The organism is Burkholderia sp. AU33803 (assembly GCF_002223095.1).
Classification (GTDB): Bacteria; Pseudomonadota; Gammaproteobacteria; order Burkholderiales; family Burkholderiaceae; genus Burkholderia.
In genome coordinates this window covers 678,024-790,549 of the sequence record NZ_NKFJ01000005.1, presented here as the reverse complement: position 1 = coordinate 790,549, position 112,526 = coordinate 678,024, and the positions used below count along the sequence as shown (strand labels likewise).

General features: G+C 67.9%; 105 protein-coding genes and 2 pseudogenes (2 of these 107 cut by a window edge). 75 read left to right on the top strand and 32 right to left on the bottom strand.

Translation table 11 applies throughout. The features are described 5' to 3' along the window. From CFB41_RS15480 to rfaE2, 3 genes are all read left to right on the top strand, one after another. On the top strand, positions 1–707 hold the 3' portion of the coding sequence (locus CFB41_RS15480; protein ID WP_089457010.1) for a patatin-like phospholipase family protein. It extends 520 nt beyond the left edge of the window; the window shows 707 of its 1,227 coding nt (coding positions 521–1,227); the start codon falls outside the window, past its left edge; it ends in the stop codon at positions 705–707. Positions 708–1,174: 467 nt separating this feature from the next. Then, positions 1,175–2,053, top strand: a complete 879-nt coding sequence (locus CFB41_RS15470; RefSeq protein ID WP_089441121.1) for a diiron oxygenase — start codon at positions 1,175–1,177, stop codon at positions 2,051–2,053. A gap of 150 nt (positions 2,054–2,203) precedes the next feature. Beyond that, positions 2,204–2,689 carry a D-glycero-beta-D-manno-heptose 1-phosphate adenylyltransferase gene (rfaE2, locus tag CFB41_RS15465; protein ID WP_089426432.1) on the top strand — a complete coding sequence of 162 codons (486 nt, stop codon included), beginning with the start codon at positions 2,204–2,206 and terminating at the stop codon, positions 2,687–2,689. A gap of 16 nt (positions 2,690–2,705) precedes the next feature. On the opposite strand, the gene CFB41_RS15460 is transcribed toward rfaE2, so the two are convergent. The 6 genes from CFB41_RS15460 to CFB41_RS15435 form a co-directional block, all read right to left on the bottom strand. Beyond that, positions 2,706–2,948, bottom strand: coding sequence for a hypothetical protein (locus CFB41_RS15460; protein WP_089426666.1), 243 nt, complete (start codon positions 2,946–2,948; stop codon positions 2,706–2,708). Between the two features lie 203 nt (positions 2,949–3,151). Further along, the gene (locus CFB41_RS15455) at positions 3,152–3,952 is read right to left on the bottom strand and encodes a type III pantothenate kinase (RefSeq protein WP_089457009.1); all 801 of its coding nucleotides are present in this window, start codon (positions 3,950–3,952) and stop codon (positions 3,152–3,154) included. Further along, positions 3,949–4,869, bottom strand: a complete 921-nt coding sequence (locus tag CFB41_RS15450; protein WP_089457008.1) for a biotin--[acetyl-CoA-carboxylase] ligase — start codon at positions 4,867–4,869, stop codon at positions 3,949–3,951. The genes CFB41_RS15455 and CFB41_RS15450 overlap by 4 nt, the downstream gene beginning before the upstream one ends. Positions 4,870–4,979: 110 nt before the next feature. Then, positions 4,980–5,525 (bottom strand): hypothetical protein, encoded by a 546-nt coding sequence (locus tag CFB41_RS15445; protein WP_089457007.1) that lies wholly within the window; start codon positions 5,523–5,525, stop codon positions 4,980–4,982. Between the two features lie 213 nt (positions 5,526–5,738). Then, positions 5,739–6,584, bottom strand: coding sequence for a tetratricopeptide repeat protein (locus CFB41_RS15440; RefSeq protein WP_089457006.1), 846 nt, complete (start codon positions 6,582–6,584; stop codon positions 5,739–5,741). 8 nt (positions 6,585–6,592) lie between these two features. Beyond that, positions 6,593–8,662 (bottom strand): bifunctional 2',3'-cyclic-nucleotide 2'-phosphodiesterase/3'-nucleotidase, encoded by a 2,070-nt coding sequence (locus tag CFB41_RS15435; protein ID WP_089457005.1) that lies wholly within the window; start codon positions 8,660–8,662, stop codon positions 6,593–6,595. A 312-nt stretch (positions 8,663–8,974) separates the two neighbouring features. Between CFB41_RS15435 and CFB41_RS15430 the strand changes: the two genes are divergently transcribed. From CFB41_RS15430 to CFB41_RS15385, 10 genes are all read left to right on the top strand, one after another. After that, on the top strand, positions 8,975–10,099 hold the full coding sequence (locus tag CFB41_RS15430) for an ABC transporter permease (RefSeq protein ID WP_089441112.1): 1,125 nt from the start codon (positions 8,975–8,977) through the stop codon (positions 10,097–10,099). Continuing rightward, entirely contained in the window at positions 10,096–11,010 is a 915-nt protein-coding gene (locus CFB41_RS15425) for an ABC transporter ATP-binding protein (protein WP_089457004.1), read from the top strand. Before CFB41_RS15430 ends, CFB41_RS15425 begins: the two co-directional genes overlap by 4 nt. Before the next feature lie 18 nt (positions 11,011–11,028). Further along, entirely contained in the window at positions 11,029–11,958 is a 930-nt protein-coding gene (locus tag CFB41_RS15420; protein ID WP_089457003.1) for an MlaD family protein, read from the top strand. 38 nt (positions 11,959–11,996) lie between these two features. Then, positions 11,997–12,620: an ABC-type transport auxiliary lipoprotein family protein gene (locus CFB41_RS15415; protein WP_089457213.1), complete on the top strand. Its 624-nt coding sequence runs from the start codon at positions 11,997–11,999 to the stop codon at positions 12,618–12,620. A 19-nt stretch (positions 12,621–12,639) separates the two neighbouring features. Continuing rightward, positions 12,640–13,791 carry a VanZ family protein gene (locus tag CFB41_RS15410; RefSeq protein WP_089457002.1) on the top strand — a complete coding sequence of 384 codons (1,152 nt, stop codon included), beginning with the start codon at positions 12,640–12,642 and terminating at the stop codon, positions 13,789–13,791. 144 nt (positions 13,792–13,935) lie between these two features. Next, positions 13,936–14,253 carry a ferredoxin gene (locus CFB41_RS15405; protein WP_011694422.1) on the top strand — a complete coding sequence of 106 codons (318 nt, stop codon included), beginning with the start codon at positions 13,936–13,938 and terminating at the stop codon, positions 14,251–14,253. Positions 14,254–14,266: 13 nt separating this feature from the next. Continuing rightward, positions 14,267–14,911 (top strand): alpha/beta hydrolase, encoded by a 645-nt coding sequence (locus CFB41_RS15400; protein ID WP_089457001.1) that lies wholly within the window; start codon positions 14,267–14,269, stop codon positions 14,909–14,911. Positions 14,912–15,397: 486 nt separating this feature from the next. Continuing rightward, a complete protein-coding gene (locus tag CFB41_RS15395; protein WP_089441107.1) occupies positions 15,398–16,711 on the top strand; it encodes a D-alanyl-D-alanine carboxypeptidase family protein in 1,314 nt (437 codons plus the stop codon). 48 nt (positions 16,712–16,759) lie between these two features. After that, positions 16,760–17,686 (top strand): D-amino acid aminotransferase, encoded by a 927-nt coding sequence (locus CFB41_RS15390; RefSeq protein ID WP_089457000.1) that lies wholly within the window; start codon positions 16,760–16,762, stop codon positions 17,684–17,686. Beyond that, positions 17,686–17,994 (top strand): YbeD family protein, encoded by a 309-nt coding sequence (locus CFB41_RS15385; RefSeq protein WP_011353335.1) that lies wholly within the window; start codon positions 17,686–17,688, stop codon positions 17,992–17,994. The genes CFB41_RS15390 and CFB41_RS15385 overlap by 1 nt, the downstream gene beginning before the upstream one ends. Here the strand turns inward: CFB41_RS15385 and CFB41_RS15380 are convergent. Further along, positions 17,978–18,964, bottom strand: a complete 987-nt coding sequence (locus CFB41_RS15380; RefSeq protein ID WP_089456999.1) for a transcriptional regulator GcvA — start codon at positions 18,962–18,964, stop codon at positions 17,978–17,980. The two genes, CFB41_RS15385 and CFB41_RS15380, sit on opposite strands and share 17 nt — an antisense overlap. Positions 18,965–19,066: 102 nt before the next feature. Between CFB41_RS15380 and CFB41_RS15375 the strand changes: the two genes are divergently transcribed. The 8 genes from CFB41_RS15375 to CFB41_RS15340 all read left to right on the top strand — a co-directional run bounded on the left by CFB41_RS15375 (position 19,067) and on the right by CFB41_RS15340 (position 26,255). After that, positions 19,067–19,393: a DUF2917 domain-containing protein gene (locus CFB41_RS15375; RefSeq protein WP_089441334.1), complete on the top strand. Its 327-nt coding sequence runs from the start codon at positions 19,067–19,069 to the stop codon at positions 19,391–19,393. Between the two features lie 84 nt (positions 19,394–19,477). Beyond that, entirely contained in the window at positions 19,478–20,236 is a 759-nt protein-coding gene (gene lipB / locus CFB41_RS15370) for a lipoyl(octanoyl) transferase LipB (RefSeq protein ID WP_089456998.1), read from the top strand. Further along, a complete protein-coding gene (lipA, locus tag CFB41_RS15365) occupies positions 20,229–21,221 on the top strand; it encodes a lipoyl synthase (RefSeq protein WP_039346279.1) in 993 nt (330 codons plus the stop codon). Before lipB ends, lipA begins: the two co-directional genes overlap by 8 nt. Positions 21,222–21,554: 333 nt before the next feature. Next, positions 21,555–21,923 carry a helix-turn-helix domain-containing protein gene (locus CFB41_RS15360; RefSeq protein ID WP_179250049.1) on the top strand — a complete coding sequence of 123 codons (369 nt, stop codon included), beginning with the start codon at positions 21,555–21,557 and terminating at the stop codon, positions 21,921–21,923. Positions 21,924–21,930: 7 nt separating this feature from the next. Beyond that, positions 21,931–23,256 (top strand): type II toxin-antitoxin system HipA family toxin, encoded by a 1,326-nt coding sequence (locus CFB41_RS15355; protein WP_089456997.1) that lies wholly within the window; start codon positions 21,931–21,933, stop codon positions 23,254–23,256. 182 nt (positions 23,257–23,438) lie between these two features. Beyond that, positions 23,439–24,455, top strand: coding sequence for a taurine ABC transporter substrate-binding protein (tauA, locus tag CFB41_RS15350; protein ID WP_089456996.1), 1,017 nt, complete (start codon positions 23,439–23,441; stop codon positions 24,453–24,455). A gap of 40 nt (positions 24,456–24,495) precedes the next feature. Further along, positions 24,496–25,293 carry a taurine ABC transporter ATP-binding protein gene (locus CFB41_RS15345; protein ID WP_089456995.1) on the top strand — a complete coding sequence of 266 codons (798 nt, stop codon included), beginning with the start codon at positions 24,496–24,498 and terminating at the stop codon, positions 25,291–25,293. Further along, positions 25,293–26,255, top strand: a complete 963-nt coding sequence (locus tag CFB41_RS15340) for an ABC transporter permease subunit (RefSeq protein WP_089456994.1) — start codon at positions 25,293–25,295, stop codon at positions 26,253–26,255. The genes CFB41_RS15345 and CFB41_RS15340 overlap by 1 nt, the downstream gene beginning before the upstream one ends. Before the next feature lie 127 nt (positions 26,256–26,382). On the opposite strand, the gene CFB41_RS15335 is transcribed toward CFB41_RS15340, so the two are convergent. From CFB41_RS15335 to CFB41_RS15325, 3 genes are all read right to left on the bottom strand, one after another. Then, on the bottom strand, positions 26,383–28,287 hold the full coding sequence (locus CFB41_RS15335; RefSeq protein ID WP_256941057.1) for a YadA family autotransporter adhesin: 1,905 nt from the start codon (positions 28,285–28,287) through the stop codon (positions 26,383–26,385). Between the two features lie 266 nt (positions 28,288–28,553). Then, the gene (gene ggt / locus CFB41_RS15330; protein WP_089456992.1) at positions 28,554–30,431 is read right to left on the bottom strand and encodes a gamma-glutamyltransferase; all 1,878 of its coding nucleotides are present in this window, start codon (positions 30,429–30,431) and stop codon (positions 28,554–28,556) included. Positions 30,432–30,502: 71 nt separating this feature from the next. Next, on the bottom strand, positions 30,503–31,465 hold the full coding sequence (locus tag CFB41_RS15325) for a LysR family transcriptional regulator (RefSeq protein WP_089456991.1): 963 nt from the start codon (positions 31,463–31,465) through the stop codon (positions 30,503–30,505). Positions 31,466–31,713: 248 nt separating this feature from the next. Here CFB41_RS15325 and CFB41_RS15320 point away from each other — a divergent pair, with 248 nt between their 5' ends. The 9 genes from CFB41_RS15320 to CFB41_RS15280 all read left to right on the top strand — a co-directional run bounded on the left by CFB41_RS15320 (position 31,714) and on the right by CFB41_RS15280 (position 44,712). Then, positions 31,714–33,846, top strand: coding sequence for a 3-hydroxyacyl-CoA dehydrogenase NAD-binding domain-containing protein (locus tag CFB41_RS15320; RefSeq protein WP_089456990.1), 2,133 nt, complete (start codon positions 31,714–31,716; stop codon positions 33,844–33,846). A 29-nt stretch (positions 33,847–33,875) separates the two neighbouring features. After that, positions 33,876–35,084 carry an acyl-CoA dehydrogenase family protein gene (locus tag CFB41_RS15315; protein WP_089456989.1) on the top strand — a complete coding sequence of 403 codons (1,209 nt, stop codon included), beginning with the start codon at positions 33,876–33,878 and terminating at the stop codon, positions 35,082–35,084. Between the two features lie 14 nt (positions 35,085–35,098). Then, complete coding sequence (locus CFB41_RS15310) at positions 35,099–36,235, top strand: acyl-CoA dehydrogenase family protein (protein WP_089456988.1); 1,137 nt, start codon at positions 35,099–35,101, stop codon at positions 36,233–36,235. 30 nt (positions 36,236–36,265) lie between these two features. Next, positions 36,266–37,471: a CaiB/BaiF CoA-transferase family protein gene (locus tag CFB41_RS15305; protein ID WP_089456987.1), complete on the top strand. Its 1,206-nt coding sequence runs from the start codon at positions 36,266–36,268 to the stop codon at positions 37,469–37,471. Between the two features lie 102 nt (positions 37,472–37,573). After that, positions 37,574–37,879 (top strand): DUF485 domain-containing protein, encoded by a 306-nt coding sequence (locus tag CFB41_RS15300; protein WP_011353318.1) that lies wholly within the window; start codon positions 37,574–37,576, stop codon positions 37,877–37,879. 11 nt (positions 37,880–37,890) lie between these two features. Then, the gene (locus CFB41_RS15295; RefSeq protein ID WP_089457211.1) at positions 37,891–39,585 is read left to right on the top strand and encodes a cation acetate symporter; all 1,695 of its coding nucleotides are present in this window, start codon (positions 37,891–37,893) and stop codon (positions 39,583–39,585) included. Between the two features lie 358 nt (positions 39,586–39,943). Beyond that, positions 39,944–41,233 carry a dicarboxylate/amino acid:cation symporter gene (locus CFB41_RS15290; RefSeq protein WP_089456986.1) on the top strand — a complete coding sequence of 430 codons (1,290 nt, stop codon included), beginning with the start codon at positions 39,944–39,946 and terminating at the stop codon, positions 41,231–41,233. 4 nt (positions 41,234–41,237) lie between these two features. Further along, on the top strand, positions 41,238–43,262 hold the full coding sequence (locus CFB41_RS15285) for an ATP-binding protein (protein ID WP_089456985.1): 2,025 nt from the start codon (positions 41,238–41,240) through the stop codon (positions 43,260–43,262). A gap of 94 nt (positions 43,263–43,356) precedes the next feature. Further along, positions 43,357–44,712 (top strand): sigma-54 dependent transcriptional regulator, encoded by a 1,356-nt coding sequence (locus tag CFB41_RS15280; RefSeq protein WP_089456984.1) that lies wholly within the window; start codon positions 43,357–43,359, stop codon positions 44,710–44,712. Positions 44,713–44,809: 97 nt separating this feature from the next. Here the strand turns inward: CFB41_RS15280 and CFB41_RS15275 are convergent, their stop codons facing one another. Further along, positions 44,810–45,346 (bottom strand): peroxiredoxin, encoded by a 537-nt coding sequence (locus tag CFB41_RS15275; RefSeq protein WP_089426404.1) that lies wholly within the window; start codon positions 45,344–45,346, stop codon positions 44,810–44,812. Positions 45,347–45,506: 160 nt separating this feature from the next. Here CFB41_RS15275 and CFB41_RS15270 point away from each other — a divergent pair, with 160 nt between their 5' ends. Continuing rightward, on the top strand, positions 45,507–46,079 hold the full coding sequence (locus CFB41_RS15270; RefSeq protein WP_089456983.1) for a hypothetical protein: 573 nt from the start codon (positions 45,507–45,509) through the stop codon (positions 46,077–46,079). Positions 46,080–46,412: 333 nt separating this feature from the next. On the opposite strand, the pseudogene CFB41_RS15265 reads toward CFB41_RS15270, so the two are convergent. The 3 genes and pseudogenes from CFB41_RS15265 to CFB41_RS15260 form a co-directional block, all read right to left on the bottom strand. Next, positions 46,413–47,558, bottom strand: a pseudogene (locus CFB41_RS15265) (YifB family Mg chelatase-like AAA ATPase); the annotation flags it as partial. Between the two features lie 83 nt (positions 47,559–47,641). Continuing rightward, positions 47,642–48,044, bottom strand: a pseudogene (locus tag CFB41_RS38950) (magnesium chelatase domain-containing protein); the annotation flags it as partial. A gap of 302 nt (positions 48,045–48,346) precedes the next feature. Further along, a complete protein-coding gene (locus CFB41_RS15260; protein WP_006489451.1) occupies positions 48,347–48,598 on the bottom strand; it encodes an accessory factor UbiK family protein in 252 nt (83 codons plus the stop codon). Between the two features lie 355 nt (positions 48,599–48,953). On the opposite strand from CFB41_RS15260, the gene CFB41_RS15255 reads away from it, so the two are divergent. From CFB41_RS15255 to ptsP (CFB41_RS15225), 7 genes are all read left to right on the top strand, one after another. Beyond that, positions 48,954–49,292, top strand: a complete 339-nt coding sequence (locus tag CFB41_RS15255) for a P-II family nitrogen regulator (protein WP_027789049.1) — start codon at positions 48,954–48,956, stop codon at positions 49,290–49,292. 37 nt (positions 49,293–49,329) lie between these two features. Continuing rightward, complete coding sequence (locus CFB41_RS15250) at positions 49,330–50,844, top strand: ammonium transporter (RefSeq protein ID WP_089456981.1); 1,515 nt, start codon at positions 49,330–49,332, stop codon at positions 50,842–50,844. A gap of 244 nt (positions 50,845–51,088) precedes the next feature. Further along, positions 51,089–52,378, top strand: a complete 1,290-nt coding sequence (gene gshA / locus CFB41_RS15245) for a glutamate--cysteine ligase (RefSeq protein WP_011353295.1) — start codon at positions 51,089–51,091, stop codon at positions 52,376–52,378. A gap of 26 nt (positions 52,379–52,404) precedes the next feature. Continuing rightward, positions 52,405–53,361 carry a glutathione synthase gene (gshB, locus tag CFB41_RS15240; RefSeq protein ID WP_089456980.1) on the top strand — a complete coding sequence of 319 codons (957 nt, stop codon included), beginning with the start codon at positions 52,405–52,407 and terminating at the stop codon, positions 53,359–53,361. Positions 53,362–53,592: 231 nt separating this feature from the next. Next, the gene (locus CFB41_RS15235; RefSeq protein WP_089426398.1) at positions 53,593–54,063 is read left to right on the top strand and encodes a PTS sugar transporter subunit IIA; all 471 of its coding nucleotides are present in this window, start codon (positions 53,593–53,595) and stop codon (positions 54,061–54,063) included. 73 nt (positions 54,064–54,136) lie between these two features. Continuing rightward, entirely contained in the window at positions 54,137–54,406 is a 270-nt protein-coding gene (locus CFB41_RS15230) for an HPr family phosphocarrier protein (protein ID WP_089441083.1), read from the top strand. A gap of 201 nt (positions 54,407–54,607) precedes the next feature. After that, a complete protein-coding gene (gene ptsP, locus CFB41_RS15225; protein WP_089457210.1) occupies positions 54,608–56,380 on the top strand; it encodes a phosphoenolpyruvate--protein phosphotransferase in 1,773 nt (590 codons plus the stop codon). 72 nt (positions 56,381–56,452) lie between these two features. Here ptsP (CFB41_RS15225) and CFB41_RS15220 read toward each other — a convergent pair whose 3' ends face one another. The 3 genes from CFB41_RS15220 to gpmA form a co-directional block, all read right to left on the bottom strand. Further along, positions 56,453–57,205: a molybdopterin-synthase adenylyltransferase MoeB gene (locus CFB41_RS15220; protein ID WP_089456979.1), complete on the bottom strand. Its 753-nt coding sequence runs from the start codon at positions 57,203–57,205 to the stop codon at positions 56,453–56,455. Between the two features lie 103 nt (positions 57,206–57,308). Further along, positions 57,309–58,856, bottom strand: a complete 1,548-nt coding sequence (locus tag CFB41_RS15215) for a S41 family peptidase (protein WP_039346234.1) — start codon at positions 58,854–58,856, stop codon at positions 57,309–57,311. A gap of 278 nt (positions 58,857–59,134) precedes the next feature. Beyond that, on the bottom strand, positions 59,135–59,881 hold the full coding sequence (gpmA, locus tag CFB41_RS15210) for a 2,3-diphosphoglycerate-dependent phosphoglycerate mutase (protein WP_027789056.1): 747 nt from the start codon (positions 59,879–59,881) through the stop codon (positions 59,135–59,137). 135 nt (positions 59,882–60,016) lie between these two features. Between gpmA and CFB41_RS15205 the strand changes: the two genes are divergently transcribed. The 5 genes from CFB41_RS15205 (at position 60,017) to CFB41_RS15185 (ending at position 62,930) form a co-directional block, all read left to right on the top strand. Beyond that, entirely contained in the window at positions 60,017–60,439 is a 423-nt protein-coding gene (locus CFB41_RS15205; protein WP_089426395.1) for a rhodanese-like domain-containing protein, read from the top strand. Beyond that, positions 60,436–60,696 carry a glutaredoxin 3 gene (gene grxC, locus CFB41_RS15200; RefSeq protein WP_039346228.1) on the top strand — a complete coding sequence of 87 codons (261 nt, stop codon included), beginning with the start codon at positions 60,436–60,438 and terminating at the stop codon, positions 60,694–60,696. The genes CFB41_RS15205 and grxC overlap by 4 nt, the downstream gene beginning before the upstream one ends. A gap of 107 nt (positions 60,697–60,803) precedes the next feature. Further along, positions 60,804–61,286: a protein-export chaperone SecB gene (gene secB, locus CFB41_RS15195; protein ID WP_089426394.1), complete on the top strand. Its 483-nt coding sequence runs from the start codon at positions 60,804–60,806 to the stop codon at positions 61,284–61,286. 25 nt (positions 61,287–61,311) lie between these two features. Beyond that, positions 61,312–62,310, top strand: coding sequence for an NAD(P)H-dependent glycerol-3-phosphate dehydrogenase (locus CFB41_RS15190; RefSeq protein ID WP_089441081.1), 999 nt, complete (start codon positions 61,312–61,314; stop codon positions 62,308–62,310). 95 nt (positions 62,311–62,405) lie between these two features. Next, entirely contained in the window at positions 62,406–62,930 is a 525-nt protein-coding gene (locus CFB41_RS15185) for an O-acetyl-ADP-ribose deacetylase (protein ID WP_089456978.1), read from the top strand. A 34-nt stretch (positions 62,931–62,964) separates the two neighbouring features. Here the strand turns inward: CFB41_RS15185 and trmL are convergent, their stop codons facing one another. Beyond that, the gene (gene trmL / locus CFB41_RS15180; RefSeq protein WP_089456977.1) at positions 62,965–63,435 is read right to left on the bottom strand and encodes a tRNA (uridine(34)/cytosine(34)/5-carboxymethylaminomethyluridine(34)-2'-O)-methyltransferase TrmL; all 471 of its coding nucleotides are present in this window, start codon (positions 63,433–63,435) and stop codon (positions 62,965–62,967) included. A gap of 104 nt (positions 63,436–63,539) precedes the next feature. Next, positions 63,540–64,328 carry a ComF family protein gene (locus tag CFB41_RS15175; protein ID WP_089456976.1) on the bottom strand — a complete coding sequence of 263 codons (789 nt, stop codon included), beginning with the start codon at positions 64,326–64,328 and terminating at the stop codon, positions 63,540–63,542. 81 nt (positions 64,329–64,409) lie between these two features. On the opposite strand from CFB41_RS15175, the gene CFB41_RS15170 reads away from it, so the two are divergent. The 8 genes from CFB41_RS15170 to CFB41_RS15135 all read left to right on the top strand — a co-directional run bounded on the left by CFB41_RS15170 (position 64,410) and on the right by CFB41_RS15135 (position 71,472). Then, complete coding sequence (locus tag CFB41_RS15170) at positions 64,410–65,375, top strand: methyltransferase domain-containing protein (protein ID WP_089426390.1); 966 nt, start codon at positions 64,410–64,412, stop codon at positions 65,373–65,375. Positions 65,376–65,570: 195 nt separating this feature from the next. Beyond that, on the top strand, positions 65,571–66,095 hold the full coding sequence (locus tag CFB41_RS15165) for a DUF2244 domain-containing protein (protein WP_089441077.1): 525 nt from the start codon (positions 65,571–65,573) through the stop codon (positions 66,093–66,095). A 55-nt stretch (positions 66,096–66,150) separates the two neighbouring features. Beyond that, positions 66,151–67,752 (top strand): cytochrome c oxidase subunit II, encoded by a 1,602-nt coding sequence (gene coxB, locus CFB41_RS15160; protein ID WP_089456975.1) that lies wholly within the window; start codon positions 66,151–66,153, stop codon positions 67,750–67,752. Positions 67,753–67,795: 43 nt separating this feature from the next. Beyond that, entirely contained in the window at positions 67,796–69,403 is a 1,608-nt protein-coding gene (gene ctaD, locus CFB41_RS15155) for a cytochrome c oxidase subunit I (RefSeq protein ID WP_069248929.1), read from the top strand. A gap of 69 nt (positions 69,404–69,472) precedes the next feature. Further along, on the top strand, positions 69,473–69,613 hold the full coding sequence (locus tag CFB41_RS38160; protein ID WP_006760728.1) for a cytochrome oxidase small assembly protein: 141 nt from the start codon (positions 69,473–69,475) through the stop codon (positions 69,611–69,613). A gap of 35 nt (positions 69,614–69,648) precedes the next feature. Then, positions 69,649–70,257 carry a cytochrome c oxidase assembly protein gene (locus CFB41_RS15145; RefSeq protein ID WP_089456974.1) on the top strand — a complete coding sequence of 203 codons (609 nt, stop codon included), beginning with the start codon at positions 69,649–69,651 and terminating at the stop codon, positions 70,255–70,257. A gap of 16 nt (positions 70,258–70,273) precedes the next feature. Next, positions 70,274–70,474, top strand: coding sequence for a DUF2970 domain-containing protein (locus CFB41_RS15140; protein ID WP_089456973.1), 201 nt, complete (start codon positions 70,274–70,276; stop codon positions 70,472–70,474). Positions 70,475–70,614: 140 nt separating this feature from the next. Beyond that, positions 70,615–71,472 carry a cytochrome c oxidase subunit 3 gene (locus tag CFB41_RS15135; RefSeq protein WP_039346195.1) on the top strand — a complete coding sequence of 286 codons (858 nt, stop codon included), beginning with the start codon at positions 70,615–70,617 and terminating at the stop codon, positions 71,470–71,472. 171 nt (positions 71,473–71,643) lie between these two features. Here CFB41_RS15135 and CFB41_RS15130 read toward each other — a convergent pair whose 3' ends face one another. After that, positions 71,644–71,853, bottom strand: coding sequence for a twin transmembrane helix small protein (locus tag CFB41_RS15130; protein WP_043187227.1), 210 nt, complete (start codon positions 71,851–71,853; stop codon positions 71,644–71,646). Positions 71,854–71,937: 84 nt separating this feature from the next. Between CFB41_RS15130 and CFB41_RS15125 the strand changes: the two genes are divergently transcribed. Genes CFB41_RS15125 through CFB41_RS15105 form a run of 5 tightly spaced genes read left to right on the top strand, consistent with a single transcriptional unit; the run spans position 71,938 to position 76,019 of the window. After that, a complete protein-coding gene (locus CFB41_RS15125) occupies positions 71,938–72,648 on the top strand; it encodes an SURF1 family protein (protein WP_256941068.1) in 711 nt (236 codons plus the stop codon). Positions 72,649–72,708: 60 nt separating this feature from the next. After that, positions 72,709–73,335: a cytochrome C oxidase subunit I gene (locus CFB41_RS15120; protein WP_089441072.1), complete on the top strand. Its 627-nt coding sequence runs from the start codon at positions 72,709–72,711 to the stop codon at positions 73,333–73,335. Positions 73,336–73,359: 24 nt separating this feature from the next. Next, complete coding sequence (locus tag CFB41_RS15115) at positions 73,360–74,472, top strand: heme A synthase (RefSeq protein ID WP_039346192.1); 1,113 nt, start codon at positions 73,360–73,362, stop codon at positions 74,470–74,472. A gap of 8 nt (positions 74,473–74,480) precedes the next feature. Next, the gene (gene cyoE / locus CFB41_RS15110) at positions 74,481–75,383 is read left to right on the top strand and encodes a heme o synthase (protein WP_006477738.1); all 903 of its coding nucleotides are present in this window, start codon (positions 74,481–74,483) and stop codon (positions 75,381–75,383) included. Between the two features lie 18 nt (positions 75,384–75,401). Continuing rightward, entirely contained in the window at positions 75,402–76,019 is a 618-nt protein-coding gene (locus CFB41_RS15105; RefSeq protein WP_043187233.1) for an SCO family protein, read from the top strand. A 151-nt stretch (positions 76,020–76,170) separates the two neighbouring features. Here the strand turns inward: CFB41_RS15105 and CFB41_RS15100 are convergent, their stop codons facing one another. Then, positions 76,171–76,461 (bottom strand): YciI family protein, encoded by a 291-nt coding sequence (locus CFB41_RS15100; RefSeq protein ID WP_089441070.1) that lies wholly within the window; start codon positions 76,459–76,461, stop codon positions 76,171–76,173. A 247-nt stretch (positions 76,462–76,708) separates the two neighbouring features. Between CFB41_RS15100 and CFB41_RS15095 the strand changes: the two genes are divergently transcribed. Further along, complete coding sequence (locus CFB41_RS15095; protein ID WP_089457209.1) at positions 76,709–78,313, top strand: methyl-accepting chemotaxis protein; 1,605 nt, start codon at positions 76,709–76,711, stop codon at positions 78,311–78,313. A 212-nt stretch (positions 78,314–78,525) separates the two neighbouring features. Continuing rightward, a complete protein-coding gene (locus CFB41_RS15090) occupies positions 78,526–79,341 on the top strand; it encodes a MetQ/NlpA family ABC transporter substrate-binding protein (RefSeq protein ID WP_089456971.1) in 816 nt (271 codons plus the stop codon). A 110-nt stretch (positions 79,342–79,451) separates the two neighbouring features. Here CFB41_RS15090 and CFB41_RS15085 read toward each other — a convergent pair whose 3' ends face one another. Next, positions 79,452–79,760: a VF_A0006 family four-cysteine protein gene (locus tag CFB41_RS15085; RefSeq protein WP_089441068.1), complete on the bottom strand. Its 309-nt coding sequence runs from the start codon at positions 79,758–79,760 to the stop codon at positions 79,452–79,454. A 334-nt stretch (positions 79,761–80,094) separates the two neighbouring features. Between CFB41_RS15085 and CFB41_RS15080 the strand changes: the two genes are divergently transcribed. The 11 genes from CFB41_RS15080 (at position 80,095) to nagE (ending at position 96,299) form a co-directional block, all read left to right on the top strand. Next, entirely contained in the window at positions 80,095–81,060 is a 966-nt protein-coding gene (locus tag CFB41_RS15080) for an ABC transporter substrate-binding protein (RefSeq protein WP_011353263.1), read from the top strand. A gap of 139 nt (positions 81,061–81,199) precedes the next feature. Then, on the top strand, positions 81,200–82,096 hold the full coding sequence (locus CFB41_RS15075) for an ABC transporter permease (RefSeq protein ID WP_089441067.1): 897 nt from the start codon (positions 81,200–81,202) through the stop codon (positions 82,094–82,096). Position 82,097: 1 nt separating this feature from the next. Continuing rightward, positions 82,098–82,892, top strand: a complete 795-nt coding sequence (locus CFB41_RS15070) for an ABC transporter ATP-binding protein (RefSeq protein ID WP_011353261.1) — start codon at positions 82,098–82,100, stop codon at positions 82,890–82,892. A 306-nt stretch (positions 82,893–83,198) separates the two neighbouring features. Next, on the top strand, positions 83,199–83,906 hold the full coding sequence (gene imuA, locus CFB41_RS15065) for a translesion DNA synthesis-associated protein ImuA (protein ID WP_089441066.1): 708 nt from the start codon (positions 83,199–83,201) through the stop codon (positions 83,904–83,906). Then, the gene (locus CFB41_RS15060; protein ID WP_089456970.1) at positions 83,839–85,335 is read left to right on the top strand and encodes a DNA polymerase Y family protein; all 1,497 of its coding nucleotides are present in this window, start codon (positions 83,839–83,841) and stop codon (positions 85,333–85,335) included. The genes imuA and CFB41_RS15060 overlap by 68 nt, the downstream gene beginning before the upstream one ends. 6 nt (positions 85,336–85,341) lie before the next feature. After that, the gene (locus tag CFB41_RS15055) at positions 85,342–88,560 is read left to right on the top strand and encodes an error-prone DNA polymerase (RefSeq protein WP_089456969.1); all 3,219 of its coding nucleotides are present in this window, start codon (positions 85,342–85,344) and stop codon (positions 88,558–88,560) included. Positions 88,561–88,892: 332 nt separating this feature from the next. Beyond that, positions 88,893–89,627 (top strand): GntR family transcriptional regulator, encoded by a 735-nt coding sequence (locus CFB41_RS15050; RefSeq protein WP_043187255.1) that lies wholly within the window; start codon positions 88,893–88,895, stop codon positions 89,625–89,627. Positions 89,628–89,725: 98 nt separating this feature from the next. After that, positions 89,726–90,829, top strand: coding sequence for an N-acetylglucosamine-6-phosphate deacetylase (gene nagA / locus CFB41_RS15045; RefSeq protein ID WP_089426373.1), 1,104 nt, complete (start codon positions 89,726–89,728; stop codon positions 90,827–90,829). Continuing rightward, entirely contained in the window at positions 90,822–91,829 is a 1,008-nt protein-coding gene (locus tag CFB41_RS15040; protein WP_179250069.1) for an SIS domain-containing protein, read from the top strand. Before nagA ends, CFB41_RS15040 begins: the two co-directional genes overlap by 8 nt. Before the next feature lie 15 nt (positions 91,830–91,844). Beyond that, positions 91,845–94,442 (top strand): phosphoenolpyruvate--protein phosphotransferase, encoded by a 2,598-nt coding sequence (gene ptsP / locus CFB41_RS15035; RefSeq protein WP_089456968.1) that lies wholly within the window; start codon positions 91,845–91,847, stop codon positions 94,440–94,442. 87 nt (positions 94,443–94,529) lie between these two features. Next, positions 94,530–96,299: an N-acetylglucosamine-specific PTS transporter subunit IIBC gene (nagE, locus tag CFB41_RS15030; protein WP_089456967.1), complete on the top strand. Its 1,770-nt coding sequence runs from the start codon at positions 94,530–94,532 to the stop codon at positions 96,297–96,299. Positions 96,300–96,464: 165 nt separating this feature from the next. Here the strand turns inward: nagE and CFB41_RS15025 are convergent, their stop codons facing one another. The 6 genes from CFB41_RS15025 to rpoH all read right to left on the bottom strand — a co-directional run bounded on the left by CFB41_RS15025 (position 96,465) and on the right by rpoH (position 104,030). Beyond that, positions 96,465–98,948: a family 20 glycosylhydrolase gene (locus tag CFB41_RS15025; protein WP_089456966.1), complete on the bottom strand. Its 2,484-nt coding sequence runs from the start codon at positions 98,946–98,948 to the stop codon at positions 96,465–96,467. A gap of 584 nt (positions 98,949–99,532) precedes the next feature. Then, positions 99,533–99,649: a cytochrome bd-I oxidase subunit CydX gene (gene cydX / locus CFB41_RS15015; RefSeq protein ID WP_011353251.1), complete on the bottom strand. Its 117-nt coding sequence runs from the start codon at positions 99,647–99,649 to the stop codon at positions 99,533–99,535. 62 nt (positions 99,650–99,711) lie between these two features. Then, the gene (gene cydB, locus CFB41_RS15010; RefSeq protein WP_089456965.1) at positions 99,712–100,848 is read right to left on the bottom strand and encodes a cytochrome d ubiquinol oxidase subunit II; all 1,137 of its coding nucleotides are present in this window, start codon (positions 100,846–100,848) and stop codon (positions 99,712–99,714) included. Between the two features lie 31 nt (positions 100,849–100,879). Further along, positions 100,880–102,460 (bottom strand): cytochrome ubiquinol oxidase subunit I, encoded by a 1,581-nt coding sequence (locus CFB41_RS15005; RefSeq protein WP_089456964.1) that lies wholly within the window; start codon positions 102,458–102,460, stop codon positions 100,880–100,882. Further along, a complete protein-coding gene (gene cydP / locus CFB41_RS15000) occupies positions 102,450–102,734 on the bottom strand; it encodes a cytochrome oxidase putative small subunit CydP (RefSeq protein ID WP_179243673.1) in 285 nt (94 codons plus the stop codon). Before cydP ends, CFB41_RS15005 begins: the two co-directional genes overlap by 11 nt. Positions 102,735–103,094: 360 nt before the next feature. Further along, entirely contained in the window at positions 103,095–104,030 is a 936-nt protein-coding gene (rpoH, locus tag CFB41_RS14995; RefSeq protein WP_089426365.1) for an RNA polymerase sigma factor RpoH, read from the bottom strand. Between the two features lie 360 nt (positions 104,031–104,390). Between rpoH and pagL the strand changes: the two genes are divergently transcribed. Together pagL and CFB41_RS14980 are read left to right on the top strand one after the other, a co-directional pair. Further along, positions 104,391–104,960, top strand: coding sequence for a lipid A 3-O-deacylase PagL (gene pagL, locus CFB41_RS14985; RefSeq protein ID WP_089456962.1), 570 nt, complete (start codon positions 104,391–104,393; stop codon positions 104,958–104,960). Positions 104,961–105,005: 45 nt separating this feature from the next. Then, positions 105,006–105,389, top strand: a complete 384-nt coding sequence (locus CFB41_RS14980) for a nuclear transport factor 2 family protein (protein WP_039346091.1) — start codon at positions 105,006–105,008, stop codon at positions 105,387–105,389. Positions 105,390–105,532: 143 nt separating this feature from the next. Here CFB41_RS14980 and leuA read toward each other — a convergent pair whose 3' ends face one another. After that, entirely contained in the window at positions 105,533–107,179 is a 1,647-nt protein-coding gene (leuA, locus tag CFB41_RS14975) for a 2-isopropylmalate synthase (protein WP_089456961.1), read from the bottom strand. A gap of 380 nt (positions 107,180–107,559) precedes the next feature. Beyond that, positions 107,560–108,534, bottom strand: coding sequence for a DNA-binding protein YbiB (gene ybiB / locus CFB41_RS14970; RefSeq protein ID WP_089456960.1), 975 nt, complete (start codon positions 108,532–108,534; stop codon positions 107,560–107,562). A 193-nt stretch (positions 108,535–108,727) separates the two neighbouring features. On the opposite strand from ybiB, the gene maiA reads away from it, so the two are divergent. Further along, positions 108,728–109,372 carry a maleylacetoacetate isomerase gene (gene maiA, locus CFB41_RS14965; protein WP_089457208.1) on the top strand — a complete coding sequence of 215 codons (645 nt, stop codon included), beginning with the start codon at positions 108,728–108,730 and terminating at the stop codon, positions 109,370–109,372. An 86-nt stretch (positions 109,373–109,458) separates the two neighbouring features. Here maiA and ftsY read toward each other — a convergent pair whose 3' ends face one another. Further along, positions 109,459–110,613 carry a signal recognition particle-docking protein FtsY gene (gene ftsY, locus CFB41_RS14960; protein ID WP_089456959.1) on the bottom strand — a complete coding sequence of 385 codons (1,155 nt, stop codon included), beginning with the start codon at positions 110,611–110,613 and terminating at the stop codon, positions 109,459–109,461. Between the two features lie 214 nt (positions 110,614–110,827). Here ftsY and rsmD point away from each other — a divergent pair, with 214 nt between their 5' ends. From rsmD to CFB41_RS14945, 3 genes are all read left to right on the top strand, one after another. After that, positions 110,828–111,442 (top strand): 16S rRNA (guanine(966)-N(2))-methyltransferase RsmD, encoded by a 615-nt coding sequence (gene rsmD, locus CFB41_RS14955; protein ID WP_089456958.1) that lies wholly within the window; start codon positions 110,828–110,830, stop codon positions 111,440–111,442. Between the two features lie 111 nt (positions 111,443–111,553). After that, the gene (gene coaD / locus CFB41_RS14950) at positions 111,554–112,051 is read left to right on the top strand and encodes a pantetheine-phosphate adenylyltransferase (RefSeq protein WP_039346084.1); all 498 of its coding nucleotides are present in this window, start codon (positions 111,554–111,556) and stop codon (positions 112,049–112,051) included. Between the two features lie 59 nt (positions 112,052–112,110). Further along, complete coding sequence (locus CFB41_RS14945; RefSeq protein ID WP_069248899.1) at positions 112,111–112,377, top strand: YfhL family 4Fe-4S dicluster ferredoxin; 267 nt, start codon at positions 112,111–112,113, stop codon at positions 112,375–112,377. An 84-nt stretch (positions 112,378–112,461) separates the two neighbouring features. On the opposite strand, the gene hisC is transcribed toward CFB41_RS14945, so the two are convergent. Next, positions 112,462–112,526: the end of a histidinol-phosphate transaminase gene (gene hisC, locus CFB41_RS14940; protein WP_089456957.1), read on the bottom strand. 1,003 nt of this gene lie beyond the right edge of the window; 65 of the gene's 1,068 nt are visible here — the last part of the coding sequence; its start codon lies beyond the right edge, outside the window; its stop codon occupies positions 112,462–112,464.

The following is a 112,526-nucleotide window of genomic DNA, read 5'->3' as shown; positions in this document are numbered from 1 at the left end:
AGCGCACCGCGCGGCTGGTCGACCTGTCGGCGTCGCACCTGCTCGCGTCGTCGGCGATTCCGTTCGTGTTCCCGGCCGTGCCGCTCGTGCTCGACGGGCAGATCGAATACTTCGGCGACGGCTCGATCCGGCAGATCGCGCCGCTGTCGCCGGCGATCCACTTCGGCGCGGACCGGATCGTCGTGGTCGGCGCGGCCGACCCGCGGCCCGAGATTCCGGCCGCGAACGGCCACGGGTTGGTGCGCGGCTACCCGACGCTCGCGCAGATCGGCCAGCAGGTGCTCGCGAGCGTGTTCCTCGACTCGATCGGCTCGGACATCGAGCGCATCGAGCACATCAACCGGATGATCGAGCACCTGCCGCACCAGGTCGAGTTGGACAGCGGCTGGCGGCACGTCGACGTACTCGCGATCGCGCCGTCCGAGCGCATCGAGCTGATCGCCGCGAAGCACCTGAAGCAGATGCCGGCGACGATGCGCGGGCTGCTCGGCGCGATCGGCGGCAGCCAGCCGGCCGGTGCGTCGTTCGCGAGCTACTTGCTGTTCGAGGAGGCGTTTACACGCGAGCTGATCGAGCTCGGCTACCGCGACGGGCGCGCGCAGCGTGACACGCTGTGCGGCTGGATCGCGCGCGCGGACGGCGGCAGCGCGCCGGCCGCCGGCATGCCGCCGGACGACGGCCTCGCGACCGGCGAAATACGGGTCTGATGCTTGCAGGAGAATGTAAGGTTGCGTTTTCGCGACGGTCGGCCGCGACCGATCGCCGCAGCGCGATGGGCGGCGCACGACCGGGCAGGCGTCTCGGAACCGTCATGCACGCGTGATATCATGGCCGCCGCCGTATACACCATATCGAGCAGCCCGCCGATCCGGCATCCGCACGGGACCTTTCGGGGAACCCGCCTGGGGCAGGGGACGGGCGCGCCAACGAGCCGGCCAGCGCCGGCCCCCACTCAGGCAAGCGTGCAGCCGGTTCCGTTCGCGGAGCGTGGCTGCGGCATGCCGCAACGGCGGCGGCGCGGCCGCCCGGCTGCCGGACGAGGAATCACCGTCCGGCTGGCCGGTTTCCCGCGTAAAATTAGAGTCTTGGCTGCAAAAGGCGCGCTCGGGCGCGCTTGCGCGGCAACAGTCACGTTTAGAGAAGTCGCATTGCGCAGAACAGGGGTGGGACCATCATGAACACGATGCTTTATCCGGAACTTTACCGATCGCTCGAAGCCGTCCGCTGGGACATGGAGAAGGACATTCCGTGGGACAAGTTCGACGCTTCGCTGCTCACCGACGAGCAGGCGAAGACGATCAAGATGAACGCGATCACCGAATGGTCGGCGCTGCCCGCGACGGAAATGTTCCTGCGCGACAACCAGCACGACAGCGACTTTTCCGCGTTCATGAGCGTGTGGTTCTTCGAAGAGCAGAAGCATTCGCTCGTGCTGATGGAATACCTGCGCCGCTTCAAGCCGGAAATGGTGCCGACCGAAGAGGAACTGCACGCGGTGCGCTTCCAGTTCGACCCGGCGCCGCCGCTCGAGACGCTGATGCTGCACTTCTGCGGCGAGATCCGCCTGAATCACTGGTACCGTTGCGCGGCCGACTGGCACACCGAGCCGGTCATCAAGCAGATCTACGAAACGATCTCGCGCGATGAAGCACGCCACGGTGGCGCGTACCTGCGCTACATGAAGAAGGCGCTGAACAACTGCGGCGACGTCGCGCGTGCGGCATTCGCGAAGATCGGCGTGCTGATGGCGTCGGCGCGACGCACCGAGAAGCCGCTGCACCCGACCAACCTGCACGTGAACCAGGCGCTGTTCCCGCGCGACACCGTGCAGTCGCGCCTGCCGGATCCGGAATGGCTCGAGCGCTGGCTCGACGAGCAGATCCGCTTCGACGGCGAATGGGAAAAGAAGGTCGTCGAACGGATCCTGCACAACCTGTCGATCCTGTTCGAGCGCACGTTCGCGACCGCGCAGGAGCTGAACCGCTACCGCAAGGAAGTCACCGGCCGCCTGCAGGCCGAAAGCGGCTCGTCGTCGGCCGCGCAGCCGGCCTGAGGCCGGTTGGCGCCGCAGCCGGCGTGAATCGCGCCGGCCGCGTTGCGCGATGTCGTACCCGTTGCATGAAGCCCGCCCGGTCAGTCCGGCGGGCTTTTTATCTGGCGCCGCCGCCGCGCGCGCCGTTGCCCACTTCGTCCGACCTCCATCATGTCCGCCACCTTCGAACGCAAGCTGATCACCCGTGATGCCCTCGTCGCCCTGCGCGCGTCGCTGCCGTCGCCCGTCGTGTTCACCAACGGCGTGTTCGACATCCTGCATCGCGGCCACGTCACCTATCTCGCCGACGCGAAGGCGCTCGGCGCATGCCTGATCGTCGGCGTGAACAGCGACGCATCGGTACGCATGCTCGGCAAGGGCGACGACCGGCCGATCAATCGCCAGGAAGACCGCGCGGCGCTGCTCGCGGCGCTGGAAAGCGTCGACTGGGTCGTGACGTTCGAGGAAAAGACGCCGGTGTCGCTGATCGAGGCGGTCCGGCCGGACATCCTCGTGAAGGGCGGCGACTACGACATGGATGCGTTGCCGGAATCGGCGCTGGTGCGTGGCTGGGGTGGCCGGGCACTGGCGATTCCGTTCGAGCACGATCGCTCGACCACCGCATTGCTGAAGAAGGTGCGCGCGCAGCAGTCCTGAGCGCAGCCGGGCGCCGTCAGGGCGCGGACGCGGCGAGCGGCTCGGCCGTGACGGACGGCGGCGCGATCGGGCCGCCGATGACGGGCTGGTCGGTGGCCCGTGCGAGCGGCGTCACGCGCAGCGCATCGGGCCGCACCTGTCGCGCCAGCACGCCGGGTTCGCGCGGGCCGGCCGCCGGCAGCGGCCCGAACACGCCGCGCGCCACCACGAACGCGAGCATGTTGGCGAGAAAGAGAACAGCGATCAGCCAGCGCAGCATCGTCGACACTCCTCGTCGTCATTGACGTGGTTCACGTCATTCAATCGGGCCGGCTGCATCGCCGGCGATTTCATTCCTTCTCGTTCCTGCCGTTGACCGTGCGCGCGGGGCCGGCATGGCGCCCCCGTTCTTCACCGTCATCGTGACGCAGGCCCGCACGGGCTCGCGTTGCCGTGCGCCGGCGCGCTGCCGGCGTTTTTCCGTCACGCCTGGGGCGGCGTGGCGGTTGCCGCTTCTGCGGCGATCAGCGCCAGCCCGGACAGGATCAGGGCATCGTGCCGCGTATGCGGGAGCGTCAGCGCACGTGCGACGTCGTCCGCCGCGCCGCCGGCCAGCACCAGCCGCACGGGCGCCTGCCACGCATCCGCGAGATCGCGCCACGCGCGTTCGATCAGCCCGGCCTGCGCATACAGGCAGCCGGCCGACAGCGAGCGCGGCGTATCGACCTGGAACGGTTCGGCCTGGGCACCCGCGAGCAGGCCGCTCGCGATATCGGTGGTCAGCGTCGGCAACTGCGCGGTGTGCGTGCCGAGCGCGCGCATCATCAGCGCCCAGCCCGGTGCGATCAGCCCGCCCGTGAAGCGGCCGTCCGCGCGCAGCGCCTCGAGCGTCGTCGCGGTGCCGAACGTCGCGATCAGCAGGTGCTCGCCCGGAAACGCCGCGTGCGCGCCGATCAGGCCGGCCCAGCGGTCGCTGCCGAGCTGGTCGGGCGTCGTATAGCCGTTCGTCACGCCGCATTGCGTCTGACGCGCGCGTATCGTCGTGCGCGGCAGGCCCGGCCAGCGTGCGTCGAGCAGCGCGTCGAGCCGGGCGGCCACGTCGGCGCCCGCGACGTTCGAGATCCACGCGCCGCGCGGACGCGGCAGGGCCGACCAGTCGGGATCGGCGCCGCCGTCGCGGGTGTGGCCGAACGCGCCCGTCTCGACGAGCGTGCGCTGCGCATCGGCGAGCGCCCACTTGATCCGGCTGTTGCCGGCGTCGATCAGCAGGTGCGGCTCGTTCATTGCGCTTCGCGCAGCGACACGTCGCCGGCGGCGATCGCCTGCATGCCGTCCGGCGTGTCGAGCAGCAACTGGCCGGTCGCGTCGATGCCGGTCGCGATGCCGCGCACGCGTTCGACGCCCTGTTCGAGCAGCACGACTTCGCGCCCCGCGTACGCGTGCAGCGCGTGCCAGCGCGGCAGGAACGGCGCGAGCCCTTCGGCGCCGAACTGCGCGAGCGCGGGCGTGAGTGCGTTCAGCGACGCGGCGAGCGTATCGGTGAGGTTGGCCGACGCGCACGCGATCGACAGCGCGGCGGGCGGCAGCCCGCTCGCGAGCGTCGCTTCGCGCGCGCGCAGCGCGTCGACCTGCGCGGCGACGGCTTCCGCGCCGCGCACGTTGATGCCGAAGCCGATCACGACGGCGGTGGCGTCGGCGCTGGTCCACGCGGTTTCGATCAGGATCCCGGCGAGCTTGCCGACGATGCGCGGCGTGCCGTCGTCGGTGGCGGTCAGCAGCAGGTCGTTCGGCCATTTGAGCGCGACGCGCGTACGGGCGTCGAGCGGCAGCGCGGCCAGCCCTTCGGCGAGCGCAACGCCGATCGCGATGCTGAGGCCGCCGAGTGCTTCGACGGGGCGCGGCACGATGCAGCCGACCGAGCACAGCAGCGCATTGCCGGGCTGCGCGAACCACGGTCGGCCCTGCCGGCCGCGGCCGGCCGTCTGCTCGAACGCGACGCGCACGAGCGGCGCGGGTAATGCGTTCGCGGTGCGCGGCAGCGCCTTGAGCCGGGCGGCGACGTCGGCGTTGGTCGAGCCGGTGGCGGCGACGATGTCGAGCGGCCACGCACGCGGCGCGGCGTCCAGGTGCGCCTCGAGCCGGTTGCGCGCGATGTGCGCGTCGCCGGAATCGGGCGTGTCGGAGGAGGTGGGGGCGTTCATGGCGCCTATTGTAGCGACAGGGGGCGGTGGCGCGCGTCGGGCGACGCACGCGGCCGGGCAGGGCGGTGCGCGGCCGCCCGCATGCGAACGGCGCCGCAGCGCCGCCTGGCTCAATGCCTTTCCATCCGCTCCAGCGCCTTGATGTCCTCTTCGGACGTCATTTCGCAGGCCAGCAGCGTCTTGCCCTTCAGCGCTGGGCCCTGGCGGGCCGACACGAGGATCAGCGCGCCGCCCGGGCCGCGGACCGTCAGCCGGCGCGAATAGCCGACGGACGACGCGCCCAGCAGGTGGCCCTTCTCGAGGGTGAGCTGGTAGCGTTTCGCGAGCTGGTCGGCGACTTCGCCGTCCACGAGCACGCCGATCCCGGTACTGACGAACACGACCTGCTGCGTCGTGAAGCCGTCGCGGTGGATCGGCTCCGGCAGGCGATAGACCGCGGCGCCCAGCATCGATTCGTCCGGCTTCGGATCGGCCGCCTTGGCGATGTTGTAGATCGAGTCCATCAGGTCCGACGTGAACGGCGGCTTGCAAAGCGCGGCGTTGAAGATGTCGGGCTGGGCGGGCGGCGCGGCGAGGGTGGTGAGCGGTGCGCCGGCAATGACGAGGGCGACGGCGCCGACGGCAGCGGCACCACGCCTGAAAAGGCGATGGGACATGGATGCAGTTCTCTCAGGTTTTATTGTGAGGCTGCATGTTAATGCATTGCCGCGTGTCGAACGGTCGACGTAGCGCAGCCGGATGGCGGCAATGCAACCGGCGCGCGAGCCCGACGCGCCGCGATCGATTCCGTTGCCGGGTGATCGATGCGCGGGGCGTCGGGGCATGCGCGTCATGCAGCCGGTGAGATGCCGGTGCGTGCGGACGAACCGTTACGGCGCGACGACCGGGTGCTTCAGCGCGTGCGCGGTCTCGATCCACTGCGCGTGGAATTCGTCCGCGTCGGGCTTGAGCCCGAGCTCGCCGTTGCGATAGGCCATCGCGAGCGTCTGCACGGCTTCCGGCAGCTCGTGCTCGGCGGCGCGGCGATACAGCGCCAGCGCGCGCGCCTCGTCGCGCGGCACGCCGGTGCCTTCACGGTACGCGTTCGCGAGCATGAAGTCCGCGGCCGGGATGTCCGCGCGCGACGCGACGTCGAACCAGTGCGCGGCCTGCACGGGATCGGCGGCGACGCCGTAGCCGCTGCGATAGATCAGCCCGAGGTAATACGCGGCGGCCGGATCGCCCTGCGCGGCCGCTTCACCGAGCAGCGTGCGGGCGCGTGCGTAGTCCTTCGGCATGTCGCTGCTGCCGAGCAGCAACGCCTTGCCGAGCGCGAGCTGCGCACGCCGGGCGGCCGGCGCGTCGGCCTTGCTGTCTGCCGCCGCGGCCGTTTCCAGCCAGCCGCGCCCCTCGTTGCGCAAGCCCGGTTCGCGCGCGTCGACGAGCGCGATGCCGAGCGCCGCCTGCGCGTCGCCCGAGCCGCGGCGCGCCAGCGTGCGCAACTGCGCGAGCGCATGCGGCTCGGTGGCCTGGGTGACCATCGCCTGCCACTCGTCGAGCTGCGCGGCGCTCGGCGCGGGGCCGGCGCCGCGTAGGCCGGCTGCCGCGACGACGGCCGCGACGGTCACGGCCGCCGCCGCGAGCAGCGCGGCCGGCGGGAGTTTCGCGCGCAGCAGGCGCCGCGCGGCGGCGGCGAGGCCGGTTTCGGCCGGCCGCATCGTCCGGATCGGTTGCATCGCGGGTCTCATTGCGTGAGGTCGATTTCGTAGGTGGCGAGGTTCTTGCCCGAGCCGTCGTCGGCCGCGACCTGCGTGATGCCGGTCAGGCCGGCCGCCGCCGCGTCGCCGAGGCGGTTCGGCGCGGACGCGAACTGCACGTGCGCGACCGAGCTCGCGAGCTTCGTGAAGCGCCAGCTGCGCTGTGCACCGTCGGCCGCGCGTGTGATCGCGCCGCGCTTCTTGACGAACGCGATCAGCACGTCGCGGTTCGCGTCGGGCGACGCGAAGATCGTCTTGCTGCCGTCCAGGCCCGGGAAATTGCCGCCGCCGCTCGCGCGGTAGTTATTGGTCGCGACGATGAACTGCGCGTTCGGGTCGATCGCCGCACCCTTGTACGTCAGGTTCTTGATCCGGCTGCCGACCGGCTGCGTGACGTCGATTTCATACGCGAGATCGGCCGACGTGAACATGTCGAAGTTGTAGCCGGGGAACGTGCTGACGAGCGGTTGCACGGTCGCCTTGGTCGGGTCGATCCGGTTGAAGCGCTTCGCGGCCGTTTCGAGCCAGTTCTTCACGTCGGCGCCGCTCACCTTCACCGCGTAGACGGTGTTCGGGTACAGGTACAGGTCGGCCGCGTTGTTGATCGCGAGCGCGCCCGGCGCGACATCCGTGTAGTCGGTGCCGCCGCCGAAGCCGCTCTTGAACGGCGCGCTGACCGACAGCACCGGCAGCGACGCGTATTGCGGCAGGTTCGCCTGCACGTAGGTCTTCACGTAGTCGGCCTGCGCCTCGTTGACGATCTGGATCGCGCCCGGATCGCCGACATCGGCGAAGTACGAGTTCATCCGGTAGTCGGTCGAGCCGATCGGCGTCTTCACGTAGTCGATCGTCGCCTGGTGCTCGGCGGCGATCGCGGCGGACACGGACGGATCGGCCGCGACGTAGCTCTTGTCGGCGTTCTGGATCGGCCGCGCTTCGACGGTGGTCTGCGACTTGTCGACACTCCACGTCTTGCCGTCGAACTTCAGGCCGAGCTTGATCACGCCGAGGTGTTTGCCCCAGTAGTTGGCCATCACGGTCGGCACGCCGTTGACGGTGCCCTTGACCTTGTCGACGCCCGGCAGGTTGAACTGCGACACGGTGCTGTTCGCGTCCGGGAACACCTGGTGCGAGTGGCCGATCAGCATCGCGTCGATGCCGGTCACCTTCGACAGCCACCAGCTGCCGTTCTCCATCGTCGGCGAATACGCGGAGTTGTCGAGGCCGCCGTGCGAGATCGCGACGACGAGATCGGCGCCCTTCGCGCGCATCTCCGGAATGTACTTCTCGGCGGTTTCCTTCAGGCCGGTCGTGTAGACCTTGCCGTCGAGCCAGCGCTTGTCCCAGTTCATGATCGCGGGCGGCGTGAAGCCGATGATGCCGATCTTCACGGGCGCGCTGACCGTCTTGCCGTCCGGCGTCGTCGCGGTCACGGTGCGGGTCAGGATCGTGTACGGCGTGAACAGCGGCGCGTTGGTCTTCGCGCTGATCACGTTCGCGAGCACCTGCGGGAAGTTCGGGCCCGCGCACTTCTTCTGCTGGGCCGGCGCCGGCAGGCCGTCGACCTCGAACGTGTTGCCGGTCACCTGCGACAGGTACGGCAGCCCGTAGTTGAATTCGTGGTTGCCGATCCCGCCGCCGTCGAATTTCGCCGCGTTCATCACCTTGTAGATCGCGAGCGTCTGGTCGCAGCCGACCGGCTTCACGAGCGCCTGGTAATCCGACAGCGCGGTGCCCTGGATCGTGTCGCCGTTGTCGAGCAGCAGCGTGTTCGGATACTGCGCACGCGCTTGCGCGATCAGCGTCGACACGCGCTCGAAGCCGAGCGAGTTGTCGGCGGCGAGCTTGAAATAGTCATACGACAGCACGTTGGTGTGCAGGTCGGTCGTCTCGAGCAGGGCGAGCGTGGCCGTCGTGCCGACGGGCGCCTGCGCCGCCGGCGGCGTCGCGGGCGGCGAGGTGACGTCGTCGCCGCCGCAGGCGGCGAGGATGAAGGCGAGGCTGGCGAGCGCGGCGATGGCCGGCACGCGACGGCGGGAAAGCAGGGGGAGACGCATCGGTTGTCCTGTTCGGTGTTCTGTTTTATGAAAGGCGAGAGTCGCAACGATTGGCGGCGCGGGGCGCCGACGGCCTGATGTGCGGCGCGTGAGAGTATCGAAAGGATTCGTGACGGAAGAATGAAAGGTGACGAAGCCGGCAACGGGCCCGGGGGTGGCGGCTTCCACGCGGCCCCCGGGCGGGCGTTCCCGGCCAGTCGCGCCGCCCGCCGCCCGTCGCCCGCGGCTGGGCGCCGCACGGAAATCCTCACGTCGCGTCGCCGGGCGGTTCGCTACAATGGCCGCTGTCACCTTTTTGCAAACAACCTGCCCTTGGACTTCGAGACTCCTCCCGGCCTGTCGGTCGACGCCGGCGGCCAGGGCCAGACGGTGCGCCTGACCGGCCAGTGGACCGCGCTCGCGCTTGCACGCAATCGCGGCGCGGTGGCGCGCCGTATCGCGAGCATCGCATCCGGGCGCGTGAGCGAATGGGATCTGTCCGGCATCGAGCGGCTCGACCACGTCGGCGGCCAGGCGCTGTGGCGCGTGTGGGGCCGCAAGCTGCCGGCCGGCGTCGCGCTGAGCACCACGCAGCGCACGATCTTCGAGCGCATCGAGCGGCTCGACAGCGCGCGCGAGGCGCCCGAGCGGGTGGTGCGCTTCGGCCCGATCACGCGCCTCGGCTTCATGCTGTTCGCGTTCGGCGAACACCTGAAGGGCGGTATCGCGATGTTCGGCCTCGTGATCCTCGATGCGCTGTCGGTGCTGCGCCGCCCGAAGACGATGCCGTGGAAGGAAACCTCGGCGAACATCTACAGCGCCGGCGCGCAGGCGCTGCCGATCACCGCGCTCGTCGCGTTCCTGATCGGCATCGTGCTCAGCTACCTGTCCGCGCAGCAGCTGCAGATGTTCGGCGCGAACCGCTACATCGTGAACATCCTCGGGCTGTCGGTGATCCGCGAGCTCGGCCCGGTGCTGTCGGCGATTCTCGTTGCCGGCCGCTCGGGCTCAGCGATCACCGCGCAGATCGGCGTGATGCGCGTGACCGAGGAGCTCGACGCGATGCGCGTGATGGGCATCCCGCACGGGCTGCGGCTGATCCTGCCGCGCGTGCTCGCGCTCGGTATAGCGATGCCGCTGCTCGTGATGTGGACCAACATCATCGCGCTGACGGGCGGCGCGCTTGCCGCGAAGCTCGTGCTCGGCATCGACGTCAACTATTTCGTGCGCTCGCTGCCGGGCGTCGTGCCGATCGCGAACCTGTACATCGGGGTCGGCAAGGGCGTCGTGTTCGGCATGCTGATCGCGCTGGTCGCCTGCCATTTCGGCTTCCGGATCAAGGCGAACTCGCAGAGCCTTGGCGAAGGCACGACCACGTCGGTCGTGACGTCGATCACGGTCGTGATCCTCGCCGACGCGGTGTTCGCGATCCTGTTCCAGAACGTGGGGCTCGGATGAACGCATCGAACGAAACGACCGTGCACGCCGCGGCCATCGGCGCCGGGTCGGTGGGCAACGGGCCGGCCGCGGCGACCGACGGCGGCGACCTCGTGATCGAGGTGCGCAACCTGACCAAGCGCTACGGGCGCAACATCGTTCACCAGAAGCTCGACTTCGACGTGCGGCGCGGCGAGATCGTGTCGATCGTCGGCGGCTCGGGCTCGGGCAAGACCACGCTCGTGCGGCAGATCCTCGGCCTCGAGCGGCCGACGTCGGGCACGATCAAGGTATTCGGCGAGGACACGGCGACGATCGACGACGCGAGCGCGCGGATGATGCGCACGCGCTCCGGGATGCTGTTCCAGCAGGGCGCGCTGTTCTCGTCGATGACGGTGTTCGACAACGTCGCGCAGCCGCTGCGCGAGCTCGGCCGCGTGCCGCCGGACCTGCTGCACGACATCGTGATGCTGAAGCTCGAGATGGTCGGGCTGCCGTGCAAGCACGCATCGAAGATGCCGGCCGCGCTGTCGGGCGGGATGGTCAAGCGGGTGGGCATCGCGCGCGCGATCGCGCTCGAGCCCGAGCTGCTGTTCCTGGATGAGCCGACGGCCGGCCTCGACCCGCAGGCGTCCGACGAATTCGTCGAGCTGATCGCGACGCTGCACCGCACGCTCGGACTGACCGTCGTGATGGTGACGCACGATCTCGACACGATGGTCGCGCTGTCGACGCGCGTTGCGGTGCTGGCCGATCGCAAGGTGCTGGTCGCCGCGCCGGTCGAGGAGGCCGCGAACGTCGACCATCCGTTCATCCACGAATATTTCCTGGGGCTGCGCGGGCGCCGCGCATTGCAGGCGCTGCCGCCCGAGCGGCGCGCGAAGCTGCCGAAGGCGGCCCTCGAACCGGCGCTGTCGAGCGTCGAGCTGTAGGCACGAAGGAATCCGCGAATGGAAAACAAATCACATGCGTTCTGGGCCGGCCTGTTCACGATCGCGCTGACGCTCGCGATCGCGGGCACCGTGTTCTGGTTCAACGTCGACCGCACCGTGCGCGTGCCGTACGACCTGCTCGCGCGCACCAACGTGACGGGGCTGTTCCCGGACGCGGCCGTGCGCTTTCGCGGCCTTGACGTCGGCAAGGTGCAGTCGATCGGCTTCGATCGCGCGCACCCGGGCCAGATCCGGATCCGCATCCTCGTCGACCACGACGCGCCGATCACGCAGTCGACCTACGGCAGCCTCGGCTTCCAGGGCGTGACGGGCATCGCGTTCGTGCAGCTCGAGGACACGGGTCGCGATCTGGCGCCGCTGCCGTCGTCGACGAAGGCGATCGCGCAGATCCCGATGCGGCCGAGCCTGTTCGACCAGATCCAGGAGCGCGGCGACGTGCTGCTGCGGCAGCTCGAACTGGCCGCGAAGAGCGCGAATGCGCTGATGTCGCCCGAGATGCGCGAGCAACTGCGTGCGACCGCCGAAAGCCTGCAGCGCGCGGCCGATGGCGCCGCCACGCTGACGAAGCAGCTCGGCCCGGCGGTCACCGCGCTGCCGGAAACGATGCACGAGGTGAACCGCGCGATGGCGTCGGCGAACACGCTGCTGCAGCCGAACGGGCCGCTCGTGTCGAACCTGAACAAGGCCGGCACGGCCGCCGAGCAGATCAGCGTCGCGCTGAACGGTCTCAACACGCGCGTGCAGTACGACACGCTGCCGCGTTTCAACGCGCTCGCCGGCAACGTCGGCGACGCCTCGCGGCAATTGAAGGACGTGGCCGGTGAACTTGGCCGCAATCCGCGCAGTCTGTTGTTCGGTTCGCCCGGCGCGGCGCCGGGGCCCGGCGAGCCCGGCTTCGTCTGGCCGGGTGCGACGGCCGGGCAGTAATACCCATCGAAACCGGAAACATCATGCAGGAACACGCCATGCCACGAATCCTTGACCGCGCGCTGCGTCCCGCCGCGGCCGCGCTCGCCGTGCTGACGCTGTCGCTCGCGGCCGGCTGCGCCGGCAACAACGCGGTGCTGTCGAATGTCCGCTACGACCTCGGGCCGGCCACGCCGGCCGTGACCGCAGGCCCGGGCCCCGCGCTGAAGGTGCTCGACGTCGCCGCGCCCGACGCGCTCGACTCCGACAAATTCGCGTACCGCCTCGCGTACGTGGACGCGCAGCACGTGGCCGTCTATCGCGACAGCCGCTGGACCGCGCCGCCCGCGCAACTGCTCACGCAGCGGCTGCGCGGCGCGCTGTCGTCGCGCGGCACGGTGCTCGAAGGCTCCGACGGCGTGCGCGCGCCGACGCTCAAGGTCGACCTGAACGAATTCGAACAGGTGTTCGACGGCCAGTCGCAGAGCCACGGCGCCGTCACCGCGCGCGCGACGCTGATGCTGGACGGCAAGGTGCTCGGCCAGCGCACGTTCGTGGCACGCGCACCGTCCAGCACGCCGGACGCGGCGGGCGGCGCCCGCGCGCTCGCGACGGCGAGCGACCAGCTCGTGTCGCAGATCGCCGCGTGGGTCGGCATGCAGGCGTACGCGGGCACGCCGTGACGCGTGCCGTGCAGCCGCGATGAGCGCGACCGGCACCCCTCGCGCATCGCCGCTCGCGCGGCAGGCCTTCGCCGCTTACGCGGCCCTCGTCGTCTACGCATCGCTGTATCCGTTTTCAGGCTGGATGTCGCTCGGCATCGGGCCGTTCGACTATCTGTTCGCGCCGATGCAGCGCTACGTGACCGCATTCGACGTGGTCACGAACGTGCTCGGCTACATGCCGTTCGGCGCGCTTGCCGTGCTCGCGCTGCACCCGCGCTGGCGCGGCGTGGCTGCGACGCTGATCGCGGCCGGGCTCGGCGTGCTGCTGTCGGGCACGATGGAAGCGCTGCAAACCTACCTGCCGACGCGCGTCGCGTCGAATCTCGATCTCGCGGCCAACGCGCTCGGCGCGCTGCTGGGCGCGGCGCTCGTCGCGCCGGCCACCGGTGCGCTGCTTGATCGCGGCGCGCTGCGCCGGCTGCGCTTCGCGTGGTTCGAGGACGACGGCGCGACGCCGCTGCTGCTCGCCGGGCTGTGGCCGTTCGCGATCCTGTTTCCGTCGCCGTTCCTGTTCGGCATTGGCGACTGGCCGGCCGCGCTGTGGGAGCGCGCCGACGTGTCGATGCAGGACGCGCTGCTCGCGTGGCTGCCGGCCGCGTGGCGCGTGGGCGAATGGCCGGAGCGCGTCGACGGCTGGCTGTCCGATTCCGGTTGGGAGGCCGCGCTCGGCGGGTTGATGCTGTTCGCCGCGCTGACGATCGCGTCGCTCGCGATGCGGCCGCGCGCGCCGCGCATCCGGCTCCTGATCGCGCTCGTCGTCGCGACGCTCGTACTGAAGGCGGCCGCGACCTTCATGCAGTCGGCCACCGGCCTCGTCGTCGTGTGGGCGACGCCCGGCGCGCGGCTCGGGATCGAGCTCGGGTTCGCGGCCGCGCTCGTTGCGCTGCATGTGCCGGCGACCTGGCGCGCGACGCTTGCGGTGCTCGCGCTGCTGGCCGGCGTGGCGCTCGTGAACCTGCTGCCGGTCAATCCGTTCTTCGACTTCACGCTGTCGGGCTGGCGGCAGGGCCGCTACGTGCACTTCAACAGCCTCGCGCGCTGGCTCGCATGGATCTGGCCCTACGCGGCGCTGATCTGGCTCGGCCAGCGCGTCGAGCATGCGTGGCTGCCGGCCGTGCTGCGCCGCTGACGCGGGGGCTGATGTGGCGCGGCGGCGGTATCGCAGGCAGCGGCGTGCGCCGGTCGCTATAATCGTCCGAACCCGCCGCTGCCCCGCGCGGCGGCAACCGCTCCTCTTTCCGCACGGCCTCGCGCCGCGCCGCTCGTCACCATCATGGATTCCTACTACCAGCACCACGTCTTCTTCTGCCTGAACCAGCGCGAACCGGGCGCCGAACGCCCGAGCTGCGCGCAATGCGACGCGCAGACCATGCAGGAATACGCGAAAAAGCGCGTGAAGGAACTCGGTCTCGCGGGGCCCGGCAAGGTCCGCATCAACAAGGCCGGCTGCCTCGACCGCTGCGAGGAAGGGCCTGTGATGGTCGTGTATCCGGAAGGCACGTGGTACACGTACGTCGACCAGGCCGACATCGACGAGATCGTCGAATCGCACCTGCGCGACGGCAAGGTCGTCGACCGCCTGAAGATCTGAGCGGGCCGGCGCAATGAACGTTCATACGCAGAAGTCGCTGATCGCGGGCCCGGTCGGGCAGATCGAAATCGCCGTCGACCTCCCCGACGCCGTGCGCGAAAACGGCGCCGCCCCGCGCGGCATCGCGCTCGTCGCGCATCCGCATCCGCTGTTCGGCGGCACGATGGACAACAAGGTCGCGCAAACCCTCGCGCGCACGCTCGTGCAGCTGAACTACGTCGTGTTCCGGTCGAACTTCCGCGGCGTCGGTGCGACCGAAGGCGTGCACGACAACGGCACCGGCGAAGCCGACGACCTGCTCGCGGTGCTCGCGCACATGCGCGCGCAGCCCGCGTATGCGGACCTGCCGCTCGTGCTCGCCGGCTTCTCGTTCGGCACCTTCGTGCTGTCGCACGTCGCGAAGCGGCTGCGCGACGCGGGCGAGACGATCGAGCGGATGGTGTTCGTCGGCACGGCCGCGAGCCGCTGGCAGGTGGCCGACGTGCCGGAGAACACGCTCGTGATCCACGGCGAAACCGACGACACGGTGCCGATCGCTTCCGTGTACGACTGGGCGCGGCCGCAGGAACTGCCGGTCGTCGTGATCCCCGGCGCCGAGCATTTCCTGCATCGCAAGCTGCACGTGCTGAAGCGCATCATCGTCGACGCGTGGCGCTAGCCAGTGCGCGGGTGCGGGCGTAACGCCGGCACCCGCGTCGCGTCTCACCCAGGATCTCCTGGCACGCGCCGGACGCGCGTTCCCCCACGCGACATCGCGCCGCGCCGTGCGGCGCCGCCTCACTTCCGCCTCGCCTGCGCATGCCTTTCGCACCCCTTCGTGTGCGATGACGGGCAGCTTGTCGTCACCCCGCGCCCGATGCGGATGCGCAACTGTCCGGCGCCAGGTTCGCGAAAACGCGCTGCGCGCCCACGTATAATGGCCGGATTCCGCGTCGCCCGCGGCCCGGCTGGGCGCATTGCGGCGCTCGTTTCGCCGCCTGTCCGCCCGCTCGCGACGGCCGCGAACCGAACGCGTCCGCACGAGTCCAACCGGCGCGTTTCGCGTCGCCCGACGATCTCGGGCGAGTGCCCGAAACGCCCGCCGCCTTGCCGTTCAACCCTGCGCGTTTCGCACCGCACTTTCTGCCATCAGCCTGAATCGATCATGCGTCTGTCTCCCCAAGGCCTCAAGTCTCTCGCTTCCTCCATCGCCTTCGGCACCGCCGCGCGCAACGTCGCGCTCGGCGTGATGCTGCCCGTCGCGCTCGCCTCGACGATCGTCGTCGCCGAGGCGAAGCCGGCCGCCAAGGCCAAGGCCGCGCATGCGGCGCCGGCCGCCACCGAGCAGTTCACCGGCGCGCCCGCGACCTACATGCCGGGCGCGGTGCCGCCGCCGGGCGTGAATGCGCGTTCGTGGGTGCTCGTCGATGCGACCAGCAACACGGTGCTCGCGTCGGGCAATGCCGATGAGCGCGTCGAGCCCGCGTCGCTGACGAAGCTGATGACCGCCTACCTCGTGTTCGAGGCGCTCGACAAGAAGAAGATCTCGATGGAGCAGATCATCACGCCGAGCGAAGCCGTGCGCCGCGTCGGCCGCGACGAGTCGCGCATGTTCATCGAGGCGAACAAGCCGGTGTCGGTGCATGACCTCGTGTACGGGATGATCATCCAGTCGGGCAACGACGCCGCGATCGCGCTGGCCGAACTCGTCGGCGGCAGCGAAGGGCAGTTCGTCACGCTGATGAACGACGAGGCGCAGCGCCTCGGCATGAAGGGCACGCACTTCGCCGACGTGAACGGCATGCCCGACCCGAACCACTACACCACGGCCGGCGACCTCGCGAAGCTGTCCGCCCACCTGATCCGCGATTTTCCGCAGTACTACAGCATCTTCTCGGAGAAGGAATTCAAGTACAACAACATCCGCCAGGGCAACCGCAACCGCCTGCTGTGGCTCGACCCGACGGTCGACGGCCTGAAGACGGGCCATACGCAAGCGGCCGGCTACTGCCTGATCGCGTCGGCGAAGCGCGCGATCCCGGGCGTGGACGGCCAGCGCCGCCTGGTGTCGGTGATGATGGGCGAGCAGAAGGAAAGCGAGCGCACGCAGGACAGCATGAAGATGCTGAACTACGGCTACAGCGCGTTCGATTCGGTGCGCTTGTTCAAGGGCGGCCAGGCGATGTCGACGCCGCGCATCTACAAGGGCAAGGACAACACCGTGCAGGTCGGCGTGAAGGCCGACCAGTGGGCGACCGTGCCGCGCGGCCTCGGCGACAAGATCAAGACGGAAGTCGACGTCAACGCGCCGCTGATCGCGCCGCTCGCGGAAGGCCAGCAGGTCGGCACCGTGAAGATCGTCGCCGACGGCAAGACGCTGTCGGAATTCCCGGTCGTCGCACTGCAGGCCGTGCCGGAAGCGGGTATCTTCGGGCGTATCTGGGACTCGATCCTGCTGATGTTCAGCAAGAAGAAGTAAGCACGACGGGCCTTTGTTTTCGCGACTTCATCCCCATCTGACATAGCTATGAGCCAAGCCGAATTCGAACCGATCGTCTACCTCAGCGTCTCGTCGCAGGAGGAAATGGTGCCGCTGTCGGAAGCCCGTGTACCGGTGCTCGACCGCGGGTTCATCTTCGGCGACGGCGTGTATGAAGTTGTCCCCGTTTATGCGCACGACGGCGCGCACGTGCCGTTCCGGATCGAGCAGCATCTGGCACGGCTCGAGCGCAGCCTGAAGAAGATCGGCATCACGAGCCCGCACGACGACGCGGGCTGGCGGGCGTTGATCGAGCGGGTGGTCGCGGCGAATGCCGAAGCGCTCGGCGAGGGCAACGCGCTCGTCTACCTGCAGGTGACGCGCGGTGTCGCGAAGCGCGGCCACGCGTTCCCGGCGAACGCGGTGCCGACGGTGTTCGCGATGACGAGCCCGCTGCGCCTGCCGTCGGAAGAGGAGCGCGCGAAGGGCGTGCGCTGCGTGACGGCCGAGGATCGTCGCTGGCTGCATTGCGACATCAAGTCGATCTCGCTGCTCGGCAACGTGCTGATGGCGCAGCATGCGGCCGAGCGCGATGCGTTCGAGACGCTGCAGCTGCGCGACGGCAACCTGACGGAAGGCTCGTCGTCGAACGTGTGGATCGTGAAGAACGGCGAGCTGCTCGCGCCGCCGCGCAGCAACAAGATCCTCGAGGGGATCCGCTACGCGCTGATCGAGGAACTGGCGGACGAATGCGAGATCCCGTTCGTCGCCCGCGAGATCAGCGAAGTGGAGTTGCGCGCAGCCGACGAAATCATGATCACGTCGGCCACGAAGGAAGTGCTGCCCGTCACGTCGCTCGACGATCTGCCCGTGCATGGCGGCAAGCCGGGCCCCGTATTCGCGGCGTTGTACGAGGCGTACCAGCGCGCGAAAGCGCGCGAGTTTGAACAGTTTGACCTAACCCGGAGCAAATGATGAGCGAACCGACCAAAACCATCGAGGTGACAGGCGCAATCGATACCCGGAAGGAGTCGCTGCTGGAGTTCCCGTGCGATTTCCCGATCAAGATCATGGGCAAGGCGCACCCCGAGTTCAAGGACACGATCTTCAAGGTCGTCGCCGTTCACGACAACGAGATCGACGTCGAGAAGATCGAGGAGCGCGCGTCGAGCGGCGGTAATTACACGGGCCTCACGATCACCGTGCGGGCGACGAGCCAGGAACAGCTCGACAACATCTACCGCGCACTGACCGGCCACCCGATGGTCAAGGTCGTACTCTAAGCGCCTTCCATCCTCCTTCCTGCGCGCACTCGGCGGGGGTCTTCCCCGCCGCGCGCCGCGCGTCCAGCTCGTCGCACAGCCGCTTGTATTCGGCGACCTCCTGAAGCAGCCAGTTCCTGAACGCCTGCACGCGCGGCGTGTTCACGAGCGGCGGCGGACACACGAAAAAATAGTGCCACGGGCTCGGCCCGTCGATGTCGAACAGGCGCACGATGCGCCCGTCGAGCAGGTCGTGCACCGCGAGCGAGCGGCGCACCAGCGCGATGCCCTGGCCGTCGATCGCGGCCAGCAGCAGGTTCGACGAATCCTGGTACAGAATCCCCCGTTTCGGCTCGGTCAGCGTCTTGAGCCCGGCCGCGTCGAACCACGGCCGCCACAGCTCGTCGTCCGAGCGCAGCAGGTTGTAGTGCACGAGATCCGCGGGCGTTTGCGGCAGCTTGCCGCCGTTCAGCGTCGGCGCGCACGCCGGAAAGAACACCTCGTCGAACAGCGGCTCGACGTGCAGCCCCGGATAGTTGCCTTGACCGAAGCGGATCGCGATGTCGACGTCGTCGCGCGCGAAATCGGTGAGCGAGTTGGTCGACTGCAGCTCGACGTCGATTTCCGGGTGCCGCTCGATGAACGTGCCGATGCGCGGCGTGATGAAGCGCGCGGCGAACGACGACAGCATCGACACCACGAGCCGCCGGTCGCGGTCGCTCGCGCGCACGTCGCGGGTCGCGTCGGCGATCACCATCAGTGCGGTGCGGATCTGCTGCGCGTAGCGCATGCCGGCGTCGGTCAGGCACAGCCGCTTGCCGTTGCGCGTGAACAGCTGCACGCCGAGCTCCTCCTCGAGTGCGCGTACCTGGTGGCTGACCGCGCCGTGCGTGACGAACAGCTCGTCGGCGGCGCGCGAGAAATTCTCGTGACGGGCGGCGGCTTCGAACGCGCGAATCGCGTTCAGCGCAGGTAGCTGGCGGAGGTCCATTTGCTAATTTTCCTCACATCGACGTGAAAATTGGTCGTTTTGTCCGACGACTTGAAGTGACTACGATTGTAGCCATCGAAGCACTTTTTGGCGGAGTCGATCATGCAAGAAATTTCTTCAAGCATCACGTTCGAAATCCCCGCGGGCGAAACCGTGCCGATGAAGGTACAACGCAGCACGCGGCTGATCGTCCAGCGCGGGCCGGTGTGGGCGACGCGCAGCAACGACGTCGACGACTACTTCCTGGTCGACGGCGAGTCGCTGAAGCTGCGCCGCGGCGAGCGGCTGTGGCTCAGCGCGGAAGGCCGGGAGGGCACGTGCGTGGCGTTCTCGGTATCGCGGCCGCCCCGGGAAGTCGCGCTCGGCGGGCTGGCACGGCTGCGCGAACGCCTGTCCGCGCTGCTTCACAACGGCTGGCGCACCGTCTGACGATCATTTCCTCCGACGGATACCGGCGATCCGTCCCCCTCCCCAGGCCGGCGAGACCCACGGGTTTTCGGTAAACTACCGCCCATGTCCGTTTCGCCGGTTTCCATCGTGTCCACGCCTGTTGCCGTTTCCGCACCGCCCGCCGGGTCCCCGGCTCAGCCGGCCCCGCCGGTCACCGTGCGGTGGCGGGGCGTCGAGACCTACGAGGCGAGCTTCGACGCGATGCGCGCGTTCACCGACACGCGCACGGCCGACACCGGCGACGAGATCTGGCTGGTCGAGCACCCGCCCGTCTACACGCTCGGCCAGGCCGGCGACCCGGCCCACCTGCTGGTGGCCGACAGCGGCGTGCCGCTCGTGAAGGTCGACCGCGGCGGGCAAATCACTTACCACGGCCCCGGCCAGATCGTCGCGTACCTGCTGCTGGACCTGCGCCGGCGCAAGCTGATGGTGCGCACGCTGGTGACGAAGATCGAGGAGGCCGTGATCGAAACCCTCGCGGCGTATAATCTCGCTTCGGTCCGCAAGGCGGGCGCGCCCGGGATCTACGTGGCGTCCGGCGTGCACGAAGGCGCGAAAATCGCGGCCCTCGGCCTGAAGATCCGCAACGGCTGCAGCTATCACGGGCTGAGCCTGAACGTGAAGATGGATCTGCGCCCGTTTCTTGCGATCAACCCGTGCGGCTATGCCGGACTGGAAACTGTCGACATGGCGAGCCTCGAGGTTGCCGCCGACTGGAACGACGTCGCCCACACGCTGGTGCGCCGTCTGATCGCCAACCTCGACGGCGCATCCGCGGCCGCCGACAAGCCGCAGGCACTGGAACAACATTCGAATGACTGACGTTACCGCTTCCCCCGCACCGGCCGATTCGGCCGCGACCCCTGCCTACGATCCGACCGCCAAGCAGAAGGCGCAGGCGAAGACGGCGCGCATCCCGATCAAGGTCATTCCGATCGAGAAGCTGAAGAAGCCCGAGTGGATCCGCGTGAAGGCGGCCACCGGCAGCTCGCGCTTCAACGAGATCAAGACGATCCTGCGCGAGCACAACCTGCATACGGTGTGCGAGGAAGCGAGCTGCCCGAACATCGGCGAGTGCTTCGGCAAGGGCACCGCGACGTTCATGATCATGGGCGACAAGTGCACGCGCCGCTGCCCGTTCTGCGACGTCGGCCACGGCCGCCCCGATCCGCTGGATCCGGACGAGCCGAAGAACCTCGCGCGCACGATCGGCGCGCTGAAGCTCAAGTACGTGGTGATCACGAGCGTCGACCGCGACGACCTGCGCGACGGCGGCGCCGGCCACTTCGTCGAGTGCATCCGCGAAGTGCGCGAACAGTCGCCGGAAACGCGCATCGAAATCCTGACGCCGGACTTCCGCGGCCGTCTCGACCGCGCGATCTCGATCCTGAACGCCGCACCGCCGGACGTGATGAACCACAACCTCGAAACGGTGCCGCGCCTGTACAAGGAAGCGCGCCCGGGTTCGGACTACGCGCACTCGCTGAAGCTCCTGAAGGATTTCAAGGCGCTGCATCCGGACGTCGCGACGAAATCGGGCCTGATGGTCGGCCTCGGCGAAACCGAAGAGGAAATCCTGCAGGTGATGCGCGACCTGCGCGCGCATGACGTCGACATGCTGACGATCGGCCAGTACCTGCAGCCGTCCGAGCACCACCTGCCGGTGCGGGCGTACGTGCATCCCGATACCTTCAAGATGTACGAGGAAGAGGCGTACAAGATGGGCTTCACGCACGCGGCCGTCGGCGCGATGGTGCGCTCGAGCTATCACGCCGATCTGCAGGCGCACGGGGCCGGGGTGGTCTGAGCACCGTTGCTTCGTCGTCTTCCGGCGAAACCAAAAGAAGCCCGCAGCGATGCGGGCTTTTTGTTGGCGCGGACGCGGAGCGTGGCCAAACGGCCGAATTGTGTGCCGGATGGGTGCCGTCGATGATGTATGCGACGACGAAGTGTTGGACTACGCGACACGTCAGAGTCCCGCTGTTGACGGTGCCCGCGTTGGGTGCGGTAGCGTATTGCCCATCAATGAATGCCATTTAAGGTATCCGATGAGAGCTGTTATAAGGGTTAATGGTTCTCGTTGGGGCTCTTAATGTGTGCTCGCCTTGAGATTCTGCTGTGTCGACTTATAATGGGTCTCATGGAAACCATTAAGTCAGATAAAGGCTCGGTTGAGAACCGTAAGATTGAGCGACCTTTGCCCGTCATCGCGCAGCGTACGCTCAAGAAACTGGGTGGTGACATCAATCGTGCCCGGCGTCGGCGAGGGTTGACGCAGCAGGCGTTGGCCGAGCGTGTCGGAGCAGGACTCAGCACGATCAAGCGACTGGAGGCCGGTGATCCGCGCATGCAACTGCATGTGCTTGCGCGCGTGCTTCAGGTGTTCGGTGAGCTCGACCGGCTGAGCGATCTGCTCGACAGTGCACAGGACGACGTCGGGCTCGCGCTGATGGACGAGCAACTGCCCCAACGGGTTCGCACGCCCAAGAAGAGCCCCCACGCATTTTGAGCAGCGAATGAACGGTAAAGCGATCAAACCGGATGTCAGCGACGCACTGGACTTGCACATCGGCACGGCCGGGTTGCCGGTCGGGCGCTTGCTCTATGTGAGTCAAGGGCGGCGCGAATTGTCCCAGTTCGTCTATGACGAGCGCTGGTTGACGCATCCCGATCGCTTCGAGATATCGCCGGATCTGCCGCTGCACGCTGGCTATCAGACCCGCCGCGCACCGCGCGCGGTGGATTCGGTCTTTCACTTCGCGCTCGCCGATACGGAGCCCGATGCATGGGGGAGACGCGTCATCGATCGAGCGCACGCCAAGCTGCGTCGAACCCAGCCCGACCTCAGGCCACTCAACGAGCTGGATTATTTGTGTGCGGTCGATGACTTCAGCCGGGTTGGTGCACTGAGGCTGTGTCGTTCGGGCCGGTATTTGCGGACCGAGGAGGGCGGGCGGCGGACCACGCCACCTTTCATCGAACTCGAGCGGATCGCCGATGCCACGCGCGCGCTCGAGGCGGGCACCGACACGGCCGCCGATCTGAGCTATCTGCAGGGCAAGGGTACGTCGCTGGGTGGTATGCGCCCGAAATGCACGGTGCTGGACGAGAACGGCAGGCTCGCCATCGGCAAGTTTCCCAGCATCGGGGATACGATCAACGTCACGCGAGCCGAGGTGCTGGCACTGCGTCTCGCTCGCATGGCCGGTATCGATGCGGCGGGCGCGCGATGCGTGACGGTGGGCGAGACGCCCGTCGCGCTCATCGAACGGTTCGACCGCACCGGCGACGATCTTCGTATTCCGTATCTGTCAGCCGCGTCGATGCTGCAGGCGTCCCGTGACGATGAGCACGCCTATACGGAGATCGTCGATGCGATGCGCCAGCATGGCGCCCGGCCGCTCGATGATGCGCGCGAGCTCTGGCGGCGTCTCGTGTTCAACCTCCTTATCACGAACACTGACGACCATCTGCAGAATCTCGGCTTCCTTTACGACGGCAATCGACGATGGCGGTTGGCACCGGCTTTCGACGTCAATCCGATGCCCGGCAAGCTGCGCGAATCGAAGACGTGGCTCACCGAGGATACGGGTCCGATCGATTCGATTGGCGTACTGCTCGATGCATGCAGTCATTTTTCGTTGACGCGCGAACAGGCGCTTGACGTGCTGGGCGGCGTGTTCGATGCCGTTCAGAGTTGGCGGCGCGTCGGTCAATTGGCGGATATCGGTTTGACGGTACGGGAACTCGACGATCTAGAGGACGCGTTCGAGCACCCGCAGACCGAGCTGGCGCGCAGGTATCTCGGCCGGCCGGTGCGACCCGCGACCCGCGAACGCTGACACACGCGTTCCGCGTCCCCGCACGACAATCGCCACCGGACCGGACGCGCAATCCGGTAAAGCATGGAAAGCAAAGCTGAAACGGCATCGATAGCTTCGCAGGATAAGTTCGCTCCTGCCGCGCGCAAAGCTCCTATAGTCGGCTCTCCCGCAGCAATGCCCGCATTCCGAAGGAGAGCCGCATGTCCCGTTTCAGCTTCATCCGCCGCGCCGTCGTCGCGCTGACCGCCTTTGCCGCGTTCGGCGCGGCGCACGCCGAAACGCGCGAAGTCGTGATCGCGTACCAGGACATGGTGGTGCCGTGGCGCTACGCGCAGGCGAGCGGTGAAGTCGAAAAGGCGACCGGCTACAAGGTCACGTTCCGCAAGCTCGACAGCGGCGCCGACGTGATCCGCGCGCTCGCGTCGGGCTCCGTGCAGCTCGGCGAAGCCGGCTCGAGCCCGATCGCGGCCGGGCTGTCGCAGGGGCTCGACATCTCGCTGTTCTGGGTGCTCGACAACATCAACGACGCCGAGGCGCTCGTCGCGCGCAACGGCTCGGGCGTCACCAACATCGCCGCGCTGAAGGGCAAGAAGATCGGCGTGCCGTTCGTGTCGACGTCGCATTTCCACACGCTCGTCGCGCTGCAGGCCGCGGGCGTCAATCCGAACGACGTGAAGATCGTCAACCTGCGTCCGCCCGAAGTCGCGGCGGCGTGGGCGCGCGGCGACATCGACGCGACCTACATCTGGGATCCGGTGCTCGCGAAGGTCAAGCAGTCGGGCACCGTGCTGACGACATCGGGCCAGGTTGCGAAAGAAAGTGGCAAGGCGACCTTCGACGGCTTCGTCGTGAGCCGCAAGTTCGCGCGCGAGAACCCCGAGTTCGTCACGCGCTTCGTGAAGGTGCTCGCGGCGGCCGATGCCGACTACCGCGCGCATGCGGCGGCTTGGAAGGTCGGCTCGCCGCAGGTCGCGGCGGTCGCGAAGGTCTCGGGCGCGAACGCACAGGACGTGCCGGCCAGCCTCGCGCTCTATGCGTTCCCGACGGCGGCCGAGCAGGCATCGCCGACGTGGCTCGGCGGCGGTGCGCAATCGGGCGCCGCGAAGTCGCTGGCAGCGACGGCCACCTTCCTCAAATCGCAGGGCACGATCCAGACGGTGCTCGCCGACTATTCGGCCGGCGTCGATCCGCAGTTCGTGCAGAAGGCCGCGCGCTGAGCGCGGCCACTCAGCCCACTCGTCGCGGAGCCCTTCGATCATGAGCACGCTGGAAGTCCGTCAGGTATCGGTCGCCTATCCGGGCGAGCGCGGCAGGCCGACGACGCAGGCGCTCGCGCGCGTCGACCTGCGCATCGATGCCGGTGAATTCGTCGTCGCGCTCGGCGCGTCCGGGTGCGGCAAGACGACATTGCTGAACTGCATGGCCGGCTTCGTCGCGCCGACGACCGGCGAGGTGCGGGTCGACGATGTGCCGGTCACGGGCCCCGGCGCCGATCGCGGCGTCGTGTTCCAGAAGTACGCGCTGCTGCCGTGGCTCGACGTGCTCGACAACGTCGCGCTCGGGCTGCGCTTCGCACGCGTGTCGAAGGCCGAGCGCGAAGCGCGGGCGCGGGAGATGCTCGCGCTCGTCGGGCTCGACGGTCATGCGCATGCGCGCGTGTACGAGCTGTCGGGCGGGATGCAGCAGCGTGTCGGCATCGCGCGCGCGCTCGCAAGCGACCCGCGCGTGCTGCTGATGGACGAGCCGATGGGCGCGCTCGACGCGATGACGCGCGGCACGATGCAGGCGCTCGTGCTCGACGTATGGGCGCGTACCGGCAAGACGGTGTTCTTTATCACGCACGATGTCGAGGAGGCGCTGTTCCTCGCGACGCGTCTCGTCGTGATGACGCCCGGCCCCGGACGGATCGCGGAAACCTTCGAACTGCCGTTCGCGCGCCGCTACGTCGAATCGCGCGATGCGCGCGCGGTGAAGTCGTCACCGGATTTCATCGCGTGGCGCGAGCGGCTGATCGCGTACCTGCATCGCGACGAAGCGGCCGAGGCGGCCGCGTGATGCATGAACTCGCGCGACACGGCGCGTCGGTCGGACGCGGTCGGATCAGCACTTTGCACAGGCAGGACAGCATGAGCACGCAGGATTCGTGGGCGGCCGACGGAACGGCCGCAGGTGTCGAGCAGGGTGATCGCACGCAGGCTCGAGCGACGGAGCGTCGTGCGCCGTCGTCGCGCCGCTACCGGTTGCCGGGGGAGGGGAAGACGGCGGCCTTGAGCACGGCGACGGTCGCGGTGCTGGCCGTGCTGTGGTGGGTTGCCACGCATCGTCAGTGGCTGCCGCCGCTGTTCCTGCCCTCGCCGGAAGCCGTTTGGACGGCATTCGTCGATGCGTGGCATGGTCGCATTCAGGGTGGGCTGCCGTTGTCCGAGCACCTGCTGTGGAGTGCGGCGCGCGTGTTCGGTGCGTTCCTGTTCGCGACCGTGATCGGCGTGCCGGCCGGCATCCTGATGGGCGTGAGCCGCGTCGCGCGCGGCGTGCTCGATCCGCTGCTGGAGTTCTACCGGCCGCTGCCGCCGCTCGCGTACCTGCCGCTCGTCGTGATCTGGTTCGGCATCGACGAAACGGCGAAGCTCGTCGTGATCTTCCTCGCATGTTTCGCGCCGATTGCGATGGCTGCGCGCGCCGGCGTGCGCGCGGCGACGGTCGAACAGATCAACGCCGCGTATTCGCTCGGCGGCAGTTTCGCGCAGATCGTGCGCCACGTCGTGCTGCCGGCCGCGTTGCCGGAGATTCTCACCGGGCTGCGGATCGCGATCGGCTTCGGCTGGACGACGCTCGTCGCGGCCGAGATGGTCGCTGCGACCGCCGGGCTCGGGCAGATGGTGCTCAACGCGTCGAGCTTCCTGCGCACCGACATCGTCGTGATGGGGATCCTGATCATCGGCGCGATCGCGTGGCTGTTCGATCTCGCGATGCGATGGGTCGAGCGGCGGATCGTGCCGTGGAAGGGGCGCGGATAGGCGGCGAGTCGAACCGGGGCGCGACGCAGGTCGATTGCTCCGCACCGCGAAGGAAAGAGGGGCCGGGCTTCGCGTCGAGCGAAGCCCGGCCCCTGTCGCATGATGCCGGCGACTGCGAGAGGACGACTTACCAGCGATACCCGGCGCCGGCGCCGACCGCAACCGTGCCGCGCGTATTGGTGGAACCGGATGCCTTGACCACCCAGCGCCCGTTGCGCGTGGCGGTGGACAGGCCGAACGCGACGGCCGACTGCCCGCTGTACGTGCCGCCGGCGATCGAGACCATGCTTTCGCCAGCCAGCGACGCCTGCGGCAGGTTCGCGATGGCGACGGCGGACGCGATGCCGCCGCTGGCGTCGCGACGATAGTGGTCGATGTCGTTACGCACGCTGCCGATCTGGTCGTGCAACTGCTGCACGTTCACGGCATCGGTCGGCGCGGTACCTGCCTTGACGTTGGTGATCTGCCGCTCCTGGCCCGGTGCGCCGACGGAGACCGTGTCGTCGCGATCGGCGACGGAGTTGTTGCCGAGCGCGACCGAGTTGTTGCCCGATGCCGTCGAGTTGTTGCCGAGCGCGAGACTGTCGTCACCGGATGCCTTCGAGTTCTGCCCGAGTGCAAGCGAGTTCGATCCCGTTGCGCCGGAGCCGTCGCCGAGCTGCGCGAAGTCGTTGCCGTGGTTGCCGCCGGGCGGCGGGCTCGTGGGTTTGTCGTTCTCGAAGTTCGTCAGGCGCGTATCGAGCAAGTCGATCTTCTGCTGCATCGTGAAGAGTTGCCCGCCGTTGACGGCTTCCAGGCTGCCCGCTGCGATCAGGCCGGGCGCGACGTTGGCAAGCAGCGTGCCGCCGACACCGCCGAGCGTCGCGCGGGCGAGTGTCAGATCGTCGTACACGAGCGCACCGAGCTGCTTGCCGTTCGGGTCGATCAGGCCGGTCGCCTTCAACTGCGCGATGGTCACGGCGTCGGTGTCGTCGACACCGTTCGACAGTCCGGTCAGTACGCGCGTGCCGTCCGTACCGGCGAGGCTTACCGACGTGCCGCCCTTGTTCGCGCCGATCGAGATCGCGAGGCTCGCGGGGTCCTGCCGGACGAGGCCGGTGGCGCCGTTGTCGAGGCGCGTGCCGAGATCGTCGACGTCGACGCGAATGGATTTGACGTCGCCTTCGATGTTCGTGACACGGCCGTCGAGCGTCGTGATCGATTGCGTGTTGGTCCTGGCGCGTTCGTCGAGATTCGTCAGCGCACTGCCGACGTCGTTGAACGACTGGCCGTCGATCTTGTAGTTCGGGCCGCGCACACTCCCGTCCGCGTTGATCGCGGCATCGCCGCCGAGCGCCTCGACGACCGGTTTGAGCTGCGACAGGTTGACCGCGTCGGTATCCTTCGTGCCGGCGCGGAGATTGACGAGCTGGCGCTCGTTGCCGGCCTGGCCGATCGAGACGGTCTTCGCGCGGTCGGCGACGCTGCCCTGGCCCAGTGCCACCGAATCGTGCGCGGTCACTTTCGTGTCCGCGCCGAGCGCGAGCGCGCGGTTCGCAGTGACGCTCGACGATACGCCGAACGCGCTCGACCGGTCGCCGTGAACGCTGGCCCTTTCACCGATCGCAATCGTGGCTTGGCCATTGGCGCTGGCCACCGCGCCGATCGCGATGGCCGAGTAATCGCCGCCGGTCTCGCCGTTTGCCTTCGCACCGGGCCCGATGGCAATCGAGCCGGCTCCCGAGGCAGTCGGCGTGCCGCCCGTACCACCATTGACGATGAGATTCTCCAGCACCAGATCGGCAGCCTGACCGTAGCCCGGTGCAAGCACGGCAATGGCGATGGCGAGTTTCGAGAGGCGGGTGGCGCAAGCGGCGCGGTGCGAGCGACCGGAAGTGCGGAGGGGAATGCTGGCCATTTTATTGGTCGTAGTCCTTATTAATGTGGGGTGTTGGTCGACGCAGGCTGACGAGGCGCCGTCACGATACCGACGTGTCCTTTTCCTGGCGGCGCGTTGGCTGCGTGATGGTGTCGTCGAGGATGGCGGCAACATGCCGTCGCTGCCGACGACCTGCCTGGATAGGACTACGCCGATACGAGCGGCCGACTATACGGATTGACGCAAGGGCCGTCGATGAGACGAATACGAAATTGATGCGGATGGTGCGGGACACATGCGTGCGTCGAGCACGATGCGCAGGATGAACCGAGCGAGCGGACAGGGAGCGGTCCGCGCGCGTCGGGCACGCCAACGCGTCGTCACGGCCAGGCGGCCGGACGACATCGCGTGGCGGGCCGCGCCGCCACGCCCGGGGACCCTCATTCCCCCATCGCCATGCCTTCGCGCCGCGGATCCGCGCCGCCGAACCACACCGTCTGCCCCTGCACGTTCAGCCGCTGGATCCCCTGCAGCCCCGAATTCATCTCGACGACCTGCACGTCGTGCCCGCGGCCCTTGAGCCCGTCGGCGAGTGCTTCCGACACGCGGCCGCGTTCGAGCTGCGTCGGCCCGTTCATCGACCCGAAGTTCGGCAGCGCGATCGCCTGCTGCATCGTCATCCCCCAGTCGAGCACGCCGACCAGCGTCTTCGTGACGTGATTGATGATCGCGGGGCCGCCGGCCGAGCCGACGATCATCGTCACCTGCTTCGTCTTCTTGTCGAACACCAGCTCCGGCGACATCGCCGAGCGCGGCCGCTTGCCGGCCTGCACGCGGTTCGCGACCGGCCGGCCGTTGTCGTTAGACACGAACGAGAAATCGGTGAGCTGGTTGTTCAGCATGAAGCCGCGCACCATCAGCCGCGAACCGAACGCGTCCTCGATGCTGGTCGTCATCGACAGCGCCTGGCCGTAGCGGTCGACGATCGCGATGTCGGACGTCGACGGCAGCTCGGGGCTGCGGTCGTCGGCCATCGCGAGCGTCGCGCCCTGCGGCGTGCCGGCCTGCGCGACGCCCATGCTGCTGTCGCCGATCAGGTGCGCGCGCTGCGCGAGATAGGTCTTGTCGATGAGGCTCGCCCAGCTGCCGCCCGGCAGCGGCACGAAATCGGGATCGGCGACATAGCGCGCGCGGTCCGCATACGCGAGGCGCCCGGCTTCGCTGAACAGGTGCGCGGCGAACGGGGTCGGCTCGTAGCCGACGTCGTTGCGCACCGGCTTCTGCGCGCCGATCTGCTGCCAGTCGGGCATCGCTTCGAGGATGCCGAGCATCTGCGCGATCGCGAGGCCGCCCGACGACGGCGGCGGCATCCCGCACACGACCGAGCGTCGGTAGTCGGCGCACAGCGGCGCACGCACCTTCGCCTTGTAGCGCGCGAGATCCTGCAGCGACAGCAGGCCCGGGTTGGTCGGGTGCTTGCGCACCTTCGTGACGATGTCGCGCGCGATCGCGCCGCTGTAGAACGCGTTCGCACCACGGTCGGCGACCTGGCGCAGCACGGTCGCGAGCGCGGGGTTCTTCAGCACCGTGCCGGCGGCCTTCGGCGTGCCGTCCGGGTTGTAGAAGTACGCACGGGCGGCCGGGTCGTTCTTCAGGTACTTGTCATTGGCGATCAGTGCCGCGAGCCGCGGGCTGATCGTGAAGCCGTGCTCGGCGAGCCGGATCGCCGGCTGGAACAGCCGGCGCCACGGCAGCTTGCCGTGCGCGCGATGCGCGGCGTCGAGCATGCGCAGCACGCCCGGCGTGCCGACCGAGCGCCCGCCGACGACACCTTCGTAGAAGCTCATCGGCTGGCCGGTCGGCCCGTAGAACAGGCGGTCGGTGGCAGCGGCCGGCGCGGTTTCGCGGCCGTCGTAGGCCTGCGTTGCCTTGCCGTCGAAGTACAGCATGAACGCGCCGCCGCCGATCCCCGACGATTGCGGCTCGACGAGCGCGAGCACCATCTGCGTGGCGATCGCCGCGTCGATCGCGGTGCCGCCGGCCTTCAGCATGTCGAAGCCGGCCTGCGTCGCGAGCGGGTTCGCGGCGGCGATCATGACGTGCTGCGAGGTCCAGCCCGGCTTGTCGGTCCAGCCGGACGACAACTCGGGCGCGTGGAAGCCGGGCAGCGGCACGGCGGCGCCCGAGGCGGCGGCGACGGGCACCACCGCACCCGACGGCGGCGTGGACGGGGACGTGCAGCCGGCGTTGAACGCGACGAGCGCGACGGCGGCGAGCAGCGTCCAGGGGCGCGAATGCGGACGAATCCGGTCGAACATTGAACCCTCGGCAGCAGTGAATTCGAAGGAGGCGACGGTGCCGGCGCAACGCGGCTGCCCGCCCCGGCGCGCTATTGTCGCCGCGCGCCCGGCGGCTTGTCACCCGACAGGAAACCCTGACGCAGCGCGCCGGGCCCGCCCCGGCCGGTCTTTCCGGCCTGTTCGAGGATGAACTCTATGAACGTCGACGTCGCGCGCGTGTGGTGCCGGTTCGGCATGTAGAGCATGTACATGTGCGTGCCGAAGATGCTGAGCCGGTACGCGTCGAGCGACGTGACGACCGTGCCGCGCCGGATGTCGTCCTGCATCACGTAGTCGGGCACGATGCCGACGCCGATCCCGCCGAGGATCGCCTGCCGCAGGAACAGGAAGTTCTCCGAAACCAGCGTGGGCTCGAGCAGCACCTCGTGGCGCTCGTCGCCGAGATACGCGGCGATCCTGAGCTGCCGGCCCATTACCGTCGCGGTGACGACGGGGGCGGCCGACAGCGCGTCGAGGCTCGCCGGCATCCCGTGCTCGGCCGCGAATGCGGCGGATGCGCACGCGACGTAGCGCACCGCGCCCATGTCGCGCGCGACGAGGTTCTGCGGCGGCTCCGGCATCACGCGCACCGCGATGTCGATCTCGTCGCGCATCAGGTCTTCCACGCGGTTCTCGAACACGACGTCGAGCACGATGCCCGGATGCAGCCGCTTGAACGCGAGCAGCCAGTCGGACATCACCATCTGCCCGTAGCCGCTCGGCACCGACAGCCGCACGCGGCCCTGCAGGTCCTGGCCGAGCGTCGTCACCGATTCCTGCGCGGCGAGCAGTTCGTTGCGGATGCGCCGGCCGTGCTCGTACAGCTTCAACCCGATCTCGGTCGGCTCGATGCGCCGCGTCGTGCGCCGCACGAGCTGCTGGCCGATCGAGCGCTCGAGCTGGTTCAGCCGGTAGCTGACGTTTGCGCGGCTCATCTTGAGCCGCTGCGCGGCCTTGCTGAGATTGCCGGCATCGAGGATCTCGACGAGCAGCGTCAGCGCGTTCAGGTCCATGCGTCGCGTCTCCTGGTTCGCCCCTTTAATGGTCGGAAGCATTCAGTGTCAAGTCAGACTTGACAGCTTGTAAAAGCGGGAGGGAATTGTCAATGAATCTCGATCAATCGAGAATCAGGTCATGCCCGGCATACGGCCGGATCTTGTCCCGCTTCGTGCGGGACCGGGGCCTGTGCCCCGGCGCCGCTCGCGTGGCCGTGAGCCACGAACCGGCGTCGACGCACCCGCCGCCGCGTCAAGGAGACACGATGAATTCACCCGCTTCCCCCGCCAGCCCGGCCGGCACCGTCACGCGCGAACGGCGCGACAAGGTGCTCGTCGTCACGATCGACCATCCGCCCGTCAACGCGCTGTCCGCCGTGGTGCGGCGCGGCCTCGCCGACGCGCTCGACGCCGCGCAGGCCGACGACGCGATCCGCGCGGTGCTGATCGTCGGCGCCGGCCGCAACTTCATCGCGGGCGCCGACATCCGCGAATTCGGCAAGCCGATCGTGCCGCCGTCGCTGCCGGATGTATGCGAGCGGATCGAATCGGGCACGAAGCCGGTCGTGGTCGCGCTGCACGGCGCGACGCTCGGCGGCGGCCTCGAAGTCGCGCTCGCCGCGCATTACCGGCTCGCGGTACCCGGCACGAAGCTCGGGCTGCCCGAAGTCACGCTCGGCCTGCTGCCGGGCGCAGGCGGCACGCAGCGCGCGCCGCGCCTGATCGGTGCGAAGGCCGCGCTCGACCTGATGCTGACCGGGCGTCATGTGAGCGCGGACGAAGCGCTCGTGCTGGGCCTCGTCGACCGCGTCGCGCATAGCGACGACACGCTCGCCGAAGGCCTCGCGTACGCGCAGGAACTCGTGTCGCTCGGCGCGCCGGTGCGCCGCACGCGCGATGCGCGGGGGCTCGCCGATCGCGTGGCCGCGCAGGCCGCGATCGATGCGGCGCACGCGGAACTGCCGAAGAAATCGCGTGGCCTGTTCTCGCCGGCGAAGATCGTCGACGCGGTCGAGGCCGCGCTCACGCAGTCGTTCGACGCGGGGATGAAGCTCGAGCGCAGCCTGTTCCTGCAGTGCATCGACAGCCCGCAGCGCGCGGGCCTCGTGCATGCGTTCTTCGCGGAGCGCGAAGCGGCGAAGGCGCCCGAGGCGCGGCGCGCGAGCGCGCGGCCGGTCGAGCGGATCGGCGTGGTCGGCGGCGGCACGATGGGCGCGGGCATCGCGGTCGCGGCGCTCGACGCCGGGCTGCCGGTGACGATGATCGAACGCGACGAAGCATCGCTCGCACGTGGCCGCGCGCACGTCGAGAAGGTATATGACGGCCTCGTCGCGAAAGGGCGGATGACGCCGGCCGCACACGCGGCGCGGCTCGCACGCTTCAAGGGCAGCACGTCGTACGACGCGCTCGCGCAGGCCGACGTCGTGATCGAGGCCGTATTCGAGGACATGGCCGTCAAGCAGGCCGTGTTCGCCGAACTCGCGCGCGTGTGCAAGCCGGGCGCGGTGCTCGCGACCAACACGTCGTATCTCGACATCGACGCGCTGGCCGCCAGCATCGACCGGCCGGCCGACGTGATCGGCCTGCATTTCTTCTCGCCGGCCAACGTGATGAAGCTGCTCGAGATCGTCGTGCCGGCGCGCGTGAGCGCGGACGTCGTCGCGACCGCGTTCGCGCTGGCGAAGCAGCTGAAGAAGACGCCGGTGCGCGCCGGCGTGTGCGACGGCTTCATCGGCAACCGGATCCTCGCGGTCTATCGCACGGCGGCCGACACCCTGATGGAAGACGGTGCGTCGCCTTACCAGATCGATCGCGCGGTGCGCGAATTCGGCTTCCCGATGGGGCCGTTCCAGGTCGTCGACCTCGCGGGCGGCGACATCGGCTGGGCGACCCGCAAGCGCCGCGCGGCGACACGCGACCCGCGTGCGCGCTACGTGGAAATTTCCGACCGGCTGTGCGAGCGCGGCTGGTTCGGCCAGAAGACCGCGCGCGGCTACTACCTGTATCCGGACGGCGCGCGTGTCGGCACGCCGGACCCGGAAGTCGAGGCGATCGTCGCGGAAGAACGCGCGAAGAAGGGCGTCACGCCGCGCACGTTCACCGACGACGAGATCCTGCGCCGCTACCTCGCCGCGATGATCAACGAAGGCGCGAACGTCGTGCACGAGAAGATCGCGCTGCGCCCGCTCGATGTCGATGCGGTGTTCCTGCACGGCTACGGCTTCCCGCGCTATCGCGGCGGCCCGATGCATTACGCGGACACGGTCGGCCTCGCGAACGTGCTCGCCGATATCCGCGCGTTCGCGAAGGAAGATCCGCTGTTCTGGAAGCCGTCGCCGCTGCTCGTCGATCTCGTCGCGCGCGGCGCGGATTTCGCGAGCTTGAACCGCATCGACTGAACGCCCACCGCATTCGCCACGGACCGAAGATGGACCTCAATTTCACTCCCGAAGAGGAAGCCTTCCGCACGGAAGTGCAGCGCTTCCTGCGAGCCGAACTGCCCGCGCGCATCGCGCGCAAGGTGAAGGGCGGCCTGCATCTCACGCGCGACGACATGCGCGAATGGCACGCGATCCTCAACGCGCGCGGCTGGCTCGCGAGCCACTGGCCGCGCGAATTCGGCGGCCCCGGCTGGAGCGTCGCGCAGAAGTTCCTGTTCGACAACGAATGCGCGCTCGCGGGTGCGCCGCGCATCGTGCCGTTCGGCGTGAACATGCTCGGCCCCGTGCTGATCAAGTACGGCAACGACGCGCAGCAGCGCCACTGGCTGCCGCGCATCCTCGACGGCACCGACTGGTGGTGCCAGGGCTACTCGGAGCCGGGCGCCGGTTCCGATCTCGCGGCGGTGAAGACGAGCGCGGTGCGCGGGATCGACGCGCAGGGCGAGCACTATCTCGTGAACGGCCAGAAGACGTGGACCACGCTCGGCCACTACGCGAACATGATCTTCTGCCTCGTGCGCACCGCGATCGACGTGCGCAAGCAGGAAGGCATCAGCTTCCTGCTGATCGACATGAACACGCCGGGCGTCGAGGTGCGCCCGATCGTCACGCTCGACGGCGAGCACGAAGTGAACGAGGTGTTCTTCACCGACGTGCGCGTGCCGGCGGCCAACCTCGTCGGCGAGGAGAACCGCGGCTGGACCTACGCGAAATACCTGCTCACGTACGAGCGCACCAACATCGCGGGAATCGGCTTCTCGACGGCCGCGCTCGACCGGTTGCGCGCGGTGGCCGCGAAGGTCACGAAGAACGGCCGGCCGCTCGCGGACGATCCGTTCTTCGCGGCGCGCGTCGCGCGGGTCGAGATCGAACTCGAGAACATGCGCACGACTAACCTGCGCGTGCTGGCCGCGGTCGCGGGCGGCGGCGCGCCGGGCGCGGAAAGCTCGATGCTGAAAATCCGCGGCACGCAGATCCGCCAGGAGATCACCGCGCTGATGCGGCGCGCGATGGGGCCGTACGCGCAGCCGTTCGTCGAGGAAGCGCTCGATGCCGATTACGACGGCGAGCCGGTTGGCCCGGACGACGCCGCGAGCGCCGCACAGCAGTACTTCAACAACCGGAAGCTGTCGATCTTCGGCGGCTCGAACGAAATCCAGAAGAACATCATCGCGAAGATGATGCTCGGGCTGTAACGAGGGACGCGACGATGGATTTCCAGCACACAGAAGACCGCCGGATGCTGGCGGATACGTTGAACCGCTTCATCGCCGAACAGTACGCGTTCCCGGTGCGCGATCGCATCGCGCAGTCGGCCGAGGGGTTCGATCGTGCGATGTGGCAGCGCTTTGCCGAACTCGGCACGGTCGGCGCGCTGTTTGCCGAAGCCGACGGCGGGTTCGGCGGCGCGGGCTTCGACATCGCCGTGGTGTTCGAATGCCTCGGGCGCGGGCTCGTCGTCGAGCCGTTCCTCGGCGCGCTGCTCGCGGGACGTGCGCTGTCGCTCGCCGGCGGCGCCGCGCATCGCGACCGGCTCGCGGCGCTGATCGACGGCAGCGCGAGCGCCGCGTTCGCGCACGACGAGCCGGGCTCGCACTACGAACTGACGACCGTGCGCACGCGCGCCGACCGCTCGGGCGCCGGCTGGGTGCTGACGGGCGCGAAGGGCGTCGTCGACCAGGCCGCGCAAGCGGCATTCTTCGTCGTCAGCGCGCGCGTGTCGGGTCACGACGACGATGCGGCCGGCATCGGCCTGTTCGTCGTGCCGGCCGATGCGCCGGGCGTATCGCTGCGCGACTACCGGAAGATCGACGGCGGCCGCGCGGCCGAGGTGCGCTTCGAACGCGTCGTGCTGCCGGCCGATGCCGCGCTCGGCGCGCACGAAGGTGAAGCGGGCGTCGAACTGCTCGAACGCGTGCTCGGCTACGGATTGCTCGCGCTGTCGGCGGAGGCGCTCGGCGCGATGGACGTCGCGAAGGAACACACGCTCGACTACCTGCGCACGCGCAAGCAGTTCGGCTTGCCGATCGGCAGCTTCCAGGCACTGCAGCACCGGATGGCCGACCTGCTGCTCGAAGTCGAGCAGGCGCGCTCGGCCGTGATCAACGCGGCCGCGCAGCTCGATGCGCCGCGCGGGGTGCGCGAACGTGCGCTCGCGGCGGCGAAGTACACGATCGGCCGGATCGGCACGCTCGTCGCCGAGGAGAGCATCCAGCTGCACGGTGGGATCGGGATGACGTGGGAGCTGCCGCTGTCGCACTACGCGAAGCGCCTCGTGATGATCGATCACCAGCTCGGCGACGAGGATCATCACCTCGCGCGCTACATCGCACTGTCGAAACAGTAAAGACGAACGACGCGAACGGAGGAGACAAGGATGACGAACGAATCGCGCGCATTGCCGCTGGCCGGCGTGAAGGTGCTCGATTTCTCGCGCGTGCTCGCGGGCCCGTGGTGCGCGATGGTGCTCGCCGATTTCGGCGCGGAAGTGATCAAGGTCGAGCATCCGGCGCGCGGCGACGATACGCGCGACTGGGGCTTGAGGATCGGCGCCACCGAGACGACCTACTTCAACAGCGTGAACCGCAGCAAGCGCTCGATCTGTCTCGACCTGCAGACTGAAGACGGGCGGCGGCTCGCGCGCGAGCTGGCCGCGCAGGCCGACGTGGTGCTCCACAACTTCAAGTTCGGCGGCGCGGAAAAGCTCGGACTCGGCTACGACGCGCTGGCCGAACTGAATCCGCGCGTCGTGCACTGCGCGATCTCCGGCTACGACCGCTCGGGCGCCGAGGCCGCGCGGCCCGGCTACGACCTCGTCGTGCAGGGCGAGGCCGGGCTGATGGCGCTGAACGGCGAGGCCGGCCAGCCGCCGCTGAAGTTCGGCGTCGCGGCGGTCGACCTGTTCACCGGCATGTATTCGGCGCAGGCGATCCTCGCCGCGCTGTACGAGCGCCATGCGACGGGGCGCGGGCGGCGCATCGAAATGGCGCTGTTCGACTGCGGGCTGATGATCACCGCGTACTACGGGCTCGACGCGCTGCTGATGGGCGAGGACCCGCCGCGCTACGGCAACGCGCATCCGTCGGTCGTGCCGTACGGCGTGTTCGACGCGGCCGATGGCCCGTTCGTGATCACGGTCGGCAACAACGCGCAGTTCGCGCGCTTCTGCGCGGTGATCGAACGGCCTGACCTCGCAGCCGACACGCGTTACAAGACCAACCTCGGCCGCTCGGAAAACCGCGCTGAGCTGCTGCCGGAGATTGGTCGTGAACTCGCCCGCCGGTCGCGCGCGACGTTGCTCGCGGCGCTCGCCGAGGCGGGCATTCCGTGCGGCGAAGTGCTCGGGCTGCACGAGGCGCTGAAGTCGGAACGCGCGACGCGCGCGGGGCTCGTCACGCGGCAGCCGCACCCGGTCGCGGGCGGCGTCGACGTGCTGGCGCCGCCGTACCGGTTCGATGGCGCGCGGTTGCCGGTGCGCGGTGCGCCGCCGGTGCTCGGTGCCGATACGGAGGCGGTGCTCGGCGGCTGGCTCGGGATGTCGGCGGAGGACGTCGCGCGGTTGCGGGCGGATCGCGTCGTGTAACGCGTTTCATCGGTTGCCGCCGCGGCGCGGGCGGAGCAGTGGACGCGCGCCGGCCATTCCACAAGACACCCCTCGCAATGACGAGGCGGAAATGGAGACACCATGGAGCTTTCCGTCATCGAATCGGTCACGGCGCGCCGTGACTACCAGCAGCTCGTGCGGGCGCGGCGCCGCTTCAGCTTCACGCTGACGGCGCTGATGATCGCCACGTACTACGGCTTCATCCTGCTCGTCGCGCTCGCGCCGCACGTGCTCGCCGCGCCGCTGTACCGCGGCGCGACGACGACGGTCGGGATCGCCACGGGCGTCGCGATCATCCTGGTCGCGATCAGCCTGACGGCGTGCTACGTGCTGCGCGCGAACCGTGCGTTCGACCGCCGCGTCGACGCGATCCTGCAGCGTTCGTGACGGAGGCCGACATGCGACGACTCTCGATGGCGCTCGGCGCGCTCGCTGTTCCTGCCGTTCTCGTTTCCTCCGCCGCGCACGCGGTATCGGTCGCGGGCCCGATGCCCGACAAGGTCGAACTGAACCCGGTCGCGATCGGGATGTTCTTCGCGTTCGTGTTCGCGACGCTCGCGCTCACGCGCTGGGCCGCGCGCCGCACGCGCTCGACACGCGACTTCTACACGGCCGGCGGCGGCATCACCGGGCTGCAGAACGGGCTCGCGATCGCGGGCGACTACATGTCGGCCGCGTCGTTCCTCGGGCTGTCGGGGATGGTGTTCATGTTCGGCTTCGACGGGCTCATCTACTCGATCGGCTTTCTGGTCGGCTGGCCGTTCGTGATGTTCCTGATCGCGGAACCCTTGCGCAACCTCGGCAAGTTCACGTTCGTCGACGTCGTCGCGTACCGCTTCGCGCAGCGGCAGATCCGGCTGCTGACGTCCGCGAATTCGCTGACCATCGTCGTGCTGTACCTCGTCGTGCAGATGGTCGGCGCGGGCAAGCTGATCCAGCTGCTGTTCGGGTTGTCGTACGGCACGGCCGAGCTGATCGTCGGCGTGCTGATGGTGGTCTACGTGTTCTTCGGCGGGATGACGGCCACCACCTGGGTGCAGGTGATCAAGGCCGTGCTGCTGCTGTGCGGCGCGACGCTGCTCGTCGTGCTCGCGCTCAGCGAATTCGGCTTCAGCATCGACGAGATGTTCCGCCGCGCGGTGGCCGTGCATCCGGGCGCGCTGTCGATCATGGGCCCCGGCAAGCTGATCCGCGATCCGGCCAACGCGCTGTCGCTCGGCATCGCGCTGATGTTCGGCACGGCCGGCTTCCCGCACATCCTGATGCGCTTCTTCACGGTGCCGAACGCGAAGGAGGCGCGCAAGTCGGTGCTCTATGCGACCGGCTTCATCGGCTATTTCTATTTGCTGACCTTCGTGATCGGCTTCTCGGCGATCGTGCTGCTCGCGCAGCATCCGGAGTTCTTCAAGCTCGGCGCGAACGGCACGTTCAACCTGACGCACGATCTGCTCGGCGGCTCGAACATGGTCGCGGTGAAGCTGGCGCAGGCGGTCGGCGGGAACTGGTTCTACGGCTTCATCGCGGCCGTCACGTTCGCGACGATCCTCGCGGTGGTCGCGGGCCTCACGCTCGCCGGCGCAACGACGATCTCGCACGACCTGTATGCGCAGATGTGGGCGCGCGGCAAGCCCGACGAGCGCGTCGAGATGCGCATCTCGCGCGCGGCGACGATCGCGCTGTCGGCGGTCGCGATCGGGCTGTCGATCCTGTTCGAGCACGTGAACGTCGCGTTCATGGTCGGCCTCGTCGCGGCGGTCGCCGCGAGCGCCAATTTCCCGGTGCTCGCGATGTCGATCTTCTGGCGCGGGATGACGACGCGCGGCGCGGTGCTCGGCGGCGGCCTCGGCCTCGTGTCGGCGGTCGCGCTCACGGTGCTGTCGAAGTCGGTGTGGGTCGACGTGCTGCACCATGCGCACGCGCCGGTGTTCCTCGACAACCCGGCGCTCGTGTCGGTGCCGCTCGCGTTCATCGGGATCGTTGCGGGCTCGCTCGCGGATCGCGGCGAGCGCGCGCGGCGCGAGCGCGACGCGTTCGCGCAGCAGGAGTTCTACGCGCAGACGGGCGTGCTGGCCGGCCGCGCCGTGCAGCACTGATTCATCTGATGAATGAATGCATCCGTCCGGATCGCCGGACGGATATTTTCCGGAAATCCGGAATCCCGGATTTCCTTGCCTGCCGCATTATGAGAAATACAATGAATACAAAGGCTTGACGGGTTTCAGGAACCTGGCATCGACCTTGCAATATAAAGCGCACGGCCATCCCCCCGGCCGAACTACTACAGCAAGCAAGGAGACAATCGATGACCACTGCCTTCCTCCCCCTCCGGATGTCCTGAGGCATCGCTTGTTGCGGCACGGCAGCCGCGCGGGCGAGTGAATCTCCCCTGTGACATTCGTCCGCGCGCGTGACGCCGTTTCCATCGGCTCATCTACTTCTGCAGGAACCATCGTGAAGAAGAAACCCTTCTACAAAGTGCTCTATGTGCAGGTGATCTTCGCCATCATCGTCGGCGTGATCCTCGGCCACTTCTATCCGTCGATCGCCACCGACATGAAGCCGCTCGGCGACGGCTTCATCAAGCTGATCAAGATGGTGATCGGCCCGATCATCTTCTGTACGGTCGTCACCGGCATCGCCGGCATGGAGGACATGAAGAAGGTCGGCCGCGTCGGCGGCAAGGCGCTGCTGTACTTCGAGATCGTGTCGACCTTCGCGCTGGTGCTCGGCCTGGCGGCCACGCACATCCTGCGTCCGGGCGTCGGCTTCAACATCGATCCGGCGACGCTCGACGGCAAGGCCGTGGCGTCGTACGCGGCGAAGGCGCACGGGCAGTCGACGGTCGACTTCCTGATGCACATCATCCCGAACACGATGGTCGATGCGTTCGCGCAAGGCGAGATCCTGCAGATCCTGTTGATCGCGTTGCTGTTCGGCAGCGTGCTCGCGCACCTCGGCGAGCGCGGCAAGGTCGTCACCGACTTCATCGACGGGCTCACGCGCGTGCTGTTCGGCATCGTGCACATCGTCACGAAGCTGGCGCCGATCGGCGCGTTCGGCGCGATGGCGTTCACGATCGGCAAGTACGGCGTCGGCTCGCTGGTGCCGCTGCTCAAGCTGATCGGCACCTTCTACCTGACGTCGGTGGTGTTCGTGCTCGTCGTGCTCGGCACGATCGCGCGCTTCACCGGCTTCTCGATCATCCGCTTCGTGTCCTACATCAAGGAAGAGCTGCTGATCGTGCTCGGCACGAGCTCGTCGGAAGCCGCGCTGCCGCAGCTGATGGAAAAGCTCGAGAAGGCCGGCTGCTCGCGTTCGGTCGTCGGCCTCGTCGTGCCGACCGGCTATTCGTTCAACCTCGACGGCACCAACATCTACATGACGATGGCCGTGCTGTTCATCGCGCAGGCGACCAACATCGAACTGACGTGGATGCAGCAGCTCACGCTGCTGGCCGTCGCGATGCTGACGTCGAAGGGCGCGAGCGGCGTCACGGGCGCGGGCTTCATCACGCTCGCCGCGACGCTGGCCGTCGTGCCGACGATCCCGCTGTCGGGCATGGTGCTGATCCTCGGCATCGACCGCTTCATGAGCGAATGCCGTGCGCTGACCAACATCGTCGGCAACGGCGTCGCGACGGTCGTCGTGTCGGCCTGGGAGAAGGAGCTCGACCGCAACAAGCTGCGCCAGGCGCTGACGGGCGGCGGCGAAGTGACGCCGACCGAGACCGCCGGCGTCTGACGTCATGAAGGAGCAGGCGGCGGCACCGCCCGCCGGCGGCGCGAGCCGCGGCGCTCGAGGCGGAAGGGCGGAGGCCTATGACACAATAGGCGATCCGCATCGCCAGGAAGCCTCGACCGTGACGCGTCGTCTGCTCATTCTCGTCGTGCTTGCCGCCGCGCTCGCCGCGGCGTGCACGCTGACGTGGACGATCACCTGGCGGCGCGGCGTCGCGGAGCTGCAGCGCAACGCCGCGGTGCGCGTCGACCGCACCACCAACGCGCTCAAGAGCACGCTCGACCGCTACGAGTCGCTGCCCTATCTGCTCGGCAGCCATCCGTACGTGCAGGACCTGCTCGCCGAGCCGACGCGCGCCGACTACACAGGGCGCGTCAATCGCTATCTCGAAGACCTCAACGAACACGCGCACGCGACCGTCACCTACGTGATCGGCGCGGACGGCCTGTGTGTCGCCGCCAGCAACTGGCGCGCGCCCGACAGCTTCGTCGGGATCGAATACCGCTTCCGCCCGTATTTCCTCGATGCGATGAACGGCCAGGTCGGCCGCTTCTTCGGGATCGGCACGATCTCGCGCGATCCCGGCTACTACATCTCGCAGCCCGTGTGGCGCGACGGCAAGATCGCGGGCGTGGTCGTCGTGAAGCTCAACCTCGAATGGTTCCAGGGCGCCGATGCATCCGAGCCGCTCGTCGTCGTGGACGACCACGGCGTCGTGTTCCTGTCGTCGGTGCCCGCGTGGAAGTACCACACGCTGCGGCCGCTGACGGGCTCCGTCGCCGCGTCGATCTACGAGACGCGCCAGTACGCGCAGCAGCCCGTCACGCCGCTGCCGCTGCGCATCGAGCAGGTGCTCGGCCCCGATGCGGAGATCGTGCGCCTCGGTGCGGCCGGCGTAGGCCCGGGCTTGCGCGCGCCGCGATTCCTCGCGAGCAAGCGCCGGATCGGCGAGCCCGACTGGCTGCTCGTCACGCTCGCGCCGATCGCGCCCGTCGATGCCGATGCGCGCAACGCGACGATCGTCACCGGTTTCGGCTTCGTGTCGGTCGCGCTGCTCGCGTTCTACTGGCGGATGCGCCGCGCGCGCGTGCGTGAAATGATCCGCGGCCGCGCGCTGCTGCAGCAGGCGTATGCGGAGCTGAACCGGCGCGTCGAGGAGCGCACGGCCGACCTGTCGGAAGCGAACGAGCAGTTGCAGAAGGAAGTCGGCGACCGGATCCGCGCGGAGCAGGAGCTGCGCGCCGCGCACGACGAACTGATCCAGGCGAGCAAGCTCGCCGCGCTCGGCCAGATGGCGGCCGGCATCACGCACGAACTGAACCAGCCGCTCGCGGCGCTGCGCAGTTTCTCGGACAACACGCGCGTGCTGCTCGATCGCGGCGAGCAGGCGGCCGCGCGCGAGAACCTCGAGGCGATCGCCGCGCTCACCGAGCGGATGGGCAAGATCACGAACCAGCTGAAGCTGTTCGTCGGCCGCGCGAAGCCGCGCAACGAGCAGGCGCTCGTCGTGCGTGCGCTGCGCAGCGTGCTGTCGCTGCTTGGCGAGCGCCTGAGCGGCGTCGCGCTCACGCTGACGCTGCAGGACGCGACCGTGTCGCCCGCGCAGGATGCGCCGCTCGACCTGGCGCGCGACTATCCCGAGCTCGTCGCCCGTTGCGAGGATCTGCGCCTCGAACAGGTACTGATCAACCTGCTCGGCAACGCGCTCGACGCGGTGGCCGGCGTCGCGGCGCCGGCGATCGAGGTGACGATCGCGGTGTCGGCGGCCACGCTCGCCGTCGAGGTGCGCGACAACGGAAGCGGTATTGCCCCCGACCTGCTGCCGCGCCTGTTCGAGCCGTTCTTCACGACCAAGGAAATGGGGCGCGGGCTCGGCCTCGGCCTCGCGATCTCGTCGTCGATCGCGAGCGATGCGGGCGGTGCGCTCACAGCGCGCAACGCGCCGTCGGGCGGAGCGCTGTTCGTCTTGACGCTGCGGCGCGCCCGCACGCATCATCCGGACTCCGTGTCCGAGCCGGCGGGCTCGCGCTAGGCGCGCCACGCCGCCCGCCCGATCGGCGCACGATCGGTATCAACGACGCCGCGCGCGCTGCCGCCGCGCGGCCCGTCAGGAGCAAGTGAGTACGATGGCCAACCGGCTGCAAGTGATCTATATCGAAGACGATGCGCTCGTTCGCCGGGCCAGCGTGCAGAGCCTTCAGCTGGCGGGGTTCGACGTCGCCGGCTTCGAGTCGGCCGAAGCGGCCGAGAAGGCGATCGTCGCGGACAACGCCGGCGCGATCGTCAGCGACATCCGGCTGCCCGGCGCGAGCGGGCTCGACGTGCTCGCGCAGTGCCGCGAGCGCGTGCCCGACGTGCCCGTGATCCTCGTCACGGGGCACGGCGACATCTCGATGGCCGTGCAGGCGATGCGCGACGGCGCATACGACTTCATCGAAAAACCGTTCGCGGCCGAGCGCCTGATCGAGACGGTGCGCCGCGCGCTCGAGCGCCGCGAGCTCGTGCTCGAGAACCACGCGCTGCGGCGCGAGCTGGCCGGGCAGAACGTCGTCGCGCCGCGCATCATCGGCCGCAGCCCGGCAATCGAGCAGGTGCGCAAGCTGATCGCGAACGTCGCGCCTACCGACGCGTCGGTGCTGATCAACGGCGACACCGGCGCCGGCAAGGAGTTGATCGCGCGCAGCCTGCACGAGCTGTCGCCGCGCCGCGACAAGCCGTTCATCGCGGTAAATTGCGGCGCGCTGCCCGAGCCGATGTTCGAATCGGAGATGTTCGGCTACGAGCCCGGCGCGTTCACCGGCGCCGCGAAGCGCCGCGTCGGCAAGCTCGAATATGCGTCGGGCGGCACGCTGTTCCTCGACGAAATCGAAAGCATGCCGCTCGCGCTGCAGGTGAAGCTGCTGCGCGTGCTGCAGGACGGCGTGCTGGAGCGGCTCGGCTCGAACCAGCCGATCCGCGTGAACTGCCGCGTGGTGGCGGCCGCGAAGGGCGACATGAGCGAGCTCGTCGCGGCCGGCACGTTCCGGCGCGACCTGCTGTACCGCCTCAACGTCGTGACGATCGCGCTGCCGCCGCTGGCCGAGCGCCGCGAGGACATCGTGCCGCTGTTCGAGCACTTCATGCTCGACGCGGCCGTGCGCTACGCGCGGCCCGCGCCGGTGCTGACCGACCGGCAGCGCGCGAGCCTGATGCAGCGCGACTGGCCCGGCAACGTGCGCGAGCTGCGCAACGCGGCCGACCGCTTCGTGCTCGGCGTGGCCGACATGCCGCAGGAGACGGGCGCGAGCGGCGGCGACGCCGACAGCGAGCAGACGCTGAAGGAGCGCATCGAGCAATTCGAGCGCGCGGTAATCGCCGAGGCGCTGAACCAGACGGGCGGCGCGGTCGCCGCGACGGCCGACCGGCTGCACGTCGGCAAGGCGACGCTGTACGAGAAGATGAAGCGCTACGGGCTGTCGGCGAAAGGCGAAACCGAGCGCTGAAAAGCAAACGGACCGCGGAACCGGGTTGCCCGGTCGTGCGGTCCGTGGTGCGGGGAAGGGCGCGGTGCGCGGCCCTTGCAGCCGGATCGGGCGGCGCTCAGGCCGCGTTGCCGTCGAGTGCCTTCTTGAGCAGCGCGTCGAGTTCCGCGAACTGCGGCGCGCCGACGTAGCGCTTCAGGATCTTGCCGTCCTTGTCGACGACGAAGGTCGTCGGCGTGAGCTGCACGTTGCCGAACTGCTTCGCGACACTGCCGTCGTCGAGCGCGACCTTGAACGGCAGCTGGCGCGTCTGCGCGTAGTTCGCGACGTACATCGGAGGATCGTAGTTCATCGCGACCGCGACGAATTCCAGACCCTGACCCTTGAAGCGATTGTAGGTATCGACCATCTGCGGCATTTCCTGCATGCAGGTGGCGCAGCTCGTCGCCCAGAAGTTCACGAGATAGACCTTGCCTTTCAGGTCGCCTGCCGTCGAGACTTTCTGGCCCGACAGCAGCGTGAACGTGGCGTCCGGCACGCTGGACTTGCCGTTGAACGCGAAGAAGCCGGCGACGGCGATCGCCGCGACGACGGCGGCGGCGACGATGTAGCGGACGGGGCCGGCGCTGCGCCGGACGGGAGGCGTGGTGTTCATCTGGTGCTCTCGGAGTCGGTCGATGACGCGGATCAATGCAAAGGACATCGAAATTCGACGCTCATTTTAGCGCGAATGCGGCTTGCGCACCGGCGGCGGCCGCACATCCCGGAATTCACGTTCGGCGGATAATGCGCGTTTTGCCTGCCCGATCCACGCCATGCCGAAGGAAGTCACCGTTTCGTTGCGCCCCCTTTTTCGTCCGCTGCGACACTTCGCCGCGCTCGCGTGCGTGAGCGCGGCGCTGGCCGCGTGCTCGCCGTCGTACGACTGGCGCACGCTGCACAACGACGCCGGCTACACGATCGACCTGCCGGCGAAGCCGACCATGGAGGAGCAACCGGTGGCGATCGGCGCCGCGTCGATGCCGATGCGGATGCAGGCCGCGCACGTCGACGGCGCGGTGTTCGCGGTCGGCACGCTGACGCTGCCGGACGACCGCGACGACACGCGCCGCGCGGCGCTCGAGTTCCTGCGTGCCGGGTTGTCCCGCAATCTCGAAGGCGCGCCGCAGACGGCTTCGGTGCCCGTGCCGCTCGCGGCCGGCGGCGCGGTGAACGGGCTCGAGCTGCGCATCGCCGGCGCGGCCGCCGCCGGCGATCGCGCGCACAAGACGATCATTGCGCGACTCGTCGCGCGCGGCCGGCACGCGTACCAGGCCGTCGTGATTGCCGACGGCAAGCTCACACAGGAGCAGCTCGACCAGTTTTTCGGGTCGTTCAAACTCGACTGACGGTGGCCGGAGAGGGCGCTCAGACACGCTGTGACAACTGAAAGTTCATTCGCAGCTTTCGACGCTAGTCGCCGGATTTTGCGAGGTTTTTTCGGCTATCCACAACGCATGTGGATAACTTTGTTGAAAAGTCGCCCGGAATTCCCGCCAAGCCGCGCGGGACGGCCTTCCGGCCCGTTTGGTCGCTCGCTCGCGTTTTGATAAAAGTCAATCAAAACAACGGGATACGGATCCCGTGCTGCAAAGGTCTCGACGAGCCCCGATCCGGGGCCGGATTCGCGGAATTGTGCATAAGTCAAGTCTTGACAGGCGGATTTTGTCCTCTGAGGGCGTTCAGAGCGCCGTCAGTGCGCGCCGGTAGCGGATCGCTTCGGCGATCTGCGCGGCCGTCGGCAGCGGGTCGCCGGCCAGGTCGGCGATCGTGCGCGCAACCTTCAGCACGCGGAAATACGCGCGCGCCGACCAGCCGAAGCGCTCGCCGGCCTCACGCAGCAGCCGTTCGCCTTCGTCGGTCGGCCGGCACAGGTCGTCGGTCTCGCGGCCGCTCAGCATGTGGTTCGTCTTGCCCTGCCGATCGAGCTGCAGCGCACGCGCGTGCGCAACCCGCGCAGCGACCGCCGCACTCGGCTCGCCGGGCGCCGACGCGCGCGTCGCCAGCTCGGCCGGCGACAGCGCGGGCAGGTCGATCTGGATGTCGATGCGGTCGACGAGCGGCCCCGACAGCTTGCGCAGGTAGCGCGCGGCGACGTCCGGCGAGCAGCGGCAGCGCCCCGACGGATCGCCGTGCCAGCCGCACGGGCACGGATTCATCGCGGCAATCAGCTGGCAAGCGGCCGGGAAGTCGGCTTGCTGGGCCGCGCGCGAGATCGTGATGCGGCCAGCCTCCAGCGGTTCACGCAGCATCTCGAGCACGTGCCGGTCGAATTCCGGGAGTTCGTCGAGGAACAGCACGCCGAGGTGCGCGAGCGTGATCTCGCCCGGTTGCGGCGGGTTGCGGCCGCCGACCAGCGCGGCGGCGCTCGACGAGTGATGCGGTGCACGGAACGGCCGCCGGCGCCACTGCGCGGGCGAGAAGCCGAGGCGGCTCGCGGAAAGGAGCGCCGCCGACGTCAGCGCCTCGTCATCGGTCAGCGGCGGCAGGAGGCCCGGGAGTCGTGCGGCCAGCATCGACTTGCCGGCCCCCGGCGGCCCGACCATCAGCATGTGATGGCCGCCCGCGGCCGCGACTTCCAGCGCGCGGCGGGCGCCGCGCTGGCCGACCACGTCGGCGAGATCGGGGGCGGCCGGCGTCGGCAGGCCGTCGAGGCATGGCGCGGCGACCGGCGCGAGCCGCCCGTCGGGTGCGCCGGTGAGGTGCGCGCACAGCGCGGGCAGGTCCGGCGCGCCGAACACGGTGACGCCCGGCACGAGCGCGGCCTCGGCGGCGCTGGCGAGCGGCAGGTACAGCTCGGGGGCGTTCGACGCGGCGGCGGAGCGCGGCTCCGGGCCGGCCCCTTGGCCACCGATGCCCGAACCGGACAGCGTGCCGGAACCCAGGCCGGAAGCCGCGCCACTTTCCGCTGACTGCGCATCCCGCGCCACGCCACACGCCATCGCGAACGCGCCGCGCATCGGCCGCAGCGCGCCCGTCAGCGACAGTTCACCCGCGAATTCGCGGCCTGCCAGCGCGTCGGCCGGGATCTGGCCGTTCGCGGCGAGGATGCCGAGCGCGATCGGCAGGTCGAACCGTCCCGACTCCTTCGGCAGGTCGGCCGGCGCGAGGTTGACGGTGATGCGGCGCACGGGGAACTCGAAGCCGCAGTTCTGCAGCGCGGCGCGCACCCGCTCGCGGCTTTCGCGGACTTCGAGATCGGGCAGGCCGACGATCGAGAACGACGGCAACCCGTTGGCGAGATGGACTTCGACGGTGACGTCCGGCGCACGGCCGGAGGCGGGCGCGCGACTGCGCACCACGGCGAGCGACATGGCGAGGCTCCTGTAAGCAAGACGGACGACGGCCGTTCGAGGCCGCATGCCGCGGGAATCGGAGGAATCGGTGCGCGCTTGCCGGCGTGGCGCGGGAAAGAACGAGGCACAGCGGAACGACGGAATGCGAAGAGCGATGAACAGCGAAGAGCGGGGGTGCTGCGGGGAACGACGGACGACGAAGAGCGGTACGGTGACTTCAGTGCTTCAGTGCTTCAGTGCTTCAGTGCTTCAGTGCTTGAGGCGGCGGGCGCGGGCCGCACGAGGCGGCCCGCGCCCGGGCCTTGCGGCCGGGCAGGGCGTCAGGCTTGCGGCGCGGCGAGCTTCTGCTCGAGTTCCGCGACGCGTTTCTCGAGTTCCTCGAGGCGCACGCGGGTGCGGGCGAGCACTTGCGCCTGCGTGTCGAATTCCTCGCGCGTGACGAGATCGAGTTTCGAGAAGCCTTGCGACAGCATGGCCTTCACGTTGCGCTCGACGTCCTTGGCCGGCGAGTTTTTCAGCAGATCGCTGACGCGCGACTGCAGATCGTTGAAAACGTCGCTGGGTTGCTTCATGTGATTCCCCTTCCTTGCACAAAAAATGTGCATCTTCAGTTGCGTACGTGCCCATGATGCACGCATGACCGGAAATGGTGCGCCCGGAGCGCGAATTCCGGGCATGGCGCCCGCATGGGTGAATGGCCCGGCGATCCGGGACGTGCGTGCACTCTAGCAACGATCCTTTCGCCGCGCCAGCAAACCGGGCCACGTTGGCCATTCGGCCGGGCCTCCGCACCTTACATCACGCGATGCGACCCCTTGATGAAGCCCTTTGAAACGGTGCTCGAACCGACTTGGCATGCGAGTTGCTGAGAAGAGTCCGTAACAACATTCCAACCAATTCGACGGGACAACCCAGCGAGAGGACTTCATGAAACTCATTACCGCAATCATCAAGCCGTTCAAGCTCGATGAGACGCGCGAAGCGCTGTCGGCGCTCGGCGTCTCGGGCATCACGGTGACGGAGGTGAAAGGGTTCGGGCGGCAGAAGGGGCACACCGAGCTGTACCGCGGTGCCGAATACGTGGTCGATTTCCTGCCGAAGATGAAGATCGAGGCAGCCGTGTCCGACGATCTCGTCGACCAGGCGGTCGAGGCGATCGAGCGGGCCGCGCGCACCGGCAAGATCGGCGACGGCAAGATCTTCGTCACGGCGATCGAACAGGTGATCCGGATTCGCACCGGGGAGACGGGCGCTGACGCGCTGTAACAGAACAGACAAGACAAGCGACAAGAGGAAACCCAAGATGCGCAAACTTCTGATGTCCCTGCTGATGGCCGGCTCGCTGATCGCGGCCGGCGTCGGCCCCGCGCTCGCCGACGACGCGGCGTCCGCCGCGGCTGCGTCCGCGCCCGCCGCCACGGCTTCCGACGCGTCGGCTGCCGCCGCTCCGGCCGCCTCGGCGCCGGCTGCCACCGACGCATCCGCCACGGCCGCCGCTGCTGCGCCGGCCTCGGGCGCCACCGACGCGTCGGCTGCTGCCGCCGCTTCGGCACCGGCCGCTCCCGCCGCGCCGACCGCCCCGTTCTCGGTTGATTCGTCGAAGATCAATGCGGGCGACACCGCATGGATGCTGACGTCCACCGCGCTCGTGCTGTTCATGACGATTCCCGGCCTCGCGCTGTTCTACGCCGGCATGGTCCGCAAGAAGAACGTGCTCGCGACCGTGATGCAGAGCTTCGCGATCACCGCGGTGATCACGGTGCTGTGGACGGTGGTCGGCTATAGCCTCGCGTTCACGCCGGGCAACGGCTTCATCGGCGGCCTGTCGCGTGCGTTCCTGCACGGGATGAACTACATCCACGGCGACAAGGCGACGACGCTGACCGTCAGTCACCTGGCCCCGACGATTCCGGAATCGGTCTACTTCGTCTACCAGATGACGTTCGCGATCATCACGCCGGCGCTGATCTGCGGCGCATTCGCCGACCGGATGAAGTTCTCGGCGATGCTCGTGTTCATGACGCTCTGGTCGCTGATCGTCTATGTGCCGATCGCGCACATGGTGTGGGAGCCGACCGGCTGGCTGTCGTCGGACGGCGTGCTCGACTTCGCGGGCGGCACCGTCGTGCACATCAACGCCGGTATCGCGGGCCTCGTGTCGTGCCTGATGCTCGGCAAGCGGATCGGCTTCGGCCGTGAATCGATGGCGCCGCACAACCTCGTGCTGACGATGATCGGCGGCTCGATGCTGTGGGTCGGCTGGTTCGGCTTCAACGCGGGTTCGGCGGTGGCGGCCGACGGCCGTGCCGGCTTCGCGATGCTGACGACGCAAGTCGCGACGGCCTGCGCGGCGCTCGGCTGGATGTTCGCCGAGTGGATCTCGCACGGCAAGCCGTCGGTGCTCGGCATCGTGTCGGGTGCGGTCGCGGGTCTCGTCGCGATCACGCCGGCGGCCGGCTTCGTCGGCGTGACGGGTGCCCTCGTGATCGGTATCGCCGCAGGTGTCGTGTGCTTCTGGTCGGCGACGTGGCTCAAGTCGAAGCTCGGCTACGACGATTCGCTCGACGCATTCGGCGTGCACGGCATTGGCGGGATTCTCGGCGCGTTGCTGACGGGCGTGTTCGCGATCAAGGACATCGGCGGCGCCGACGGCAGCCTGCTGCTGCAGGCCAAGGGCGTGCTGATCACGCTGGTCTACAGCGGCGTGTTGAGCTTCGTGCTGCTGAAGCTGATCGACCTGACGATCGGCCTGCGCGTGTCGGAAGAAGAAGAGCGCGAAGGCCTCGACGTGGTCCTGCACGGCGAGCACGTCGAATAAGTCACAGGAATGACCGGCGGGCCGCCGCGACGACGGCGCCCGTCATGAATGAGCGCAGCGACTTGGGCCCGCCTCACCCGGCGGGCTTTTTTTCTCCTGCCACCCACTGCCGTAGCGCATAACCCTTTGCACTATCGGGTCAATAGCCGAAAACTTCCTCCAAACCCTTGCGAAGCCGGGAACAATCCCCAAATGGGCAGGGCAATTGCTCTACAATCTTCATTCTCCCGCTCGCGAGTGATTCATGGTTCCCCACCTCGTTACGGCGTTGAACGGTCCGCTGCTCGAACTCGAGCAGAAGATCCTCGACGCGACGCCTGCGATCGAACGCTGGTTCAGGCTCGAATGGCAGGAACATACCCCGCCGTTCTATTGTTCGGTGGACCTGCGCAATGCCGGCTTCAAGCTGGCGCCCGTCGACGCGAACCTGTTTCCCGGCGCGTTCAACAATCTGCCGTCCGAAGTGCTGCCGCTCGCCGTGCAGGCCGCAATGGCCGCGATCGAGAAGATCTGCCCGGACGCGAAGAACCTGCTCGTGATTCCCGAGCTGCCGACCCGCAACGCGTTCTACCTCGAAAACGTCGCACGGCTCGCGACGATCATGCGCCAGGCCGGCCTGAACGTGCGCTTCGGTTCGCTCGACCCGAGCATCACCGACATGACGCCGATCACGCTGGCCGACGGCCAGAAGATCGTGCTCGAACCGCTCGAGCGTTCGCAGCGCCGCCTCGGCCTGAAGAATTTCGATCCGTGCTCGATCCTGCTGAACAACGACCTGTCGGCCGGCATTCCGGCCGTGCTGGAAAACCTGCACGAGCAGTACCTGCTGCCGCCGCTGCACGCGGGCTGGGCCGTGCGCCGCAAGTCGACGCACTTCTCGTGCTACGACGACGTCGCGAAGAAGTTCGCGAAGATGGTCGGCGTCGATCCGTGGATGGTGAATCCGTATTTCGCGCACGTGGAAGGCGTCGACTGGCAGGCGCATGAAGGCGAGCAGGCGCTCGCCGACGCGATCGACGGCGTGCTGAAGAAGATCGCGCGCAAGTACCGCGAATACGGGATCAGCGAGAAGCCGTACGTCGTCGTGAAGGCGGACGCGGGCACGGCGGGGCGCGGCGTGATGACCGTGCACGACGCGGCCGAGATCGGCCGGATGTCGAAGGCCGAGCGCGCGCAGATGGCCGAGTCGAAGGCCGGCCTCGCGGTGCGCGACGTGATCGTGCAGGAAGGCGTCTATACGTTCGAGCGCGTCGGCGACGAAGTCGCGGAGCCCGTCGTGTACATGATCGACCGCTACGTGGTCGGCGGCTTCTACCGCACGCACGCCGGCCGCGAGCGCGACCAGAACCTGAACGCGCCCGGCATGCACTACGTGCCGCTCGGCTTCGAGCACACCGCGTTGCCGGATGCGGGCGCGAAGCCGGGTGCCGCGCCGCCGAACCGTTTCTACATGTACGGCGTCGTCGCGCGGCTGTCGCTGATCGCGTCGTCGATCGAACTGGAAAAGACCGATCCCGAAGCCATCCAGGTGTAACGGACCTTCGCCACGTACAGGACCTCATGGACATTCTCTTTATCGCCGACCCGCTCGAGCGCTTCAAGATCTACAAGGATTCGACCTACGCGATGATGGCCGAGGCGGCGCGGCGCGGGCATGCGGTGTACGCGTGCGAGCCGAACCAGCTCGCGTGGACGGGCTCGGCCGTCGAGGCCGACGTGCGCCGCATCACGTTCGTCGGCGACCCGGACGACCTGCATCGCGAGACGTGGTACGAGGCCGGGCCGGTCGACGCGCGCCGCCTCGAATCGTTCGGCGCGGTGCTGATGCGCAAGGATCCGCCGTTCGACATGGAATACGTGACGTCGACCTGGCTGCTGGAGCTGGCCGAGCGCGCCGGCGCACGCGTGTTCAACAAGGCGCAGTCGATCCGCGACCATTCGGAGAAGCTCGCGATCGGCGAGTTTCCGCAGTTCGTCGCGCCGACGCTCGTCACGCGCGACGCGAAACGGCTGCGCGCATTCCACGCCGAGCACGGCGACGTGATCCTGAAACCGCTCGACGGGATGGGCGGGATGGGCGTGTTCCGCGTGAAGCCGGATGGCATGAACCTCGGTTCGATCATCGAGATGCTGAGCCACGACGGCACGCGCTCGGTGATGGCGCAGAAATTCATCCCCGAGATCAAGGCGGGCGACAAGCGCATCCTGCTGATCGGTGGCGAGCCGGTGCCGTTTTCGCTCGCCCGGATTCCGCAGGGCAGCGAGGTGCGCGGCAATCTCGCGGCGGGCGGCCTCGGCGTTGCGCAGCCGCTGACCGCGCGCGATCGCGAGATCGCCGACACACTCGGGCCCGTGCTCGCGGCACGCGGGTTGCTGCTGGTCGGCCTCGACGCGATCGGCGACTGGCTGACCGAGGTGAACGTCACGAGCCCGACGTGCTTCCGCGAGATCATGGAGCAGACGGGCTTCGACGTCGCCGCGATGTTCATCGACGCGCTGGAGCGTGCGGCCGCGTAGGCCGCTTTCCCGCGCAACCCCGGCGGCGGCCGCGCAGGTCCCCCGTCGCCGGAGCAGTTCGACCGGCCTGCTACAATGCCCGCTTGTCTGGTGCCGCGCTCGCGCACCCAAGGCCCGGCGGTCGGGCCGAAACTGTTGCAAGGCTGAACATGGAACGTTTCCCTCACTCGCTACGCTCATTGCCCCGCCGCGGGGTGTTGGCCCGCCAGGGGCGGCCGGGAGCGATCTGACATGGCCGGGATCCTGATCATCGCGCACGCCCCGCTCGCCACCGCGCTGCGGGACTGCATCGCGCACATCTATGGCGGCGTGCCCGCCCGCATCGGCTGTATCGACGTGATGGCGGACAGCGATCCGACCCAGGTGATGGCGTTCGCGCACGCGGAGCTCGCGCGGCTCAAGGAAGAGAACGGCGTGGTCGTCCTGACCGACATGTACGGCGCGACGCCCGCGAACATCGCCGGCCAGCTGGCCAAGATCGACAACGTGCGCGTGCTCGCGGGCGTGAACCTGCCGATGCTCGTGCGGGCCGTCTGCTACCGCACCGTGCCGCTCGACAAGCTGGTCGACAAGGCGCTGTCCGGCGGCGCGAAGGGCGTCCACGAGGTGTCGTCCGGTACGCCGCCGCCGCCGACGGAAACCGGCTGCGGCCAGTGCGCGCCGATTCCGCCCGAGCCGCAGCCGCGCACCGAGTCGCACTGATTTCCCGTTTTCCGTTTTAGACCGCACCGCCGACGCGCGCCGCCGGCGGCCCCGACCGACCCGACCGAGAATCATGCTTCAACAAGAAACCACCATCGTCAACAAATTGGGGCTCCATGCGCGCGCATCGGCCAAGCTTACGCAACTGGCCGGCAACTTCCAGTCGGAAGTCTGGATGACGCGCAACGGGCGCAAGATCAATGCGAAGAGCATCATGGGCGTGATGATGCTGGCGGCCGGCATCGGCAGCACCGTGACGATCGAGACCGACGGGGCCGACGAGCAGGAAGCGATGGACGCGCTGCTGAAGCTGATCGCCGACAAGTTCGGCGAAGGCCAATAATCCTCAAGCGGGATCGTTGCCGTTTCCAGCCAGAATGCCGCGGATTCCGCGGCATTTTTTTCGCCGGAAGCATTGATGCGGAATGCGCAATGCTGCGGTGCATGCAGTCAGCGGGGAGTCGCGGAATTTATAATCGCTAACCGGGGTCATAAGCGCATCGCAGCAGTGTGCCGCGGCTTTACTTGTACAGAGGAGGTGCGCGTGTCCTTCACGCTGCATGGCATTCCCGTCTCACGTGGTATCGCGATCGGGCGAGCGTATCTGATCGCGCCGGCGGCGCTCGACGTCGCCCATTACCTGGTCGAGGCAAACCAGATCGATGCGGAGGTCGAGCGCTTCCGCACCGCGCTCGAGGTCGTGCATCACGAACTCGAAGCGCTGCGCGCCGACCTGACCGACGACACGCCGAGCGAAGTCGGCGCATTCATCGACGTCCACGCGATGATCCTGAGCGACGAGATGCTCGTGCAGGAAACCATCGACCTGATCCGCACGCGCCGCTACAACGTCGAGTGGGCGCTGACCGAGCAGCTCGAGCTGCTCACGCGCCACTTCGACGATATCGAGGACGAATACCTGCGCGAACGCAAGGCCGACATCGAGCAGGTGGTCGAGCGCGTGCTGAAGGCGCTCGCCGGCGCGCCGTCCGCGTCGCAGGCGCTCGACCGCGCGGCCAAGAACGGCACGAACGAGATGATTGTCGTCGCGCACGACATCGCGCCGGCCGACATGATGCAGTTCAAGTCGCAGTCGTTCCAGGCGTTCGTCACCGATCTCGGCGGGCGCACGTCGCACACGGCGATCGTCGCGCGCAGCCTCGGCATTCCGGCCGCGGTCGGCGTGCAGCACGCGAGCGCGCTGATCCGCCAGGACGACCTGATCATCGTCGACGGCGACCAGGGCATCGTGATCGTCGATCCCGCGCCGATCGTCCTCGAGGAGTATTCGTACCGGCAGTCCGAGAAGCTGCTGGAGCAACGCAAGCTGCAGCGCCTGAAGTTCTCGCCGACGCAAACGTTGTGCGGCACCAAGATCGATCTGTACGCGAACATCGAGCTGCCCGACGACGCGAAGGCGGCCGTCGAGGCCGGCGCGGTCGGCGTCGGGCTGTTCCGTTCCGAGTTCCTGTTCATGCATCAGAAGGAGATGCCGGAAGAGGAGGAGCAGTTCGCCGCGTACAAGCGGGCCGTCGAGTGGATGAAGGGCAGGCCGGTGACGATCCGCACGATCGACGTCGGCGCGGACAAGCCGCTCGAGGCGCTCGACGAAGGCTACGAGACGGCGCCGAACCCCGCGCTCGGCCTGCGCGCGATCCGCTGGAGCCTGTCCGAGCCGCAGATGTTCCTCACGCAGTTGCGCGCGATCCTGCGCGCGTCCGCGTTCGGCCAGGTGAAGATCCTGATCCCGATGCTCGCGCACGCGCAGGAGATCGACCAGACGCTCGACCTGATCCGCGAGGCGAAGCGCCAGCTCGACGACGCGGGGCTCGCGTACGACCCGAACGTGCGCATCGGCGCGATGATCGAGATTCCGGCCGCGGCGATCGCGCTGCCGCTGTTCCTGAAGCGGTTCGATTTCCTGTCGATCGGCACGAACGACCTGATCCAGTACACGCTCGCGATCGACCGCGCGGACAACGCGGTCGCGCACCTGTACGACCCATTGCATCCGGCCGTGCTGCACCTGATCGCCTATACGTTGCGCGAAGCGAAGCGCGCGGGCGTGTCCGTGTCGGTGTGCGGGGAAATGGCGGGGGACCCGGCGCTCACGCGCCTGTTGCTCGGGATGGGGCTCACCGAGTTCTCGATGCACCCAAGCCAGTTGCTGGTCGTGAAGCAGGAGATCCTGCGCGCGCACCTGAAGGCGCTCGAAAAGCCGACGGCCGACGTGCTCGCCGCGTTCGAGCCGGAGGAAGTGCAGGCCGCGCTGCAGCGTCTGTCGGTCGCGGAGCCGCGCGCGGATGCGGCTGCCTGAGGCGCTGGCGTCCCCGTTAATCGTAGCGAAGTGTCACCACGCATGCGCCGCCCGGTGCATGCCCGTCGCGCGTCAGTGCCGGCCCCCGCACACGGGGCAGTCGGCCTGACGCGCGATTTTCATCGTCGTCCATTCCATCCGCAGCGAATCGAGCATCATCAGCCGCCCGTTGAGCGTCTTGCCGATGTCGCCGATCACGCGCAGCGCCTCGGCGGCCTGCATCGCGCCGATGATCCCGACCGTCGGCGCGAACACGCCCATCGTCGCGCACGCGACTTCCTCGAACGGCTGGTCTTCCGGAAACACGCACGCATAGCAGGGCGCGGCCGGGTCGCGGAAATCGAACGTGCTGATCTGCCCGTCGAAGCGCAGCGCGGCGCCCGATACGAGCGGCACGCCATGCGCGACGCACGCGCGGTTGATCGCATGCCGCGTCGCGAAGTTGTCGGTGCAGTCAAGCACGACGCTCGCGTGCGGCACGTGCGCGTCGAGCCATGCATCGTCGACACGCTCCGCGACCGCGTGCACCGTCACCTCGGGGTTCAGCTGCGCGAGCGTGTCGCGCCCCGATTCGACCTTGTGGCGGCCGACCGACGCCGTCACGTGCAGGATCTGCCGCTGCAGGTTCGTGAGATCGACCGTATCGGCGTCGACGAGCGTGATCGTGCCGACGCCCGATGCCGCGAGGTACATCGCGGCGGGCGAGCCGAGCCCCCCCGCGCCGACGACGATCGCATGCGCGTCGAGAAAGCGCTGCTGCGCCTCGATGCCGATTTCGTCGACGAGGATGTGACGGGAGTAGCGAAGGAGTTGATCGTCGTTCATGGGGAGTCGTGGCGAGGCGGCGTATGTGTCGTTATTTTAGGCGCGCATGAAAAACGGGCCATCGCGGTCTTCCCGCGATGGCCCGTCGGATGCCGGCCGGCGCTTACTTCGGCGCCGACGCGGGCTTCGGTGCGGAAGCCGGCTTCGCGCTGGCGCCCGATGCCTTCGAGGCCGTGGCAGCCTTGCCGGCCGGGCCCTTCGTGCTTTCGGCGAGCAGCGACTTCGATTCCTGGACCGGCTTGCCTTCGAGCTTGTTGAGCGCCTGCTGCATCATGAAATCGTCGGCGCTGCCGAACTCGATCGGCTTGCGATCGCGATCTTTCTGGCGCTGCTCCGGCGTCTTCTTGTCGTTCTGCTCTTCAAGCACGCGCAGCTGATCCATCCGGCGCTGCTCGCGGTCTTCCTGTTCCTTCTTCTCGTTCGGATCCTGCGTGTTCGCGAGGTGGTTCGTGTAGTCGACCTCGCGCGTCACGAGCACGTCGTCCGGATCGCCGTCCGCGTACTGATCGACCGGCACGTCCGGCGTGATGCCCTTGTTCTGGATCGAACGGCCGCTCGGCGTGTAGTAGTACGCGGTGGTCAGGCGCAGCGCGGTGTCGGCCGTCATCGGGCGCACCGTCTGGACCGAACCCTTGCCGAACGTCGTCTTGCCCATGATCTGCGCGCGCTTCGAATCCTGCAGCGCACCGGCGACGATTTCCGACGCGGACGCCGAATAGGCGTTCGTCAGCACGATCATCGGCACGGTCTTGAAGACCGGCGGCAGGTTCTTCAGCGGATCGCCGTCGAAGGACGGCAGGCGATAGTTGTCGTACGTATCGCGGTAGACCTGCTTCGAATCGGCGATCTGGCCGTTGGTCGACACGACGACGGAGTCGGGCGGCAGGAACGCGCCGGCCACGCCGACCGCGCTTTGCAGCAGGCCGCCGCCGTTGTTGCGCAGGTCGAGGACGAGGCCCTTCAGGTTCGGCTGCTGGCGTGCGATATCTTGCAGCTTCTGCGCGAGATCGGGCGTCGTGCGCTCCTGGAAGCTCGTGATGCGGACATACGCATAGCCCGGATCGAGGATCTTCATCTTCACGCTCTGGACCTTGATGATCGCGCGCGTGACCGTGACCGGGAACGTGCGGTCGTCGCTCTTGCGGAAGATCGTCAGCGTGACCTTGGTGCCCGGCTCGCCGCGCATCTGCTTCACGGCCTTGTCGAGCGTCATGCCGCGCACCGGCTTGTCGTTGATGCGGGTGATCAGGTCGCCCGGACGGATGCCGGCGCGGAACGCGGGGGTATCCTCGATCGGCGAGATCACCTTGACGAGGCCGTCTTCCTGCGAGATCTCGATGCCGAGACCCGCGAAGCGGCCCTTCGTCTGCTCCTGCAGCTCGTCATAGTCGGTCTTGTCGAGGAACGACGAGTGCGGGTCGAGGCTCGACACCATGCCCTTGATCGCGGCCGTCAGCAGCTTCTTGTCGTCGACCGGTTCGACGTACTCGCGCTTGATCTGTCCGAAGACTTCCGCGAACAGGCGGAGCTGGTCGAGGGGGAGCGGCGCCGTGGCGGTCTGCTCGGCCGATGCGGAAACCTGCAGCGTGGCGAACACGCCCGTGGCGAGGCCCGCGGCAATCAGGCCGATGTTCTTCAATTTCATTCGCATAGAGATCTGGTGCGGTCGGGAAGCGCGTGGCGGTAGCGGGGATGATGTAGCGGACAAGTATAACTGTTCGTCCGATAACTCAGTGGAACGGCGCGAAAAGCGTCGAAAAGGGCCCGGAGCCGCTCAGGCGGGGCGCCGCCGGATGCGCTGCGGGTTCGAAAGCGGATTCGACAGCGCCGGAGTCGCGAAGGTTCGCGCGGTGCGCCGTTCATTGCCAGGGGCCGGGCCGGGCGGGCCGCACCGGACGCGGCCCGCCCGGCTCACCCGGCCGACGAGCGTCAGCCCGCCTTGCCCTGCTTCGCGACGGCGGCCTGCGCCTGCGCGATCGCGTCCTGGTCGCCGAGGTAATAGTGCTTGATCGGCTTCAGGTTCTCGTCGAGTTCATACACGAGCGGCACGCCGTTCGGGATGTTCAGGCCGACGATGTCGCTGTCCGAGATGCCGTCGAGGTACTTGATCAGCGCGCGCAGCGAGTTGCCGTGCGCGGCGATCAGCACCTGCTTGCCGGCGCGGACCGCCGGGGCGATCGACTCGTTCCACAGCGGCAGCACGCGCGCGACCGTGTCCTTCAGGCACTCGGTGAGCGGCAGCTGCTCGCGCGGCACCTTCGCATAGCGCGGGTCGTTGAACGGCGCGCGCTCGTCGGTCGGCTCGAGCGCGGGCGGCGGCGTGTCGTAGCTGCGGCGCCACACGAGCACCTGGTCGTCGCCGAACTTCGCGGCCGTTTCCGCCTTGTTCAGGCCCGACAGCGCGCCGTAGTGGCGCTCGTTCAGGCGCCACGAGTGGACGACCGGCAGGTACATGAGATCCATCTTGTCCTGCACGTGCCACAGCGTGCGGATCGCGCGCTTGAGCACCGACGTGTAGGCGATGTCGAACGTGTAGCCGGCCTCCTTGAGCAATTCGCCGGCCTGGTAGGCCTCGTTGCGACCCTGTTCGGTCAGGTCGACGTCGACCCAGCCGGTGAAGCGGTTTTCCTTGTTCCACGTCGATTCGCCGTGGCGGATGAGAACGAGTTTGTACATGGATCTTGCGGTCGGTAGTGAAGGAAGCGGTGGCGCGTCGTGCAGGACCCGACCCGGGCCCGCCATCGCGCAAGACGGTTATTTTATAATGGCGGGATTGTCCTCATCCGATTTCTCTTTTTCCGGCGGAATTCCGTGACGTTCTTTACCAATTACACCAACCTGGCCCTTATCGCGATCCTGGTGGTATCCGGCGGCCTGCTGGCCTGGCCCGCGCTGCGCCGCGGCCGCGGCGGCCTGTCGGCCGCGGAGGCGACGCAACTCATCAACCGCCGCAACGCGGTCGTGATCGACGTGCGCGCCGCGTCCGACTTCGCTGCCGGCCACCTGCCGTCGGCGCGCCAGGTCGCGGCGGGCGAGATCGGCACGAAGATCGCGCAGGTCGCGAAGAACAAGAGCACGCCGGTGCTGCTCGTCTGCCAGAACGGCCAGCAGTCGCAGAAGGCGGCGCGCGAGGTCGAGGCGGCGGGTTACGCCGAGGTGCACGTGCTCGAGGGCGGCGTGGCCGCCTGGCAGCAGGCCGGGATGCCGGTCGTCAAACAAGGAGTGGCGAAGTGAACAAGGTTTTGATGTACAGCACGCAGGTGTGTCCGTATTGCATCCAGGCCGAGCGCCTGCTGAAGCTGCGCGGTGTCGAGCAGATCGAGAAGGTGCTGATCGACCGCGATCCGGCCCGTCGCGACGAAATGATGACGCGCACGGGGCGCCGCACGGTGCCGCAGATCTATATCGGCGACACGCACGTCGGCGGTTACGACGATCTGTCGAAGCTCGACCGCGAAGGCGGGCTCGTCCCGCTTCTGCAAGCGGCCTGATTAGGGCAGAATGGCCGCCGGCCGCGCCGCGGCTTGGGCGCGCAGGATTCATCCGTGGCGGCCGGCGAGAAGCCGGGCCGCCCCGTCACCACTTTTAGGGAAACACCATGTCCGACGTCGAAAACCAACCGTTCTTCAACATCCAGCGCGTCTACCTGAAGGATATGTCGCTCGAGCAGCCGAATTCGCCGGCGATCTTCCTCGAGCAGGACATGCCGTCGGTTGAAGTCGAAGTCGACGTCAAGGCCGACCGCCTCGCGGAAAGCGTGTTCGAAGTCGTCGTGTCGGGCACCGTCACCGCGAAGGTGAAGGACAAGATCGCGTTCCTGATCGAAGCGAAGCAGGCCGGCATTTTCGACATCCGCAACATTCCGGACGAACAGCTCGACCCGCTGGTCGGCATCGCCTGCCCGACGATCCTGTTCCCGTACCTGCGTTCGAACATCGCCGACGCGATCACGCGTGCGGGCTTCCCGCCGATCCACCTGGCGGAAATCAACTTCCAGGCGCTGTACGAACAACGCCTCGCGCAGCTTCAGCAGCAGGCCGGTGCCGCAGCAGGCGCACCGAACGGCACGACGCTGAACTGACGTTTCACTCGGACCGGTGCTGGGTATGAAAGTAGCCGTTCTCGGCGCCGGTGCGTGGGGCACCGCGCTCGCGGGCCATCTGGCCGCGCGGCACGATACGCTTTTGTGGGCGCGCGATGCCGCGCTCATCGCCGGGCTGCAGGCCCGGCACGAAAATTCCCGCTATCTGGACGGCATCGCGCTGCCTGACGCGTTGCGCTACGACGCCGATCTCGGCGCCGCGCTCGCGCATGGCGCCGCGGACGACGCACTGTGCGTGATCGCCGCGCCGGTGGCCGGGTTGCGCACGCTGTGTCACGCGATGCGCGACGCAGGCTGCGTGCCCGCGCATGTCGTCTGGGTCTGCAAGGGCTTCGAGGCCGACACGCATCTGCTGCCGCATCAGGTGATCGCGGCCGAGCTGCCCGAGCAGCTCAGCAACGGCGTGCTGTCGGGGCCGAGCTTCGCCCGCGAAGTCGGGCAGTCGCTGCCCGTCGCGCTGACGGTGGCGAGCACGTCCGCCGAATGCCGCGAGCGCACGCTCGCCGCGTTCCATCACGGCGCGATGCGGATCTATACGGGCGACGACGTGGTCGGCGTCGAGGTCGGCGGCGCGGTGAAGAACGTGCTCGCGATCGCGACCGGCATCGCCGACGGTCTCGGCCTCGGGCTGAACGCGCGCGCCGCGCTGATTACCCGTGGCCTTGCCGAAATGTCGCGGCTCGGTGTCGCGCTCGGCGGCCGGGCGGAAACCTTCACGGGTCTCACGGGCCTCGGCGACCTGATCCTCACCGCCACGGGCGACCTGTCGCGCAACCGCACGGTCGGCCTGCAGCTGGCGGCCGGCCGCACGCTGAACGACATCCTCGGCGCGCTCGGCCACGTGGCCGAAGGCGTGCGCTGCGCGCAGGCCGTGCTGGCCATCGCACGCGCGCAGTCGATCGAAATGCCGATCACCGAAGCCGTGTGCGGCGTGCTGTTCGACGGCATCGCGCCGCGCGACGCCGTCAGCGGCCTGCTGCGGCGCGACGCGCGCGCCGAGTAACGCGGCCCGGCGCCGCCTGGCGCCGTGTTCGCTGCGGGCGCGCGGCGTCAAAGCGCGCTACGCTTGAGCAGTCTCCGGCATTCCGGGAGGTTGTCATGCTGCAGATCCATTCCACCACGCTCGATGCGCAGGTCGTCGACATCACGACGCTCGAGGTCGACGCGATCGTCAACGCCGCGAACGGTTCGCTGCTCGGCGGGGGCGGCGTCGATGGCGCGATCCATCGTGCGGCCGGCCCCGGCCTGCTTGCCGAGTGCCGCACGCTCGGCGGCTGCGAGACGGGCGACGCCAAGCTCACGCGCGGCCACGGGCTGCCGGCGCGCTACGTGATCCATGCGGTCGGGCCCGTGTGGCACGGCGGCGGCCGCGACGAGGCCCACCTGCTCGCGTCGTGCTACCGGCGCGCGATCGAGCTGGCCGAGGAGGTCGCGGCGACGTCGATCGCGTTCCCGGCGATCAGTTGCGGCATCTATCGCTATCCGGCCGAGGAAGCCGTCGAGATCGCGGTCGGCACCGTCGCCGAAATGCTGCCGCAGGCGCCGAACCTCGCACGCGTGGTGTTCGCGTGCTTTTCTCCCGACATCTACGACCTGTATCGCGCGCGGCTCGCACGGACGTGACGCGCGCCGCGGCGCGCGCCGCGCCGTGCAGGCGTCATGCGCCGCCTTCGAAGCCGGCCTGGCGCCACGCCTCGAACACGACCACCGCGACCGTGTTCGACAGGTTCAGGCTGCGGTTGTCCGGCCGCATCGGCAGGCGTACGCGCTGTGCGTTCGGGAAGCGCTCGAGCAGCTCGGCGGGCAGGCCGCGCGTTTCCGAGCCGAACACGAACCAGTCGCCGGGCAGGAACGCGTGATCGTGGAAGCGGCCCGAGCCGCGCGTCGTGAACGCGAACATCCGCGCGGGGTCGGGCGTTTCCGCCGCGACGAACGCATTCCAGTCGCGGTGCACGCGCATCTGCGCATACTCGTGATAGTCGAGGCCCGCGCGGCGCATCCGCGCGTCGTCGAGCGGGAAGCCGAGCGGCTCGATCAGGTGCAGGCGCGCGCCCGTGTTGGCGCACAGGCGGATCACGTTGCCGGTGTTCGGCGGAATTTCGGGGGCGACGAGGACGACGTTGAACATGTTTCGGTCTGGCTGGGCCGGCCGGGGCGGCGCCATGTGCGCGTTCCCGGCCGGCCGGTTCGTGGCGGCCGCCACCGTGTCCGGCGGCCGGCCTCTCTATCTAATTAATCCCTGGCGGTGCGCAGCGCAACCAGATTCGTCACGCACGCGGCACCCGCCGCCTTCAATGCATGCGCGGCAGCCGCAAGCGTCGCGCCGGACGTCATCACGTCGTCGACGAGCGCGACGTGGCGGCCCGCGACGCCACCCGCCACCGCGAATGCCGCCATCACGTTGTCGCGCCGTGCGTGCCGGTCGAGCCGCGACTGCGGCGCGGTGTCGGCGACGCGCGCGAGCAGCACCGCATCCGCGCGCACGCCGAGCCGCCGCGCGAGCGGGCGTGCGATCGCCCACGCCTGGTTGTAGCCGCGCGCGACGAGCCGCCGGTGCGACAGCGGCACCGGCGCCACCAGGTCGAAGCCGCCGGCGCCGGGCGTATCGTCGATCAACCGGGCGAGCCGCGCCGCGAATTCGGTGCCGAGCGCGAGTTGCCGGTGAAACTTCAGGCCGCGCGCGAGCCCGTCGAGCGGTGCGCGGTAATCCGCCAGCGCGAGCGTTGCATCGAACGGCGGCGGCGCCGTGCGGCAGGCATCGCAACGGTATGCGGTAACGCGAGCGCCGCGCAGCGGGGGCGAACGCGATGGCCCGATGCCCAGCGGCAGCGCGCAGACGTCGCAGCGCAGCCGCGCTTCGTTCCAGTACGCGGCGTCGCAAGCACCGCAAATCACGGCGTGTGACAAATTGCCGCACAGCGCGCAGCGATTCGGCAGCGCGACCGCGGCGACGCGCGCTGCCAGCGCGCGAACCTGCGACAAAGCGACGCGCATCGTGCGCGGGGTGGAACTGCGGATCATTGCAACACTCCTGACACCCCGCCTCAATGAAGCCTGCGGGGCGAGCGAGTATACTTCGGGCTCTTCGCCAGTGTGCCCGACATGTCCCCAGCTTCGACTTCAACCGGCCGTCCGGCCAATGACGCAAGGCGCCTGCGGCGGATCTTCGACCGCCGTGCCGCCACGTTCGATGCGGTCGCGTTCCTGCCGCGCGAGATCGCGCAGCGCATGAACGAGCGCCTCGAATACATCAAGGTGAGCCCCGCAGCCGTGCTGGACGCGGGCTGCGGCCCGGGCGACGACCTGCCGGCGCTGCGCGCGCGCTTTCCCGAGGCGCCCGTCTTCGGCGTCGACCTGTCCGGCGCGATGCTCGCGCGAGCAGGGCAGCGCGAGGTCGAGCAGACGAGCTGGCGCCGCTGGCTGCCGGCCTCGCTCGGCCGCGCACTGGGCCCGCGCGGCCCGCGCGTCGCGCAGGCCGATTTCGCCGCGCTGCCGTTCCCCGGCGGCGCGTTCGACCTGATCTGGTCGAATCTCGCCCTCCACTGGCATTCGCGCCCGGACGCGGTGCTGCCCGAGTGGCAGCGCGTGCTGCGCGTGAACGGGCTGCTGATGTTCAGCACGCTCGGCCCCGATACGCTGCGCGAACTGCGCGCGGCCTGCGCGGACGCCGAAGCGGCGCTCGGCATGGCGCCGCCCGCCGCGCGCGTGATCGATTTCGTCGACATGCACGACCTCGGCGACATGCTCGTCGAGAGCGGCTTCGAGATTCCCGTGATGGATCAGGAAGTGCTGACCGTCACCTACAAATCCCCCGATTCGCTGCTGGCCGACGTGCGCCGCTGGGGCGCCTATCCGTTCGATCGCGAGGCGCCGCAACGCGCGACGCGGCGCTTTCGCGCGGCGCTCGGCGACGCGCTGGAGGCCCGCCGGCGCGAGGACGGCACGATTCCACTGACGTTCGAAGTGATCTACGGCCACGCGTGGAAGGCCGTGCCGCGCACGACCGCCGAAGGGCACGGGATCGTGCGCATCGAGGACATCGGAAAGGGGCGTCCGAAGAATCGGTAAAGCGGTAAAGAGGGGTTTTGTTATGTCTGAAATTAGCGGCGCAAAGCGGGGTCGAATTGGCGCCTAAAATGGCCGGAAAGCTTGTCGCGCTTGGCTCGCGGGCCGATAGTCGCTTGCTTGTGGATGCCATTGAACCCGCCTATAATGCGTCAGCTTGTCGTCCCGGGGTCCCCGCAATACGGGCCGACGAGTCCGATGCAGGCATGCATCGCATGCCATTCGCGTGAGGCGGCGATGGAAGCAGCGAGGGTGTTGGCGGAGACGACGAACGGCGAGCCGGTCCTCGAAGACTGGCTGATGAAACGCAACTGTTCGGCGTCGCCGCGCCAGTTCGTGCTGTTTTATGCGTCGCTCGCGAGCTTCTCGCTGGTGATCGCGACATTGCTGATGTGGCGGGGGGCTTGGCTCGTCATGCCCTTCACCGGAATCGAGTTGCTGGCTGTGGGTGTCGCATTTGCGATCTATGCTCGCCATGCGGTCGATTACGAACGCATCAGGCTGTATCCGCACCGGCTCGTGATCGAGCGGATGGATGCGGAGCGGCTCACGCAGATCGAATTCAACCCGCGCTGGGTGCGGGTCGAGCCGGGTGCGACGCCACGCGATCCGATTCGGCTGGTATCGCGCGGGCAGACCGTCGTAATCGGGCAGCATCTCGCGCAGTACAAGCGTGCGCAGTTCGCCGACGAACTGCGTATATCGCTCAGGCGCTGCGGCTGACGAGGCGCGGGCACCGGCGGATAGGGCCGGTCGCTTGCGACGGGGGAGGGTTTGAATGGAAATTTTGGGTAAGGATGCTATGAAAACAATCAAGCGAGCCCTCGCGGGCGTGCTGGCATGCAGCGGTTTGCTCTTTGCCGGTGCCGCCCTGGCGGTCGGTGATAGCCCGGGCGGCCCCCGTGTCAACGAGATCAACTTTCAGCCGCCTGTCACGAAGATCGCCGAGGAGCTCTACGATCTCCACACGATGATGCTCATCCTGTGTACGGTGATCTTCGTCGGCGTGTTCGGCGTGATGTTCTATTCGATCTTCGCGCACCGCAAATCCAAGGGCCACAAGGCCGCCAATTTCCATGAAAGCACGACCGTCGAGATCATCTGGACGATCGTGCCGTTCGTCATCGTCGTGCTGATGGCGCTGCCGGCGACGAAGGCCGTCGTCGCGATGAAGGACACGACCAACGCCGATCTCACGATCAAGGTCACCGGCTACCAGTGGAAGTGGGGCTACGACTACGTGAAGGGCCCGGGCGAGGGCATCGGCTTCCTGTCGACGCTCAGCACCCCGCGTGACGAAGTGATGGGCAAGAAGCCGATCACCGACACCTATCTGCAGGAAGTCGACAACCCGCTCGTCGTGCCGGTCAACAAGAAGATCCGCATCATCACCACCGCGAACGACGTCGTCCACTCGTGGTACGTGCCCGCGTTCGGCGTGAAGCAGGATGCGATCCCCGGCTTCGTGCGCGACACGTGGTTCAAGGCCGACAAGGTCGGTACGTTCCGCGGTTTCTGTACCGAGCTGTGCGGCAAGGAACACGCGTACATGCCGGTCGTCGTCGAAGTCCTGTCGGATGACGACTACGCGAAGTGGGTCACCGCGCAGAAGGCCAAGCTGGCCAGCGCCGCAGTCGATCCGAACAAGGTCTACACGATGGCTGAACTCGTCGCGCACGGCGAGGAAGTCTACAAGGCGAACTGCGCGGCCTGCCACCAGGTGAGCGGCAAGGGCCTCGGCGCCTTCCCGGCCATGGACGGCAGCCCGATCGTGAACGGCCCGATCGCCGGCCACGTCGAGCGCGTGCTGCACGGCAAGGGCGCGATGCCGTCGTGGGCGTCGCTGTCGGATCTCGACATCGCGTCGGTCATCACGTACGAACGCAATTCGTGGGGCAACCACAAGAACGACCTGCTGCAGCCGAAGCAAGTGGCCGACGCGCGTAACGGCAAGATGCCGGAAGACGCGGCGGGCGCAGCGGCAGCGGCACCGGCGGAAGCCGCTTCGGCACCGGCGCAGGCTGCGTCGGGCGCAGCCGAGCAGCCGGCGGCAGCGTCGGCATCGGCCGCACTGTCGACGATCTACTTCGAGACGGGCAAGAGCGTGCTGCCGGCCGACGCGAAGGCGGCGATCGCCGCCGCGGCCGACTATGCGAAGGCACATCCGGACGCGAAGCTCGCGCTGTCGGGCTTTACCGACAAGACGGGCTCGGCCGACGCGAACGCCGAACTGGCGAAGCATCGCGCACAAGCCGTGCGCGACGCGCTGAAGGCAGCAGGCGTGGCGGAAGACCACATTATTCTCAAAAAGCCGGAAACGATCACGGGCGGGGCTGACGCGAAGGAAGCCCGGCGTGTCGAGATCGGCCCGGCGGCTTGACGTGTCGCTGAGTTAGTCGACGTATTCGCATTAGGAGATTCTCATGTCTAGCATCGGGCACGACGTAGCCGCGGACCACGCGCACGACGACCACGCGCACGAAATGCCGCACGGCTGGCGCCGCTGGCTGTTCGCCACCAACCACAAGGACATCGGTACGCTGTACCTGTTGTTCTCGTTCATCATGTTCCTGTCGGGCGGCGTGATGGCGCTCGCCATCCGGGCCGAGCTGTTCGAACCGGGCCTGCAGATCATGCGTCCGGAGTTCTTCAACGAACTCACGACGATGCACGGCCTGATCATGGTGTTCGGCGCGATCATGCCGGCGTTCGTCGGCTTCGCGAACTGGATGATTCCGCTGCAGATCGGCGCGTCCGACATGGCGTTCGCGCGGATGAACAACTTCAGCTTCTGGCTGCTGCCGGTCGCGGCCGTGCTGCTGGTCGGGTCGTTCTTCGCGCCGGGCGGCGCGACGGCCGCCGGCTGGACGCTGTACGCGCCGCTGTCGACGCAGATGGGCCCGGGCATGGACTTCGCGATCTTCGCGGTCCACATCATGGGTGCATCGTCGATCATGGGCGGGATCAACATCGTCGTGACGATCCTGAACATGCGCGCACCGGGCATGACGCTGATGAAGATGCCGATGTTCGCGTGGACGTGGCTGATCACGGCTTACCTGCTGATCGCCGTGATGCCGGTTCTGGCAGGCGCGATCACGATGGTGCTGTTCGACCGCCACTTCGGCACGTCGTTCTTCAACGCGGCAGGCGGCGGCGACCCGGTGATGTACCAGCACATCTTCTGGTTCTTCGGCCACCCCGAGGTGTACATCATGATTCTGCCGGCGTTCGGGATCGTGTCGCAGGTGATCCCGGCGTTCGCACGCAAGACGCTGTTCGGCTATAGCTCGATGGTGTACGCGACGGCTTCGATCGCGATCCTGTCGTTCATGGTCTGGGCGCACCACATGTTCGCCACGGGCATGCCGGTCACCGGCCAGCTGTTCTTCATGTACGCGACGATGCTGATCGCGGTGCCGACGGGCGTGAAGGTGTTCAACTGGCTCGCGACGATGTGGCGCGGCTCGATGACGTTCGAAACCCCGATGCTGTTCGCGATCGGCTTCCTGTTCGTGTTCACGTTCGGCGGTCTCACGGGCCTGATGCTCGCGATGGCGCCGCTCGACATCCAGTATCACGGGACCTACTTCGTGGTGGCGCACTTCCACTACGTGCTGGTGGCCGGCTCGTTGTTCGCGCTGTTCTCGGGCTGGTACTACTGGGCGCCGAAGTGGACGGGCTGGATGTACAACGAGACGCGCGGCAAGATCCACTTCTGGGCGTCGATGATCTTCTTCAACCTGACGTTCTTCCCGATGCACTTCGTCGGTCTCGCAGGCATGCCGCGTCGCTACGCGGACTACCCGGCGCAGTTCACGGACTTCAACCAGGTCGCGACGATCGGCGCATTCGGCTTCGGCCTCGCGCAGGTGTACTTCCTGTTCGCCGTCGCGCTGCCGGCCTACCGTGGCGGCGGCGAGCTGGAAAAGGCGTCGGACAAGCCGTGGGATGGCGCGGAAGGCCTCGAGTGGACGGTGCCGAGCCCGGCTCCCTTCCATACGTTCGAGCAACCGCCGCACGTCGAGTAAGTGTCACAGTGCGCCCCGCCGCTGCCTGCCGCGCAGGCCGGCGCGGCGGGCGCCGAACCGAAGTGTCAGATGAACCGGAATCCACAAGAAAGACGAACGCCCGAGCAGATCCGCGCGGGCAACAAGCGGCTCGGCCTCATCCTGCTCGTCATCGCCGCCGTTTTTTTTGTGGGTGTCGTGATCAAGCAGTGGTGGCTGTCCACTCACTGATGCAGCAACAGACGCAGTAGCGAGGAAGTTGTCGTATGTCGAAGCCGGAAGAGGGCGCCGTCGATCGCGCGTTCAATCGTTCGATGCTGGTGAAGCTCTTCGTCGTGGCCGGGCTGATGTTCGGTTTCGGCTTCGCGCTGATCCCGATGTATCGGGCGATCTGCCAGATCACCGGCATCAACAACCTGGTGCAGCGCGATGTCAGCGAGCGCGAGGTGAAGAACTCGCAGGTCGACTTCAGCCGCACGGTGTCGGTCGAGTTCGATGCGAACGCGCGCGGCCCGCTCGGTTTCAAGCCGGAGCACAACAGTCTCGACGTGCATCCTGGCGAGCTGACGACGATCGTGTACGACGTGACGAACGGGCAGGGCCGGCCGGTCGTTGCGCAGGCGATTCCGAGCTACGCGCCGAAGCAGGCGACGGAGTTCTTCAAGAAGATCGAGTGCTTTTGCTTTACGCAGCAGACGCTGGCCGCGAACGAGTCGCGCAAGATGCCGGTGGTGTTCGTGATCGATCCGAAACTGCCGAAGGACGTGAAGACGATCACGCTGTCGTACACGTTCTTCGAGCTGAATACGCCGGCCACGCCGGCGCCGGCGCCGGGCAAGACCGCGGCGCAGGGCGCGGCGAAGCCGGACGCATGACGACGGAGGCGGGGCGATGACGGAGGTCAAGCGGGGCGGGTCGTTCGGCCAGGCGCTGAAAGCCGTGCTGTGGTCGTTCTTCGGGGTGCGCAAGCGGCGCGACCTGGAGGCCGACGCGACGCAGCTGAATCCGCTGCACGTGCTGATTGTCGCGCTGCTGGCAGCCGCTGTGTTCATCGGCGTGCTGATCCTGGTCGTGCGTGCCGTCGTGGGCTGAGGCCCGCGGCCACGAAAGAAGGATGCGGTGCGCGGCGCCACGGCGTCGCGTGCAGGAAGGCGCGGTGGTGGTCACGCCGCGCAAGAAATAAAGCCGGAGCGGTTCCGGTACACAAATTGGACTGAAGTGGAGAATCAAGCATGAGCGGTCAAAACCAGACCCCGTACTATTTCGTGCCGCATCCGTCGCAGCATCCGATCAGCGCGGCCATCGGCCTGCTGGTCATGCTCGGATCGACAGCGCTGTGGATCAACGGTCACGACTGGGCGCCGTTTACGGCGCTGCTCGGCCTGCTTTGGTTGCTCTTCACGCTGTATCACTGGTTCGGCGACGCGATCGCCGAATCGGAAGGCGGTCACTACGGCAAGAACGTCGACAAGTCGTACCGCTGGAGCATGAGCTGGTTCATCTTCTCGGAGGTCATGTTCTTCGGCGCGTTCTTCGGTGCGCTGTTCTATGCACGTGAAATCGCGCTGCACCAGCTCGGCAGCCTCGACTACAAGCTGATCTGGCCGGATTTCTCCGCCGTGTGGCCGAACGAAGGCCCCGCCGCGCTCGCCGGTCACTTCAAGACGATGGGCCCGTGGCCGATCCCGACGCTGAACACCGCGTTCCTGCTGTCGTCGGGCGTGACGCTGACGATCTCGCACCACGCGCTGCGTGACGATCATCGCAAGAAGGCGATCGCCTGGCTGGCCGCGACGCTCGTGTTCGGTATCTGCTTCCTGTTCCTGCAGGGCTTCGAGTACTACCACGCGTACAACGAACTGAACCTGACGCTGAACTCGGGCGTGTACGGTTCGACGTTCTTCCTGCTGACCGGCTTCCACGGCTTCCACGTGTTCCTCGGCGGCACGATGCTCGCGGTGGTGCTGGTGCGGATGATCCGCGGCCACTTCAAGCCCGATCACCACTTCGCATTCGAAGGCGCCGCGTGGTACTGGCACTTCGTCGACGTCGTCTGGCTCGGCCTGTACGTCGTCGTCTACTGGCTGTAAATGGAACAACGGCCCGCGCAGCAATGCGCGGGCCGTTTTCATTGGGTCGGCCGGGCAGCATGACTGCCGGCCTTCACCACCCGGGCGCCGCCGCGACTCAGTCAGGCGGCGCTTTTGCTTGGTGCCGTGGCCGTGCGGCGAAATGCCACAGCGGCCGCGGCGGCGAATCGATCAACGCCCGATCGGCAGGCCGGTCGAATGGATCCAGCCCATCCCGTTCGCGATCAGGATGAGCAGGAACAGCGACACCGACAGCCCGACGCGGGTGGCGAGCGACCAGACCATGCGTTTCGTGTGGCCGCGGTCGTGCATCATGAAGTAGAGCGCCGAGCCCATGCTGGCAATGATGAGGACGAAGGCGATGGGAACGAGTATGTGCATGACACGAACCGGACGACGGCAATTCGAAAGGAAGAGGATAATTATCGCACTTCGCTTGTCGGCAGGTGCCGGGCGGGCCGCATGATGAAGATCCGCTGGCTGCCCGCGTTGCTGATCCTCGTCGTCGTCGCGGTCACGATCCGTCTCGGTTTCTGGCAGCGCGACCGCGCGCACCAGAAGGAAGCGCTGCAGGCGAGCATCGCGCGCTACGAGCAGGCGGCGCCCGTCGACGTCGGCGCGCAGCCGATGCCGCTCGCGTCGATCGAGTTCCATCGCGTGCGTGCGACGGGCCGCTTCCTGCCCGAGCAGGCCGTGTTCCTCGACAATCGGCCGTATAACGACCAGCCGGGTTTTTACGTCGTGATGCCGTTTAAACTCACGGGCGGCGGCGTCGTGCTCGTGAACCGCGGCTGGCTGCCGCGCAATATTTCCGATCGCACGGCGATCGAGCCGTTCGCGACGCCCGCGGGCGTCGTCGAGATCGTGGGCATCGCGCGCGCCGACGCGTCGCGCGCGTTCGAGCTCGGCGAAGGCGGGTCGGCCGCGCACCAGAAGATCCGGCAGAACCTGGACGTCGCCGCGTATGCGAAGGAAACGGGGCTGCCGCTGCAGCCGTTCGTGATCCAGCAGACGAGCGACGACGGCGACAAGCTCGTGCGCGACTGGCCGGCGGCGACGACCGGCGTCGAGCGCAATTACGGTTACATGTTTCAGTGGTGGGCGATGGCGGCGGCCGCGCTCGGCTTCGGTCTGTACGCCGCGCGGCGTGCGGCGAAGAAGTCGGCCGGCGCGTGAGCGCCATGCCAGGACGCGGCGCTCGCGCCGCGGGTTCGTTTCGAGAGGTCTGATTTGTCCATGCAATCTCCCCGTCAGGGTTCGGCCGCTGCGCCGATGTCGCCGGCGGCCCGCAAGCGCGGCCGCTGGATGCTCGTGCTGCTGGGTCTCGTGTGCGCCGCGCCGATGATCGCGTCGTATTTCACCTATTACGTGATCAAGCCGAAGGGCGGCTCGACCAACTACGGCACGCTGATCGAGCCGCAGCGCCCGATCCCCGCGGATCTGCAGGTGACCGACGAAACCGGCAAGACCGTGCCGCTGTCGTCGCTGCGCGGCGTGTGGCTGTTCGTGATGACCGACAGCAGCGCGTGCGACGAGGCCTGCGCGAAAAAGCTCTATTTCATGCGCCAGATCCGCGTCACGCAGGCGGGCGAGCGGCACCGGCTCACGATGGTGTGGCTGCGCAGCGATGCGGGCGCGATGCCGCAGAAGGTGCTGGACGCGTACCCCGACACGCGCCGGCTCGTCGCCGATCCGGCCGCGGTGGCCGCGTGGCTGCCGGCCGACGCCGGCACGAAGGACAGCGACCACATCTACATGGTCGACCCGAACGGCAACCTGATGATGCGTTTCCCGAAGGATCCGAACCCCGGCAAGATCAAGTCGGACGTGACGAAGCTGCTGAAGTGGTCGAGCATCGGCTAAGGCAACACGAGAGGCATTGAACCGATGGCGTATCTACTGCAACTCGGCCTGATCGGCTTCTGCATCGCGCTGCTGCCGCTGTCGTACGTGTGGGTGAAGGCCGACGACAACAAGTTTCGCAAGCTGGTGTGGATCACCACCTTCCTGACGCTCGATCTGGTGATGTTCGGCGGCTTCACGCGGCTGACCGATTCGGGGCTCGGCTGCCCGGACTGGCCCGGCTGCTACGGCACGTCGTCGCCGTTCATCGCGCACGCCGCGATCACGGCCGCGCACCAGGCGATGCCGACGGGCCCCGTCAGCATGTCGAAGGCGTGGATCGAGATGATCCACCGCTATTTCGCGATGGCGATCGGCGTGCTGATCATCGCGCAGGTCGTGATCGCGTGGTCCGCGCGGCTGCGCCGCCGCCCGCTGCACGTGTCGCCGTGGTGGCCGACGAGCCTGCTGCTGCTGATCCTCGTGCAGGGCGCGTTCGGCGCGTGGACGGTCACGATGAAGCTGCAGCCGGTAATCGTTACGATCCACCTGCTGCTCGGCCTCACGCTGCTCGGCACGCTCGGCTGGCTCGCGGCGCGGCAGACGCCGCTGCCGTCGCATGACCCCGAAGCCGGCCGCTATCGCGCGGCCGCGCTCGCGGCGCTCGTGCTGCTGGTCGTGCAGATCGCGCTCGGCGGCTGGGTGAGCACCAACTACGCGGTGCTCGCATGCACCGACTTCCCGACCTGCAACGGCCAGTGGATCCCGCCGATGGACTTCCAGCACGGCTTCCACCTGTGGCGCGCGCTCGGGATGACGAAGGACGGCGAGGCGATCACGCAGGACGCGCTGGTCGCGATCCACTGGACGCACCGCACGTTCGCGTTCGTGGTGGTCGCCTACCTGGTCGCGTTCGCGCTCAAGATGCGCCGCTTCGAATCGCTGCGGCGGCCCGCGAACGGCGTGCTGCTGGTCGTCCTGCTGCAGTTCGTGACGGGCCTGACCAACATCGTGCTGCAGTGGCCGCTGCCGGTCGCCGTCGCGCACAACGGCGGGGCCGCGATCCTGCTGCTGCTCGTCGTCATGTTAAACTTTCGCATCCTTTCAAGCCGCCCCGGCCGTGTCGCGCAGCCTGCGCGCGACGCCGCCCCGGCGTGACCGCCCCCATGCAAAGCACCCTCTCCCAATCGCCCGGTAGCCGGTTTTCGCAGTACATGGCATTGACGAAGCCGCGTGTCACGCAGCTCGCGGTGTTCTGCGCGGTGATCGGCATGTTCCTCGCGACGCCGGGCATGGTGCCGTGGCACGTGCTGATCGGCGGTACGGTCGGCATCTGGCTGCTGGCCGGCGCCGCGTTCGCGATCAACTGCCTCGTCGAACAGAAGATCGACGCGATGATGCGCCGCACCGCGTGGCGCCCGTCCGCGCGCGGCGAGATCACGACCCCGCAGATCCTGCTCTTTTCGGCCGTGCTCGGCAGTGTCGGCGCATGGACGCTCTATACGTTCACGAACCCGCTGACGATGTGGCTGACGATCGCCACCTTCGTCGGCTACGCGGTGATCTACACGCTGCTGCTCAAGCCGATGACGCCGCAGAACATCGTGATCGGCGGCGCATCGGGCGCGATGCCGCCGGCGCTCGGCTGGGCCGCGGTCACCGGCGCGGTGCCGGGCGACGCGTGGATCCTCGTGCTGATCATCTTCGTGTGGACGCCGCCGCATTTCTGGGTGCTCGCGCTCTATCGCCGCAAGGATTACGAGAACGCGGGGCTGCCGATGCTGCCCGTCACGCATGGCGAGAAGTTCACGCGGTTGCACATCCTGCTGTACACGGTGATCCTGTTCGCGGTCACGCTGATGCCGTTCATCTCCGGGATGAGCGGGGCCGTGTACCTGACGAGCGCGGTGCTGCTCGGCGCGGTGTTCCTCGCGTATGCGTGGAAGATTCATCGCGACTACTCGGACGAACTCGCCCGCAAGGCCTTCCGCTACTCGATCGTCTACCTGTCGCTGCTGTTCGCCGCGCTGCTCGTCGATCACTATGCACGCCCGCTGCTCGGCGTGTAACCGCACGGTTTGAACGCAATGCTCCAATCACGGTTCGGGCGCCGCGCGCGCCAAGGCTGGATGCTCGCGTGCGCATTCACGGCAGCGCTGCTGCTCGCCGGATGCGACAACGCGCCGAAATTCCAGAATCTCGACATCACCGGCAACACGCAGTTCGGCAGCGACTTCTCGCTGCCCGATACGGCCGGCAAGGTACGCACGCTCGCCGATTTCAAGGGTAAGGCCGTCGTGATGTTCTTCGGCTATACGCACTGCCCGGACGTGTGCCCGACGACGATGGCCGAGCTGTCCGAAGCGCTGAAGCAGCTCGGGCCCGATGCCGCGAAGCGCGTGCAGGTGCTGTTCGTCACCGTCGATCCGGAGCGCGACACGCCGGCGCTGCTCGGCCAGTACGTGCCCGCGTTCGATCCGTCGTTCATCGGCCTGCGGCCCGCCGACGAAGCGGCACTGAAGAAGGTCACGAAGGATTTCCGCGTGTACTACGCGAAGGTGCCCGGCAAGACGCCCGGCAGCTACACGATGGATCACACGGCCGCGAGCTACGTGTTCGACCGCGACGGCAAGCTGCGCCTGTTCGTGCGCGACGGCCAGGGCCCGGGCCCGTGGGTTCACGACCTGAAGCTGCTGGTCGACTGACCGGCAGCCGCCGGGCGCCCGGCCCGGCGATCACGTGACGGCCGCCTCGCGCCGTCACGTTTTCCCGCTCTCTTCGTTGTTTGCATGCGCCGCCCGGCGGGCGGCGTGTCGGCCTGCGCGCGTATCGTGCAGAGGTCGCGCAGGCGTCGCGTTACGGCAGCGCGGGCACGTTGAAGCCGGTTGCGGCACGCGTGATCCGGAATTCCGTCACGCGATACGTGGCGAGCCCCTCGATGACGAACGGATCGGTATTCAGGATCGCGTCCAGTTCGTCGCGATCGATGCGGGCCGCGAGGATCACGCCGCCTTCGCGCGGCACCTTCGGCCCCGCTGCGATGAAGATGCCCTTGTCGAACTGCGGCTGAAGGAACGCGCGATGGCGTTCGAGTGCGTCGTCGATGCGCTCGAGCGATGCGGTGTAGTGAATGTCGATGACGTACATGGGTGGCCCTCGGAATGGCGCCGGCTCTTCGTGTGCCGGCTGGCCGGTCTTTTTAGCACAGCGGATGCGGACTGTCGCGCTGGCGGCCCCGGTGCGGCGCGGGCACGGGCGGCCTGTCGATCGCCGGTTCGCGGCGCCGGCCGTATTCAAGTTGTAAGCCTCGGTGCCGTAAATGAATGGGCAAGCGTTTGCGCGCGGCAGGCCGTTCGCGCGCAGCGTGCGCATCGACATCGACAAAGGCACGCAGATGAGCAGAATGAGTTTGAACCGCAAGCTGTGGCTCGCGCTTGCGCTGGTATGGATCGGTCTCCTGGGCGTCGGCGCATGGAGCGCGTACGAGACGCGCGCGACGATGCTCGCCGAACGCAAGGCAGGCATCGCGAATCTCGTCGATTCGGCGGCCGGCATCGTGAAGGCCTATCACGCACTCGCGCAGAGCGGCACGCTGCCGGAGGCCGATGCGAAGCGCGACGCGCTCGCGAGCCTCGCCGCGATGCGCTACGGCGATTCGGGCTATGTGTTCGTGATGGACTCGAAGCCGGTCGTGCTGATGCATCCGACGCTGCCGAAGCTCGTCAACACGCAAGTCGGCGACTATCTCGACCCGGACGGCAAGCCGCTGTTCGTCACGATCCTGAACGCCGCGAAGGAAACCGGCAGCGGCTTCGCCGAGTATCGTGGGCGGCTGCCGCACAGCGAGACCGCCGTGCCGAAGATCAGCTACGTCACGCGCTTCGCGCCGTGGGACTGGAACATCTCGAGCGGCGTGTTCCTGAAGGACATCGACACCGTCTATTACCGGACGCTGCTCGGCCACCTCGCGGTCGTGTTCGTGATCGGCTTCGTGATCAGCGCGGCGATGCTCGTGATCATCCGCAACGTGCGCAGCAGCCTCGGCGGCGAACCCGACGAAGCGGCCGCGCTCGCGACGCGTATCGCGCAGGGCGACCTGACGCAGCCGGTGCCGGTTCGCGCGGGCGACCGCACGAGCATGATGGCCGCGATGCACGACATGCAGGCACGGCTGCAGGCGACGATCGGCGGGATTCGCCAGTCGGCCGGCTCGATCGCGTCGGCGAGCCGCCAGATCTCGGCCGGCAACGACGACCTGTCGCAGCGCACCGAGGAGCAGGCCGCCTCGCTGGAAGAAACCGCCGCGAGCATGGAGCAGCTGACTGCAACGGTGAAGCAGAACGCCGACAACGCGCGGCAGGCAAGCGGGCTCGCGAACAGCGCATCGGAAATCGCGCGCACCGGGAGCGACGTCGTGAACCGCGTGATCGGCACGATGGGCCAGATCGACGACAGCTCGCGCAAGATCGCCGACATCATCGGTGTGATCGAGGGCATCGCATTCCAGACCAACATCCTCGCGCTGAACGCGGCGGTCGAAGCCGCGCGCGCCGGCGAGCAGGGCCGCGGCTTCGCGGTGGTCGCGGGCGAAGTGCGTTCGCTCGCGCAGCGCAGCGCGACGGCGTCGAAGGAGATCCGCGAGCTGATCGTCGATTCGGTCGAGCGTGTGCGCAACGGATCGACGCTGGTCGGCCAGGCCGGCACGACGATGGGCGAGATCCTGCAGGCCGTCGCACGCGTGACCGACATCATGGGCGAGATCGCGGCGGCGTCCGAGGAGCAGGCGAGCGGCATCACGCAGGTCGGGCGCGCGGTCACGCAGATGGACCAGGTGACGCAGCAGAACGCGGCGCTCGTCGAGGAGGCCGCCGCGGCCGCCGCGTCGCTGCAGGAACAGGCCGCGCGACTGCGCGATACGGTCGGCGCGTTCCGGGTCGGCGGGCAGATGGGCGAGCCGGCATTCGAGACGAAGTCGGCCGACTGGGCCGCGGTGGCGTAACGCGCTCGGGCCGATGCGCGACGCGCATAAACGCAACTAACGGCCGAGTCGTGCCACCTCCGCCAGCACCGCAGCGGTGCATACCCATATGAGCGGGATGTATTTCACTTCCCGCGGATCCTGTGACACCATTTGCCCCTTCGTGCGAGTCGGGGCATACCCGCATCGCGCCCCATTTTTAGTCATCCCGTAAGCAAGAAAGCGAGAAACAGATGAAGCGTCGCAGTCTCCTGAAGGTATTTTCCGTGCTGGCCACCGGTGCAGCACTGACGCTGTCGGCAGGCGCGCACGCCGAAGACAAGGTGATCAAGGTCGGCACGGTCGCCGGCCCGGATTCGGAAGTGTGGCAGCTCGTGCAGAAGGTCGCGAAGGAGAAGGAAGGCCTGAACGTGAAGGTCATCGAGTTCAACGACTACGTGCAGCCGAACGCGGCGCTCGACTCGGGCGACCTCGACGCCAACAGCTTCCAGCACCAGCCCTACCTCGACAGCCAGGTGAAGCAGCGCGGCTACAAGATCGTCAGCGCGGGCCTGACCTACATCTCGCCGATGGGCGTGTACTCGAAGAAGTTCAAGGCGCTGAAGGATCTGCCGCAAGGCGCGAAGGTCGCGGTGCCGAACGATCCGTCGAACGAGAACCGCGCGCTGCTGCTGCTGCAGACGCAAGGCGTGATCAAGCTGAAGGCGGGCGCCGGCACGGGCGGCAACAACGCGACGGTGCTCGACATCGCCGAGAATCCGAAGAAGCTGAAGATCTCCGAACTCGACGCCGCGCAACTGCCGCGCGTGCTGTCGGACGTCGACGCGGCCGTGATCAACACGAACTACGCGCTCGCCGCGAACCTGCAGCCGACCAAGGACGCGATCGCGCTCGAATCGCTGACGAGCCCGTATGCGAACCTGATCGCCGTGCGCGCGAAGGACAAGGACCAGCCGTGGGTGAAGAAGCTGGTCAAGGCATACCAGTCGCCGGAAGTGCGGGAATTCATCAAGAAGCAGTTCAAGGGCTCGATGGTCGCGTCGTTCTGAACGCCGCCCCCCGCCTCACCGCTGAACGAAAAGGCCTGCATCGCGCAGGCCTTTTTCATTGGCGCGGCCGCTCGACGACGGCCGCGCGGTGTGGCGCGTGCAACGCCGGTTCACATCTCGCCGCGCCGCGAGCAGATCGACATGATCTGCTGGATCGCATAGTTGTCGCGCACGCCCGGCAGCGACTGCACGACGCACTCGTGAAAACGCCGCTCGCGCGGCAGCAGCATCGCGTTGTTGCGATACAGCGCGTCGCACGAGCGCTGGATCAGTTGCGCCGCCGCGCCGTTGCGGCTTTCGCGCAGCGCATTGAGCATGCAGTCGTCGTATTGCGCACTGCCGTCGGTCAGTGCGAATGCCGCACCCGGCAGCGCCAGCGCGACGGCCGCGCATGCGATGACTCGGCTCCCCCGTTTCATGTGCCCTCCGATGGCGTGGACTGGGTCGGCCGACAGCATAACGTAAAGCCGCGCGCGCGGCTGACGCGTTGTGCCGGGGCCAGCCGGAACCCCTGCCGGACGGGCTTCACGCGCGCTCGCGCACGGTCGGCGCGCGCTGCAATCCGGGGGGCGATGCGAAAGCCTGGAGTCAGGCGGTGGTCTGCGGAAATGGTATCCTCGTGCGTTCGCCGCCGCACGCTTTCCCGGAGCGTGCGCGGGCCGCTCGCCAGCGCGTCGTACGCATGGCGGCGCCCGCCTGACGGCGGCGGGAATCCATCATCCAGAACCGACACAATACGGGGGAGACACACCCATGAAGCGTTTCAAGACTTTCGCGATCCGTTCGATCACGGCCGGCGTGGCCGCGCTCGCGCTGGCCGGTGCCGCGCACGCCCAGACCGTCAAGGTGCTGTCGATCGTCGACCACCCGGCGCTCGACGCGATCCGCGACGGCGTGCGCGCCGAGCTGAAGGCGGAAGGTTACGGCGACGACAAGCTCAAGTGGGAATACCAGAGCGCGCAGGGCAATACGGGTACGGCCGCGCAGATCGCGCGCAAGTTCGTCGGCGACCAGCCCGACGTGATCGTCGCGATCGCGACGCCGGCCGCGCAGGCGGTGGTCGCCTCGACGAAGAGCGTGCCGGTCGTCTATTCGGGCGTGACCGATCCGGTCGCCGCGCAGCTCGTGAAGGGCTGGGGCCCGTCGGGCACCAACGTGACGGGCGTATCCGACAAGCTGCCGCTCGATCGCCAGGTCGCGCTGATCAAGCGCGTCGTGCCGAATGCGAAGACGGTCGGCATGGTCTACAACCCGGGCGAGGCGAACTCGGTCGTCGTCGTGAAGGAACTCAAGGAGATCCTCGCGAAGCAGGGGATGACGCTGAAGGAAGCGGCCGCGCCGCGTACCGTCGACATCGGCCCGGCCGCGAAGAGCCTGATCGGCAAGGTCGACGTGATCTACACGAATACCGACAACAACGTCGTGTCAGCGTACGAAGCGCTCGTAAAGGTCGCGAACGAAGCGAAGATCCCGCTCGTCGCCGGCGACACCGACAGCGTGAAGCGCGGCGGCATCGCGGCGCTCGGCATCAACTACGGCGACCTCGGCCGCCAGACGGGCAAGGTCGTCGCGCGCATCCTGAAGGGCGAGAAGCCGGGCGCGATCGCGTCGGAAACGAGCAGCAACCTCGAGTTGTTCGCGAACACGGGCGCGGCCGCGAAGCAGGGTGTGACGCTGTCGCCGGATCTGCTCAAGGACGCGAAGACGGTCATCAAGTAAGCCGCGGTTCGACCGCCGCGCTTGCGGGCCCGATCCGGGCCTGAACGACACCGCCGGACGGGCGGCTCCCACCCGGGGCCGCCCGTTCGCTTCGCCCGGCCGTACACGTCCGGCCGGGAAGCAACAGGATTTCCCCATCATGTCTCTGTTCTCGTTTCTGGGCGCGCTGGAGATCGGCCTGATCTTCAGCCTCGTCGCCCTCGGGGTGCTGATCTCGTTTCGCATCCTCAACTTCCCCGACCTCACCGTCGACGGCAGCTTTCCGCTCGGCGGCGCCGTTGCCGCGACGCTGATCTCGGCCGGCTACGACCCGTTCAGCGCGACCTGCATCGCGATCGTCGCGGGCGCGGTGGCCGGCTTCGTCACCGGCTGGCTCAACGTGCGCCTGAAGATCATGGATCTGCTCGCCAGTATCCTGATGATGATCGCGCTCTATTCGGTGAACCTGCGGATCATGGGCCGGCCGAACGTGCCGCTCATCACCGAGCCGACCATTTTCACCGTGCTGCAGCCGGACTGGATGCCCGACTACGTGCTGCGCCCGGCGCTGCTTGCGATCGTCGTCGTGGTCGCGAAGCTCGGCCTCGACTGGTTCTTCTCGTCGCAGCTCGGCCTCGCGATGCGCGCGACCGGCGCGAACCCGCGGATGGCGCGTGCGCAAGGCATCGCGACCGGTCGCGCGACGCTCGCCGGGATGGCGCTGTCGAACGCGCTCGTCGCGCTTGCCGGCGCGCTGTTCGCGCAGACGCAGGGCGGCGCGGATATCTCGATGGGGATCGGCACGATCGTGATCGGGCTGGCCGCGGTGATCATCGGCGAGACGCTGCTGCCGGCGCGCCGGCTCGTGCTGACGACGCTCGCCGTCGTGCTCGGCGCGATCGTCTACCGCTTCTTCATCGCACTTGCGCTCAACAGCGAATTCATCGGGCTGAAGGCGCAGGATCTGAACCTCGTGACGGCCGCGCTCGTCACGATCGCGCTGGTGCTGCCGGCGACGCGCAAGAAGCTGTTCGCGCGCAAGAACGGAGGCGCCTGACATGCTGTCCGCACAAGACCTGAAACTCACGTTCAATCCCGGCACGCCGATCGAGACGCGCGCGCTGCGCGGGCTGTCGCTCGAGATTCCCGACGGCCAGTTCGTCGCGGTGATCGGCTCGAACGGCGCCGGCAAGTCGACCTTCCTCAATGCGGTCAGCGGCGACCAGGCCGTCGATGCGGGACGCATCTCGATCGACGGCACCGATGTGACGCGCAAGGCCGCGTGGGATCGTGCGCACCTCGTCGCGCGCGTGTTCCAGGATCCGATGGCCGGTACCTGCGAGGCGCTGACGATCGAGGAGAACATGGCGCTCGCGATGGCGCGCGGTGCGCGGCGCGGCTTCCGGGCCGCGCTCGACCGGCCGTCGCGCGAGCTGTTCCGCGACAAGCTGCGGCTGCTGAACCTGGGCCTCGAGAACCGGCTGACCGACCGGATCGGGCTGCTGTCGGGCGGCCAGCGGCAGGCGGTGAGCCTGTTGATGGCGTCGCTGCGGCCGTCGCGGATCCTGCTGCTCGACGAGCACACGGCCGCGCTCGACCCGAAGACGGCCGCGTTCGTGCTGGAGCTGACCGCGCGCATCGTCGCCGAGAGCAAGCTGACGACGATGATGGTCACGCACAGCATGCGGCAGGCGCTCGACTACGGCGACCGCACGGTGATGCTGCACCAGGGGCAGGTCGTGCTCGACGTGTCGGGCGACGCGCGCAAGGGGCTCGACGTGCCGGACCTGCTGCAGATGTTCGAGAAGGTGCGGCACGAGCAGCTCGACGACGACGCGTTGCTGCTCGGCTGACGGGCGGCTGATGGACCGGCACGGTGTGCGGGGTGTGCATCGTGCCGGTTGGTCGGCCGGGCCGGGCTCTGCTCGGTTCGGCCCTGCTGCGCGATTCGGTTCGCATGCGCCGCATCGGCGCCCGAGGGGTGTGGCGGGCGTCCGGGCGGTGCGAGCCGGTGATGCCGGGGGTGACCCGTCGTCATAGCGTGGGCCTGCCGGCTTTTCACCCGTCTTTCATCTGACGAAATACCGGTTTCGTACCAGTACTGTGCGGCGTGGACGCATTGCCATATACTGTATATCCATACAGTTGTGGGTGGCATCATGCTCGCATCCTCCATTTCTCCCGAATCCCTTCATCCATCGCTGTGGCGCGGCTCGCAGCTCGCGCGCGGCGGCCCGCGCACGATCGAGACCGGCTTCGCGCCGCTGTCGGCCGAATTGCCGGGCGGTGGCTGGCCGGTCGGCGGGCTCGTCGAACTGCTGGCCGCGCAGCCGGGCTGCGGCGAGATGCGGCTGCTCGCGCCTGCGCTCGCGCGCACCGTCAGCGCCCGGCGCCCGCTCGCGCTCGTCGCGCCGCCGCAGTCGCCGCATGCGACCGCGCTCGCCAGTCTCGGCGTGCCGGCCGACGCGCTGCTGTGGCTGCGCGCCAGCAGCCGCACGGATGCGTTGTGGGCCGCCGAGCAGGCACTCAAGACCGGTTGTTGCGGCGCGCTGCTGCTGTGGCAGGACGCGCGGCCCGATGCGCTGCGGCGCCTGCATCTCGCGGCCGCGCGCACGGGCGACACGCTGTTCGTGATGCTGCGTCCGCTGTCGGCCGAGCGGCAACCGTCGCCGGCCGTGCTGCGCGTCGCGCTGTACCCGGTGCCGGGCGGCGTGTCGCTCGACATCGTCAAGCGGCGCGGCCCCGCCCGCAGCGAGCCGCTCGTGCTCGACCTGCCGTCGCCCATCGTGGAGAGCCGCTATGCGCGTCTTGCTCGGCATCCATCTGCCGCGCCTGCCGCTCGACGTGTGCGTCGCGCTTCCGTCTGACGGCGAGGCGGGCGAGGCCGGCGGTGCAGGCTGTGCGGTGCTCGAGCAGGGTGTCGTGCTGATCGCCGACGCTGCCGCGCGCCGGCAGGGCGTGCGCGCGGGCATGAAGCGCGGCGGCGTGCTCACGCTCGCGCCGCACACGCAGCTCGTCGAACGCGATCCCGCGCGCGAGGCCGATGCGCTGCGCGCGGTCGCGCTCGCGTTGCTGCGCTTCTCGCCGTGCGTCGCGCTCGGCGACGAAGCCACGCTGCTCGTCGACGTCGGCCCGAGCCTGCGCCTGTTCGGCGGGCTGCCGTCGCTGTGCCGCCAGGTGCGCGCGACGCTCGCGGCGCTCGGCTATGCGGCGCGCCTGTCCGCCGCGCCGACCGGGGGCGGCGCGTGGCTGCTCGCGCGTGTGTCGGCCCGTGCACGCATCCGGCGCCGCGTCGCGAGCCCGGCCTCGCTTGTCCGTGTGCTCGACCGGCTGCCCTGTGTGCTATTGCCCGATGCGCGTCCGTATGCAGGCTGGTTCGACGGCCTCGGTTGCCGCACGCTCGCCGATCTGCGCGGCCTGCCGCGCGCGGGGCTGCAACGCCGTTGCGGTCCCGCGTTGCTGGCCGCGCTCGATCGTGCGTATGGCGACGCGGTCGAGCCGCTTGCGTGGATGGCGGTGCCGCCCGTGTTCGACGTGCGGCTCGAATTGCAGGAGCGGGTCGAATACGCGGAAGCCGTGTTGTTCGTGGCGCGGCGGCTCGTCGTGCAGCTGTGTGGCTGGCTGGCCGCGCGGCACCTGTCGCTGGCCGCGATGACGTTCGATCTCGAGCACGAGCGCGGCCGCCAGGCCGTGCCGCCGACGCCGCTCGAACTCGCGTTCGCGTCGCCTGTACGCGACGAGGCGCACTTCATGCGGCTGCTCGGCGAGCGGCTCGCGCGCGTCGAGTTGCCGGCCGCGGTGATTGCGGTGCGGCTGAAGGCCACGCGCGTCGAATCGGTCGCGCCGCCGGCCGACGATCTTTTCCCCGAGCCGGGCGGCACGCGCGAGACGCGTGCGCGGCTGTTCGAGCTGCTGGTCGCGCGGCTCGGCGCGGACAACGTGCTGCGCGCAGCGCCCGTCGCCGATCACCGGCCCGAGGCCGCGAACCGCTGGCTGCCGCTCGATGCGCAGGCCGGCAAGCCGGCTCCCGGGCCGCCCGCCGTGCCGCCGAGGCCTGCGTGGTTGCTGGCGGAGCCGCTGCCGCTGTTGATGCGCGGGGAGCGGCCGGTATTTCATACGCCGCTGAGGATGATGTCGTCGGTGGAGCGGATCGAGGCCGGGTGGTTCGACGGTCAGCTCGCTGCGCGCGATTACTGCGTCGCGCAGGACGAGGCCGGGGCGTGCTACTGGGTGTTCAAGGAGCGGGCGGGGAGCGAGGCCGAGCCGCGCTGGTTCCTGCACGGCCTGTTCGGGTGAGCGGTCATGGTTGCGGAATTCAGCTGGCTGCCCGATTACGCGGAGTTGTTCTGCCGTTCGAACTTTTCGTTCCTGCATGGCGCGTCGCATGCGGAGGAACTGGTCGAGCGCGCGTCCGAGCTCGGCTATCGCGGGATCGCGATCACCGACGAATGCTCGCTTGCAGGCGCGCCGCGCATGCACGTCGCGGCGAAGGCGAAGGGGCTGCCGCTCGTCATCGGGTCGTATTTCGATGTCACGCCGGATGAAGTCGCGCCCGGCCACGATCCGGGCCCCGGCGCGTTCGGGCTCGTGTTGCTGGCGCAGAACCGCGAGGGCTACGGCAACCTGTCCGAGCTGATTTCGTGGCGGAGGATGGCGTCGCCGAAGGGGACTTACAAGCTGACGTCGCGGATGCTGTCGGCGCCGCCTGCGGAGTTTGCGCATTTGCGCGGCATGCCTGACTGCTTCGCGATCCTCGTGCCGACGTATCCGGTACGTGCCGATGTGCTCGATGCGCAGGTCGCGTGGTTTCGCGCGACGTTCGGCGAGCGGGCGCGGCTCGGGCTCGTGCAACTGCAGCGCGCGCTGGACGGTGCGCAGCGCGAGGAGATTCGTGCGGCCGGCGAGCGGCGTGGCGTGCGTGTCGTCGCGCTGGGCGACGTGACGATGCACCGGCGCTCGTGCAAGGAACTGCAGGACGTGATGACGGCGATTCGCGTCGGCATGCCGGTTTCCGAGTGCGGGTATGCGCTTGCGCCGAATGCGGAACAGCATTTGCGCGGGCGGAACCGGATCGGGAATCTGTTCTCGCCGGAGGAGATTGCGCAGACGTGCGCGATTCTCGATGCGTGTCACTTCGAACTCGACACGCTGCGCTACGAGTATCCCGACGAGATCGTGCCCGAAGGTCATACGCCAACGAGTTATCTGGCACAGGAAACCAGGGCGGGCGCGCGTCGTCGCTATTCCGGAGATGTGCCAGAGCATGTCTGGGAACGAATCGACTATGAATTGACGTTGATCGCAAAGCTCAGCTATGAGCCGTTCTTCCTGACTGTCTATGACATCGTCAAGTACGCACGTAGTCAGAACATCCTGTGTCAAGGGCGAGGTTCGGCGGCTAATTCGGTGGTTTGCTATTGCCTTGGCATTACCGAAGTCAATCCCGATCAGAGCACGATGCTGTTCGAGCGTTTCATCAGCGAGAAACGGGGTGAGCCGCCCGATATCGACGTCGACTTCGAGCATCAGCGTCGGGAAGAGGTGATTCAACACATCTACAAAAAATACGGAAAGAATCGTGCCGCACTCGCGGCGGCCGTATCGACTTACCGTCCGCGCGGCGTGCTGCGCGAAACCGGCAAGGCACTTGGCGTCGATCCGATGCTGGTCGATCGTGTCGCGAAGGGGCATCGCTGGTTCGATGGTAGCCGCGACCTGCTGCAGCAATTCTCGACGATCGGGCTCGATCCCGAGACGCCGCTCATCCAGTCATGGGCCAAACTTGCCGCGCGGCTCCTCAATTTTCCGCGTCATCTGTCACAGCACTCGGGCGGTTTCGTGATCAGCCGCGGCAAGCTTACGCGGCTCGTACCGGTCGAGAACGCCGCGATGGATGGGCGACGCGTGATCCAGTGGGACAAGGATGATCTCGAATCGCTCAGGCTGATGAAGGTCGACGTGCTCGCGCTCGGCATGCTGTCCGCCCTGCATCGCGCATTCGACCTGCGCACTGCGTGGCGCGGGCCACCGCTGCCTGATGGGAAGCCATTCACACTGGAGCATATTCCTCAGGATGACAAAAAGACCTACGACATGATCTGTCGCGCCGATACGGTCGGCGTGTTCCAGATCGAATCGCGCGCGCAAATGTCGATGCTGCCGCGACTGCGGCCACGCAACTACTACGATCTCGTGATCCAGGTGTCCATCGTGCGGCCCGGCCCGATTCAGGGCGGCGCGGTGCATCCGTATCTGAAGCGGCGCAGGATCATGGCGGGCGAAGAGGAGGGCGAGGTGACTTACCCGAGCGACGCGCTCAAGGAAGTGCTCAAGCGTACGCTTGGCGTGCCGATCTTCCAGGAACAGGTGATGCAGATTGCGATCGTCGCGGCCGGTTTCACGCCCGGCGAAGCGGACGATCTGCGCCGCGCAATGGCTGCATGGAAGCGCAAGGGCAATCTCGAGAAGTACCACGACAAGATCGTCCACGGCATGCTCGAACGAGGCTACACACGTGAATTCGCCGAACAGATCTTCGAACAGATCAAAGGCTTTGGTGAATACGGCTTTCCCGAAAGCCACGCAGCCAGCTTCGCGAAACTCGCGTACGCCAGCAGCTGGCTCAAATGCCACGAACCGGCGATCTTCCTCGCCGCGCTGCTGAACAGCCAGCCGATGGGTTTCTACCCGCCGTCGCAACTCGTGCAGGACGCGAAGCGGCACGGCGTGCGGGTGCTGCCGATCGACGTGACGCAAAGCAACTGGGAAGCATCGCTGGAAGCGCTGCCCGACCAGCCGCCGCCGCACGGTCAGCCGGCCGTGCGGCTCGGCCTGTCGCTCGTGCGCGGGCTCGGCGAAGCCGCCGCACGCCGCATCGAAGCCGCGCGCACGGCCGGCCGGTTCGACAACGTCGACACCCTCGCACGCCGCGCGCAGCTCGAACGCCGCGATCTCGAAGCGCTCGCCGCCGCGAACGCGCTTGCGACGCTCGCCGGCCATCGCCGCGATGCGCTCTGGCAAGCGGTTGCAGCCGCCCCCGAACGCGACCTGCTCGCGACCGCGCCGATCGACGAAGCGGAGAAGCCCGCGCTCGGCGCGCCGTCGGAAGCCGACGACATCCTCGCCGACTATCACACCACCGGCCTCACGCTGAACCGCCACCCCGTCGCGCTGCTGCGGCCCGAACTGCGCGCGCGGCGGCTGTCGTCCGCGGCCGAATTGCACGACCGCCCCGACGGCCGGCTCGCGCGTGCGTGCGGGCTCGTGACCGCGCGGCAGATGCCGGGCACCGCGAAAGGCGTGATGTTCATGACGCTCGAGGACGAAACGGGCTGCGTGAACCTGATCGTCCGGCCCGAGCTGCTCGCGCGGCAGCGCCGCGAAACCCTCGATTCGCGGCTGCTTGCCGCATCCGGCGTGTGGCAGGTCGCGAGCGACGTGAGGCACCTCGTCGTGCAGCATTTCGAGGATCTGACGCCGCTGCTCGGCGGCCTGCGCACGTCGAGCCGCGAATTCCACTGATTCCACTGACGCAACCGGCGCGCCGCCGAACGCGCGTTGCCTCGCCACCCGTGCATACCAGTTGGCCAAACTGGTTCTATCCAGGTCTCATATTAGCGCCCCAAACCAGGCCGAACCACATACTGGAACTGTCCCCTTGCATACCAATCCGGGTAAATCCCTACCTCGTACTTCGTTGTAAACAAAGGGTTTGTGGGAACTAAAACGCTTGCCGGACAAGGCTTCCGGCGATTTCGGCGCCACTAATACCAGTTCGTTGACTGGTATTATTGTGGTTATATAATGCCCTCACTTTCGACGGCCTGCGGTCGTCGTCCGACACCCGGAGGCACATGGAAACCGGCTGGTCCGAACTGGCGCCCGATCCCCTCAGCGACACGCCGCTCTATCTGCAGCTCGCCCGCAACCTGGCGAGCGCGATCCACGCCGGCGCGTGGCGGGCCGGCGAGGCGCTGCCGTCGGAACGGCTGCTGTCGGTGTCGGTCGGCGTGTCGCGGATCACGGCCCGTCGCGCCCTCGCGTTGCTGGTCGAACAGGGGCTGATCAAGCGGGCGCGCGGCGCGGGCAGCTTCATCACGCCGCGCGTCGCCGATCCGCTGTCGCGTCTCGTCGGCTTCACCGCGAAGATGCAGCAGCGCGGCTTCGTGCCCGATTCGGTGTGGCTGTCGCGCACGCTGCGTGCCGCAAACCGCGACGAGATCACGCGGCTCGGCCTCGCGCCCGGCGCGACGGTGGCGCGGCTCGAACGGCTGCGCCGCGCGGACGGCATCGTGATGGCCGTCGAGCACTCGACGCTGCCGGCCGCGGTGGTGCCCGATCCGCAGGTGCTCGGCGCGTCGCTGTACGAATACCTCGAAGCGCGCGGCATGACCGTCGTGCGCGCGCTGCAGCACTTTCGCGCGGCGAACGCGACGCACGCGATCGCGAAATGGATGGCGGTGAAGCCGGGCTCGGCCCTGCTGGTGATCACGCGGATCGGCTACGGCGCCGACCAGCGCGCGATCGAAGTGAGTGAAACGTATTGCCGCGACGATTACTACGACTTCGTCGCCGAACTGAAACGCTGACGCGCGAGACTGCCCGCGCGCGACACGCGTGAAGCAACGACACGGATTGGCAAATCACGACGCGGATGCCCGCGTCACCAGATCATCAAGAGAACGTCATGCTGACTGGAAACATCCTTACCCCCGACGGCTGGATTCACGGTTCGCTCGATAGCGAGAATGGCCGCATCACGACCCTCGACGGCACGCCCGTCGATCCCGCGAAGAACGACGCGCCTTACATCCTGCCCGGCTTCATCGACCTGCACGTGCATGGCGGCGGCGGCGCCGACGTGATGGAAGGCGGCGACGCGATCGAGACGATCGCCCGCACGCACGCGCAATTCGGCACGACGAGCCTGCTCGCGACGACGATGACCGCGCCGCGCGACGAACTGATGCAGGTCGTCGCGAACCTCGGCACCGTCGCGCGCACCCGCACGCCGGGCGGCGCGCGCGTGCTCGGCGTGCACCTCGAAGGCCCGTACATCAACCCCGGCAAGCTCGGCGCGCAACCCGACGCGGCCGTGTCGGCCGTGCTCGACGAAGTGCTGAAGTACCTGTCGATCGCGCCGATCCGCGTCGTCACGCTCGCGCCGGAAATCGCCGGCCACATCGAGATCATCGGCGAGATGGCCGCGCGCGGCGTGCGCGTGCAGCTCGGCCATTCGCTCGCGACCTACGACGACGCGGTGGCCGCGCTCAAGCACGGCGCGTGCGGTTTCACGCACCTGTTCAACGCGATGTCGCCGCTGCATCACCGCAACCCGGGCCTGGTGGGGGCGGCGCTTGCCCACGCCGAATACGCGGAAATCATCCCCGACCTGCTGCACGTCCACCCGGGCGCGATTCGTGCTGCGCTGCGCGCGATCCCGCGCCTGTACGTCGTGACCGACAGCACGTCCGCAACCGGCATGCCCGACGGCGAATACCGACTCGGCAGCCAGCACGTGACGAAGTGCCTCGGCGGCGTGCGCCTCGCCGACGGCACGCTCGCCGGCAGCACGCTGACGATGGACCAGGCGCTGCGCAACCTCGTGTCGCTCGGCCTGCCGATCGCCGACGTGTCGAACCGGATGTCGCGCTATGCGGCCGACTACCTCGGCGTCGCCGATCGCGGCCGCCTCGAGCGCGGCGCATGGGCCGACCTCGCGGTGTTCGACCGCGACCTGAACCTCACCGCGACCTACGTCGAAGGAGAATCGATTGTCGAATATGCTTAAGGAAGCGCGCGAGTCCGCCCAGGTCGTCGCCGCGCAGATCGCCGACACGACGCGCGTCGAAGCGCTCGCCGGCCAATTGCTCGATCACCCGCCGGCCGTCGCGCTGACGGTCGCACGCGGCAGCTCGGATCACGCCGCGAGCTATTTCGCGAGCCTGACGATGAGCCGCCTCGGCGTGCCGGTCGCGTCGCTGCCGATGTCGGTCGCGACGCTGCAGCAGGCGCCGCTGAAGGTGCAGGACCAGCTCGCGATCGCCTTCTCCCAGTCGGGCAAGAGCCCCGATCTCGTCAATACGATGGCCGCGCTGCGCGAAGCCGGCGCGCGCACCGTCGCGGCCGTGAACGTGCTGCCGTCGCCGCTCGCCGACGCGTGCGAGCACCAGCTGCCGCTGCTCGCCGGCCCCGAACTGTCGGTGGCCGCGACGAAGAGCTATATCGCGATGCTGTCGCTGTCCGCGCAGATCGTCGCGTACTGGCAGCGCGACGCCGCGCTGATGACCGCACTGCGCGGCCTGCCCGATGTGCTCGCGCAGGCCGGTCAGCTCGACTGGTCGCAGGCGGTGGCCGCGCTGGCGGGTGTCGAGCGGATGATCGTGATCGGCCGCGGCCTGGGCCTCGCGATCGCGCAGGAAGCCGCGCTGAAGCTGAAGGAGACGTCCGGCATCCAGGCCGAGGCGTTCTCGAGCGCCGAAGTCCGTCACGGCCCGATGGAGCTGATCGACCGCGACTATCCGCTGCTCGTGTTCGCTCCGCCGGGGCCTGAACAGGCCGGCCTGCTGCAGCTTGCCGCGGACATGCGCGCCCGCGGCGCCGCGGTGCTGCTCGCCGCGCCCGCCGGCATACCCGGCGCGACGCTGCCGCTCGCGCAGTCCGCCCATTCGGCGCTCGACCCGATCGCCGCCATTCTTTCGTTCTACGTGATGGCGGCGGATCTCGCCGTTGCGCGCGGCCGCAATCCCGACACGCCGCGCCACCTGAACAAAGTCACCGAAACGCACTGATAGCCGAGACCGCCGATGAGACGCGCCGAGGAGTCCCAGTTGAAGAGCCCCACCCACGATCAGATCGTCCTGCTTAGCCCCCTGACGGGGCCGATCGTCGCGCTGGCCGACGTGCCCGATCCAGTGTTCTCCGGCGGGATGTTCGGCGACGGCATCGGTATCGACCCGCTCGCGGGCCAGCTCGTCGCACCGTGCGCGGGCGTCGTGTCGCATCTCGCGCGCACGGGCCACGCGGTGACGATCACGACGCCGCAAGGCGCGGAAGTGCTGCTGCACATCGGCATCGACACGGTCGAGCTGAACGGACAGGGTTTCATCGCGCACGTCGAGGCCGGCGCGCGTGTCGAGGCCGGCACGCTGCTGATCGAGTTCGACCAGGACGCGGTGGCGCGCAGCGCGCATTCGCTCGTATCGGTGATCGCGATCGCCAACTCGGATGCGTTCGAGGTCGTCGATCGTGCCAGCGGCTTCGCGACCGCCGGCGAGACGCCGCTGCTCGTGCTGCGTGGCAAGGGCGAAGCGGCCGTGCAGGCGGCGCAAGCCGGCGCCGCCGCGCAGAACGAAGTGCGCCGTGAAATCGTGCTGGCGCAACCGGGCGGCCTGCATGCGCGGCCGGCCGCGCGGGCGCGTGAAGCCGTGCGCGGGTTCGACGCGACCGTGGACGTGCTGTTCGACGGCCGCAAGGCGTCGATCGCGAGCGTCGTCGGCCTGCTCGGCCTCGGCGCCGGCGAAGGCGCGACGGTCGAACTGGTCGGCCGTGGCGCGCATGCGCAGCAGGCTGTCGATGCGGTCGAGCACGAGCTGCTGCGCGAAGCGCACGGCGAAGTCGAGGAAAAGCCGGCGCGGCTGAAGTCGCCCGCGCCGCAGACGCTCACACGCAACGTCGGTGCTCCGCGCGACGGCGCACCGATCGACCCGAACACGCTCGCAGGCGTGTGCGCGGCGCCCGGCATCGCGGTCGGCACGCTGGTGCGCCTCGACGATGCGGAAATCGTGCCGCCCGAGCAGGCTGCCGGCACGCCGGCCACGGAAAGCCGCCAGCTCGACCAGGCGCTGAAGGCCGTCGACGCCGAACTCGACGAAACGGTGCGCAACGCGTCGGCGCGCGGCGCGGTCGGCGAAGCGGGCATCTTCGCGGTGCACCGCGTGCTGCTGGAAGACCCAACGCTGATCGACGCGGCGCGCGACCTGATCAGCCTCGGCAAGAGCGCGGGCTTCGCGTGGCGCGCGACGATCCGCACGCAGATCGACACGCTGTCGAAGCTCGACGATGCGCTGCTCGCCGAACGCGCGGCCGACCTGCGCGACATCGAGAAGCGCGTGCTGCGCGCGCTCGGTCATACGAATGGCGCTGCACGTGCGCTGCCCGACGAAGCGGTGCTCGCGGCCGAGGAGTTCACGCCGTCCGACCTGTCGTCGCTCGATCGCCAGCGCGTGACCGCGCTCGTGATGGCGCGCGGCGGCGCGACGTCGCACGCGGCGATCATCGCGCGGCAGCTCGGCATTCCGGCGCTGGTTGCGGTCGGCGATGCGCTGTACGCGATTCCGGACGGCACGCAGGTCGTCGTCGATGCAAGTGCGGGCCGGCTCGAACACGCACCGACCGCGCTCGACGTCGAACGCGCGCGGCACGAACGCCAGCGCCTGGACGGCGTGCGCGAGGCGAACCGGCAACTGGCAGGTGAAGCGGCCGCGACCGTCGATGGCCGCGCGATCGAGGTCGCCGCGAACATCGCGACGCTCGACGACGCGAACACCGCGGTCGACAACGGCGCCGACGCGGTCGGCCTGTTGCGTACCGAACTGATGTTCATCCATCGCCAGGCCGCGCCGACGGTCGTCGAGCACCAGCAGAGCTACCAGTCGATCGTCGACGCGCTGCAGGGCCGCACGGCGATCATCCGCACGCTCGACGTCGGCGCCGACAAGGAGGTCGACTACCTGACGCTGCCGCCCGAACCGAACCCGGCGCTCGGCCTGCGCGGCATCCGTCTCGCGCAGGTGCGCCCCGATCTGCTCGACGATCAGCTGCAGGGCCTGCTCGCGGTGAAGCCGTTCGGCGCGGTGCGCATCCTGCTGCCGATGGTGACCGACGCGGGCGAGCTCGTGCGCCTGAAAAAGCGCATCGACGAATTCGCGCGCGCCCAGGGCCGCACCGAGCCGATCGAGGTCGGCGTGATGATCGAGGTGCCGTCCGCCGCGCTGCTGGCCGACCAGCTCGCGCAGCACGCGGATTTCCTGTCGATCGGCACCAACGACCTGACGCAATACACGCTCGCGATGGACCGTTGCCAGGCCGACCTGGCCGCGCAATCCGACGGCCTGCATCCGGCGGTGCTGCGCCTGATCGACATCGCGGTGCGCGGCGCCGCGAAGCACGGCAAGTGGGTGGGCGTGTGCGGCGCACTCGGCGGCGATCCGCTGGCGGTGCCGATCCTGGTGGGCCTCGGCGTGACCGAACTGTCGGTCGACCCCGTATCGGTGCCGGGCATCAAGGCGCGGGTGCGCCGTCTCGATTACCAGTTGTGCCGTCAGCGCGCGCAGGATCTGCTCGCGCTCGATTCGGCACAGGCGGTAAGGGCAGCAAGCCGCGAGGTCTGGCCGCTCGACTGAGCGTCGACGGCAGGTTCGCGACCGGTTTCAAGACGAAAGCAATTAGGTCAACGACGATTAATGACGAGACAAGGATTGGAGGACTGAATGAACGGGAATCCGTTTCTGAAAATACAGGGCCTGGGCCGGGCGCTGATGCTGCCGATCGCGGTATTGCCGGTCGCCGGCATCCTGCTGCGACTCGGCCAGCCGGACGTGTTCAACATCAAGATGATCGCCGACGCCGGCGGTGCGATCTTCGACAACCTGCCGCTGCTGTTCGCGATCGGCGTGGCGGTCGGTTTCGCGAAGGACAACAACGGCGTGGCGGCGCTCGCGGGCGCGATCGGCTACCTGATCGAAACCGCGATCATGAAGGACATCGATCCCAAGCTGAACATGGGCGTGCTGTCCGGGATCATCGCGGGTGTGGTCGCGGGCCTGCTGTACAACCGCTACAAGGACATCAAGCTGCCGGACTACCTCGCGTTCTTCGGCGGCAAACGGTTCGTGCCGATCATCACGGGGCTGGTGTGCGTGATACTCGGCATCGCGTTCGGGTACGTGTGGCAGCCGGTCCAGCATCTGATCGACGCGGCCGGCCAGTGGCTGACGACGGCGGGCGCGATCGGTGCGTTCGTGTTCGGCTTCCTGAACCGCCTGCTGCTCGTCACGGGCCTGCACCACATCATCAACTCGCTCGCATGGTTCGTGTTCGGCAACTTCACGCCGCCCGCCGGCGGCGAGATCGTGCACGGCGACCTGCACCGCTTCTTCGCGGGCGACCCGACCGCGGGCACCTTCATGGCCGGCTTCTTCCCGATCATGATGTTCGGCCTGCCGGCCGCGTGTCTGGCGATGCTGCACGAAGCGCCGAAGGAACGCCGCGCGATGGTCGGCGGCCTGCTGTTCTCGATGGCGCTCACGTCGTTCCTGACCGGTGTGACCGAGCCGATCGAATTCAGCTTCATGTTCCTCGCACCGGTGCTGTACGTGATCCACGCGGTGCTGACGGGCCTGTCGCTCGCGATCTGCCAGATCCTCGGCGTGAAGCTCGGCTTCACGTTCTCGGCCGGCGCGATCGACTACGTGCTGAACTACGGGCTGTCGACGAAGGGCTGGATCGCGATCCCGCTCGGCATCGCGTACGGCGCCGCGTACTACGGGCTGTTCCGCTTCTTCATCCGCAAGTTCAACATGGCCACGCCGGGCCGTGAGCCGGCATCGGCCGACGCGGCCGCGCAGTCGTATGCATCGGGTGGCTTCGTCGCGCCGGCTGCAGGTGCCGCTGCGGTTGCCGCCGCACCGCGTGCGCAACGCTACATCGCCGCGCTCGGCGGGGCAGGCAACCTGTCGGTCGTCGACGCGTGCACGACGCGCCTGCGTCTGACCGTCGTCGATCCGGAGAAGGTCTCGGAGCCGGAACTGAAGTCGATCGGCGCGCGCGGCGTGCTCAAGCGCGGCGGCAACAGCGTGCAGGTGATCATCGGGCCGGAGGCCGACATCATTGCCGACGAGATGCGTGCGGCCATCGGCAGCGGCGCGGCAGGAGCGGCACCGACGGCGACGGCCGCCGCCGCACAGCCCGTCACGGGCGCGGCCGCCGGCCCGCTCGATCCGGAGCCGACGCGCTGGCTCGCGGTGTTCGGCGGTGCGACCAACGTCGTGTCGCTCGACGCGGTCGCGACCACGCGCCTGCGGGTGGTCGTGCGCGATCCGTCGGCGGTCGATCGCGAGCGTCTCGGTGCGCTCGACGTCGCGTGGGTGTCGCTCGACACGTTCCACATCGTCTGCGGCAACGCGGCGGCGCGCTATGCCGAACAGCTCGGCGCGCGCCTGCCGCCGTCGGGCAGCGGGGCGGCCGCACAACCGGCCTGATGCTGATGCGATGAAACCGATCCGATCCGCGCTGCGGGTTCGGGCCGGTCGGTAAAACGAAAACGGCTTGCGATGCGTCGCAAGCCGTTTTTCTTTGGTGCGGGCGATGGCGCGATGTGTTCGCCTGCGTCGCGCCGTCGCTCAGCCCTGCAACCGCTCAGCCGTTCACGGATTCGTCAGCGTGAAGGTCGGCTTCCGGTAACCGACGCCGGCGCGGTCGAGCTTCGGCAATTCGCGTTGCGTGAGCAGCGTCGCGAAGCCGGCCCAGTCGCGCTGCAGCGCGGCCGTGTCGACGTGATGCGTGTCGCCGCGCCTGAAGCGCACGCCGGCCGCGTACGGCAGTTCCCAGTCGGCCCGGTGCCATGCGCGTTCGGCCAGTGCGAGCAGCCGCGGATAGGCCATGTATTCGAGGAAGGTGTCGTTGCGCATCACCTCACCCCACGCCTGCCCCTGCATGCCTTCGATGCGCGGCGCGGGGCCCGTGCCCGTCACCTCGAACGTGTTGCCGTCACGGTCGCCCATCACTTCGGCGTTCTGCGGCAGGTTCTCCGGCGCGAGCGAGAACACCTTGTACTCGTCCGTCGCATGCGAGCCCCAGTAGTAGCCCCGCTCGCGCGGGTTCAGCGTGTACGGGAAGTCGAAGTACAGGTAGTCGGGCAGCGCGAGCACCGTCAGGTAGCCCTTGCCGCTCAGGTCGCGCGCGCTGTCCGAGGCGCCCCAGAAGATCGTGTCCCACAGCGACACCATCACGTGGCGCGTGCTGAAGTCCTGCGGGCCGTTCGCATGCTTGATGCCGTCCTGCCACGCGGCCATCGTGTCGATCCCGTTCGCGCTGACCGCCGCGCTCACCTGTTGCGCGAAACGTGTCGGCAACTCGTCGATCGACTTGATCTCGCCGCGCTGGAGCAGTGCCGTGCATGCGGGCGAACGCGCCCACGGCTTGTCCTGCGCGGCGAGGTCGATGCGCCCCTTGTTCGGATCGGTGCCGTTCAGCGGCTGGAAGCCCCCGCCGAGGAAGATGTTCTTCGCCTCGTCGCCGCCGTAGTGCCAGGTGTGCAGCGGCGCCTGCGCGTCGGCATGCATCGCCGCGATCTCGCGGATCACCTTCGACGCGAAATTGAGCGCGCCCGGCACGCACGGGTTCAGGTCGCTGCGCCGGTCGTAGAACTGCACCGTCGTCAGGTTCGATGTGTCCTGCGGATCGATCAGCCGGTATGCGTTCGCTTCCTGCTCGCGACCGGCCGCATGCAGCCGCTTGTAGCGTGCCTCCATCGTCACGACGGCCGCCCGCGCATGCGCGGGCATGTCGATCTCGGGGATGATCTCGACGAAATGCGCGGCTGCGTAGCGCACCAGCGACACGTAGTCGTCGCGCGTCAGGTAGCCGCCGCCGGAGCGGTTGTCCGGGCCGGAGCCGAGTTGCGGCAGCAGGCAGCGCGTCTCGCTCGGGTCGTGGCAGCGGCGCCCCCCGATCTCGGTGAGTTCGGGCAGGCCGGGAATCTCGATGCGCCAGCCCTCGTCGTCGGACAGATGCAGGTGCAGGCGGTTGAGCTTGTACGCGCTCATCTGGTCGATCAGCCGGCGCAGCGTCGCCGGGTGCTTGAAGTTGCGTGCGAGATCGACGTGCATTCCGCGATGCGTGAAGCGCGGCGCATCCTCGACGAGCATTGCCGGAATCGGGCCGCCGCCGGCGGGCGCGAGCGAGTAGAGCGTCTGCACGCCGTAGTAGAGGCCGGCACGATCGTAGCCTTCGATCAGCACGCCGCGCGGCCCGATCGCGAGCCGGTAGCCGCCCGGCGTCGCGATGTCGGCCGGCAGCCGGCGCGGCGCGACGGCACCGCGCACCGGCACGCGTGCGCCGTCGAGACCGAGTGTCGTTGCGCGCTCGCGCAGTGCTGCGACTTGCGTGTCCGGCAGATCGGGCAGCGCGAGCTCGACGCCGCGCAGGTCGAGCGTGCCGGGCAGCGGCTGTTCGCGCTTCACGCTCGGCAGCGCGCGGCTCGCGTCGGGCCGCGCGGCCACGGGCGGCGCGTTGCCGGTCGAGTTGTTCTGCGCATCGGCCGGCAGCGATTCGACGTAGCGCAGTTCGTCGTCGGTGTCGTTGTAGCGAAGCACGGCGGGCGGTGCGCCGTCGACGACCACGTACGGGCGCGGGATCACGTCGCTGTAGCGCAGCAGCCAGTATTCGGCGACGAACGGCAGCTCGATGCGCTCGCCCGGTGCCAGCCGCACCGAGCCCGGTTGCGGCGTCAGTTCGTACAGGTCGCCGGTGAGCCGCCGCAGCGCGAAGCCGGGGCGGTCGATCCGCAGCAGGCGGCGGATGCTGTGCAGGTAGAGCTTCCAGCCGCCATCGGCGATCGCCTGGTGGCCGCGGTTCTGCAGGATCAGGCGGCCGGTCGCGCAGGCCGCGCCGTCGGCGCCGAGATCGGCGCACGGCACGCCGGCCGCGGCCGCGTGATTGTTGTCGACGGCGACGCGCAACGCGAGGCCGTTCGACAGCCGGGCCGCGAGCTCGGCCTGCGGCACGGGGGGACGGACGGCGCCGGCCGTCGCGACCGCCGCGCTCGACGCCGGCAGCGCGCCGAGCGCGACCGGCGACAGGGCCGCGATCAGCAGGCCGGCAAACAGGGTGGACAAGGTTCGGTTCATGCGGACTCCTGAGACAAAAGGGGGCGTAGCGGCGTCACGGGATGACGTCGCTGCGAACGGGTCTTTCAACGGAGCTGCGGGGACAACAGGGTGCGCGGGCGATGCGGCTGCCCCGCGCGCAGTCGGCACGCGGGGCGTGCGTTACGGAACGGGTGGCGGGCAGGCGTGCCGGTCGGATCGGCGCGGGCGGGTGCGCGTCTTCATCGGCGGCGCACGACAGCGGCTGCTGCTGATGGTGATGCCGTGACGACGTGCCCATCGGCAAAGGCGCGCGCGCGACCTGCACGGCCGATGACGGCAGCACTCGCCGACGATGCACGACCGGCCGCCCCGCGCCGACGACGAGACGGCGCGCCAGCGCGCGCCACATACGGGATTCGCATGTCTCCCCCACCCGGAAGGATTCGGCCTGTCAGCGGCCGTGTCCAAAGATCTTATGAAACCTTTTATTGGTATTCAAGTGGTATCAATCTGGCGCTAAATTGGCATCGCTCGGGCGGGCATGTCCAGCCGGCAGGACGAAAAAAAACCTCGCGCGAGGCGAGGTTCCTTCGGGACGGCGGCGGCGCGACCGGCCGCGCGCGTCAGTCGTGGCGAACGCGTGCTTCCTGCGTCTTCTGCCGCGCTTCGAGCCACATCGCATTGACGATGCCGAACGACAGCGCGACGCCGATACCGAGAATCCAGCTGAAATACCACATGATCCGACTCCTTGCGAAACGGTGGGCGAGGGCGCGTGCGCGCCCCGGCCCGGTTCAAAGCATCAATACATCGAATGCTTGTTCTCTTCGAGCACCTCGCGCGTGACCTTGCCGCGCATCACGCGATACACCCAGCCCGTGTAGAGCAGGACGATCGGCAGGAACACGATCACCGCGAACAGCATCACCTGCAGCGTCATGTGGCTCGACGTCGAATCCCACACGGTCAGGCTGCTGCGCGGGTCGAGCGACGACGGCATGATGAACGGGAACATCGAGAAGCCGGCGGTCAGGATCACGCCGGCGATCATCAGGCCGGTGCAGAAGAACACCGTCTTTTCCTGCTTCGAACCGGCGAGCAGCAGCGCGACCAGGCCACCCGCGATCGCGACGACGGGCGCCGCGATCATCCACGGGAATTCGCCGTAGTTCGCGAGCCACAGGCCCGAGCCGGCGGCGACGTCCTTGAGCAGCGGGTTCGCGACGGTGTCGGTCGGTGCGGCGTGCGTGATGTGGAAGCCGCCGATGGTCGACGCGACCAGCACGCCGGCCAGCACGAACAGCACGACCGCGAGGAACGACGCCACGCGCAGCGCGACCGACGCACGGCGCGCGATCACGCCGTCCGTCTTCATCTTGATGAAGGCCGCACCGTGCGCGACGAGCATCGTCAGGCTGACGAGCCCGCACAGCAGCGCGAACGGGTTCAGCAGCGCCCAGAAGCCGCCGTAGTAGGTCACGCGCAGGTCGCTGTCGAACTTGAACGGCACGCCTTGCAGCAGGTTGCCGAACGCGACGCCGAACACGAGCGCCGGCACGAAGCCGCCGGCGAACAGGCCCCAGTCCCAGCCTGCGCGCCAGCGCGGGTCGGGCCGCTTGCTGCGGTAGTCGAAGCCCACCGGCCGGAAGAACAACGCGAACAGCACGAGCAGCATCGCGAAGTAGAAGCCGGAGAACGACGCCGCGTAGACGAGCGGCCAGGCCGCGAACATCGCGCCGCCGGCCGTGATCAGCCACACCTGGTTGCCTTCCCACGTCGCGCCGACGGTGTTGACGATGATGCGGCGCTCCTCGTCGGTCTTGCCGAGGAACGGCAGCAGCGCGGTCGCGCCCATGTCGAAGCCGTCGGTGACGGCGAAGCCGATCAGCAGCACGCCGACGAGCAGCCACCAGATCAGCTTGAGAGTTGCATAGTCCATAGCGATTCCTTGTTCCGTTTCAGGTGCGTGCTCACGCCGGGGCGCGCTCGCTGGCGGCCGCGATTTCGTGGTGATAGCGGCCGGTATGCAGCGACGACGGGCCGAGGCGCGCGTACTTGAACATCAGCTTGATCTCGATGACGAACAGCGCGGTATAGAACAGGATGAAGCCCGCGAGACTCAGGTACAGGTCGCTCGGCTGCAGGCTCGACGCGGACAGGTGCGTCGGCAGCACGCCGGCGATCGTCCACGGCTGGCGGCCGAGCTCGGCGACGATCCAGCCGAATTCGATCGCGATCCACGGCAGCGGGATCGCCCACACCGCATAGCGGAGGAACCAGCGGCGGTTGTCCTGCAGCAGTTCGCGGCGCGCGCAGAACCAGAACGCGGCGACGAACGTCGCGACGAACAGGAAGCCGAGGGCCACCATGATCCGGAACGAGAAGAACACGGGCGCGACCGGCGGGATCGTCTTCTTCGCGGCGGCCTTGATCTGCTCGGGCGTCGCGTCGACCACGTTCGGCGTGAACTGCTTGAGCATCAGCCCGTAGCCGAGATACTGCTTGTGCTGGTCGAACAGCGCGCGGGTCGCGTCGCTCGTATCGCCCTGCTTGATCTTCTGCAGCGCACCGTACGCGACCATCCCGCTCTGGATGTGCTCCTCGCTGTGCTTCGCGAGCTCGCGCAGGCCGATCACCGGTTCGTCGATCGAGCGCGTCGCGATCAGGCCGAGCGCGTACGGGATCTTGATCGCATAGTCGGTGCGCTGTTCTTCCTGGTTCGGGATGCCGATCAGCGTGAACGATGCGGGTGCCGGCTGCGTTTCCCATTCGGATTCGATCGCGGCGAGCTTCATCTTCTGCACTTCGCCGGTCGTATAGCCCGATTCGTCGCCGAGCACGATCACGCAGAGCGTTGCCGCGAGGCCGAAGCCGGCCGCGACCGCGAACGAGCGCAGCGCGAAGTCGATGTCGCGTTTCTTCAGCAGGTACCACGACGACACGCCGAGCACGAACATCGCCGCCGACACATAGCCGGCCGACACCGTGTGCACGAACTTCACCTGCGCGACCGGGTTGAACAGCACGTCGAACAGGCTCGTCATCTCCATGCGCATCGTCTGGTAGTTGAACTCGGCGCCGACCGGGTTGTTCATCCAGCCGTTCGCGACCAGGATCCACAGCGCGGACAGGTTCGAGCCGAGCGCGACGAGGAACGTGACCATCAGGTGCTTGACCTTCGACAGGCGGTTCCAGCCGAAGAAGAACAGGCCGACGAACGTCGATTCGAGGAAGAACGCCATCAGGCCTTCTACCGCGAGCGGTACGCCGAAGATGTCGCCGACATAGTGCGAGTAGTACGACCAGTTCGTGCCGAACTGGAATTCGAGCGTGATGCCGGTCGTCACGCCCATCGCGAAGTTGATCCCGAACAGCTTGCCCCAGAACTGGGTCATGTCCTTGTAGACCTGTTTGCCGGTCATCACGTACACCGCTTCCATGATGACGAGCAGCCAGGACAGGCCGAGCGTCAGCGGCACGAACAGGAAGTGGTAGAGCGCCGTGATGCCGAACTGCAGACGTGACAGATCGACGACTTCACTACTTATCATGGTGGTCTCCCTCGGTAGATGCAGGCGCCGGTACCGAGAGCAGCTTCTCGGCGACAGCGGCAGGCGGCAACGACATGTGCTTGGCCTGCGGATGATTGAAGAATGCGTATTTGAGCGACATCAGGAGGATCAGCTTGACGATCAGCACCAGGGTGATGTCGCGGGCGAGGGTCGGTCCGCGAGCCCACGCGGCGATGCGCGCGCGCCAGCCGATCGTACCGGCCGGCCGCGCGGGAGGTGGCGCAGGCTCTTTATTGATCGAGATCAAGGTGATTATCCTGAATCGATTTAAGTCTGATTTGGGGGCGACTTTACGTCGGATTTATGACGGCCGTGAAGCTGTTTTAATCCTTTTGCGCCTGACATGCCAATTTTAAAAGCACGGCTTTCCGATGCCGAGTGCTGCGCTGCGGCAGACCGTCGCGAAACCCGGGCCGAAACTTGAGGCAGATCAAGGTTATGCGGAAGGGGGCGCCAAACGGCCTATTACCTGACGAATCAGGTCAATTAATCCGCACTGAAACGCGCCGAGAAACGAACGAAGCGGCGAATGAAAAGCAGGGGGAAAAGGGCGAAAAAAAACCGCTGCCGGTCGGGCAGCGGTTTTTGATGAAGCGCTCTAAATCGCAGCGATTTACGCGTATTCGGCGAGGGCGGTGCGCATCTTTTTCATCGCGCTCGCCTCGATCTGGCGGATGCGCTCTGCCGACACACCGAACTCGGCAGCGAGATCGTGCAGCGTCGAGCCGCCCGAGCCGTCGTCGTCGACGTGCAGCCAGCGCGCCTCGATGATGCGGCGGCTGCGCGCGTCGAGTGCGCCGAGTGCCTGCGCGATGCCGTCCGTCTGCAGCGTGTCGCGCTGACGCGCGGCCAGCACGGCGGTCGGTTCGTTGTGCGAGTCTGCCAGGTAGGCGATCGGCGCGTACGACTCCTCGCCGTCCTCGACCTGCCCTTCGAGCGCGATGTCGCCACCGGACAGGCGCGTTTCCATTTCGGTCACGTCTTCGCGCTTGACGTTGAGTTCCTTCGCGAGGCCGTCGATTTCCTCGGGCGTCATTGCCTGCAAGCCCTTCTTGTGGCTGCGCAGGTTGAAGAACAGCTTGCGCTGCGCCTTCGTCGTCGCGACCTTCACCGTGCGCCAGTTGCGCAGGATGTACTCGTGAATCTCGGCCTTGATCCAGTGGATCGCGTACGACACCAGGCGCACGTTTTGCGCCGGGTCAAAGCGCTTCACCGCCTTCATCAGGCCGATGTTGCCTTCCTGGATCAGGTCGCCGTGCGGGAGGCCGTAGCCGAGATAGTTGCGCGAGATCGACACGACGAGCCGCAGGTGCGACAGCACGAGGCGGCGTGCCGAGTCGAGGTTGTTGCCTTCGCGGAATTCGGTCGCGTACTGGCGTTCCTCTTCCGGCGTCAGCAGCGGAATGCGATTGACGGCCTGGATATACGCGTCGATGTTGCCAAGCTGGCCCGGCAACATCGATTGGGCTGCGAGCGCCAGCGAGCCTGCCGATGCGGCCTTGGCCGGCGTGGGGCTCAGGGTGTTCGGGAGGGTCAGGGCGTTGCTCACTAAAAAACTCCTTTGGAATCAGGGACAAACCCCCGGTCTCGGATGAGATTCCGGGAGCCATCTTAGCACTCCCGGAAACCGAGTGCTAATTCCTTAGAGCAAGCGTGGGCATCGGAGTTCCCGCTTTTTCTATCGAGCAAGTCGAGTCGATAGTCTATTCTGCGACACAGGTCGCGAAGCGAAGTTCCGTAAGCCGTTGTTTCTGATGGTAAACGGTAGACGATTTCGATTTTTGTCGTTTCGGAAGCAAGCCATTTCGCTTTGTGATGCCGATCCGAAAAGTCCTTTACCATACCATTCAGTTCGCTTGAGCCGGCCGAAGCGGCTGGCTCCATTCAACCCACAAAGTTGGAGTGACAGATGAACAATAAGAAGAATCGCCGGCCCCGCAGCCGGCTGGCGCTGCATGCGATGCTGGCGGCGTCCCTTCTGGGCGGATCGGGTGCCGCATGCGCGGATCGATGGGGGATTCAGGCGGGCGGCGGTTTTTCGGATCGCCGCGGGGTCGACAAGGCCGATCTCGGCGTGGTGTGGGATCCGGGCTGGAACTGGTGGGAAATCGGCGGCTGGCACTTCGCGTTCGTCGTCGAAGGGCATGCCGGCTACTGGCACACGGGCGGCAACGTCCATAGCAGCATCGGTGAATTCGGCGTGACGCCGATGTTCCGCTTCATCAAGAGCGCCGGGGAGATCCGCCCGTTCATCGAGGCCGGCGGCGGCGTGAGGCTGCTGACGCACCCGACGATCTCGGATCACTTCTCGTTGGGGACCGCGTTCCAGTTCGCGCCGACGGCGGGGGTGGGCGTGCAGTTCGGCCAACGGCAACAGTATCAGGTCGGCTACCGTTTTGAACATGTGTCTAACGCGGGTATCAAAGAGCCGAATCCTGGTATAAATTTCCACCAGTTCTACTTGCAGTACAACTTCTGATCCGCACGCCCGCGCACGGCGTGCGCGTTGCCGAGGAGTCAGGCGATGGCGAAGGTGGTCGATGCGATCCGCGCGCTCGAGCGCGATCGGTTCCGGGCGATGGTGGACGGGGACGGCGAGGCGCTCGACACGCTTTTGTCGGACAAGGTGTTCTTCGTCCATACCAACGGCAAGCGCGAAACCAAGCAGCAGTTCATCGACGCCATCGTCGCCGGCCGCCGCCGCTATCGCCAGATCGAAATCCAGTCGCAGGACGTGCTGCCCGTCGGCGATGAAACCTGCGTCGTCACCGGGCGCGCGTTGATCGAGATGGAAACGAACAACGGCGGCCTGGTCTTCCCGATTGCCTATACCTCCGTCCACACCCACGAACAGGGCCGCTGGAGCCTGTTCGCGTGGCAGGCGACGCGGTGCGCGACCGAGACATGAGCGCGCGTGGCGCTCCTTTTCATGTCCCGACCGAAGCGGCCTTCTGAGCCGCTTTTTGTTGCCTCGTGCGGCGCGGATCGCGCGGCGCACGGGCGGTCACGCCCCGCTCGCTGACGTTTGAACCCTGAAACGGAACCCGCCGCTCAGGCCGCCGCGCGGCGATCCGCGCAGTGCCAGGCCGAGCGGTTGATCGCGCTGACCACCGCGTCGAGCGCGGCGCTCGCCGCATCGGCGTGCAGGCCGACGCCGTGCCGCAGCGGCGCATCGCCGACCCGGCAGCCGACCGATACCGCGATTCGTCCGTCCGTCGTGCGGGCGTGTTCGCACGACGCGACGTCGATCGCCGCGCCGGCGGCCGCCGCGAATACCGCGGCCAAACGTCGCACGGCCTCGTCGGGCGTCGTATCCGCCGCGGGCGCTGCCGCGATCTCGCGGTTTTGCCAGCGTGCGCCGTTGCCGTGTCGCGCGGCCGGCCCGTCGGTGTCGAAGAATTCGCGCGCGAACAGCGCGCAGATCGCATCGCCCGTCACTTCCTCACCGGACGCGTCGGCGAGCGTCTGCACCGCATGGCTGAATTCGATCTGCACGCGGCGCGTCGGCGTGAAGCCCATCCCGCGTTCGAGCAGGAACGTCGCGCCGCCCTTGCCGGACTGGCTGTTCACGCGGATCACCGCGTCATAGCTGCGGCCGAGGTCGGCCGGGTCGATCGGCAGGTACGGCACTTCCCAGGCCGCGTCGGGGCGCTGCTGCGCGAAGCCCTTGCGGATCGCGTCCTGGTGCGAGCCCGAGAACGCGGTGAACACGAGGTCGCCCGCGTACGGGTGGCGCGGATGCACGGGAATCTGGTTGCAGCGTTCGACGACGCGGCGCACCGCGTCGATGTCGGAGAAATCGAGGCCCGGATCGATGCCCTGCGTGTAGAGATTCAGCGCGAGCGTGACGAGATCGACGTTGCCGGTGCGTTCGCCATTGCCGAACAGGCAGCCCTCGATGCGGTCGGCGCCCGCGAGCAGCGCGAGTTCGGCCGCCGCGACCGCGGTGCCGCGATCGTTGTGCGGATGCACGGACAACACGATGCTGTCGCGGTACGCGAGGTTGCGGTCCATCCACTCGATCTGGTCGGCGAACACGTTCGGGCTCGCGGCTTCGACGGTGGCCGGCAGGTTGACGATCATCTTGTGATCGCGGGTCGGCCGCCAGGTCTGCGCGACCGCGTCGCAGATTTCGCGCGCGAACGTCAGCTCGGTCATGCTGAAGGTTTCCGGCGAGTACTGGAACGTCCATTGCGTGTCGGGGCGCGCGGCGGCGTGCTCCTTGATGATGCGCGTGCCGTCGATCGCGAGCGCCTTCACGTCGGCCTTCGACATCCCGAACACGATGCGGCGGAACGACGGGCACACCGCGTTGTACAGGTGCACGATCGCGCGCGGCACGCCTTCGAGCGCGTCGAACGTGCGGGCGATCAGGTCCTCGCGCGCCTGCACGAGCACTTCGATCGTCACGTCGTCGGGAATCCGCTTGTCGTCGATCAGCTTGCGGACGAAATCGAAGTCGGTTTGCGACGCCGACGGAAAACCGACTTCGATCTCCTTGAATCCGATCGCGACCAGCATCTCGAAGAACTCGAGCTTCTGCTCGATGCTCATCGGCTCGATCAGCGACTGGTTGCCGTCGCGCAGGTCGGTGCTCATCCAGACGGGCGCGCGCTCGATGGTGCGCGACGGCCATTTGCGGCCATTGAGGCGGACGGGCTCGAACGGACGGTACTTGTCTTGCGGATTGCGCTGCATCTTCTGGACCTCGGGTCTCAAGTCGCGAGCGAAGACGGGCGGCATGGGCGACGGTTGGCGCTGCCTCGCTCCGCGGCACGTGAACGCGCTGCGGATGCGGATGATCTTCGCGAGTCGGCCGACGGATAGACGGACGAATGCTGACGACTTCGGGTTGTAAAAACTACGAGAGGGGTACGGCGAGGAACTGCTGGGAGGGACCGTGCGGACAGCACACGGCGCTACGAAAGCCTTAGGCTAGTCGTAGCGATAGCGGCCGCGCTAGGCGGCCGGAGGTAATTCGGAGGGTGTTCGGAAAGGAACGCATGACGGCAACTCTATGCCAGGATGCGCTCGCGTGTCAAATGCCCCGCAAGCGGGGCCGGTTCGCGAGCGTGCCGTCAGCGTGCGATGCGGGCGATCTGCACGATCGTCGCGACCTGCCGGGCGACCGTGTCGGGCACCGGCACTTCGCCGCGCAATACGGCGTCGGTCCATGCGGCCGTCGTGGCCGCATCGCGCGATTCGGGCAGGGGAACCGGGGGCGCATCGGTCGACGAGCGTTCGGCCTCGATCAGCGTGTCGCACGCGCCGTCGTGCAGCCAGTCGACCTGCACCTGTCGCCGCGTGTCGGCAACGGCTTCGCCCTCGGTGCCACGTGCCAGCAGCGCGCCGCCGAGCGCGGCATCCGGATGGTCGCGGAACAATTGCGCCAGGCTGTCGCGGTACGGCGGGTGCGTGTAGTTGACGAGCCGCAGGCCGGCCGGCGCGAACGGCTGCAGGATCTTCACGAGCGTGTGCGTCGAGTTGCGCACGCCGAGCACGCTGCGCATCGACAGCAGGCGTGCGATGCGCGGCGCCAGCACCTCGATCGACGCGAACGCGACGCGGCGCTCGGCGAGCATGTCCTCGATTGCATCGTGCGACGTCGACGGCGCGATCGACAACGCCGAGAAGATCTCCGCGCTCGTCACGCGTCCCGGATCCCGCTCGACGCCATGCACGAGCACCGGCACGCCTTCGCGCGCGAGCAGCAGCGCGAGCAGCGGCACGAGGTTCGGTTGCTTGCGCGCGCCGTTGTAGCTCGGGATCGACACGGGGCGGAACGCGGCATCCTGCACGTGCACCGGCTCGAACGACGCCTGCGCGGCCGCGAGCATCGCGGCCAGCTCGTCGGCGGATTCGCCCTTCAGCCGATAGGCGATCAGGATCGCGCCCAGTTCGACATCCGACACGCGCGCGTCGAGCATGGCGCGATAGAGCTCGAACGTGTCCTCGGCGGACAGCGCGCGTGCGCCGTGCGGGCCGCGGCCGATTTCCTTGATGAAGCGGGCGCACGGGAACGGAACGGCGGCGGGATCGTGGGAGGCGGTCATCGGGGCGTGGGGCGGGCGGCCGGCATCGGGCCGCGCTGTGAGCGGTGAGGAATGCCCCGAGTATCGCACGGGTGCGGCTGCCGCCAGGCGAGGCCGCTCGACGCGGCGCGCTACACTCTGATTCCCGGCGGTGCGCGCCGGCTGCGCCGCGCCCGTGCCGTCGCCGGCCGAATACGACTACGAGAGACATCCCATGAAGCTTTACAGCTATTTCCGCAGTTCCGCGTCGTACCGCGTGCGGATCGCCCTGAACCTGAAGCAGCTGCCGTTCGACTATGTCCCCGTGCACATGCTGCGCGACGGCGGCGAGCAACTGAAGGACGCATACCGCGCGCTGAATCCGGATGCGGTCGTGCCGACGCTGACCGACGGCGACGCGACGCTGCAGCAGTCGCTCGCGATCATCGAGTATCTCGAGGAAACCCATCCGGAGCCGGCGCTGCTGCCGAAGCAGCCTGTCGATCGCGCGTATGTGCGCGCGGTCGCGCTGCAGATCGCGTGCGAAATCCATCCGCTCAACAACCTGCGCGTGCTGAAGTACCTGAAGCACACGCTGAAGGTGCCCGAGGAGGCGAAGAACGCGTGGTACCGGCACTGGATCGAGGCGGGCTTCGAGACGCTCGAGACGCGTCTCGCGGGCGATCCGCGCACCGGCAAGCTGTGCTTCGGCGATACGCCGACGCTTGCCGACGTGTGCCTCGTGCCGCAGGTGTTCAATGCGAACCGCTTCTCGATCGATACGACGCGCTATCCGACGATCCAGCGGATCGTCGACCATGCGTCGACGCTCGATGCGTTCAAGGCCGCAGAGCCCGGCGCGCAGCCCGACGCCGAATGAGCGCGGCGCGCCCGGGCCGTGCATGACCGGGCGCGCATGAAAAAAGGGCGCCCGAAGGCGCCCTGTGCGATGCGTGCCCGCGGTGTTCAGCCGAGCAGCGCGTCCGCGAATTCGACCGCGCTGAACGGCTGCAGGTCCTCGACCTTCTCGCCGACGCCGATGAAGTAGACCGGCACCGGGCGCTGCCGCGCGATCGCGGCGAGAATCCCGCCCTTCGCGGTGCCGTCGAGCTTCGTGACGATGAGGCCGGTGAGGCCGAGCGCGTCGTCGAATGCCTTGACCTGCGTGAGCGCGTTCTGGCCGGTGTTCGCGTCGATCACCAGCAGCACTTCATGCGGCGCGCCGTCGTGCGCCTTCGAGATCACGCGCTTCACCTTCTTCAGCTCTTCCATCAGGTGGAGCTGCGTCGGCAGGCGGCCGGCCGTGTCGGCCATCATCACGTCGATCTTGCGCGCGCGCGCGGCGCTGACCGCGTCGAAGATCACCGCCGCCGGATCGCCGCTTTCCTGCTGCACGACCGTCACGTTGTTGCGCTCGCCCCAGACCGCCAGCTGTTCGCGCGCGGCCGCGCGGAACGTGTCGCCCGCGGCCAGCAGCACCGACTGGTCGAAGCTCTGCAGATGCTTCGCTAGCTTGCCGATGCTGGTCGTCTTGCCGGCGCCGTTCACGCCGGTGATCATCATCACGAGCGGCTGCGCGCGGCCGAGCATCAGCGATTTCTCGAGCGGCGTCAGCAGCTCGACGAGCAGGTCGTGCAGCGCGGATTTCACCTGCTGCGGGTCGGTCAGGCGGCCGGCGCGCACCTTTTCGCGCAGCGCCCCGAGCAGGTACTCGGTCGCGTCGACGCCCGCGTCGGACATCAGCAGCGCGGTTTCGAGCTCCTCGTACAGATCCTCGTCGATCTTCGTGTTGACGAACACGCCGGTGATGCTCGAGCCCGTCTTGGCGAGCCCCGTTTTCAGGCGCGCGAGCCACGATTTCTTCGCGGTGGCGTCCTGCAGCGGCGGCGGGACGATTTCGACCGCCTCGACGACTTCGTCGCGGCCGTCGTTGGTCGGCGTGACCGTCATCACGACGGCCGGCGCGGCCGGTTGCGCGGGCGCTTGCGGCACGTCGGCCGCGGGCGGGGCCTCGACCGCGGGCGCGTCGGACGGTTCGTCCGTTTGCTGCGCGTCGGCCGATTGCGACTCCGCCGGATCGGGCTCCTGCGTTTTCTTGAATCGTTTGAAGAAGCTGAACATGGTCTGACGTCGGGAAGAGGGCGGCCGCCGCCAGGGGCGGGCACCGGACGGGCCGTCCTGCGTTCGCGCGGGCGCGGCGCACGGCGGCCGAAACCGTGCATTTTATCAGTGCGGCGTGGCGCTCGCGCCAGCGCGCATCGCCGCTGTGGTAACGTGCGCCTGTTTAGCGGTGCGCCCCCGCGCGCGCCCGGTCCCTCCGTCGTCGATATTCCGTATGTCCCGTTCCTCTCCCGGCCGCCCGGCGGCCCCTTCTGGCCGCGGCAAGCCGCACACGATCCGCATCATCGGCGGTGACTGGAAACGCACGCCGCTCGCGGTGCTCGATCTGGACGGCCTGCGGCCGACCCCCGATCGCGTACGCGAGACGCTGTTCAACTGGCTTGGCCAGGATCTCGAAGGCCGGCGTTGCCTCGACCTGTTCGCCGGCACCGGTGCGCTCGGTTTCGAGGCGGCGTCGCGCGGCGCGGCGAGCGTCGTGATGGTCGAGCGCCATCCGCGCGCGGCGCAGCAACTGCGTGCGATCAAGGACAAGCTCGGTGCACGTGCGGTCGAGGTCGCGGAGGCGGACGCGCTGCGGCTCGCGGCCGGGCTCACGCCGGGCGCGTTCGATGTCGTGTTCCTCGATCCGCCGTTCGACGATCTGGCCGTGCTCGAGCGCGCGATTGCGCTGGCGGCGCCGCTCGTCGCGGCGGGCGGTGCGCTGTACGTCGAGACGGGGGCCGAGCTCGATCCCGCCGCGCACGACGCACTCGCCGGCTGGGAGGTCGTGAAGCACGGCAAGGCCGGTGCGGTTCACTATCATTTGCTGCGGCGCGAAAATGATGAATAATGCGCGTTCCATACGAGGCGGCGCGCCGCAAAGGCGACGCAAGCCCATCTCGGCAGCGGCGTGTGCATCGCACGGCTGCCATCCCGTTTGCGTGATGACAGGAGGAGCGACATGGTAGTCGCCGTGTATCCCGGTACGTTCGATCCGCTGACGCGCGGGCACGAAGACCTCGTGCGGCGTGCGTCGAGCATTTTTGATACGCTGGTGGTCGGTGTGGCCGACAGCCGCGCGAAAAAGCCGTTCTTCTCGCTCGAAGAACGTCTGACGATTGCGAACGAGGTGCTCGGCCATTATCCGAACGTGAAGGTGATGAGTTTCACCGGCCTCCTGAAGGATTTCGTCCGCACCAACAATGCGCGCGTGATCGTGCGCGGCCTGCGCGCCGTGTCCGATTTCGAATATGAGTTCCAGATGGCGGGGATGAACCGCTACCTGCTGCCCGACGTCGAGACGATGTTCATGACGCCGTCCGATCAGTACCAGTTCATCTCGGGGACGATCGTGCGGGAAATCGCGCAGTTGGGCGGCGATGTCAGCAAGTTCGTGTTCCCGTCCGTCGAGAAGTGGCTGACCGAGAAAGTCGCTGCGATCGGAGGCCCTGCCGCGTGATGCGGCGCCGGCCGGTTTCGTTGCGAAGCCGGCCGTCGGCCTGAAGAAGTGAGATCAGTATGGCTTTGATGATTACCGACGAGTGCATCAATTGCGACGTGTGCGAGCCCGAGTGCCCGAACGGCGCGATTTCGATGGGCCCGGACATCTACGTGATCGACCCGAACAAGTGCACCGAGTGCGTCGGCCATTTCGACGAACCGCAGTGCCAGCAGGTGTGTCCGGTCGAATGCATTCCGCGCGATCCGCAGCATGACGAATCGCACGCGCAATTGATGGAGAAGTATCACGCGTTGACGGCCGAAAAGGGCGACGACGCGTCGTGACCCCGCGGTGACGCGCGCGCTCGAGTCCTTCGGCACGCCCGTCACGCATCCGGATCGGCGCCGCCCGGCGCCGGTTCTTCCGTTTCAGGCCAGCAGCTCGCGCAACGCCGCGACGAGCGCGTCGCATTCGGCGTCGGTGCCGACGGTGA

What these genes read in the sequence shown, in the direction of transcription:
- CFB41_RS15470 (WP_089441121.1), top strand. Translation starts at nt 1,175, where the DNA reads ATGAACACGATGCTTTATCCGGAACTTTACCGATCGCTCGAAGCCGTC.
- rfaE2 (WP_089426432.1), top strand. Translation starts at nt 2,204, where the DNA reads ATGTCCGCCACCTTCGAACGCAAGCTGATCACCCGTGATGCCCTCGTC.
- CFB41_RS15460 (WP_089426666.1), bottom strand. Translation starts at nt 2,948, where the DNA reads ATGCTGCGCTGGCTGATCGCTGTTCTCTTTCTCGCCAACATGCTCGCG.
- CFB41_RS15455 (WP_089457009.1), bottom strand. Translation starts at nt 3,952, where the DNA reads ATGAACGAGCCGCACCTGCTGATCGACGCCGGCAACAGCCGGATCAAG.
- CFB41_RS15450 (WP_089457008.1), bottom strand. Translation starts at nt 4,869, where the DNA reads ATGAACGCCCCCACCTCCTCCGACACGCCCGATTCCGGCGACGCGCAC.
- CFB41_RS15445 (WP_089457007.1), bottom strand. Translation starts at nt 5,525, where the DNA reads ATGTCCCATCGCCTTTTCAGGCGTGGTGCCGCTGCCGTCGGCGCCGTC.
- CFB41_RS15440 (WP_089457006.1), bottom strand. Translation starts at nt 6,584, where the DNA reads ATGCAACCGATCCGGACGATGCGGCCGGCCGAAACCGGCCTCGCCGCC.
- CFB41_RS15435 (WP_089457005.1), bottom strand. Translation starts at nt 8,662, where the DNA reads ATGCGTCTCCCCCTGCTTTCCCGCCGTCGCGTGCCGGCCATCGCCGCG.
- CFB41_RS15425 (WP_089457004.1), top strand. Translation starts at nt 10,096, where the DNA reads ATGAACGCATCGAACGAAACGACCGTGCACGCCGCGGCCATCGGCGCC.
- CFB41_RS15420 (WP_089457003.1), top strand. Translation starts at nt 11,029, where the DNA reads ATGGAAAACAAATCACATGCGTTCTGGGCCGGCCTGTTCACGATCGCG.
- CFB41_RS15415 (WP_089457213.1), top strand. Translation starts at nt 11,997, where the DNA reads ATGCCACGAATCCTTGACCGCGCGCTGCGTCCCGCCGCGGCCGCGCTC.
- CFB41_RS15410 (WP_089457002.1), top strand. Translation starts at nt 12,640, where the DNA reads ATGAGCGCGACCGGCACCCCTCGCGCATCGCCGCTCGCGCGGCAGGCC.
- CFB41_RS15405 (WP_011694422.1), top strand. Translation starts at nt 13,936, where the DNA reads ATGGATTCCTACTACCAGCACCACGTCTTCTTCTGCCTGAACCAGCGC.
- CFB41_RS15400 (WP_089457001.1), top strand. Translation starts at nt 14,267, where the DNA reads ATGAACGTTCATACGCAGAAGTCGCTGATCGCGGGCCCGGTCGGGCAG.
- CFB41_RS15395 (WP_089441107.1), top strand. Translation starts at nt 15,398, where the DNA reads ATGCGTCTGTCTCCCCAAGGCCTCAAGTCTCTCGCTTCCTCCATCGCC.
- CFB41_RS15390 (WP_089457000.1), top strand. Translation starts at nt 16,760, where the DNA reads ATGAGCCAAGCCGAATTCGAACCGATCGTCTACCTCAGCGTCTCGTCG.
- CFB41_RS15385 (WP_011353335.1), top strand. Translation starts at nt 17,686, where the DNA reads ATGAGCGAACCGACCAAAACCATCGAGGTGACAGGCGCAATCGATACC.
- CFB41_RS15380 (WP_089456999.1), bottom strand. Translation starts at nt 18,964, where the DNA reads ATGGACCTCCGCCAGCTACCTGCGCTGAACGCGATTCGCGCGTTCGAA.
- CFB41_RS15375 (WP_089441334.1), top strand. Translation starts at nt 19,067, where the DNA reads ATGCAAGAAATTTCTTCAAGCATCACGTTCGAAATCCCCGCGGGCGAA.
- lipB (WP_089456998.1), top strand. Translation starts at nt 19,478, where the DNA reads ATGTCCGTTTCGCCGGTTTCCATCGTGTCCACGCCTGTTGCCGTTTCC.
- lipA (WP_039346279.1), top strand. Translation starts at nt 20,229, where the DNA reads ATGACTGACGTTACCGCTTCCCCCGCACCGGCCGATTCGGCCGCGACC.
- CFB41_RS15360 (WP_179250049.1), top strand. Translation starts at nt 21,555, where the DNA reads ATGGAAACCATTAAGTCAGATAAAGGCTCGGTTGAGAACCGTAAGATT.
- CFB41_RS15355 (WP_089456997.1), top strand. Translation starts at nt 21,931, where the DNA reads ATGAACGGTAAAGCGATCAAACCGGATGTCAGCGACGCACTGGACTTG.
- tauA (WP_089456996.1), top strand. Translation starts at nt 23,439, where the DNA reads ATGTCCCGTTTCAGCTTCATCCGCCGCGCCGTCGTCGCGCTGACCGCC.
- CFB41_RS15345 (WP_089456995.1), top strand. Translation starts at nt 24,496, where the DNA reads ATGAGCACGCTGGAAGTCCGTCAGGTATCGGTCGCCTATCCGGGCGAG.
- CFB41_RS15340 (WP_089456994.1), top strand. Translation starts at nt 25,293, where the DNA reads ATGCATGAACTCGCGCGACACGGCGCGTCGGTCGGACGCGGTCGGATC.
- CFB41_RS15335 (WP_256941057.1), bottom strand. Translation starts at nt 28,287, where the DNA reads ATGTTGCCGCCATCCTCGACGACACCATCACGCAGCCAACGCGCCGCC.
- ggt (WP_089456992.1), bottom strand. Translation starts at nt 30,431, where the DNA reads ATGTTCGACCGGATTCGTCCGCATTCGCGCCCCTGGACGCTGCTCGCC.
- CFB41_RS15325 (WP_089456991.1), bottom strand. Translation starts at nt 31,465, where the DNA reads ATGGACCTGAACGCGCTGACGCTGCTCGTCGAGATCCTCGATGCCGGC.
- CFB41_RS15320 (WP_089456990.1), top strand. Translation starts at nt 31,714, where the DNA reads ATGAATTCACCCGCTTCCCCCGCCAGCCCGGCCGGCACCGTCACGCGC.
- CFB41_RS15315 (WP_089456989.1), top strand. Translation starts at nt 33,876, where the DNA reads ATGGACCTCAATTTCACTCCCGAAGAGGAAGCCTTCCGCACGGAAGTG.
- CFB41_RS15310 (WP_089456988.1), top strand. Translation starts at nt 35,099, where the DNA reads ATGGATTTCCAGCACACAGAAGACCGCCGGATGCTGGCGGATACGTTG.
- CFB41_RS15305 (WP_089456987.1), top strand. Translation starts at nt 36,266, where the DNA reads ATGACGAACGAATCGCGCGCATTGCCGCTGGCCGGCGTGAAGGTGCTC.
- CFB41_RS15300 (WP_011353318.1), top strand. Translation starts at nt 37,574, where the DNA reads ATGGAGCTTTCCGTCATCGAATCGGTCACGGCGCGCCGTGACTACCAG.
- CFB41_RS15295 (WP_089457211.1), top strand. Translation starts at nt 37,891, where the DNA reads ATGCGACGACTCTCGATGGCGCTCGGCGCGCTCGCTGTTCCTGCCGTT.
- CFB41_RS15285 (WP_089456985.1), top strand. Translation starts at nt 41,238, where the DNA reads ATGAAGGAGCAGGCGGCGGCACCGCCCGCCGGCGGCGCGAGCCGCGGC.
- CFB41_RS15280 (WP_089456984.1), top strand. Translation starts at nt 43,357, where the DNA reads ATGGCCAACCGGCTGCAAGTGATCTATATCGAAGACGATGCGCTCGTT.
- CFB41_RS15275 (WP_089426404.1), bottom strand. Translation starts at nt 45,346, where the DNA reads ATGAACACCACGCCTCCCGTCCGGCGCAGCGCCGGCCCCGTCCGCTAC.
- CFB41_RS15270 (WP_089456983.1), top strand. Translation starts at nt 45,507, where the DNA reads ATGCCGAAGGAAGTCACCGTTTCGTTGCGCCCCCTTTTTCGTCCGCTG.
- CFB41_RS15260 (WP_006489451.1), bottom strand. Translation starts at nt 48,598, where the DNA reads ATGAAGCAACCCAGCGACGTTTTCAACGATCTGCAGTCGCGCGTCAGC.
- CFB41_RS15255 (WP_027789049.1), top strand. Translation starts at nt 48,954, where the DNA reads ATGAAACTCATTACCGCAATCATCAAGCCGTTCAAGCTCGATGAGACG.
- CFB41_RS15250 (WP_089456981.1), top strand. Translation starts at nt 49,330, where the DNA reads ATGCGCAAACTTCTGATGTCCCTGCTGATGGCCGGCTCGCTGATCGCG.
- gshA (WP_011353295.1), top strand. Translation starts at nt 51,089, where the DNA reads ATGGTTCCCCACCTCGTTACGGCGTTGAACGGTCCGCTGCTCGAACTC.
- gshB (WP_089456980.1), top strand. Translation starts at nt 52,405, where the DNA reads ATGGACATTCTCTTTATCGCCGACCCGCTCGAGCGCTTCAAGATCTAC.
- CFB41_RS15235 (WP_089426398.1), top strand. Translation starts at nt 53,593, where the DNA reads ATGGCCGGGATCCTGATCATCGCGCACGCCCCGCTCGCCACCGCGCTG.
- CFB41_RS15230 (WP_089441083.1), top strand. Translation starts at nt 54,137, where the DNA reads ATGCTTCAACAAGAAACCACCATCGTCAACAAATTGGGGCTCCATGCG.
- CFB41_RS15220 (WP_089456979.1), bottom strand. Translation starts at nt 57,205, where the DNA reads ATGAACGACGATCAACTCCTTCGCTACTCCCGTCACATCCTCGTCGAC.
- CFB41_RS15215 (WP_039346234.1), bottom strand. Translation starts at nt 58,856, where the DNA reads ATGCGAATGAAATTGAAGAACATCGGCCTGATTGCCGCGGGCCTCGCC.
- gpmA (WP_027789056.1), bottom strand. Translation starts at nt 59,881, where the DNA reads ATGTACAAACTCGTTCTCATCCGCCACGGCGAATCGACGTGGAACAAG.
- secB (WP_089426394.1), top strand. Translation starts at nt 60,804, where the DNA reads ATGTCCGACGTCGAAAACCAACCGTTCTTCAACATCCAGCGCGTCTAC.
- CFB41_RS15190 (WP_089441081.1), top strand. Translation starts at nt 61,312, where the DNA reads ATGAAAGTAGCCGTTCTCGGCGCCGGTGCGTGGGGCACCGCGCTCGCG.
- CFB41_RS15185 (WP_089456978.1), top strand. Translation starts at nt 62,406, where the DNA reads ATGCTGCAGATCCATTCCACCACGCTCGATGCGCAGGTCGTCGACATC.
- trmL (WP_089456977.1), bottom strand. Translation starts at nt 63,435, where the DNA reads ATGTTCAACGTCGTCCTCGTCGCCCCCGAAATTCCGCCGAACACCGGC.
- CFB41_RS15175 (WP_089456976.1), bottom strand. Translation starts at nt 64,328, where the DNA reads ATGATCCGCAGTTCCACCCCGCGCACGATGCGCGTCGCTTTGTCGCAG.
- CFB41_RS15170 (WP_089426390.1), top strand. Translation starts at nt 64,410, where the DNA reads ATGTCCCCAGCTTCGACTTCAACCGGCCGTCCGGCCAATGACGCAAGG.
- CFB41_RS15165 (WP_089441077.1), top strand. Translation starts at nt 65,571, where the DNA reads ATGCAGGCATGCATCGCATGCCATTCGCGTGAGGCGGCGATGGAAGCA.
- coxB (WP_089456975.1), top strand. Translation starts at nt 66,151, where the DNA reads ATGGAAATTTTGGGTAAGGATGCTATGAAAACAATCAAGCGAGCCCTC.
- ctaD (WP_069248929.1), top strand. Translation starts at nt 67,796, where the DNA reads ATGTCTAGCATCGGGCACGACGTAGCCGCGGACCACGCGCACGACGAC.
- CFB41_RS38160 (WP_006760728.1), top strand. Translation starts at nt 69,473, where the DNA reads ATGAACCGGAATCCACAAGAAAGACGAACGCCCGAGCAGATCCGCGCG.
- CFB41_RS15145 (WP_089456974.1), top strand. Translation starts at nt 69,649, where the DNA reads ATGTCGAAGCCGGAAGAGGGCGCCGTCGATCGCGCGTTCAATCGTTCG.
- CFB41_RS15140 (WP_089456973.1), top strand. Translation starts at nt 70,274, where the DNA reads ATGACGGAGGTCAAGCGGGGCGGGTCGTTCGGCCAGGCGCTGAAAGCC.
- CFB41_RS15135 (WP_039346195.1), top strand. Translation starts at nt 70,615, where the DNA reads ATGAGCGGTCAAAACCAGACCCCGTACTATTTCGTGCCGCATCCGTCG.
- CFB41_RS15130 (WP_043187227.1), bottom strand. Translation starts at nt 71,853, where the DNA reads ATGCACATACTCGTTCCCATCGCCTTCGTCCTCATCATTGCCAGCATG.
- CFB41_RS15125 (WP_256941068.1), top strand. Translation starts at nt 71,938, where the DNA reads ATGAAGATCCGCTGGCTGCCCGCGTTGCTGATCCTCGTCGTCGTCGCG.
- CFB41_RS15120 (WP_089441072.1), top strand. Translation starts at nt 72,709, where the DNA reads ATGCAATCTCCCCGTCAGGGTTCGGCCGCTGCGCCGATGTCGCCGGCG.
- CFB41_RS15115 (WP_039346192.1), top strand. Translation starts at nt 73,360, where the DNA reads ATGGCGTATCTACTGCAACTCGGCCTGATCGGCTTCTGCATCGCGCTG.
- cyoE (WP_006477738.1), top strand. Translation starts at nt 74,481, where the DNA reads ATGCAAAGCACCCTCTCCCAATCGCCCGGTAGCCGGTTTTCGCAGTAC.
- CFB41_RS15105 (WP_043187233.1), top strand. Translation starts at nt 75,402, where the DNA reads ATGCTCCAATCACGGTTCGGGCGCCGCGCGCGCCAAGGCTGGATGCTC.
- CFB41_RS15100 (WP_089441070.1), bottom strand. Translation starts at nt 76,461, where the DNA reads ATGTACGTCATCGACATTCACTACACCGCATCGCTCGAGCGCATCGAC.
- CFB41_RS15095 (WP_089457209.1), top strand. Translation starts at nt 76,709, where the DNA reads ATGAGCAGAATGAGTTTGAACCGCAAGCTGTGGCTCGCGCTTGCGCTG.
- CFB41_RS15090 (WP_089456971.1), top strand. Translation starts at nt 78,526, where the DNA reads ATGAAGCGTCGCAGTCTCCTGAAGGTATTTTCCGTGCTGGCCACCGGT.
- CFB41_RS15085 (WP_089441068.1), bottom strand. Translation starts at nt 79,760, where the DNA reads ATGAAACGGGGGAGCCGAGTCATCGCATGCGCGGCCGTCGCGCTGGCG.
- CFB41_RS15080 (WP_011353263.1), top strand. Translation starts at nt 80,095, where the DNA reads ATGAAGCGTTTCAAGACTTTCGCGATCCGTTCGATCACGGCCGGCGTG.
- CFB41_RS15075 (WP_089441067.1), top strand. Translation starts at nt 81,200, where the DNA reads ATGTCTCTGTTCTCGTTTCTGGGCGCGCTGGAGATCGGCCTGATCTTC.
- CFB41_RS15070 (WP_011353261.1), top strand. Translation starts at nt 82,098, where the DNA reads ATGCTGTCCGCACAAGACCTGAAACTCACGTTCAATCCCGGCACGCCG.
- imuA (WP_089441066.1), top strand. Translation starts at nt 83,199, where the DNA reads ATGCTCGCATCCTCCATTTCTCCCGAATCCCTTCATCCATCGCTGTGG.
- CFB41_RS15060 (WP_089456970.1), top strand. Translation starts at nt 83,839, where the DNA reads ATGCGCGTCTTGCTCGGCATCCATCTGCCGCGCCTGCCGCTCGACGTG.
- CFB41_RS15055 (WP_089456969.1), top strand. Translation starts at nt 85,342, where the DNA reads ATGGTTGCGGAATTCAGCTGGCTGCCCGATTACGCGGAGTTGTTCTGC.
- CFB41_RS15050 (WP_043187255.1), top strand. Translation starts at nt 88,893, where the DNA reads ATGGAAACCGGCTGGTCCGAACTGGCGCCCGATCCCCTCAGCGACACG.
- nagA (WP_089426373.1), top strand. Translation starts at nt 89,726, where the DNA reads ATGCTGACTGGAAACATCCTTACCCCCGACGGCTGGATTCACGGTTCG.
- CFB41_RS15040 (WP_179250069.1), top strand. Translation starts at nt 90,822, where the DNA reads ATGCTTAAGGAAGCGCGCGAGTCCGCCCAGGTCGTCGCCGCGCAGATC.
- ptsP (WP_089456968.1), top strand. Translation starts at nt 91,845, where the DNA reads ATGAGACGCGCCGAGGAGTCCCAGTTGAAGAGCCCCACCCACGATCAG.
- nagE (WP_089456967.1), top strand. Translation starts at nt 94,530, where the DNA reads ATGAACGGGAATCCGTTTCTGAAAATACAGGGCCTGGGCCGGGCGCTG.
- CFB41_RS15025 (WP_089456966.1), bottom strand. Translation starts at nt 98,948, where the DNA reads ATGAACCGAACCTTGTCCACCCTGTTTGCCGGCCTGCTGATCGCGGCC.
- cydX (WP_011353251.1), bottom strand. Translation starts at nt 99,649, where the DNA reads ATGTGGTATTTCAGCTGGATTCTCGGTATCGGCGTCGCGCTGTCGTTC.
- cydB (WP_089456965.1), bottom strand. Translation starts at nt 100,848, where the DNA reads ATGGACTATGCAACTCTCAAGCTGATCTGGTGGCTGCTCGTCGGCGTG.
- CFB41_RS15005 (WP_089456964.1), bottom strand. Translation starts at nt 102,460, where the DNA reads ATGATAAGTAGTGAAGTCGTCGATCTGTCACGTCTGCAGTTCGGCATC.
- pagL (WP_089456962.1), top strand. Translation starts at nt 104,391, where the DNA reads ATGAACAATAAGAAGAATCGCCGGCCCCGCAGCCGGCTGGCGCTGCAT.
- CFB41_RS14980 (WP_039346091.1), top strand. Translation starts at nt 105,006, where the DNA reads ATGGCGAAGGTGGTCGATGCGATCCGCGCGCTCGAGCGCGATCGGTTC.
- leuA (WP_089456961.1), bottom strand. Translation starts at nt 107,179, where the DNA reads ATGCAGCGCAATCCGCAAGACAAGTACCGTCCGTTCGAGCCCGTCCGC.
- ybiB (WP_089456960.1), bottom strand. Translation starts at nt 108,534, where the DNA reads ATGACCGCCTCCCACGATCCCGCCGCCGTTCCGTTCCCGTGCGCCCGC.
- maiA (WP_089457208.1), top strand. Translation starts at nt 108,728, where the DNA reads ATGAAGCTTTACAGCTATTTCCGCAGTTCCGCGTCGTACCGCGTGCGG.
- ftsY (WP_089456959.1), bottom strand. Translation starts at nt 110,613, where the DNA reads ATGTTCAGCTTCTTCAAACGATTCAAGAAAACGCAGGAGCCCGATCCG.
- rsmD (WP_089456958.1), top strand. Translation starts at nt 110,828, where the DNA reads ATGTCCCGTTCCTCTCCCGGCCGCCCGGCGGCCCCTTCTGGCCGCGGC.
- coaD (WP_039346084.1), top strand. Translation starts at nt 111,554, where the DNA reads ATGGTAGTCGCCGTGTATCCCGGTACGTTCGATCCGCTGACGCGCGGG.
- CFB41_RS14945 (WP_069248899.1), top strand. Translation starts at nt 112,111, where the DNA reads ATGGCTTTGATGATTACCGACGAGTGCATCAATTGCGACGTGTGCGAG.